General features: G+C 73.4%; 114 protein-coding genes (1 of these 114 running past the window's edge). 40 read left to right on the forward strand and 74 right to left on the reverse strand.

What is annotated here, in order from left to right; translation table 11 throughout:
- Window positions 1-31 precede the first annotated feature (31 nt).
- From ABD671_RS00850 to mraZ, 18 genes are all read right to left on the reverse strand, one after another.
- Entirely contained in the window at window positions 32-754 is a 723-nt protein-coding gene (locus ABD671_RS00850) for a DivIVA domain-containing protein (protein ID WP_344731293.1), read from the reverse strand.
- A 167-nt stretch (window positions 755-921) separates the two neighbouring features.
- Complete coding sequence (locus tag ABD671_RS00855) at window positions 922-1215, reverse strand: YggT family protein (RefSeq protein WP_344731294.1); 294 nt, start codon at window positions 1213-1215, stop codon at window positions 922-924.
- Between the two features lie 63 nt (window positions 1216-1278).
- A complete protein-coding gene (locus ABD671_RS00860; protein WP_344731295.1) occupies window positions 1279-1779 on the reverse strand; it encodes a cell division protein SepF in 501 nt (166 codons plus the stop codon).
- A 49-nt stretch (window positions 1780-1828) separates the two neighbouring features.
- Window positions 1829-2527 (reverse strand): YggS family pyridoxal phosphate-dependent enzyme, encoded by a 699-nt coding sequence (locus tag ABD671_RS00865; RefSeq protein WP_344731296.1) that lies wholly within the window; start codon window positions 2525-2527, stop codon window positions 1829-1831.
- Window positions 2524-3276: a purine nucleoside phosphorylase YfiH/LACC1 family protein gene (locus tag ABD671_RS00870; RefSeq protein ID WP_344731297.1), complete on the reverse strand. Its 753-nt coding sequence runs from the start codon at window positions 3274-3276 to the stop codon at window positions 2524-2526. The genes ABD671_RS00865 and ABD671_RS00870 overlap by 4 nt, the downstream gene beginning before the upstream one ends.
- Window positions 3277-3280: 4 nt before the next feature.
- Window positions 3281-4489, reverse strand: coding sequence for a cell division protein FtsZ (ftsZ, locus tag ABD671_RS00875; protein ID WP_344731298.1), 1209 nt, complete (start codon window positions 4487-4489; stop codon window positions 3281-3283).
- Between the two features lie 305 nt (window positions 4490-4794).
- On the reverse strand, window positions 4795-5499 hold the full coding sequence (locus ABD671_RS00880) for a cell division protein FtsQ/DivIB (protein WP_344731299.1): 705 nt from the start codon (window positions 5497-5499) through the stop codon (window positions 4795-4797).
- A 100-nt stretch (window positions 5500-5599) separates the two neighbouring features.
- Window positions 5600-6976, reverse strand: a complete 1377-nt coding sequence (murC, locus tag ABD671_RS00885) for a UDP-N-acetylmuramate--L-alanine ligase (RefSeq protein ID WP_344731300.1) — start codon at window positions 6974-6976, stop codon at window positions 5600-5602.
- Entirely contained in the window at window positions 6973-8058 is a 1086-nt protein-coding gene (gene murG / locus ABD671_RS00890) for an undecaprenyldiphospho-muramoylpentapeptide beta-N-acetylglucosaminyltransferase (RefSeq protein WP_344731301.1), read from the reverse strand. Before murG ends, murC begins: the two co-directional genes overlap by 4 nt.
- A 31-nt stretch (window positions 8059-8089) precedes the next feature.
- Complete coding sequence (gene ftsW, locus ABD671_RS00895) at window positions 8090-9361, reverse strand: putative lipid II flippase FtsW (RefSeq protein ID WP_344731302.1); 1272 nt, start codon at window positions 9359-9361, stop codon at window positions 8090-8092.
- 124 nt (window positions 9362-9485) lie between these two features.
- Window positions 9486-10505 carry a Mur ligase family protein gene (locus tag ABD671_RS00900; RefSeq protein ID WP_344731303.1) on the reverse strand — a complete coding sequence of 340 codons (1020 nt, stop codon included), beginning with the start codon at window positions 10503-10505 and terminating at the stop codon, window positions 9486-9488.
- Complete coding sequence (gene mraY, locus ABD671_RS00905) at window positions 10502-11593, reverse strand: phospho-N-acetylmuramoyl-pentapeptide-transferase (RefSeq protein WP_344731304.1); 1092 nt, start codon at window positions 11591-11593, stop codon at window positions 10502-10504. Before mraY ends, ABD671_RS00900 begins: the two co-directional genes overlap by 4 nt.
- 16 nt (window positions 11594-11609) lie before the next feature.
- Complete coding sequence (locus tag ABD671_RS00910) at window positions 11610-13214, reverse strand: UDP-N-acetylmuramoyl-L-alanyl-D-glutamate--2,6-diaminopimelate ligase (protein ID WP_344731305.1); 1605 nt, start codon at window positions 13212-13214, stop codon at window positions 11610-11612.
- On the reverse strand, window positions 13211-15037 hold the full coding sequence (locus ABD671_RS00915) for a peptidoglycan D,D-transpeptidase FtsI family protein (RefSeq protein ID WP_344731306.1): 1827 nt from the start codon (window positions 15035-15037) through the stop codon (window positions 13211-13213). Before ABD671_RS00915 ends, ABD671_RS00910 begins: the two co-directional genes overlap by 4 nt.
- Window positions 15034-15663, reverse strand: a complete 630-nt coding sequence (gene ftsL / locus ABD671_RS00920) for a cell division protein FtsL (RefSeq protein WP_344731307.1) — start codon at window positions 15661-15663, stop codon at window positions 15034-15036. The genes ABD671_RS00915 and ftsL overlap by 4 nt, the downstream gene beginning before the upstream one ends.
- The gene (rsmH, locus tag ABD671_RS00925; RefSeq protein WP_344731308.1) at window positions 15663-16694 is read right to left on the reverse strand and encodes a 16S rRNA (cytosine(1402)-N(4))-methyltransferase RsmH; all 1032 of its coding nucleotides are present in this window, start codon (window positions 16692-16694) and stop codon (window positions 15663-15665) included. The genes ftsL and rsmH overlap by 1 nt, the downstream gene beginning before the upstream one ends.
- 3 nt (window positions 16695-16697) lie before the next feature.
- Complete coding sequence (locus tag ABD671_RS00930) at window positions 16698-16844, reverse strand: hypothetical protein (RefSeq protein WP_344731309.1); 147 nt, start codon at window positions 16842-16844, stop codon at window positions 16698-16700.
- A 305-nt stretch (window positions 16845-17149) separates the two neighbouring features.
- Window positions 17150-17581: a division/cell wall cluster transcriptional repressor MraZ gene (mraZ, locus tag ABD671_RS00935; RefSeq protein WP_425574864.1), complete on the reverse strand. Its 432-nt coding sequence runs from the start codon at window positions 17579-17581 to the stop codon at window positions 17150-17152.
- 431 nt (window positions 17582-18012) lie between these two features.
- Here mraZ and ABD671_RS00940 point away from each other — a divergent pair, with 431 nt between their 5' ends.
- From ABD671_RS00940 to ABD671_RS00950, 3 genes are read left to right on the forward strand one after another with little or no spacing between them, the layout of a single operon-like run.
- Window positions 18013-18978 (forward strand): AAA family ATPase, encoded by a 966-nt coding sequence (locus tag ABD671_RS00940; RefSeq protein WP_425574868.1) that lies wholly within the window; start codon window positions 18013-18015, stop codon window positions 18976-18978.
- Window positions 18971-20254, forward strand: coding sequence for a DUF58 domain-containing protein (locus ABD671_RS00945; protein ID WP_344731310.1), 1284 nt, complete (start codon window positions 18971-18973; stop codon window positions 20252-20254). The genes ABD671_RS00940 and ABD671_RS00945 overlap by 8 nt, the downstream gene beginning before the upstream one ends.
- Complete coding sequence (locus ABD671_RS00950) at window positions 20251-22662, forward strand: transglutaminase TgpA family protein (RefSeq protein WP_344731311.1); 2412 nt, start codon at window positions 20251-20253, stop codon at window positions 22660-22662. The genes ABD671_RS00945 and ABD671_RS00950 overlap by 4 nt, the downstream gene beginning before the upstream one ends.
- A gap of 45 nt (window positions 22663-22707) precedes the next feature.
- Here the strand turns inward: ABD671_RS00950 and ABD671_RS00955 are convergent, their stop codons facing one another.
- The 5 genes from ABD671_RS00955 to ABD671_RS00975 form a co-directional block, all read right to left on the reverse strand.
- On the reverse strand, window positions 22708-24834 hold the full coding sequence (locus ABD671_RS00955; RefSeq protein WP_344731312.1) for a methyl-accepting chemotaxis protein: 2127 nt from the start codon (window positions 24832-24834) through the stop codon (window positions 22708-22710).
- 164 nt (window positions 24835-24998) lie between these two features.
- Window positions 24999-25451 (reverse strand): DUF3040 domain-containing protein, encoded by a 453-nt coding sequence (locus tag ABD671_RS00960; RefSeq protein WP_344731313.1) that lies wholly within the window; start codon window positions 25449-25451, stop codon window positions 24999-25001.
- 192 nt (window positions 25452-25643) lie between these two features.
- Complete coding sequence (locus tag ABD671_RS00965) at window positions 25644-26405, reverse strand: methyltransferase (protein ID WP_344731314.1); 762 nt, start codon at window positions 26403-26405, stop codon at window positions 25644-25646.
- A gap of 47 nt (window positions 26406-26452) precedes the next feature.
- Window positions 26453-26884 (reverse strand): SAV_6107 family HEPN domain-containing protein, encoded by a 432-nt coding sequence (locus ABD671_RS00970; protein WP_344731315.1) that lies wholly within the window; start codon window positions 26882-26884, stop codon window positions 26453-26455.
- A gap of 128 nt (window positions 26885-27012) precedes the next feature.
- Window positions 27013-27489 (reverse strand): hypothetical protein, encoded by a 477-nt coding sequence (locus ABD671_RS00975; protein ID WP_344731316.1) that lies wholly within the window; start codon window positions 27487-27489, stop codon window positions 27013-27015.
- A gap of 83 nt (window positions 27490-27572) precedes the next feature.
- On the opposite strand from ABD671_RS00975, the gene ABD671_RS00980 reads away from it, so the two are divergent.
- Together ABD671_RS00980 and ABD671_RS00985 are read left to right on the forward strand one after the other, a co-directional pair.
- Entirely contained in the window at window positions 27573-28046 is a 474-nt protein-coding gene (locus ABD671_RS00980) for a YbaK/EbsC family protein (protein ID WP_344731317.1), read from the forward strand.
- Entirely contained in the window at window positions 28046-29470 is a 1425-nt protein-coding gene (locus ABD671_RS00985; RefSeq protein ID WP_344731318.1) for a phytoene desaturase family protein, read from the forward strand. Before ABD671_RS00980 ends, ABD671_RS00985 begins: the two co-directional genes overlap by 1 nt.
- 22 nt (window positions 29471-29492) lie before the next feature.
- On the opposite strand, the gene metF is transcribed toward ABD671_RS00985, so the two are convergent.
- Window positions 29493-30383: a methylenetetrahydrofolate reductase [NAD(P)H] gene (metF, locus tag ABD671_RS00990; RefSeq protein ID WP_344731319.1), complete on the reverse strand. Its 891-nt coding sequence runs from the start codon at window positions 30381-30383 to the stop codon at window positions 29493-29495.
- Window positions 30384-30457: 74 nt separating this feature from the next.
- Here metF and ABD671_RS00995 point away from each other — a divergent pair, with 74 nt between their 5' ends.
- Complete coding sequence (locus ABD671_RS00995; protein ID WP_344731320.1) at window positions 30458-31531, forward strand: polyprenyl synthetase family protein; 1074 nt, start codon at window positions 30458-30460, stop codon at window positions 31529-31531.
- 36 nt (window positions 31532-31567) lie between these two features.
- Here ABD671_RS00995 and ABD671_RS01000 read toward each other — a convergent pair whose 3' ends face one another.
- Window positions 31568-31951, reverse strand: coding sequence for an Rv2175c family DNA-binding protein (locus ABD671_RS01000; RefSeq protein WP_344731322.1), 384 nt, complete (start codon window positions 31949-31951; stop codon window positions 31568-31570).
- Between the two features lie 98 nt (window positions 31952-32049).
- Between ABD671_RS01000 and pknB the strand changes: the two genes are divergently transcribed.
- The 5 genes from pknB (at window position 32050) to ABD671_RS01025 (ending at window position 39103) form a co-directional block, all read left to right on the forward strand.
- Window positions 32050-34089, forward strand: a complete 2040-nt coding sequence (gene pknB, locus ABD671_RS01005; RefSeq protein ID WP_344731323.1) for a Stk1 family PASTA domain-containing Ser/Thr kinase — start codon at window positions 32050-32052, stop codon at window positions 34087-34089.
- Window positions 34090-34183: 94 nt separating this feature from the next.
- Window positions 34184-35083, forward strand: coding sequence for a deoxyribonuclease IV (locus ABD671_RS01010; protein WP_344731324.1), 900 nt, complete (start codon window positions 34184-34186; stop codon window positions 35081-35083).
- Window positions 35080-36006 carry a DMT family transporter gene (locus ABD671_RS01015; RefSeq protein WP_344731325.1) on the forward strand — a complete coding sequence of 309 codons (927 nt, stop codon included), beginning with the start codon at window positions 35080-35082 and terminating at the stop codon, window positions 36004-36006. Before ABD671_RS01010 ends, ABD671_RS01015 begins: the two co-directional genes overlap by 4 nt.
- Window positions 36007-36087: 81 nt before the next feature.
- Window positions 36088-37131 (forward strand): NADase-type glycan-binding domain-containing protein, encoded by a 1044-nt coding sequence (locus ABD671_RS01020; protein WP_344731326.1) that lies wholly within the window; start codon window positions 36088-36090, stop codon window positions 37129-37131.
- A gap of 667 nt (window positions 37132-37798) precedes the next feature.
- Entirely contained in the window at window positions 37799-39103 is a 1305-nt protein-coding gene (locus ABD671_RS01025; protein WP_344731327.1) for an HNH endonuclease signature motif containing protein, read from the forward strand.
- A gap of 45 nt (window positions 39104-39148) precedes the next feature.
- Here ABD671_RS01025 and ABD671_RS01030 read toward each other — a convergent pair whose 3' ends face one another.
- The 4 genes from ABD671_RS01030 to ABD671_RS01045 form a co-directional block, all read right to left on the reverse strand.
- Window positions 39149-40141, reverse strand: a complete 993-nt coding sequence (locus ABD671_RS01030; protein ID WP_344731328.1) for a threonine aldolase family protein — start codon at window positions 40139-40141, stop codon at window positions 39149-39151.
- A 27-nt stretch (window positions 40142-40168) separates the two neighbouring features.
- Window positions 40169-41497 (reverse strand): class II 3-deoxy-7-phosphoheptulonate synthase, encoded by a 1329-nt coding sequence (locus ABD671_RS01035; protein ID WP_344731454.1) that lies wholly within the window; start codon window positions 41495-41497, stop codon window positions 40169-40171.
- Between the two features lie 73 nt (window positions 41498-41570).
- Window positions 41571-43028: an APC family permease gene (locus tag ABD671_RS01040; protein ID WP_344731329.1), complete on the reverse strand. Its 1458-nt coding sequence runs from the start codon at window positions 43026-43028 to the stop codon at window positions 41571-41573.
- An 85-nt stretch (window positions 43029-43113) separates the two neighbouring features.
- Window positions 43114-44142 (reverse strand): 6-phosphofructokinase, encoded by a 1029-nt coding sequence (locus tag ABD671_RS01045; protein WP_344731330.1) that lies wholly within the window; start codon window positions 44140-44142, stop codon window positions 43114-43116.
- A 94-nt stretch (window positions 44143-44236) separates the two neighbouring features.
- Here ABD671_RS01045 and ABD671_RS01050 point away from each other — a divergent pair, with 94 nt between their 5' ends.
- Together ABD671_RS01050 and glpK are read left to right on the forward strand one after the other, a co-directional pair.
- Entirely contained in the window at window positions 44237-45061 is an 825-nt protein-coding gene (locus ABD671_RS01050) for a DUF1028 domain-containing protein (protein ID WP_344731331.1), read from the forward strand.
- Between the two features lie 21 nt (window positions 45062-45082).
- Complete coding sequence (gene glpK, locus ABD671_RS01055) at window positions 45083-46561, forward strand: glycerol kinase GlpK (RefSeq protein WP_344731332.1); 1479 nt, start codon at window positions 45083-45085, stop codon at window positions 46559-46561.
- Between the two features lie 10 nt (window positions 46562-46571).
- Here glpK and ABD671_RS01060 read toward each other — a convergent pair whose 3' ends face one another.
- From ABD671_RS01060 to ABD671_RS01070, 3 genes are read right to left on the reverse strand one after another with little or no spacing between them, the layout of a single operon-like run.
- Entirely contained in the window at window positions 46572-47462 is an 891-nt protein-coding gene (locus ABD671_RS01060) for a hypothetical protein (RefSeq protein WP_344731333.1), read from the reverse strand.
- Window positions 47459-47980: a flavin reductase family protein gene (locus ABD671_RS01065; protein WP_344731334.1), complete on the reverse strand. Its 522-nt coding sequence runs from the start codon at window positions 47978-47980 to the stop codon at window positions 47459-47461. The genes ABD671_RS01060 and ABD671_RS01065 overlap by 4 nt, the downstream gene beginning before the upstream one ends.
- Before the next feature lie 19 nt (window positions 47981-47999).
- Complete coding sequence (locus tag ABD671_RS01070) at window positions 48000-48734, reverse strand: lysophospholipid acyltransferase family protein (protein ID WP_344731335.1); 735 nt, start codon at window positions 48732-48734, stop codon at window positions 48000-48002.
- 97 nt (window positions 48735-48831) lie between these two features.
- On the opposite strand from ABD671_RS01070, the gene ABD671_RS01075 reads away from it, so the two are divergent.
- Window positions 48832-49605, forward strand: coding sequence for an alpha/beta hydrolase (locus ABD671_RS01075; protein WP_344731336.1), 774 nt, complete (start codon window positions 48832-48834; stop codon window positions 49603-49605).
- 3 nt (window positions 49606-49608) lie between these two features.
- Window positions 49609-50091, forward strand: a complete 483-nt coding sequence (locus ABD671_RS01080) for a hypothetical protein (protein ID WP_344731337.1) — start codon at window positions 49609-49611, stop codon at window positions 50089-50091.
- Window positions 50092-50103: 12 nt separating this feature from the next.
- Here ABD671_RS01080 and lepB read toward each other — a convergent pair whose 3' ends face one another.
- Window positions 50104-50871, reverse strand: coding sequence for a signal peptidase I (gene lepB, locus ABD671_RS01085; protein ID WP_344731339.1), 768 nt, complete (start codon window positions 50869-50871; stop codon window positions 50104-50106).
- 117 nt (window positions 50872-50988) lie between these two features.
- Here lepB and ABD671_RS01090 point away from each other — a divergent pair, with 117 nt between their 5' ends.
- Together ABD671_RS01090 and ABD671_RS01095 are read left to right on the forward strand one after the other, a co-directional pair.
- Complete coding sequence (locus ABD671_RS01090) at window positions 50989-51357, forward strand: FKBP-type peptidyl-prolyl cis-trans isomerase (protein WP_344731340.1); 369 nt, start codon at window positions 50989-50991, stop codon at window positions 51355-51357.
- A 25-nt stretch (window positions 51358-51382) separates the two neighbouring features.
- A complete protein-coding gene (locus ABD671_RS01095; protein WP_344731341.1) occupies window positions 51383-52552 on the forward strand; it encodes an alpha-hydroxy-acid oxidizing protein in 1170 nt (389 codons plus the stop codon).
- A 9-nt stretch (window positions 52553-52561) separates the two neighbouring features.
- Here the strand turns inward: ABD671_RS01095 and ABD671_RS01100 are convergent, their stop codons facing one another.
- Both ABD671_RS01100 and ABD671_RS01105 read right to left on the reverse strand, forming a co-directional pair.
- Window positions 52562-52813: an RNA-binding S4 domain-containing protein gene (locus ABD671_RS01100; protein WP_344731342.1), complete on the reverse strand. Its 252-nt coding sequence runs from the start codon at window positions 52811-52813 to the stop codon at window positions 52562-52564.
- A gap of 22 nt (window positions 52814-52835) precedes the next feature.
- Window positions 52836-54116, reverse strand: coding sequence for a DUF445 domain-containing protein (locus ABD671_RS01105; RefSeq protein WP_344731343.1), 1281 nt, complete (start codon window positions 54114-54116; stop codon window positions 52836-52838).
- Between the two features lie 59 nt (window positions 54117-54175).
- Here ABD671_RS01105 and ABD671_RS01110 point away from each other — a divergent pair, with 59 nt between their 5' ends.
- A complete protein-coding gene (locus ABD671_RS01110; RefSeq protein WP_344731344.1) occupies window positions 54176-54589 on the forward strand; it encodes an FAD synthase family protein in 414 nt (137 codons plus the stop codon).
- Window positions 54590-54645: 56 nt separating this feature from the next.
- Window positions 54646-56214 (forward strand): MXAN_6640 family putative metalloprotease, encoded by a 1569-nt coding sequence (locus tag ABD671_RS01115; protein WP_344731345.1) that lies wholly within the window; start codon window positions 54646-54648, stop codon window positions 56212-56214.
- Between the two features lie 30 nt (window positions 56215-56244).
- Here ABD671_RS01115 and ABD671_RS01120 read toward each other — a convergent pair whose 3' ends face one another.
- From ABD671_RS01120 to ABD671_RS01165, 10 genes are all read right to left on the reverse strand, one after another.
- The gene (locus ABD671_RS01120; protein ID WP_344731346.1) at window positions 56245-56841 is read right to left on the reverse strand and encodes a hypothetical protein; all 597 of its coding nucleotides are present in this window, start codon (window positions 56839-56841) and stop codon (window positions 56245-56247) included.
- 168 nt (window positions 56842-57009) lie between these two features.
- Window positions 57010-58968, reverse strand: a complete 1959-nt coding sequence (locus ABD671_RS01125; protein ID WP_344731347.1) for a bifunctional copper resistance protein CopD/cytochrome c oxidase assembly protein — start codon at window positions 58966-58968, stop codon at window positions 57010-57012.
- On the reverse strand, window positions 58965-59558 hold the full coding sequence (locus ABD671_RS01130; protein WP_344731348.1) for a copper resistance CopC family protein: 594 nt from the start codon (window positions 59556-59558) through the stop codon (window positions 58965-58967). Before ABD671_RS01130 ends, ABD671_RS01125 begins: the two co-directional genes overlap by 4 nt.
- Before the next feature lie 2 nt (window positions 59559-59560).
- Window positions 59561-60187, reverse strand: coding sequence for a vitamin K epoxide reductase family protein (locus tag ABD671_RS01135; protein WP_344731349.1), 627 nt, complete (start codon window positions 60185-60187; stop codon window positions 59561-59563).
- 109 nt (window positions 60188-60296) lie between these two features.
- Window positions 60297-61100, reverse strand: a complete 804-nt coding sequence (locus ABD671_RS01140; RefSeq protein ID WP_344731350.1) for a DsbA family protein — start codon at window positions 61098-61100, stop codon at window positions 60297-60299.
- 18 nt (window positions 61101-61118) lie between these two features.
- Window positions 61119-62384, reverse strand: a complete 1266-nt coding sequence (locus ABD671_RS01145; protein ID WP_344731351.1) for a Dyp-type peroxidase — start codon at window positions 62382-62384, stop codon at window positions 61119-61121.
- Window positions 62381-63091, reverse strand: a complete 711-nt coding sequence (locus ABD671_RS01150) for a copper chaperone PCu(A)C (protein WP_344731352.1) — start codon at window positions 63089-63091, stop codon at window positions 62381-62383. Before ABD671_RS01150 ends, ABD671_RS01145 begins: the two co-directional genes overlap by 4 nt.
- 102 nt (window positions 63092-63193) lie before the next feature.
- A complete protein-coding gene (locus tag ABD671_RS01155; protein ID WP_344731353.1) occupies window positions 63194-63928 on the reverse strand; it encodes a hypothetical protein in 735 nt (244 codons plus the stop codon).
- A 46-nt stretch (window positions 63929-63974) separates the two neighbouring features.
- Window positions 63975-64685 (reverse strand): acyltransferase, encoded by a 711-nt coding sequence (locus tag ABD671_RS01160; RefSeq protein ID WP_344731354.1) that lies wholly within the window; start codon window positions 64683-64685, stop codon window positions 63975-63977.
- A gap of 61 nt (window positions 64686-64746) precedes the next feature.
- A complete protein-coding gene (locus tag ABD671_RS01165; protein WP_344731355.1) occupies window positions 64747-65034 on the reverse strand; it encodes a DUF1905 domain-containing protein in 288 nt (95 codons plus the stop codon).
- A 97-nt stretch (window positions 65035-65131) separates the two neighbouring features.
- Here ABD671_RS01165 and ABD671_RS01170 point away from each other — a divergent pair, with 97 nt between their 5' ends.
- Together ABD671_RS01170 and ABD671_RS01175 are read left to right on the forward strand one after the other, a co-directional pair.
- The gene (locus ABD671_RS01170; protein WP_344731356.1) at window positions 65132-65815 is read left to right on the forward strand and encodes a response regulator transcription factor; all 684 of its coding nucleotides are present in this window, start codon (window positions 65132-65134) and stop codon (window positions 65813-65815) included.
- Window positions 65816-65844: 29 nt separating this feature from the next.
- On the forward strand, window positions 65845-67182 hold the full coding sequence (locus ABD671_RS01175; RefSeq protein WP_344731357.1) for a sensor histidine kinase: 1338 nt from the start codon (window positions 65845-65847) through the stop codon (window positions 67180-67182).
- Here ABD671_RS01175 and ykgO read toward each other — a convergent pair.
- Genes ykgO through ABD671_RS01195 form a run of 4 tightly spaced genes read right to left on the reverse strand, consistent with a single transcriptional unit; the run spans window position 67163 to window position 68842 of the window.
- On the reverse strand, window positions 67163-67285 hold the full coding sequence (ykgO, locus tag ABD671_RS01180) for a type B 50S ribosomal protein L36 (protein ID WP_344731358.1): 123 nt from the start codon (window positions 67283-67285) through the stop codon (window positions 67163-67165). The two genes, ABD671_RS01175 and ykgO, sit on opposite strands and share 20 nt — an antisense overlap.
- Entirely contained in the window at window positions 67282-67491 is a 210-nt protein-coding gene (rpmF, locus tag ABD671_RS01185; RefSeq protein ID WP_344731359.1) for a 50S ribosomal protein L32, read from the reverse strand. Before rpmF ends, ykgO begins: the two co-directional genes overlap by 4 nt.
- Before the next feature lie 2 nt (window positions 67492-67493).
- A complete protein-coding gene (locus ABD671_RS01190; RefSeq protein WP_344731360.1) occupies window positions 67494-68573 on the reverse strand; it encodes a CobW family GTP-binding protein in 1080 nt (359 codons plus the stop codon).
- Window positions 68573-68842 carry a type B 50S ribosomal protein L31 gene (locus ABD671_RS01195; protein ID WP_344731361.1) on the reverse strand — a complete coding sequence of 90 codons (270 nt, stop codon included), beginning with the start codon at window positions 68840-68842 and terminating at the stop codon, window positions 68573-68575. The genes ABD671_RS01190 and ABD671_RS01195 overlap by 1 nt, the downstream gene beginning before the upstream one ends.
- Before the next feature lie 56 nt (window positions 68843-68898).
- Between ABD671_RS01195 and rpmB the strand changes: the two genes are divergently transcribed.
- Genes rpmB through rpsN form a run of 3 tightly spaced genes read left to right on the forward strand, consistent with a single transcriptional unit; the run spans window position 68899 to window position 69607 of the window.
- A complete protein-coding gene (rpmB, locus tag ABD671_RS01200; RefSeq protein ID WP_344731362.1) occupies window positions 68899-69132 on the forward strand; it encodes a 50S ribosomal protein L28 in 234 nt (77 codons plus the stop codon).
- Window positions 69132-69302, forward strand: a complete 171-nt coding sequence (rpmG, locus tag ABD671_RS01205) for a 50S ribosomal protein L33 (protein WP_344731363.1) — start codon at window positions 69132-69134, stop codon at window positions 69300-69302. Before rpmB ends, rpmG begins: the two co-directional genes overlap by 1 nt.
- Window positions 69302-69607: a 30S ribosomal protein S14 gene (rpsN, locus tag ABD671_RS01210; RefSeq protein WP_344731364.1), complete on the forward strand. Its 306-nt coding sequence runs from the start codon at window positions 69302-69304 to the stop codon at window positions 69605-69607. Before rpmG ends, rpsN begins: the two co-directional genes overlap by 1 nt.
- 37 nt (window positions 69608-69644) lie before the next feature.
- Here rpsN and ABD671_RS01215 read toward each other — a convergent pair whose 3' ends face one another.
- Both ABD671_RS01215 and ABD671_RS01220 read right to left on the reverse strand, forming a co-directional pair.
- Window positions 69645-71630: an MFS transporter gene (locus ABD671_RS01215; protein WP_344731365.1), complete on the reverse strand. Its 1986-nt coding sequence runs from the start codon at window positions 71628-71630 to the stop codon at window positions 69645-69647.
- Window positions 71627-72730 carry a phosphatase PAP2 family protein gene (locus ABD671_RS01220; protein WP_344731366.1) on the reverse strand — a complete coding sequence of 368 codons (1104 nt, stop codon included), beginning with the start codon at window positions 72728-72730 and terminating at the stop codon, window positions 71627-71629. Before ABD671_RS01220 ends, ABD671_RS01215 begins: the two co-directional genes overlap by 4 nt.
- Before the next feature lie 115 nt (window positions 72731-72845).
- Between ABD671_RS01220 and ABD671_RS01225 the strand changes: the two genes are divergently transcribed.
- Complete coding sequence (locus tag ABD671_RS01225; RefSeq protein ID WP_344731367.1) at window positions 72846-73283, forward strand: hypothetical protein; 438 nt, start codon at window positions 72846-72848, stop codon at window positions 73281-73283.
- Here ABD671_RS01225 and ABD671_RS01230 read toward each other — a convergent pair.
- From ABD671_RS01230 to ABD671_RS01240, 3 genes are all read right to left on the reverse strand, one after another.
- The gene (locus ABD671_RS01230; RefSeq protein ID WP_344731368.1) at window positions 73270-73860 is read right to left on the reverse strand and encodes a NifU family protein; all 591 of its coding nucleotides are present in this window, start codon (window positions 73858-73860) and stop codon (window positions 73270-73272) included. The two genes, ABD671_RS01225 and ABD671_RS01230, sit on opposite strands and share 14 nt — an antisense overlap.
- A 23-nt stretch (window positions 73861-73883) precedes the next feature.
- Window positions 73884-75773, reverse strand: a complete 1890-nt coding sequence (gene feoB, locus ABD671_RS01235; protein ID WP_425574869.1) for a ferrous iron transporter B — start codon at window positions 75771-75773, stop codon at window positions 73884-73886.
- Window positions 75774-75843: 70 nt separating this feature from the next.
- Complete coding sequence (locus ABD671_RS01240; protein ID WP_344731369.1) at window positions 75844-76185, reverse strand: FeoA family protein; 342 nt, start codon at window positions 76183-76185, stop codon at window positions 75844-75846.
- A gap of 146 nt (window positions 76186-76331) precedes the next feature.
- Between ABD671_RS01240 and ABD671_RS01245 the strand changes: the two genes are divergently transcribed.
- Window positions 76332-76613 (forward strand): DUF427 domain-containing protein, encoded by a 282-nt coding sequence (locus ABD671_RS01245; RefSeq protein WP_344731370.1) that lies wholly within the window; start codon window positions 76332-76334, stop codon window positions 76611-76613.
- Here ABD671_RS01245 and egtD read toward each other — a convergent pair.
- Window positions 76574-77599: an L-histidine N(alpha)-methyltransferase gene (gene egtD / locus ABD671_RS01250; protein ID WP_425574865.1), complete on the reverse strand. Its 1026-nt coding sequence runs from the start codon at window positions 77597-77599 to the stop codon at window positions 76574-76576. The genes ABD671_RS01245 and egtD overlap by 40 nt on opposite strands.
- Window positions 77596-78936, reverse strand: coding sequence for an ergothioneine biosynthesis protein EgtB (gene egtB / locus ABD671_RS01255; protein ID WP_344731371.1), 1341 nt, complete (start codon window positions 78934-78936; stop codon window positions 77596-77598). Before egtB ends, egtD begins: the two co-directional genes overlap by 4 nt.
- Window positions 78937-79091: 155 nt before the next feature.
- On the opposite strand from egtB, the gene ABD671_RS01260 reads away from it, so the two are divergent.
- On the forward strand, window positions 79092-79820 hold the full coding sequence (locus ABD671_RS01260; RefSeq protein ID WP_344731372.1) for an acetoacetate decarboxylase family protein: 729 nt from the start codon (window positions 79092-79094) through the stop codon (window positions 79818-79820).
- Window positions 79821-79857: 37 nt separating this feature from the next.
- Here the strand turns inward: ABD671_RS01260 and ABD671_RS01265 are convergent, their stop codons facing one another.
- Entirely contained in the window at window positions 79858-80886 is a 1029-nt protein-coding gene (locus ABD671_RS01265) for a DAPG hydrolase family protein (protein ID WP_344731373.1), read from the reverse strand.
- 31 nt (window positions 80887-80917) lie between these two features.
- Window positions 80918-81538: a hypothetical protein gene (locus tag ABD671_RS01270; protein WP_344731374.1), complete on the reverse strand. Its 621-nt coding sequence runs from the start codon at window positions 81536-81538 to the stop codon at window positions 80918-80920.
- A 135-nt stretch (window positions 81539-81673) separates the two neighbouring features.
- Between ABD671_RS01270 and ABD671_RS01275 the strand changes: the two genes are divergently transcribed.
- Both ABD671_RS01275 and ABD671_RS01280 read left to right on the forward strand, forming a co-directional pair.
- On the forward strand, window positions 81674-82879 hold the full coding sequence (locus ABD671_RS01275; protein ID WP_344731375.1) for an NAD(P)/FAD-dependent oxidoreductase: 1206 nt from the start codon (window positions 81674-81676) through the stop codon (window positions 82877-82879).
- Between the two features lie 114 nt (window positions 82880-82993).
- A complete protein-coding gene (locus ABD671_RS01280) occupies window positions 82994-83464 on the forward strand; it encodes a PPOX class F420-dependent oxidoreductase (protein ID WP_344731376.1) in 471 nt (156 codons plus the stop codon).
- A gap of 154 nt (window positions 83465-83618) precedes the next feature.
- Here ABD671_RS01280 and ABD671_RS01285 read toward each other — a convergent pair whose 3' ends face one another.
- Window positions 83619-84614: an aldo/keto reductase gene (locus ABD671_RS01285; protein WP_344731377.1), complete on the reverse strand. Its 996-nt coding sequence runs from the start codon at window positions 84612-84614 to the stop codon at window positions 83619-83621.
- A 100-nt stretch (window positions 84615-84714) separates the two neighbouring features.
- Between ABD671_RS01285 and scpC the strand changes: the two genes are divergently transcribed.
- Complete coding sequence (scpC, locus tag ABD671_RS01290) at window positions 84715-86220, forward strand: succinyl-CoA:acetate CoA-transferase ScpC (protein ID WP_344731378.1); 1506 nt, start codon at window positions 84715-84717, stop codon at window positions 86218-86220.
- A 4-nt stretch (window positions 86221-86224) separates the two neighbouring features.
- On the opposite strand, the gene ABD671_RS01295 is transcribed toward scpC, so the two are convergent.
- Window positions 86225-86992 carry a pirin family protein gene (locus tag ABD671_RS01295; RefSeq protein ID WP_344731379.1) on the reverse strand — a complete coding sequence of 256 codons (768 nt, stop codon included), beginning with the start codon at window positions 86990-86992 and terminating at the stop codon, window positions 86225-86227.
- A 96-nt stretch (window positions 86993-87088) separates the two neighbouring features.
- Here ABD671_RS01295 and ABD671_RS01300 point away from each other — a divergent pair, with 96 nt between their 5' ends.
- The 5 genes from ABD671_RS01300 (at window position 87089) to ABD671_RS01320 (ending at window position 92832) form a co-directional block, all read left to right on the forward strand.
- On the forward strand, window positions 87089-87589 hold the full coding sequence (locus ABD671_RS01300; protein WP_344731380.1) for a MarR family winged helix-turn-helix transcriptional regulator: 501 nt from the start codon (window positions 87089-87091) through the stop codon (window positions 87587-87589).
- Between the two features lie 88 nt (window positions 87590-87677).
- Entirely contained in the window at window positions 87678-90173 is a 2496-nt protein-coding gene (locus tag ABD671_RS01305; RefSeq protein WP_344731381.1) for a hypothetical protein, read from the forward strand.
- A gap of 91 nt (window positions 90174-90264) precedes the next feature.
- Entirely contained in the window at window positions 90265-91065 is an 801-nt protein-coding gene (locus ABD671_RS01310; RefSeq protein WP_344731382.1) for an SDR family oxidoreductase, read from the forward strand.
- On the forward strand, window positions 91062-92018 hold the full coding sequence (gene sigJ, locus ABD671_RS01315; RefSeq protein WP_344731384.1) for an RNA polymerase sigma factor SigJ: 957 nt from the start codon (window positions 91062-91064) through the stop codon (window positions 92016-92018). The genes ABD671_RS01310 and sigJ overlap by 4 nt, the downstream gene beginning before the upstream one ends.
- Before the next feature lie 118 nt (window positions 92019-92136).
- A complete protein-coding gene (locus tag ABD671_RS01320; protein ID WP_344731385.1) occupies window positions 92137-92832 on the forward strand; it encodes an HNH endonuclease family protein in 696 nt (231 codons plus the stop codon).
- Between the two features lie 27 nt (window positions 92833-92859).
- On the opposite strand, the gene ABD671_RS01325 is transcribed toward ABD671_RS01320, so the two are convergent.
- Window positions 92860-93375, reverse strand: a complete 516-nt coding sequence (locus ABD671_RS01325; RefSeq protein WP_344731386.1) for a glycine cleavage system transcriptional repressor — start codon at window positions 93373-93375, stop codon at window positions 92860-92862.
- A gap of 124 nt (window positions 93376-93499) precedes the next feature.
- Between ABD671_RS01325 and ABD671_RS01330 the strand changes: the two genes are divergently transcribed.
- Entirely contained in the window at window positions 93500-94396 is an 897-nt protein-coding gene (locus ABD671_RS01330) for a sulfite exporter TauE/SafE family protein (protein ID WP_344731387.1), read from the forward strand.
- A 35-nt stretch (window positions 94397-94431) separates the two neighbouring features.
- Here ABD671_RS01330 and ppnP read toward each other — a convergent pair whose 3' ends face one another.
- The 7 genes from ppnP to ABD671_RS01365 form a co-directional block, all read right to left on the reverse strand.
- Window positions 94432-94752, reverse strand: a complete 321-nt coding sequence (gene ppnP, locus ABD671_RS01335) for a pyrimidine/purine nucleoside phosphorylase (protein WP_344731388.1) — start codon at window positions 94750-94752, stop codon at window positions 94432-94434.
- Between the two features lie 61 nt (window positions 94753-94813).
- Complete coding sequence (gene leuE / locus ABD671_RS01340; RefSeq protein WP_344731389.1) at window positions 94814-95488, reverse strand: leucine efflux protein LeuE; 675 nt, start codon at window positions 95486-95488, stop codon at window positions 94814-94816.
- Between the two features lie 33 nt (window positions 95489-95521).
- A complete protein-coding gene (locus ABD671_RS01345) occupies window positions 95522-96829 on the reverse strand; it encodes a hemolysin family protein (RefSeq protein ID WP_344731390.1) in 1308 nt (435 codons plus the stop codon).
- A 130-nt stretch (window positions 96830-96959) separates the two neighbouring features.
- On the reverse strand, window positions 96960-98234 hold the full coding sequence (locus tag ABD671_RS01350) for a hypothetical protein (protein WP_344731391.1): 1275 nt from the start codon (window positions 98232-98234) through the stop codon (window positions 96960-96962).
- 91 nt (window positions 98235-98325) lie between these two features.
- Complete coding sequence (locus ABD671_RS01355; RefSeq protein WP_344731392.1) at window positions 98326-99639, reverse strand: aspartate aminotransferase family protein; 1314 nt, start codon at window positions 99637-99639, stop codon at window positions 98326-98328.
- On the reverse strand, window positions 99636-100685 hold the full coding sequence (locus ABD671_RS01360) for an acetamidase/formamidase family protein (protein WP_344731393.1): 1050 nt from the start codon (window positions 100683-100685) through the stop codon (window positions 99636-99638). Before ABD671_RS01360 ends, ABD671_RS01355 begins: the two co-directional genes overlap by 4 nt.
- A gap of 15 nt (window positions 100686-100700) precedes the next feature.
- Complete coding sequence (locus tag ABD671_RS01365; protein ID WP_344731394.1) at window positions 100701-102275, reverse strand: APC family permease; 1575 nt, start codon at window positions 102273-102275, stop codon at window positions 100701-100703.
- Between the two features lie 131 nt (window positions 102276-102406).
- On the opposite strand from ABD671_RS01365, the gene ABD671_RS01370 reads away from it, so the two are divergent.
- Genes ABD671_RS01370 through ABD671_RS01380 form a run of 3 tightly spaced genes read left to right on the forward strand, consistent with a single transcriptional unit; the run spans window position 102407 to window position 104959 of the window.
- Window positions 102407-103423 carry a phosphotransferase enzyme family protein gene (locus ABD671_RS01370; RefSeq protein ID WP_344731395.1) on the forward strand — a complete coding sequence of 339 codons (1017 nt, stop codon included), beginning with the start codon at window positions 102407-102409 and terminating at the stop codon, window positions 103421-103423.
- Between the two features lie 47 nt (window positions 103424-103470).
- A complete protein-coding gene (locus ABD671_RS01375) occupies window positions 103471-104169 on the forward strand; it encodes an SDR family oxidoreductase (protein WP_344731396.1) in 699 nt (232 codons plus the stop codon).
- Between the two features lie 10 nt (window positions 104170-104179).
- The gene (locus ABD671_RS01380) at window positions 104180-104959 is read left to right on the forward strand and encodes a GntR family transcriptional regulator (RefSeq protein WP_344731397.1); all 780 of its coding nucleotides are present in this window, start codon (window positions 104180-104182) and stop codon (window positions 104957-104959) included.
- On the opposite strand, the gene eutC is transcribed toward ABD671_RS01380, so the two are convergent.
- From eutC to ABD671_RS01410, 6 genes are all read right to left on the reverse strand, one after another.
- The gene (gene eutC, locus ABD671_RS01385; protein ID WP_344731398.1) at window positions 104928-105728 is read right to left on the reverse strand and encodes an ethanolamine ammonia-lyase subunit EutC; all 801 of its coding nucleotides are present in this window, start codon (window positions 105726-105728) and stop codon (window positions 104928-104930) included. The genes ABD671_RS01380 and eutC overlap by 32 nt on opposite strands.
- Window positions 105725-107152: an ethanolamine ammonia-lyase subunit EutB gene (locus ABD671_RS01390; RefSeq protein ID WP_344731399.1), complete on the reverse strand. Its 1428-nt coding sequence runs from the start codon at window positions 107150-107152 to the stop codon at window positions 105725-105727. Before ABD671_RS01390 ends, eutC begins: the two co-directional genes overlap by 4 nt.
- 134 nt (window positions 107153-107286) lie before the next feature.
- Window positions 107287-108441, reverse strand: a complete 1155-nt coding sequence (locus ABD671_RS01395; RefSeq protein WP_344731400.1) for an ROK family protein — start codon at window positions 108439-108441, stop codon at window positions 107287-107289.
- Between the two features lie 41 nt (window positions 108442-108482).
- A complete protein-coding gene (locus ABD671_RS01400; RefSeq protein WP_344731401.1) occupies window positions 108483-109337 on the reverse strand; it encodes a carbohydrate ABC transporter permease in 855 nt (284 codons plus the stop codon).
- Complete coding sequence (locus tag ABD671_RS01405; RefSeq protein ID WP_344731402.1) at window positions 109334-110275, reverse strand: carbohydrate ABC transporter permease; 942 nt, start codon at window positions 110273-110275, stop codon at window positions 109334-109336. Before ABD671_RS01405 ends, ABD671_RS01400 begins: the two co-directional genes overlap by 4 nt.
- Window positions 110268-111605 carry an ABC transporter substrate-binding protein gene (locus tag ABD671_RS01410; protein WP_344731403.1) on the reverse strand — a complete coding sequence of 446 codons (1338 nt, stop codon included), beginning with the start codon at window positions 111603-111605 and terminating at the stop codon, window positions 110268-110270. Before ABD671_RS01410 ends, ABD671_RS01405 begins: the two co-directional genes overlap by 8 nt.
- 135 nt (window positions 111606-111740) lie before the next feature.
- On the opposite strand from ABD671_RS01410, the gene ABD671_RS01415 reads away from it, so the two are divergent.
- On the forward strand, window positions 111741-112389 hold the 5' end (the start) of the coding sequence (locus ABD671_RS01415) for a beta-galactosidase (protein WP_344731405.1). It continues 1382 nt past the right edge of the window; the window shows 649 of its 2031 coding nt (coding positions 1-649); the start codon lies at window positions 111741-111743; its stop codon lies beyond the right edge, outside the window.

The raw sequence follows: 112389 nt of genomic DNA on the forward strand, positions 1-112389 counted from the left end.
GGGCCGATCGGGACGTCAGCCGGAGGCCGGCTCAGCCCTCGTCGTCGCCCAGGATCGAGCGCAGGCGCTTGGGCGCCGGCGCGTCGTCGGAGCTGCCGCCCTCGCTCGGGACGGCCAGCGCCTCGAGTTGCTGGGTGAAGTAGCTCTTGAGGCGGGAGCGGTACTCGCGCTCGAAGGAGCGCAGGTTCTCGACCTCGCTGTTGAGCTTGTCGCGCTCGCGCTCGAGGTCGCCGAACATCTGCTGGCGGCGCTCGGAGGTCTCCGAGTCGAGCATCTGGGCACGGGTGTGCGCGTCGGCCTCGAGGCGCTCGGCGCGGGCCTTGCTCTCCGACTCCAGGCGCTCGGCCTTGGTGCGGGCCTCGCCGATGATCTTGTCGGCCTCGTTCTTGGCGTCCTCGACGAGCTCGTCGGCGTTGCGGGTGGCGATCTCGAGGAGGCGGGCCGCGGCGTTGGACGCCTCGGGAACCGTCTCGACGCGGATCGTCTCCACGCCACCACTGGGGGCGACCGGAGCGGGCTCGGCGACCGCGACCGGAGCAGGCTCCGGCGTCGGCACGGGCGCAGGGGCAGGGGTGGGGGTCACCGACTGGGCCGAAGCGAGCTTCGTGCGCAGATCGTCGTTCTCCTTGGTAAGGCGCGCGAGCTCCGCCTCCACCTCGTCCAGGAACTGGTCGACCTCACCCATGTCGTAGCCCTCGCGCAGCCGGACCGGCGTAAAGCGCTTGTTGCTCACGTCCTCAGGCGTCAGCGGCATGACCTCACCTATCTATCGGGGAACACACGACGGCGGAGCCGGGCCGACACCCGAGGGGACCTCGGGGGACACGACGTCGTCGTCGAATCGTCAGGTTCGCGTCGAACAATAGCCCCAACCATGGGGCTGGTGTGACCCGCGGGGTCGCGGGTCTCACCATCGGGCGCTCAGAGCCCGAAGATCGCCACGGTGAGCTGGAGCAGGATCCAGGCGATCACCATGACGAGCAGGAAGCTGAGGTCGAGGGCGAAGTTGCCCAGCCGCAGCGGAGGGATCACCTTGCGCAGCGCCTTGATGGGCGGATCGGTGGCCGAGTAGACCCCCTCGAGCAGCACCAGCAGGACGCCGGAGGGCTGCCACGAGCGCGCGAAGATCATCACCCAGTCGACGATGAAGCGCACCCACATCAGGGCGATGAAGACCCACAGGATCGAGTAGATGATCGAGCCGACGACCTGCACGTGGGTCCTGGTCCTCCCTATGTCGCCGGCGCAAGGACGCCGGGGCGGCCGCGCCTGGCGGCGTCAGCTCTGGTTGAAGAAGCCACTCTCGGTCATCCGGGCCCGGTCCTCGGCCGTCACGGTGACGTTCGGGGGCGAGAGCAGGAAGACCTTGTTGGTGACGCGCTCGATGGTGCCACGGGTGGCAAACACCAGGCCGGCGGCGAAGTCGACGAGCCGCTTGGCGTCGGCGTCGCCCATCTCGGTGAGGTTCATGATGACCGGGATGCCGTCACGGAAGTGTTCCCCGACGGTGCGGGCCTCGTTGTAGGTGCTGGGGTGCAGGGTGATGATGCGGGTCATCTCGGCCGCTCGCTCGGGACTGGGGACGGGCGTGGGACGACGCCGTTCGGCGAGGTCGGAGACCGACGCGCGCGCCTCGCGGCGCTCGGGACGGCCGGCCCGCGCGGTGGCGAGGGCCTGGGTCTCGATGGTGTGGTCGTCGTCGCCGTCGTACTCGTCGTACCGGCCGGTGTCCTCGAGCAGGCCGAGGTACTCACCGATCCTGCGCATCGCGCCGCTCATGACTGTCCTCCGGTGGTGATGCGCCCAGGGGGCGCCTGCGAGTGTGAACCTACTGGACCCGGGGCCTCGAACCGAGGATTGCCGAGCCGATGCGTACGTGTGTCGCGCCGACCGCGACGGCCTGCTCGAGGTCGCCGCTCATGCCGGCCGAGAGCGTGGTCGCCCCCGGGTGGTCGGCCAGGAGCTCCGCGCGGAGGTCGGCGAGGCGCGCGAAGGCGGCGGCGGGGTCCTCCCCGAGCGGTGCGACGGCCATCAGGCCGGCGAGCCGCAGGTGGTCGGCCTCCTCGACCGCGGCGGCGAGGTCGAGCAGACCCGCGGGTTCGACCCCCGATCGCTGATCGCGACCGGGCGGGTCGAGGCTGACCTGCACCAGCACGTCGACCACCGCCCCACGCGCCGCGGCACCGCGGTCGAGGGGCGCGATCAGCTTGGGGCGGTCGACGGACTCCACGACGTCGGCGTAGCCGGCGACCGCTGCGGCCTTGTTGCTCTGCAGGCCGCCGATGAAGTGCCAGCGCAGACCGAGGTCGGCGCACTCGGCCGCCTTGGCCTCCGCCTCCTGGTGGCGGTTCTCCCCCACCTCGGCGACCCCGAGCCCGGCGAGCAGGCGCACGTCGGAGGCCGGGAAGTACTTGGTGACCACGACCAGGCCGACCTCGGCGGGATCGCGCCCCGCCGCGGTGGCCGCGGTCGCGATGCGCGCCTGCACGGCCGCGAGGTTGGCCGCGAGCTCCTCGGCCCGGCTCACGGGGCGCTCCCGGACGTCGGGTCGAGGCGGATCAGCGCGCCGAGGCGGCCGGCGTCGGCGCCGTCGCGCCGATGGGAGAACAGGTCGGTGCGCTCGCGGGTGCACCCGGGCACGGTGACGACGTCGTCGACGCCCGCCGCGACGAGCTGCGCGCGCACCCCGGCCCCGAGGTCGAGGGACGGCGTCCCGCTCCAGGTGGTCTGCACGGTGTCGGGCAGCAGCGCCCCGACCTCGGCGCGCATCGCGAAGGGCACCTCGTAGCAGTGCCCGCACACGTGAGGACCGATCCAGGCGTGCAGGCGCCGGGCGCCGAGGCCGCGCATCGCCTCCACCGCGGCCGGCACCACGCCGGCGACGACGCCCTCGCGTCCGGCGTGGGCCGCCCCGACGACGCCCGCGTCGGGATCGGCCAGCAGGACGGGGACGCAGTCGGCCATCCGGACCATCAGGGTGACCCCGGCTCGGGCGGTGACGATCGCGTCGGCCTCCGGGCGCACGTAGCCCGGACCCAGGGGCGTGGAGTCGTCGACGACCGCCACCTCGCGGCCGTGCACCTGCACCAGGTCGGCGAGCTCGTCGTCGGGGGCGAAGTCGGCGCGCAGCAGACGCAGGTTCTCCTCCCGCGCAGCGGGGTCGCCGCCACCGACGAGGGCGAGGTCGAGCTCGTCGTAGGGGAACGCACTGACCCCGCCGAACCGGTCGGTGAAGGCCAGGTCGACGGGGCCGAGGCGCTGCCGGGTCAGATACACGCGCTCACTTGAGGAAGTCGGGGATGTCGAGGTCGTCGTCGTCGAACTGCACCTGGCGCGGGGCGGGGCGCGGCGCCGGCGCGGCCGGAGCGGACGGCGAGGCGGTGGGCGCCGCGGCCGGACGGGCGGCGACGGGCTCGCGCTCCTCGCGGGCCGGCTCGGCGGTACGGCCGAGGGCGGCGTCGACGGCCGCGCGGGTGTCGGCCTGCGACTGCTGCGGGCGCGGCTCGCGGCGCAGGACGGTGCCCTCGTCGCGACGCTTGGGGGTGCCGCCGTCGAAGCCCGCGGCGATGACGGTGACCCGCACCTCGTCGCCCAGGGCGTCGTCGATGGTGGCGCCGAAGATGATGTTGGCGTCGGGGTGCACGGCCTCGGCGACCAGCGCGGCGGCCTCGTTGATCTCGAAGAGGCCGAGGTCGGAGCCGCCGGCGATGGAGAGCAGGACGCCGTGCGCGCCGTCGATGCTCGCCTCGAGCAGCGGCGAGGAGACGGCCATCTCGGCGGCGGCGACCGAGCGGTCCTCGCCCCGGGCCGAGCCGATGCCCATGAGCGCGGAGCCCGCGTTGGCCATGACCGACTTCACGTCGGCGAAGTCGAGGTTGATCAGGCCCGGGGTGGTGATGAGGTCGGTGATGCCCGAGACGCCCTGGAGCAGCACCTGGTCGGCCTGCTTGAAGGCGTCGAGCACCGAGACGTTGCGGTCGCTGATCGAGAGCAGTCGATCGTTGGGGATGACGATCAGGGTGTCGACCTCCTCGCGCAGACCGGCGATGCCCTCCTCGGCGGAGTTGGCGCGGCGGCGTCCCTCGAAGGCGAAGGGGCGGGTGACCACGCCGATGGTGAGCGCGCCGAGCGAGCGCGCGATGCGGGCGACGACCGGGGCACCACCCGTGCCCGTACCACCACCCTCGCCGGCGGTCACGAAGACCATGTCGGCGCCCTTGAGCACCTCCTCGATCTCGTCGGCGTGGTCCTCGGCGGCCTTGCAGCCGACGTCGGGGTTGGCGCCGGCGCCGAGGCCGCGGGTGAGCTCGCGGCCGATGTCGAGCTTGACGTCGGCGTCGCTCATGAGCAGGGCCTGGGCGTCGGTGTTGATGGCGATGAACTCCACGCCCTTCAGACCGACCTCGATCATGCGGTTCACGGCGTTGACGCCGCCGCCGCCGATGCCGACGACCTTGATGATGGCCAGGTAGTTCTGTGCTGCGCCCATGGCGGCTCGCCTCCGGTGCTCGGGTGGTGTGCGGGTGGTGCTGGCTCGTCCGGCGTGTCGCTCAACCCTGACCCTCAGGTGGAGGGTTATAGTTATGTCAACCTCGCCGTGGTCACGACAGTAGGCAGCCGCGCGGGTCGATCCCGGCAGACACGCCCGACGGGTCGGCGATTTCTCGACGTGATCGGACGGCGTGGGCACATGGGGGGCGAACCGTGATGTTGTGTGGCGAAACTTCGCCCATCAACATCAGGTTTCCCCGGTCAGCCGGGGAAACCTGACGGCGGCCTCAGCCTGGATCCCGGCTAGCCCCGCGTCGTCGGCTTCGAGGGCACCGAGACGTCGTAGACCCGGGCCTGCTGGCGCAGCAGCGCTCCGAGCACCTCGGCCTTCTGGCGCGAGTTGGTGCTGTTGCCCCACTCGACCGTGCGTCCGTCGCGCAGCACCAGGGCGATGGCGTCGACGCTGCGCACGTCGATGTGGTCGACCTTGACCGCGACCTCCTGCGGCAGCGAGGTGACGACGGCCGCGGCCTCGGCGAGCGCCTCGGCCGAGGTGCCGGCGCCGGTGGTGACGGCGGGCAGGCCGACCGGGGCGGTGCGGTAGGTGCGGAAGACCACTCCCCCGGCGTCCATGCCGCGCAGCAGCCCGCCGATGCGGACGACGGCGACGGCCTGCCGCTCGGTCACGTCGATGCGCACGCCGTCGGGCCACGAGCGGGTGACGTCGGCGGAGGCGACCCCGGCCAGCGCCTCGACGCGGGTGCGGATCGCGCCGAGGTCGACGGTGGCCAGCGGGCCGCCCAGGGGCACGCGGGCCGCGTTCTCGACCTGGGCGGCGGTGAGCTGGGAGGTGCCGTGCACCTCGACCTTCGCGACCGAGAGCCACGAGCTGAACCACACCGCCCACACCGCGACCGCGGCCACCGCCACCAGGCCGAGGAGGACGAGGGCCCGGCGGGCGGTGAGCAGTCGACGTGCCCACTGGCGGCGCGCGAACCGGCGCCGCATCCGCTCCTGCGGATCGGCCGATCGACCCCGGGAACGCCCCGGGGAACGCCCCCGGGAACGCCCCGGGGAGCGCGGACGCCGAGGAGGACCCGGTCGTCGCTCAGCCATCGGCACCGCCCGCCTCGAGCAGGGCGAGCACCTCGGGGCCGACCCGCGTGATGCTGCCCGCCCCCAGCGTCAGCACGAGATCGCCCGGCCGGGCCCGGGCGGCGAGCACCGCCGCGACGTCGTCGAGGTCGGGCACGTAGTGCACCGCCTCGGGCGGCAGCGGGACGGCGTCGGCGACGAGCCGACCGGTGACCTCGGGGTCGGCGGGCTCGCGGGCGAGGTAGACGTCGAGGAGCACGACCTCGTCGGCGGCCCCGAGCGCCTCGCCCATCGCCGCCCCGAAGATGCGGGTGCGGGAGACCAGGTGGGGCTGGAAGGCCACCAGCAGCCGTCCCTCGCCGGCCAGGGCGCGCGCCGACTCCAGGTCGCCGACGATCTCGGTGGGGTGGTGGGCGTAGCTGTCGTAGACCCGCACCCCGCCGGCCTCGCCCTTGGGCTCCATGCGGCGCTTCGTGCCGGTGTAGGAGGCCAGGCCCCGCAGCAGGGCGTCGCGCTCGAGGCCGAGCTCGAGGCCCGCAGCCAGGGCGGCGAGCGCATCGGCCCGGTAGTGCTCCCCCGGCGACCACAGACGGACGCCGTCGAGCGCGGCGGGGCCGAGGTCGACCGCCGCGTCGCTGCGCGCCGACACGGTGATCACCCGTCGCCCGCCGGCCGCGTGACGGCGGCCGAGCGCGGCGGCGCCGGGGTCGTCGGCGACGACCACGAGGAAGCCGTCGGGGTCGAGGGTGGCGACGAAGTCGTCGAAGGCCGCCGCGTACGCCTCGGGGGTGCCCCAGGTGTCGAGGTGGTCGGCGTCGACGTTGGTGACGATCGCCGCGAACGGTGCGTAGTGCAGGAAGGCGCCGTCGCTCTCGTCGGCCTCGGCGACGAAGAGGTCGCCCGACCCGTCGGCGGCGTTGACGCCGGTGGCCGCGAGGTCGCCGCCGATGGCGTAGGTCGGGTCGGCCCCGGCCGTCTGGAGCGCCACGGTGAGCAGCGAGGTGGTGGTGGTCTTGCCGTGCGTGCCCGCGACGGCGACCACGCGGCGTCCGAACATGACCGAGCGCAGGGCCGCGGAGCGGGGCAGCAGGCGCAGGCCGAGCCGCCTCGCCTCGACCACCTCGGGGTTGTCCTCCTGCACCGCGGTCGAGACGACGACGGTGTCGGCCGCACCCACGTGGTCGGCGGCGTGCCCGTGGTGCACCGTCGCACCGAGGGCTCGCAGCGCCGCGAGCGTGGAACTGTCGACCCCGTCGCTGCCGCTGACCGGGACGCCGCGGGCGAGCATGATGCGCGCGATGCCCGACAGGCCGGCGCCGCCGATGCCGACGAAGTGCACGCGACCCAGCTCGGCGGCCGGGGGGACGACGTCGGGCACGGGCACCTTCATCGGCCCGCTCCCCCGGCGGTCTCGAGGACGATGCGGGCCAGCACCTCGTCGGCATCGCGGCGCATCAGCCCCGACGCCGCGGCCGACATCGCCGCGAGCCGCCCCGGGTCGGTGGCCAGTGCCGGCACGTGCTCGCGCACCCAGGCGGTGGTGAGCGCGGTGTCGTCGACCAGCAGCGCCCCGCCGGCCTCGACGACCGGGCGGGCGTTGTGGGCCTGCTCGCCGTTGCCGATCGGCAGCGGCACGAAGACCGCGGGCAGGCCGACGGCGGCGGCCTCGGTGACGCTGTTGGCCCCCGAGCGGCACACCGTGAGGTCGGCCGCGGCGTAGGCCAGGTCCATGCGGTCGGTGAACTCCACGACGACGTAGGGCACCGCACCGGTCGGACCGGGCTCTGCTCCGCCGTGCTTGCCCTGCACGTGCAGCACCTGGACGCCGGCCGCGGCCAGCGCCTCGGCCGCACCGGAGATCTCGCGGTTGAGCCGGGTCGCGCCCTGGGAGCCGCCGGTCACCAGCAGCGTCGGGCGGTCGGCGTCCAACCCGAAGTGGGCGCGGGCCTCGGCGCGCAGGGCGGCGCGGTCGAGGGTCGCGATCATCCGTCGGATCGGCAGGCCCACGAACTCCGCGCGCGGCAGCGGGGTGTCGGGGAAGCTGACGGCCACCCGCGTGGCGAGCCGGGCGCCGACCCGGTTGCCGAGGCCGGGCACGGCGTTCTGCTCGTGGACGACGATCGGCAGCCGTCGGCGCCGGGCGGCGAGGTAGGCCGGCATCGAGACGTAGCCCCCGTAGCCGACAACGACGTCGGGGCGGATGCGGTCGACGACGTCCTCAGCGGCGCGGACCGCCCGTCGCAGCTTCGCGGGCACCTTGAAGAACTCGGCGTTGGGGCGCCGCGGCAGCGGCACGGGCGGCACCAGTTCGAGCGGGTAGCCGGCGGCCGGCACGACGGTGTTCTCCAGCCCGCGGGGCGTGCCCAGGCAGGTGATCTCGACGTCGGGTCGCAGCCGACGCAGGGCATCGGCGGTGGCGAGCAGGGGCGAGGTGTGGCCGGCGGTTCCACCACCGGCGAGCAGGACGCGCATCGGTCGACAACCTAACGGGCGGGGTCGGCCCTCAGCGCATGCGGGCCGCGAGACCGGCCGAGCGGTTGCGGCGCCGTTGGGCCAGCGCGCGGGCGGCCTCGGGCTCACGACGGGCGAAGCCGACCACCAGCCCCAGCGCCACGAGCGTCGGCACGAGCGCCGAGCCGCCGTAGGAGACCAGGGGCAGCGGGATGCCGACGACCGGCAGGAGCGCCAGCACCATGCCGATGTTGATCATCATCTGGCCGATGATCCAGACCACGACGCCGAAGGTGACGTAGCGGACGAAGGTGTCATGGGTCTGGCGCGCCACCCGCAGGGCGGCGTAGGCGATGGTGAGGAAGAGGCCGATCACGAGCAGCGTGCCGATCAGGCCGAGCTCCTCGCCGAGGACGGCGAAGATGAAGTCGGTGTGGGCCTCGGGCAGCTGGCCCCACTTCTGGCGCGAGGCGCCGATGCCCTCGCCGGTGATGCCGCCGGTGGCCAGCGCGAAGAGGCCGTGGGCGGGCTGCCAGCCGGCGTCCTGGTAGTCCTTCATCGGGTCGATGAAGTTGGTGAGGCGGCCCATGCGCTCGGAGTCGGTGGTCGCCAGCCCGAAGGCCAGCACGCTCACCGCGGTGATCGCGAACCAGAACAGCTTGGCCGGGGCGCCGACGACCCAGAGCATGCCGCCGAGCAGGGCGAAGAGCACGAGCGCCGTGCCGAGGTCGTGACCGACGATGACCAAGCCGGTCATCAGCGCGATGCCGGGCACCACCGGCACGATGATCTCGTGGAGCGTGTCGAGACGGCGCTCCTTGACCGCGTAGATGTGGGCGGCCCAGATGATGAGGGCGAGCTTGGCGATCTCGGAGGGCTGGATCTGGATCGGCCCGACGGCCAGCCAGTTCTGGTTGCCGTTGATGCGCACGCCGATGAAGGCGGTCAGCACCAGCAGCCCCAGCGAGACGACGTAGCCGGGGTAGGCCAGGGCCCGGATGAGCCGCTGCGGGAGCCGGCTGGCCACGAAGGCGCACGGCAGGCCGATCGCGACCCAGACGAGCTGGCGGGTCACGACGGCGTAGGAGTTGCCGTCGTTCTGCTCGTAGGAGTACACGCTCGAGGCGCTCATCACCATGATCACGCCGATGAGCAGGAGCAGCCCCGAGGCGCCGAGCAGCAGGTAGTAGGCCGTCAGCGGCCGGTCGAGCGCCCGCTGGAGCGACTCAACGGCGTCGCGCACGGCCTCGACGGCGTAGCGCGGGGTGCCGCGGCGGGCGGGAGGCGCCAGGTACTGGGTGTCCTCCGGATTCGCGGTGGTCATCGCGTCCCTTCCGTCTCGCCCGACACGTGCGTCACATCAGTCTCAGGGGCAACACCACGGATCGCGCGCACCTCGGCGGCGTGTCGCCGGGCCGGTCGTGCCGGGATCGGCCGGCTGCTTCAGCTCAGTCGGGCAGACCGGCGACCCGGCGCAGGCCGGCACGGACGGCGTGCTGGGAGACGCCGTGCGCCCGAGCCAGGGCCGCAGCCGTCAGGGCGGCGGTGACGACCTGCGGGTCGTCGCTGCCGACGTCCTCGAGCGAGCCGATCTCGGCGGCGCTGGAGGCCCGCTCGGCGATGAAGGCGCGATCGACGAGGAACTCCTCCACGACGCCGACCATGCTGGGTGCGGGGGTGCCGAGGGTGACCCCGATCGCCCGGGCGCCCTCGACGACCTCGGCCTCGGCCACGAGCTCCTCGGTGCCGGGGTCGGCGAGCAGGTAGACGCAGGCGACCCGCACGTCGGCGTACACCCGGCCGGCCACCGCCGCGAACGCCGGGTCGGCGTCGCGCACACCGAGCAGCGCCGCGGAGTCGGCGGCCATCGTGGGCAGGTGCGTCAGCTGGACGGCGTCGATGCCGAGCACCAGGACGTCGCACGGAGCGGGGTCCATCATGACCTCGACCACCGGTCGCCCGGCGGTGCCGGCCACGGTCGCCACCACCCCGTCGGCGGCGAGGATCGCGCCGAGCCGCTCGGTGCAGGCGCCCACCAGCGCCGGGTCGGGCCCGGCGACGACGAGCCAGGGCGCGGCCACCGGTCGGGGTCGCAGCCGCCAGGCCAGCTCGGCGTCGCTCCACACGGTCAGGCCACGGGCGATCGCCTCCGCGACCAGCGGGTGGTCGTGGGCGGTTCCGGCCGGCACGACGACGAGGTCGAGGGCTTCGGGCAGCTGCGTCACCGGCTCGGCGTCCAACCGGACCCGGGCTCCGAGCACCTCCAGCAGCTCGGCCTTCTCCCGCTGGTCGGCGAGCGCGGCGGCGTCGGGGGTGGGCGAGGCGAGCACGAGCACGTCGGCCCCGAGATGGAGCAGGTTGTCGGCCGCGGCGAACCCGGCGTCTTCGAACCCGAGCACGACCGCCCGGACGCCGGCCCAGGAGTCGCTCTGCCCGAGGGAGTGCCAGGCCGGGCCCGCGGAGGTCACGTGCCGGCCACCCACTCGGCATAGAAGATGCCCATGCCGGCGGCCACGCAGATGCCGGTGATGATCCAGAAGCGGATGACGACGGTGACCTGCTCCCAGCCGAGCATCTCGAAGTGGTGGTGGATCGGGGTCATCCGGAACACCCGTCGTCCGGTGCCGGTGAGCTTGCGGCTGACCTTGAAGGTGGTCACCTGGATCATCACCGAGGCGGTCTCGAGCACGAACAGCCCGCCGAGCACGATGAGCAGCAGCTCGGTGCGGGTGAGGACGGCGAGTCCGGCGATCGCACCGCCCAGGGCGAGCGAGCCGGTGTCGCCCATGAAGATCTGAGCGGGCGAGGCGTTCCACCACAGGAACCCGAAGCAGGCGCCGGTCAGCGCGGCCGCGACGACCGCGAGGTCGAGCGGGTCGCGGACGTCGTAGCACTTGCCGTAGGTGATGTCGGACTGCCCGCACCACTGGTTGTTCTGCCAGATGTTCACGATCGTGTAGGCGCCGAAGACCATCATCGAGGCGCCGGCGGCCAGACCGTCGAGGCCGTCGGCCAGGTTCACGGCGTTCGAGGTGCCGGTGACGATGAGCCAGATGAGCACCATCGCCCCGACCATCGGCAGGCTCAGCCAGGAGATGTCGCGGATGAAGGAGACCGCCTGGGACGCCGGGGTCTGACCGCGGTCGTCCTCGAGCATCGGGCTGAGCGCGAGGGCTGCGAAGGTGAGGCCGACGATCGTCTGGCCGATGATCTTGGCCTTGCTGCGCAGGCCGAGGCTGCGCTGCTTGTAGATCTTGATGAAGTCGTCGAGGAAGCCGACCATGCCGGTGCCGACGAAGACGAGCAGCAGCAGCATCGCCGACGCGCTGGGCATCGAACGGGTGATCAGCTTGGCCAGGAAGTAGCCGAGCACCACCGCCACGACGATCGCGACGCCGCCCATGGTCGGGGTGCCGCGCTTGGTGTGGTGGCTGGTCGGGCCGTCCTCGCGGACCTCCTGGCCGTAGCCGAGCTTGGTGAACTGGCGGATCGCCACGCGGGTGCCGAGCAGCGAGAAGATCAGGCCGAAGCCGCCCGCCAACAGAATCGCCCTCATCGCAGGCCTCGCTCGTTCATCGCGGAGGATTCTGCCCCGGATCGGCCACGGATCCCCCATCCGCCGCGCCCGCCGCAGGGGTGGCGAGCAGTTCGCGGGCGACCTCGCGGTCGTCGAAGGGCGTGACGACGCCGGCGACCTCCTGGCCGGTCTCGTGGCCCTTGCCGGCGATGAGCACGATGTCGCCGGGCTCGGCCGCGGCGAGGGCGGCCGCGATGGCCGCACGGCGGTCGCCGATCTCGTGGACGACGGCGCGCTGGGCCGGGTCGACGTCCTCGATGCCGGCGAGCATCGCCGCCCGGATCGCCGCCGGGTCCTCCGAACGCGGGTTGTCGTCGGTCAGGACGAGGACGTCGGCCAGGCGCGCCGCGATGGCGGCCATGATCGGACGCTTGCCGGGGTCGCGATCGCCGCCGGCGCCGAGCACGGCGATCACGCGACCCGCCGTCAGGGGCCGCAGGGTCCCGATCGCCGCCTCGACGGCGTCCGGCTTGTGGGCGTAGTCGACGACGACGGTGATGCCCCGCTCGTTGGGGATGCGCTCGAGGCGACCGGGCACGCCGGGACCCTCGGAGATGCCGCGAGCCACGGCGGCGACGTCGAGACCGGCCTCGGCGCACGCGGCGAGGGCGGCGACGGTGTTGGCGACGTTGTACTCCCCCGCCAGCGGACAGCGCACCGGCACCCGCACGCCGCCCGGACCCGCCAGCACGAAGGAGGAGCCCTCGGACTCGGTGACGACGTCGATCGCCGTCCAGTCGGGTGCGTGCTCGGGGCGGAGCCCGAAGGTGCGTACCGGGATCGGCGCCTCGGCGGCCAGGCGGCGTCCGTGCTCGTCGTCGAGGCAGACCAGGCCGAGCCGCGCCCGCTCCGGGGTGAAGAGCGAGGCCTTCGCCCGGTAGTAGTCCTCCATGTCGGCGTGGAAGTCGAGGTGGTCGCGGCCGAGGTTGAGGAAGACCGCGACGTCGAAGACGACCCCGTCGACGCGGCCCATGACCAGCGCGTGGCTGGAGACCTCCATGGCGCACGCCTCGACGTGCTGCTCGCGCATGAGGGCGAACAGTCCGTGGAGGTCGGGGGCCTCGGGTGTGGTCAGGGCGGTCTTGACCTCGCGTCCGGCGATGCGGGTGCCGACCGTACCGACCACGGCGGCGCGGATGCCCGCAGCCTGCATCCCGCCCTCGGCGAGGCGGGTGGTGGTGGTCTTCCCCTGGGTGCCGGTCACCCCGATCATCCGCAGGGACGCCGCCGGGTCGCCGTAGACGTGCGCGGCGAGCCGGCCGAGCAGGCGGCGCGGATCGTCGACGACGAGGGTCGGCACCTGGGTCGACTCCGGGGTCGACTCCTGGGTCGACATCTCGGCGGCGCCGGCGGGATCGGTGAGCACCGCCACCGCACCCGCGGCCACCGCGGCGGCCGCGTAGGTCGCCCCGTGCGCGCGGGCGCCGGGCAGCGCCGCGTAGAGGTCGCCGGGGCGCACCCGCTGGGAACTGAGCGAGAGCCCGCTGACGACCACCCGGTCGGCGCCGTCGGGGGCGGCGACGCCGACGACGGCCGCGAGCTCGGCGAGCGGCGTGGCGGGCGGGCGCTCGGGCCGGACGTCGCCGGGCACCGCGCTCACCACTCGACGGGCAGGCTCGAGGGCCGGGTACCGGTCGGCGGGACGCCGTAGCGGCGCAGTGCGTAGCTCATGATCTGGGAGAATGCCGGTCCGGCGACCGAACCGCCACCTCCGCCGTTGCGCGGGTTCTGCACCACCACGTAGATCGTGAAGCGCGGCGAGTCGGCGGGTGCGAAGCCCGCGAAGGAGACGGTGAAGGTGCCGTCGTAGCAGCCGCACTCGCTGTTCGCGCGCTGCGCGGTTCCGGTCTTGCCCGCCACGCGGTAGCCCGGCACCTGCGCACCCGGCGCCACACCGGCCTCGGGGTCGACGACGCGCTCCATCATCAGCGCCATCTGGTGGGCGGCGTCGGAGGAGATCACCCGGCGCTCGCGCACGTCGTCCGAGCCGACGGTCTGCCCGTCGTCGGTGGTGGCGCTGCCGAGGATCACGCTGGGGTCGACGCGCACGCCGCCGTTGGCGACGGTGTTGACGGCGGCGGCCATCTGCAGGGCGTTGACCGAGACCGACTGGCCGAACGCGACGCGGTCCTGGGTCTGGCTGGTCCAGGCGCTACCGCCGGGCAGGATGCCGGCGGACTCGCCGCGGATGCCGGTGTCGGTGGCGCGGCCGAGGCCGAAGCGGCTGAGGTAGGAGTGCAGCTGGCCGGGCGCGAACTTGTCGGCCGCCAGCACGGTGCCGATGTTGGAGGACTTCGCGATGACGCCGGCGAGGGTCAGCTTGATGGTGCCGTGCGGGAACCAGTCGTGGATGACGCGGTCCTGGCGGGCCAGGGAGCCCGGCACCAGCAGACGGGTGCGGTCGGTGACCTTGCCGGCATCGATGAGCGAGGAGAGCGTGAGCACCTTCTCCACCGAGCCGGGCTCGTAGACGTCGCTGACCGACCGCGCGCCGAGGTCCTCCTTCGGCGACTCCAGCGGCTCGTTGGCGTCGAAGGTCGGGTAGTCGGCCAGCGAGAGCACCTGGCCGGTGCGGGTGTCGAGCACGACGGCGGCGCCGGAGTCGGCCCGCGCGTCCTCGACGGTCTTGCGGAGCACGCGCTGGGTGTACCACTGCAGGTCGCGGTCGATGGTCGTGTGCAGGTCCTGGCCGTCGACGGCCGGGACGACGGTGCTCTGCCCCAGCGGGATGCGGTTGCCGTTGCTGACGCTGTCGACGGTGTAGCGCGCCGATCCGTCGCGGCCGGCGAGGACGTCGTCGAACGTCGCCTCGAAGCCGGCGAGCGGGCGCGCCGTCCCGTTCTCGTGCGGGGTGCCGAGGAAGCCGATGAGGTTGGCCGCGACGTCGCCGCCCGGGTAGAGGCGCACCGGGTCGCGGCGCGTGCTGAGGCCGTCGAAGCCCATCGCCTTCGCCCGGGCGACGACCTTGGTGGCCAGCGCGGCCGGCACGGCCCGTGCGATGTACTGGAACCGGGAGGCGGTGTCGCGCAGCCGCGGCAGGATCGTGAAGTAGTCGACGTGCAGGCGCTGGGCCAGGAAGCGTGCGAGCTCGGGGGCCCGGTCGGTCTCGTTGCCGTCCTTGTCGGTGTTCACCAGCAGCGGGTCGGCGATGATCATCAGCCCGTCGACGGACTCGGCCATCACCTCGCCGTTGCGGTCGAGGATCCGTCCGCGGTCGGCGGGCAGGACGACGTCGACGGTGCCCTCGGAGGCTGCGAGTGCGGCGTACGCGCCGGGGTCGACCGCCTGGAGCTGGACGAGGCGGGCGCCGAAGACCGAGAACACCATGGCGATGACCACGAAGCCGATGCGCAGGCGGAACTGCGGGGCACCGCGGCGGACGCCGGACTCGCGGCGCAGCCGGCCCTCCCGCCGGGGGCTCATCGACGACCGCCCCGGGCCGAGCCGTCGTTCTTTTTCTCGTTCTTCTTCCCGTCGTTCTTCTTCTCATCCGAGGCACCTCGCCCGGACGCCGTGTCCGCGGTGTCGGCGCGGTCCTCGGGGAGCACGCCCTCCGGCGGCGGGACGATCTTCACCCGCGGCCGCGGAGCGAGCTCGGCGGGCAGCACGGGCGGGGCCGGGTCGAGCGCGACGCGGGTGCTGATCGAGGCGGCCTCGCGGTCGCCGACGACACGTCCGGTGCGCAGGTCGAGGAAGAGCGGGGCCTCGGGGATGGCCATGCCCAGGCGCTGGGCGCGTCGGGCGATCGCCTGCGGGTCCTGGAGCCGCTGGATCTCCATGGCGAGCGCCTGCTCGCGGGCCGAGAGGACGTCGGCCTGGTCCTGGAGCGAGCTGACGGTGAAGGAGGACTGCTGCATCGAGGTGTTGAAGAACAGCAGCCCGACCACGCCCCCGAGGAGCAGCACGCTCACCAGGGTGACGAACGGCACCCGGGCCGCCTGCACGCGCGCCCGGGGGACGACGCTGAGCCGCGCCCGCTCGACCGCGGACTCCGCCACCCGGGGCAGGCTGCGCGCCGCCCCCGACGACGTCCGACCGAACTCACTCATCACGCGGCTCCCTTGCCTCGACCACTGCCCCGACCACTGCCCCGACCACTCGCACGACCCCGACCGCTGCCTGCGCCGGCCTCGCCGTCCCGCACCCGCTCGACGGCCCGCAGGCGCACCGAGGCGGCCCGCGGGTTCTCGGCGATCTCCGCCTCCGTCGCCTTCTCCGCGCCGCGGGTGACGGAGCGGAACGGCGGCTCGCTGCCGGCCGGCACGAACGGGAGGTCGTCGGGGACGTCGAGGGTCGTGACGGCGGCGAAGGCCTGCTTGACCATGCGGTCCTCGAGGGAGTGGTAAGCCTCGACGACGACCCGGCCGCCGACGCCGACGGCCCTCAGCGCGGCGGGCAGCGCCCGGCGCAGCACCTCAAGCTCGTCGTTGACCTCGATGCGCAACGCCTGGAAGGTGCGCTTGGCCGGGTGCCCTCCGGTGCGCCGGGCAGGTGCCGGGATCTCGGCGTAGAGCAGCTCGACCAGACGCCCGGAGGTGGTGAAGGGCGCCTTCTCGCGCTCGCGCACCACGGCGGCGGCGATCTTGCGGGCGAACTTCTCCTCGCCGTAGTCGCGCAGGATGCGGGTCAGCTCGGCCGGCTCGGCGGTGTTGAGCACGTCGGCCGCCGTCCGGCCGCGGCTGCCGTCCATCCGCATGTCGAGGGGCGCGTCCTCGGCGTAGGCGAAGCCGCGCTCGCGCAGGTCGAGCTGCATCGAGGAGACGCCGAGGTCGAAGAGCACCGCGTCGACGTGGTCGAGCCCCAGCCCGGCGAGGACGTCGGGGATCTCGTCGTAGACCGCGTGGACGCCGGTGAACCGGTCACCGAAGCGGGCGAGCCGCTCGCCGGCGCGCCGCTGGGCCTCGGGGTCGCGGTCGATGCCCACGACCCGGGCCGCCGGGCAGCGCTCGAGCACGGCCTCGCTGTGCCCCCCGAGGCCGAGGGTGCAGTCGACGAGCACCGCACCCTCCTGCTCGAGCGCGGGCGCGAGGAGCGCGACGACCCGGTCGAGCATGACCGGGACGTGGAGCGGGGCCGGCATCGCTCAGCGGCCCGTCGCGAGGGTCGTGAGCATGAGGAGCAGCCCGGCGCCGCCCAGGGAGAGCCCGGCCGAGAAGAGCATGAGGACGGCGGCGTCGCGCGCCTCGTGTCGCACGCGCCGGCGCTGCGGCGCTGCGGCGGTGACGCTCATGGACCTGCTCATCGGTGTCGACCCCGGTCTGCTGGAAGTGGCGGTGTGGCGGTGCGTGGTGGTGCGTGGGGGTGGAGCGGAGTGGAGGGCGGGAGGGGGCGAGGTGGAGCCGCAGGGTCTGGTCCCCGCCCGTTCGGCGATCGGGGAAGGGATCTGGCGTGGGTCTGGAACCGGGGAAGGTGCCCCAGAAGCACACGGAACGGGCTGAGACCGGGCCCTGCGGATCGCTGTGCAGTTACGTGGAGTCGGGTGGAGCTGGTTAGAGCTGGGTGGAGCCGGACGGAGCCGATTCAGGGGGACGCCGGTCAGACCGGCGCCACGGGTCGTTCGTCGAGATCGGCGAACTTCTCCGCAGCACCGGAGGAGTACTCCGCCCAGCGCTCGGGGTCCCAGATCTCGAGGCGGTCCATCACGCCGATGACGACGATGTCGCGGTTGAGCGAGGCGTAGCCGCGCAGGTGAGCCGGGATGCCGATGCGTCCCTGCTTGTCCGGCGTCGTCTGCTCGGCGTTGGCGAACAGCTGCCGGGCGTAGTCGCGGGCGTCGCGGTTGGTCATCGGCGTGGCCTGGGCCCGCTCGGCCTCCTTCATGAAGACGTCCTGGGGCCACACGACCAGGCATTTCTCCTGCCCCGGTGTGATCACGAGCCCCTCCGCGAGTCGGTCCCTGAACTTGGCCGGGAGGAAGAGGCGCCCCTTCTCGTCGATCTTCGGGGTGTAGGTGCCCATGAAGAACACGGCGCACCTCCTGGCCCCACGAGAGTGGTCTCTTCCTCCACTGCGCTCCACCCTACTCCACTTTCATCCACCGTCAACCACATTCCACCCCGTTTCCGCCCCCGTCGCCCCACGGATCGAGCGCACTCCCCTCCCCCGCCGCCGCCCGCCGCCCCCGAGCGCCCTCCACCCGCCCTCCACCGCGGGTCCGCCGTCCTCCACCTCGCTCCACCGGGCCCGAGGAGTCCCGAGCGGCCCCCACCCGCTCCACTGCGATCCACCCGCGACCCACCCGCGACCCACCGCGCCCGACCGCTCGGTCCACCCGTCGGGCCGCCCGTCCGTTCCCCGGGTTGCGCCGAACCCCTACGGTGGAAGTCCCAGCACGCGGCGCGGGGCCGCAGGGAAGGGGAGGTCCGGTGGATCAGCAGGCAGCCGTCGACGGACGACACGTGAGCGACGCCGGCGGCGTCCCCGATCTCGCGACCCTCACCCGGGTCACCGGCCGCATCCGGGAGAACGTCGAGCGCGTGATCGAGGGCAAGCCCGACGTCGTGACGGCCGCCCTCGTCGTCCTCCTCGCCGAGGGGCACCTGCTCATCGAGGACGTCCCCGGCGTCGGCAAGACGATGCTGAGCAAGGCGCTGGCCCGCAGCATCGACTGCACGGTGCGCCGCATCCAGTTCACCCCGGACCTGCTGCCCTCCGACGTCACGGGCGTCTCGGTGTTCAACCAGCAGTCCCGGGAGTTCGAGTTCCGCCCCGGCGGCGTGTTCGCCAACATCGTCGTCGGCGACGAGATCAACCGCGCCTCGCCCAAGACCCAGTCGGCGCTCCTGGAGTGCATGGAGGAGCGGCAGGTCACCGTCGACAACTCCACCTACCGGCTCGAGGCGCCGTTCCTGGTGATCGCCACCCAGAACCCCGTCGAGATGGAGGGCACCTACGCCCTGCCGGAGGCTCAGCGCGACCGCTTCATGGTGCGCGTCTCGATGGGCTACCCCGTGCTCGCCGCCGAGCTGGCGATGCTGGCCAGCCACACCGTCACGGCCGCCAACCCGCTCGACGATCTCGAGCCGGTCACCGACGCCGCCGAGATCGCCAAGCTCATCTCCATCGTCGGGCAGATCCACGTCTCGGACGCCGTGGCCCGCTACGCCGTCGGCATCACCGCGGCCACCCGCACCACCCCCGAGCTCTCCCTCGGGGCCTCCCCGCGCGCCACCCTGCACCTCGTGCGGGCCGCCAAGGCCTACGCCGCGATCTCCGGGCGCGAGTTCGTCGTCCCCGACGACATCGCCCGGCTCGCGGCACCCGTGCTCGGCCACCGCCTCGTCCCGAGCCTGGAGTCCAGCAGCGGCGGACGGTCGGTGAGCGCCGTCCTCGAGCAGTTGGTGGCGGGCGTCCCCGTTGCGTGAGGCGCTCGGGTCCCTGACGCTGCGCGGCCGCGCCTTCCTCGGTGCGGGCGTGACGGCCACGGTCGGCGCCCTCGTGGCGGGCCAGCCGACCATCGTGCGGGCGGGCCTGCTGGCCCTGGCGCTGCCGCTCATCAGCGGCGCGGTGCTGCTGCGCAGCCAGTACCGCATCGCCCTGGGTCGCCGGCTCGCCCATGCGCGCATCCCGGCCGGCGGGCAGACCGAGGTCACCTTGAGCCTGACCAACGAGGGCCGCACCCCCACCGGGCTGCTGCGGTTGGAGGAGCAGCTGCCCTACGCGCTCGGCGCCCGCCCGCGGTTCGTGCTCGAGGGCGTGGGTCGGGGCTGGCGCCGCACGGTGTCCTACCCGGTGCGCGCCGACCACCGCGGTCGCTTCACGATCGGCCCGATGCAGGTCGAGGTCGGCGACCCCTTCGGCATGGTGCGGCTGCACCGCGAGTTCGCCTCCACCGCGACCCTGGTGGTGACCCCGCGGGTCGTCGACCTGCCGGCCGTCGCCTTCACCGGCGGCTGGGCCGGCGCCGGCGACAACCGCACGCGGGCGTTCGCCGTCGGGTCCGCCGAGGACGTCACCGTGCGCGACTACCGGCGCGGCGACGACCTGCGCCGCGTGCACTGGCGCTCCTCGGCCCGGGCGGGCGAGCTCATGGTGCGCCGCGAGGAGCAGCCCTGGCAGGCGCGCGCGACCCTGCTCCTCGACAACCGCGCCCAGGCGCACGTGGGGCACGGCGCCGCCTCCTCGCTCGAGACCGCGGTCTCGCTGGTCGCCTCCATCGCCCGCCATCTCGCCCAGCGCGGCTACGCCGTGCGCCTGGCCACCGCCGCCACCCACGAGGCGTGGCACGACCACACGGGTGCGGCGTCGACCGAGGCCCTCATCGACCAGCTCGCCGTGGTCGAGACCGTGCCCGGCACCGGCGTTCCCCTCGACACCTCCTGGCTCTCCGACCACGGCGAGGGCGGGCTGCTGATCGCCGTCCTCGGTGCTGTCGGCGAATCGGACGCCGTCGCGCTGCGGCGGCTGCGCCAGCACGTCGGGGTCGCCGCCGCGGTCGTGCTGGACACCGCCTCCTGGTCGGGCGGGACCGCGACGTCGCCCTCCGGGTCCCCCGTCGCCGCCGTCGCCTCCGTCACGGGGGCCGGGTGGTGCGCGGTCCCCCATCGTCACGACGACCGGTTCGAGACCACCTGGACCGCCCTGGCCCGCAGCGTCTCGGCGCGCGGGTCCGGCATGGCGGCGGCGGGAGCGCTGCGATGACCACGACCAGCCCCACCAGCCCTGCCAGCCCGGCCGGCCCGCCACAGGGCGACCGGATCCAGGTGCGCCGGCTCGGCGCCGCCCCACCGGAGCAGCGGCCTCGCGTCGACGACCTGCTCACCGCGGCCGCGCCGGCCCTCGTCACGGCGTTCACGGTGTGGGCCGCCCTGCTCTCCTGGGTCGACTTCGCCGACGACTTCGGGGGCTACCTGCGTCCCCTGGGGTGGATCGCCCTGCTCGTCGCCGTGCTCGGAGCCACGCTGCGTGCGCTGCGATCGCCTCTCCTGCTGACACTGGCGGTCCAGGCCCTCGCCGCCCTCGCGGCCGCGACCTACGCCATCACCGGCGATGCGCTGCCGCTCGGCGGGGGCGCGACCCGTCTGTTCGACGCCGTGCGGTCCGCCCAGGACACCGCGAACACCTACGCCTCCCCGATCGGCTCGGGCGTCCCGCCGATCGACCCCCTCCTCATCGTGGCCGGCGCGGGCGCCATCGTCGTCGTCGACCTCGTGGCATGCAGCCTGCGGCGTCCGGGCCTCGCCTCGGTCCCGCTGCTCGTCGTCCTCGCGGTGCCGATCGCCGTGCTCGGCGACCTCGTGCCCTGGTGGGTGGCGATGCTGGTCGCCCTCGGCTTCGCCGCCCTGCTCTTCCTCGGCGAGCTCGACGCCGCCACCCGATGGGGCAGCAGCGTGCACGACCAGCATCCGGGGTTCCGCGTGCGCACCGGCTCGGTGCGAGGTCCGGCCGCCGGGGTGGCCGCGGCGAGCGTCGTCCTGGCCGTGGCGCTGCCCGGCGTGCTGCCGCTCGGCGACCTGCGGCTCTTCGACGTGGGCGGCGGGGCGGGCAAGGGCGACGGGTTGCGCGTCGTCAACCCGATGACCGACCTGCGCCGCGACCTGCGCCGCGGCGCCGACGTCCCGGTGCTCAGGGTCACCACCGACGATCCCGATCCCAGCTACCTGCGGGTCGCCGCGCTCACGGTGTTCCGCAACGAGGAGTGGACGGCGGGCGATCGTCAGGTGCCCTCCGACCAGCAGGCCGACGGCGAGGTGCCCGGACTCTCCGCCGTCTCCAGCAACGTGCGCCGCCGCACCTACGACTACGGCATCGAGACCTCCCCCGACTTCGACTCCCGCTGGCTGCCGACGCCCTACCCACCGACCTCGGTCACCGCCGAGGGCGACTGGCGCTACGACACCGCGACCATGGACTTCCTCGCCTCCCAGGACGGCCTCAACGCGGGCGGCATGTCCTACCGCGCCGTCGGCGACCAGCTGGCGCTGACGCCCGAGGCGCTCGACGAGGCACCCGCCCCCGGCGGACTCGTCAGCACCTCCTACACCGAACTGCCCGACGGTCTGCCCCCGATCGTCGACGAGATCGCACAGCGCGTCACCGCCGACGCCCCCACCGACTACCAGGCCGCGGTGGCCCTCCAGCGCTTCTTCCGCAGCCAGTTCACCTACGACCTCGACTCCGCCCCGCTCGGCGACGGCGTCGACGCCCTCGAGGCCTTCCTCGACCCGAACGGCGACCGCAGCGGCTACTGCGAGCAGTTCGCCTCGGCGATGGCCGTGATGGCCCGCGACATCGGCATCCCCGCGCGGGTGGCCGTCGGCTTCCTGCGCCCCGACCGCATCGGCCCCGGCACCTACCTCTACAGCTCCCACGACTACCACGCCTGGCCCGAGCTCTACTTCGCCGGCTTCGGCTGGGTGCGCTTCGAGCCGACGCCGTCGGTGCGCACCGACCAGCCGCCGTCCTGGACCCGCGGTGTGACCGACACGCCCGCACCCTCCGCGGCCCCGGAGCCGACGCAGGCACCGTCGAGCGCCGCGCCGTCCACGGCCCCCGGCGCGCAGGACCGGCCCGACCGGGAACTCCCCCAGGACGCCGCCGCCACCGAGCAGTCCGGCCGCGATCCCGCCGTCCTCGCCGGGACGGCCGCCGGTGTCGCCCTGGTGCTGCTCGCAGCCGCCTCCCCCGCCGTCGTGCGTCGGCGACGGCGCGCCCGCAGGCTGGAGGGCACGGCCGAGGACGCCTGGACCGAGCTGGCCGACACGGCGCGCGATCTCGGGCACCCGTGGCCGCCGACCTGGTCGGTGCGCACCACCGGGGCACGACTGGCCGAGCGCCTGCGCGGCACCACCACCGCGGGGGACGCCGCGATCGCCGCCGCCCTCGACCGGCTCGTCGACGCCGTCGAGCGGGAGCGCTACGCCCCGAGCGCGACGACGGCCCCGGGCGCCCTCGCCGACCCGGCCGGCGTCGTGCTGACTGCGATGGCCGAGGTCACCTCACGGCGGCGACGCTGGCGAGCGACCCTGCTGGCGCCCTCGCTGCTGCGACGACCCACCCGAGCGGTGTCCGCCGAGGACGACCGGCTCGAGCCGGCCGGCCGCGGCTGACCGGCGCCCCGGACAGCTCAGGCCGGACAGCCCGGGCCGGACAGCTCAGGCGGAACGCTCGACGCGGAGCGGGCGCACGTTGCCCGGGAGATCGCGACGCGGCGCACGGGCGTCCTTCGCGATCTCGTAGCGGAACTGGCCGACCAGGGTCTGCAACTCGGCGGCCATCCGGCTGACCGAGCCTGCGGCGTCCAGCGACTGCTCGGCGGCCAGCGAGGTGTCGCCGGCGACGGAGGCGACCCGGGCGACGTTGCCGGTGATCGCACCCGTCCCACTGGCGGCCTCGGCGATCCGGCGCGACATCTCGTCGGTCGTGGCGGCCTGCTCGTCGACGGCGCTGGAGATGGAGCTCTGGATCGAGCTGATCTGGTCGATGATCGCGACGATCTCGCTGATCGCGGCGACCGTGCCGGTCGTGTCGGACTGGATCTCCTCGATCTGACGCCGGATCTCCTCGGTCGCCGTGCGGGTCTGGTTCGAGAGCTCCTTCACCTCGCTCGCCACGACCGCGAACCCCTTGCCGGCCTCGCCGGCGCGTGCCGCCTCGATCGTGGCGTTGAGGGCGAGCAGGTTCGTCTGAGCGGCGATGGAGCTGATCAGATCGAGCACGCCCGCGATCTCCGAGGAGGACGCACCCAGGCGGCTGACGGTGGTGTTGGCCGAGTCGGCCACGCCGACGGCGCGCTGCGCGACGGTGGAGGCCTCGCGGGCACTGGTCGCGATCTCGCGGATCGCGCCGGTCAGGTAGTCGGCACCGTCGGCGACGGCCCGCACGTCGGCCGCCACCTGCTGCGCCTTGGTCGAGGCGGCATCGGCCTCGGTGGCGGTCTCCTGGACGCTGTCGCCCATGGCGGAGGAGGTGACGCTCAACTCCTCCGAGGCCGAGGCCAGGGTCAGGGAGTGGCTGGCGATCTCGCCGATGCTGGCCCGCAGGGTCTGCAGCAGCTTGTCCAGGCCTCCGGCCAGCTGACCGATCGCGTCGTCCCCGGTGACGGTCACCGGACAGGTGAGGTCACCGCCCGCAGCGGCGTCGACGACGGTGAGCAGGGCGTCGACCTTGGCGCGCAGGTCGGCCGCCGCGGCCGCCTCGGCCTCCGCGATCTCCTTCTCCCGGGCCATCCGCTCGTTGAGGGTCTGCTGCTCCAGCGCGGCCGCAGCACGCTGCCGCTCGGCCTCGTCGGCCGCGGCCTGGCGCTCGCGCTCGGCCTCGGCAGCGGCCGCTGCGGCGGCGCGGGCCGCGTCGGCCTCCAGACGCTTGCGCTCCTCCTCGGCGGCCAGGCGCTCGGCCTCGGCCCGGGCCGAGGCGTCGGCGAGGTCCTGGGCCGCGCGGGCGGCGCGTTCCTGCTCGGCGCGGGCGACGTCGTCCTGCGCCTGTTCGAGGGAGATGACCGCGGTGTTGAGGGCGGTGGCGATCCGACCGAACTCGTCCTCGCGATCGTGCTCGAGTCGGCGGGTCAGGTCACCCCCCGCGACGCCTTCCAGCACTGCGACGGTCCGTTCGATCGGGCGGGTGATCGAGCGACCGACATAGGCGAGTGCGACGAGCAACAGGAGCTGGGCGAGGATGCCGAGCAGCATGATCATCCGCCGGGTGGAACCAGCCTCGGAGATCATCGCCCGATAGTTCGTGACGTCCCCGGCGCGCTCGAGGTCGACCACGCGCCCGAAGTCGGTCGGCAGCGCCTCGGACGGCTCGAGGTTGTCGACCGTCTGGGTCTGCACCGCCGCCTTGACCTCGCCCTGATCGATCAGGTCGTGGGCCTTGATGGTGAAGTCGTCGTACGCGTCGACGTTCGCGCTGATGGTGTCGAGGATGTCGCGGGACTCCTGGCGCGTTGTCGAGTTGCGCGCGATCTCGATCTGCTTGTTGGCCTCGTCGATCGCGTCGAGGAACTGCTGGTAGGTGTCCGCGGTCAGCTGCTTCTGAGCGGGATCACCCAAGGTGGCCAGCGCGACCCACATGTTCGCCTGGTCGTCGGCCGTCAACCAGGCCTGGTAGGCGTTGGTGACAGCGACGGTCACCTTCATCGACTCCAGCGAATCGGTGGCCCGCCCCTTCATCCTGCCCGTCGCGTTGATCGCCGGCACGGCGATCGCGAGCAGCAGCAGCGTGGTGATCGCGCCGACCGCGTACAACTGCTGACGGACCGTGACCTTGCGCAAGAATCCCATGTCTTCGCCCCCCAGGCGCCTCGGCGGTCGTGCCTCGCCGGAGGACATCGGCCCCCGGGTCGGCGTCCTGAGGGGTCGGCGGGATATCTGTCCCGGGGCACCTGGCCCGGAACGCGACGAGGCCCGGACCAGTGGTCCGGGCCTCGTGCTAGAGACGGCAGGGGTCAGAAACCCTGACCCTCGTCGCGGCGGCGGCGCCACCGCTCCTCGACACGCTCCATGAAGGAGCCGGAGGTGCGCCGCTGCTGCTTGGGGGCACGGCTACGGCCGGCGCGCGGCGCGCGCCCACCGTCGACGACACCGAAGCCGCGGTTCGTGCGGGTGACGGCCGGCTCGGCCGTCGCGGCCTTCTGGCTGCGGATGGCCCCCAGCCCCCAGGTGGCCGAGGCGAGCATGACGATGAAGCCGACGACGCCGAGGGCCCACAGCTTGGTGATCACCCCGGCGGTGAGGACACCGACACCGGCTGCCAGCGCCACGCCGGCGAGGATGGCGCGCCGACGGGCCGTGCGGCGCAGGGACGTGCCGCGCAGGGTGGAGGCGAACTTCGGATCCTCTGCGGAGAGAGCGCGCTCCATCTGCTCGAGCAGTCGCAGCTCCTCTTCGGAGAGTGGCACCTTGGGCCTCCACTGGGTAGATCGTGGTGTCGGGCGGGTCACGCCGGTGGCTTCCAGGATAGGCAGGCGTGTGGCGACACGGTAGGCGGACCGGGAATTTTCACGAACCTGTCAACGCCGGGGGCTGGCGGACGGGGACGTGAACGGTGCTTCTCGGGGGTTCTCGGGGGTTCTCGGGGCTTCTCGGGGGCGCTAGCGGCCGCGCCGGCGGGCGAGCAGGTGCAGCTGCGCCGCGAGCGGGCGGTACTCCGGACGGGTGGCGACCGCGTGCTCGAGCTCGAGCAGCGCGGCCGTCGCGCCGGGTTCGAGGTCGAGCAGGCTGCCGGGCACGAGGTCGGCGAAGACCCGCACGCCCTGCAACGCGATCGCGTCGAGGCCGGCGCCGGCGACCAGCTCCTCGAGCTCGGCGGCGGTGAACCGCACCCCGGCACGTCCGGTGGGCGCGGTGGAGTCGAGCAGGGCGAGGGCCTGGCCGAAGTGACCGGCCATCGCGCGGGCGATGACGGCCGCATGCCGTTGGGCGACCAGCAGACTCAGCGCTCCCCCGGCCCGCAGGCTCCCGGCCAGGACGGCGAGGGCCTGCGCCGGGTCGCCGGCGACCTCGAGGACGCCGTGGCACAGCACGAGGTCGGCGCTCGCCGTTCGGTCGGCCAGCGAGGCGAGGTCGCCCTGCTCGCCGGCGACGGCGACACCGGCGTCGCGTGCGCGGCGGTCGAGTGCGGCGAGCGCATCGGGGCTGGGGTCGATGACGGTGACGCGGTGGCCGAGGGCGGCGATCCGGACGGCGAGCCCGCCGGTGCCGCCGCCGATGTCGACGACGTCGAGCGGGGCGGTGGTCACCAGCGGCTGGAGCGCGGCCCAGACGACACCGGTGCGGACGGCGCCGCGACGGTCCGAGGGACGCTCCGATCCGGAGGCGGGTCCTGACGCGGGGCCGGGTGCGGGTCCGGGCATGGCGCCACCCTAGTGCGTGGTCGTCCGTGCACCGCGGGGGCGCCCGGTCAGCCGGCGCGCCCGAGTTCGACAGGCAGAGCGGGGTGCCGGGTCTCGTGCGGACGCAGGCCGAGGGACTCCTCGATCAGGCGCACGAAGCGCTCGGCGTCGCGGAGCAGGTCGTCGGCCTCGCGTGCCGTCACCGCGCGCCGCGAGCCGGCCTCGGCGGCAGCGCGCTTGCGGGCACCGGCGGCGAAGAAGGTGGCCCACTCCTCGAACTCCGGTGCGAGCCGGGCCAGCAGGACCCAGGCGTTCTGGGTGCTGCGGCGTCCCGGAGCCTCCGGCCGGGCGCGGGTGGAGAGCAGGGCAGCCGCGGCCCGCAGGGCGGCCACGTGGGCGTGGGCGTAGCGGGCGGGGACGTCGGCCGTGGCGGCGGCCTCGGCGAGGGAGTCGGCCGCGCGGTCGAGGTGGCTCACGGTGGTGGCGCTGATGCGGGTCATGGTCTCCCCCTTCACGGATGATCGAACGCGTGTTCGAACACCACCAGTGAAGCGCGGAAGGGCCACGCGGTCAAGGGCACGCACCGCACGGCTCGCCGGCGGATGGCCCGATGGACGGCCCGACGGGGTCAGGCCGGTGCGTGCACGAACCGGCCGATCGTCGGCCGGAAGAGGGTCGCGAGGATCGCGACGTCGAGGAGCAGGGAACCCCACGCGAGCACCTCGAAGCTGGTCGGCGCGCCGATGCGGATGGCCGCGCCGGTGGCGATGCCGATGAGCACCACGAGGGTGGCCAGCACCCACCGCGCCCAGGCGTGCCCGTGCCGGAACAGCGCCAGCAGCACCAGCACGAGCGAGACGATGACGACCCACAGCACCCACGCGACCGGCACGAACTGCGGGATCGCGATCGGCTGCTCGGCCTTGAGGTAGGCCAGACCCTGCCGGGCGACGATCTCGCGGGCCTCGCGGTGGCCCTGGGCCCAGTTGAGGATGAGGTCGTCGCGCTGGACGATCGTCAACACCACCGTGACGGCGCCCAGACCCAGCAGTCCGAGCAGCAGACCGCTGGCGAGGTCGACAGCGCGGGGGCGCGGCGTCGTCATGACTCCTCCGGATCGTCGGGCCCCGCCCCGACGGCGGCGGAGACTCTGCCCGCACTCTAGTGCCGCGCCACTAGGGTCTCCGCATGAGCGAGGAGCATCCCGGGATCCGTCGGTTCCGCGAGGAGCACGCCCGGCGTGGCGGCCGTGGCGAGATCGTCGTGCTGCCCGACGGCGTCCACACCGCCGCGCTCGCTGCCGAGGCGCTGGGCTGCGAGGTCGGCGCCATCGCCAACAGCCTCCTCTTCGACGCCGACGGCTCGCCGGTGCTGGTGCTCACCTCGGGCGCGCACCGGGTCGACCCGGTCGTGACGGCCGAACGCATCGGTGTGGCGTCGCTGCGGCGCGCCTCCCCCGACTTCGTCCGCGAGCACACCGGCCAGGTCATCGGCGGGGTCTCGCCGTTCGCCCACCCGGCGCCCCTGCCCACCTACCTCGATCCCTGGCTCGCGCGACACGAGGTCGTCTGGGCGGCGGCCGGTCATCCGGCCGCGGTCTTCTCCACGACCTACGAGGAGCTGCGGGACATCACCGGCGCCACCCCGGTCGAGGTCGTCTGATGGCCCGGGTCGTGGTGATCGGCGGCGGCCTGGGCGGCCTGGCCGCGGCGGCGCGGTTGGCCAAGCTCGGGCACCGCGTGCACCTGGTCGAGCGGGGCGAGCGGTTGGGCGGCGTCCTGACCCCGGTCACCGACGACGAGGGACTCGGTTTCGGCTGGGACGCCGGCCCGCAGGCGACCCTGCTCCCGGCGGTCCTGCGCGACCTGTTCCGCAAGACCGGGCGTCCACTTGAGCAGGAGCTCGACCTGGTGCCGCTCCCGCTCGTGCGCGAGCACCGCTTCGAGGACGGCTCCTCGCTGCGGCTCGCGGGCGGCTCCCGCGGGGCGCAGACCGAGGCGTTCGAGGCCCTGCGTCCCGGGTTGGGCGCGCAGTGGCAGGCCTACGTCGACGCCGGGGGCGACGACTGGGAGGTGCTGCGCCGCCACTACTTCGAGACGCCCTGGAACCCCGAGCGGCTGCCGGCCGAGGCCGCCGCGCTCCTCGACGACCGCACCGTGCTGCGCAAGCGGCTCAAGCGCGCCTTCCGCGACGACCGTGCGCGCCTGGTCGCGGGCCACCCCCACGTGGCCGACGGCCACGACCTGCGCAACGTGCCGGCCTGGGCCGGGCTGGTCTCCTACCTCGAGCAGACCTTCGGCGCCTGGACCGTGCCGTCGGCGGCGCCCGGGACGCCGTGCGGCTCCAGCGGGATGGCCGCCCTCGCGCTCGCCCTGGAGAAGCGTCTGGAGACCCGGGGCGTCGTGGTGCACACCGCCACCACCGCCCTCGACCTCGTGCTCGGCACCGGCGGCGCCGTCGTCGGCGTCCGGATCGCCGCGACCCCCGCCGATCCCGAGGCCCCCGAGGCTCCTGGGACCCCCGACGGGCCGGGCCCGACGGAGGGAGCCGAGGTGCTCGACGCCGACGTCGTGGTGTGCGCGATCGACCCCCGCCGACTGCCCGCCCTGGCCCGGTCCGTCGAACGCACGATGCCGGCCCTGCCGCCGGTCGTCACCCACCTCGGGCTCCGCGACGACCCGGCCGATCCCCTGCCCGACGTGCCGAGCGAGGTGGTGCTGCACGGCGACCCGATGCTGGTCGTGCGCACCGGCGGCTGCGCTCCGGCGGGTCACCAGGCCTGGACCCTCCACGCCCGCGGCAAGATCGCCGAGGAACTGCCCCGTGCCCTGGCGCGGCGCGGCCTCGACGTCCGCCGCCATGTCGTCACCCAGGTCGATCTCAGCCCGCGCCGCCTGGTGGAGCGCTGGGGCGGCTCCCCGCACGGCGTCCTGTGGCAGGGCCGCGGCACGGTGCGTCGCCGGCTGGGTCCCACGACCCCGATCCCGGGCGTCTACGCCGCGGGCGCGCACGCCACGCCCGGCGGCGGGGTGCCGTTCGTCGGCCTCTCGGCCGCGCTGGTCGCCCAGGTCGTCGGGCCCGCGTGACCGGCCCCAGGCTGAGCGGGGGTCAGACGGTGACGTTGAGGCGCTCGAAGATCTCGAGCGTCGCGCGCGACTGATTGAGCGTGTAGAAGTGCAGGCCCGGCGCGCCGCCGGCGAGCAGTTCCTCGCAGAGCTCGGCCGCCAAGGCGATGCCCTCCGCGCGCATGGCGACCGGGTCGCCCTCGTGCGCCCGGATGCGCTCGACGACGTCGGCGGGCACCTCGGTGCCGATCAGCTCGCCCTGGCGACGGATGGCGTTGAGGTTCAGGATCGGCATGATGCCGGGCAGGATCGGCAGGTCGACGCCGCGCGCGGCCACCCGGTCGACGAGCGAGAAGTAGTCGTCGGCGCGGAAGAACATCTGGGTGACAGCGAACTCGGCACCCGCGCGGGCCTTGGCGGCCAGCACGTCGGCGTCCTGGTCGAGGGACGCCGAGGCCGGGTGCCGCTCGGGGAACGCCGCGACGCCGATGCGGAACGTGCCGCGAGCCGCGCACATCTCGACGAGCTCGGAGGCGTACTGCAGGCCGCCCTCGGTGGGCACCCACGGGGCCCGGGGGCCGTCGCTGGGATCGCCGCGCAGCGCCATCACGTGCCGGACGCCGGCTGCCTCGTACTCGTCGAGGATCGCCTCGAGCTCCTCGCGGGTGTGGCCGACGCAGGTGAGGTGGGCCATCGGGGTCAGCGTGGTCTCGCGGGCCATCCGGCCGGTCACCCGCACCGTGGTGTCGCGGTTGGAGCCGCCGGCACCGTAGGTGACCGAGACGAAGGTCGGCCGGTACGGCTCGAGCGCGCTCACCGCACGCCACAGCTGCTCCTCGCCCGCCTCGTCGCGCGGGGGGAAGAACTCGAAGGAGAACGACCGCTCGCCGGCTGCCACCAGCTCGGCCAGGGAGCGCCCGCGGTCGATCGTCATGCCCCGATTCTAGGTACCCGGCGGTAGCACCGGCCGCGTCGTCCACGGGCGGGGACGGCGTCTAGGCTCGCCGCGTGAGCGCCGTCTGGGACCCCGCCGACTTCCGTACCGGGATCGAGTCGGTGATCACGGAGTTCCTCGACCGGCAGGCCGCGGTGCTGGCTCCGCTGGGCGAGGACGCCGGTCGGCTGCTGGCCGAGGCCCGGGCCCTGCTGGCCGGCGGGAAGCGGCTGCGGGCGGCCTTCTGCCACTGGGGGTACCTGTCGGTGCACCCCGATCCGTCGTCCGCGGAGCTGGCCGCGCTCGGCCGGGCCGCGGCGTCCCTCGAACTGCTGCACGCCAGCGCGCTCGTGCATGACGACCTCATGGACGCCTCCGACACCCGGCGTGGCCGGCCGGCCACCCACCGCGGCTTCGCGGCCGAGCACCGCGCGGCCGGCTGGAGCGGCGACCCCGAGCAGTACGGCGCCGCCGCGGCGATCCTGCTCGGCGATCTGCTGCTGGCCTGGGCCGACGAGCTGCTGCGCACCTGCGGACTGCCCCTCGAGCGGGTCGCCCCGGCGCTGCGGGTCTTCGACCTGTGCCGCAGCGAGGTGATCGCGGGGCAGTTCCTCGACATCTCCGTGCAGGCCCGCGGGCACGCCGACGAGGCGACGGCGATGACGGTGCTGCGCTACAAGTCGGCCAAGTACTCCATCGAGCGGCCGCTCCACGTGGGCGCGGCGCTGGCCGGTGCCGACGACGCACGCCTCGCGGCCCTGACCGCCTACGGCCTGCCGCTCGGCGAGGCCTTCCAGCTGCGCGACGACCAGCTCGGCGTCTTCGGCGATCCCGCCGTCACCGGCAAGCCGGCCGGCGACGACCTCGTCGAGGGCAAGCGCACCGTGCTGGTGGCCCTCGCCCTCCAGGGCGCTCCCCCGGACGACCGCGACCACCTCGACCGCTCCCTCGGCCGCCCGTTGGACGACGCCGAGGTCGACCGGCTGCGCGCGATCATCCGCGCCAGCGGCGCCGAGGACGCCGTCGAGCAGCGCATCGACGACCTCACCCGCGCCGCCCTGGCCGCGGTCGACGCGGCCGCCGTCGACGATCGGGCCCGCACGGCGCTGCGCGAGCTGGCCGGAGCGGCGACGCGTCGCTCGGTCTGAATCTGCGCCCCGGCATCCCCCGCGATCAGCGGGGTGTCACCAGGCCATGGCCTGGGCGCGGCGCTTGACCTCGCTGCCGCGGTTCTCGCGCAGGGCGTCGATGCCGCGACCGGGGAAGTCCTGGTCGAGGAAGAGCCAGGCGATGATCTCGCGGTCGGTGTAGCCGCCGTCGTGGAGCACGGTGACGACGCCGGAGAGCCCCTTGACCAGCTCGCCGTCCTGTACGAACAGGGCCGGGATCTGCTGGCCGGCCCGCGGCCGGGGCACGGCGGCGGCGATCTGGTGGTCGGCGATCATCGAGCGGATGCGCGACGTCGCGACGCCCAGGCGCCGCGCGGCCTCGGCCCAGTCGATCCACTCCTCCACGAGGACGTCGAGGTCGTGGTCGGCGAGGGGGATGTCACGGGTCGGGTCGGCCATGGGGTCATCGTCCCACGCGTGTCCGACCGGAGCCTCGGCGTGTCGCCACCGTACGATGGGCGCTCCGGAGCTTCCCCCTCCGGAGCAGGAGGGACGAGGTGACCGAGCAGACGACGCGCGCGCACGGCGCCGGCTCGACCGACCCCTTGCACGGGCGCGTGCTCGACGGCCGCTACCGCATCGAGGGCCTGATCGCCCGCGGCGGCATGGCCCGGGTCTACACCGCCCACGACGAGCGGCTCGACCGCACGGTGGCGGTCAAGGTGATGCGCGCCGACCTCGGCGACGACGAGCAGTTCGCCGCGCGCTTCGTGCGCGAGGCCCGTGCCGCGGCCCGGCTCAGCCACCCCAACATCGTCGCGGTCTTCGACCAGGGCGAGGACGACGGCACCGTCTTCCTGGCGATGGAGTACATCCCCGGGCGCACGCTGCGCGACGTGATCGCCGCCGAGGCGCCGCTCTCCCCCGCCCGGGCGCTGGCCGTGCTGGAGCCGGTCGTCTCGGCCCTGGCCGCCGCCCACCGGGCCGACATCATGCACCGCGACGTGAAGCCGGAGAACGTGCTGCTGGCCGACGACGGCCGGGTCAAGGTCGCCGACTTCGGGCTGGCCAAGGCGATCAGCGCCGACACCAGCCACACCGCCACCGGCATCCTCATCGGCACGGTCTCCTACGTGGCGCCCGAGCTCGTCGTCCACGGCACGGGCGATGCCCGCGCCGACGTGTACGCGGTCGGCGTCATCCTCTCCGAGCTGCTCACCGGCCGGAAGCCGCACCAGGGCGAGTCGCCGATCCAGGTCGCCTACAAGCACGTGCACGAGGACGTCCCGCCGCCCTCGCGCGTCGTCCCCTCGATCCCGCCCTACCTCGATGCGCTGGTCGCCCGTGCGACCGCACGCGACGTCACCCAGCGCCCGGCCGACGCCGGCGTCCTGCTGCGCCACCTCCATCTCGTGCAGCAGGCGCTCGCGGCCGGCGTGGCCGACGACCCCGACCTCACCGCCGACCTCACCCCGCGGGTCGTCTCGGGCACCGCCGAGCTCGTCGGCCTCGAGGAGATCCGCGAGCGGCTCGTCGAGGAGGACGACCCGCTGGCGCTGCCCGACCTCGGCGAGCACACCCAGCGCCTCGCGGCGATGGCGCCCGCGGCCGGGGCGACCGGGTCCGCCGTTACGGCCGCGACCGCAGCGGTGACGGTCCGGCCCGTGGGCCCGATCGAACCCGTCGCTCCCCTGCCGCCGCCGCGACGCCGTCGTCGGCGCGGTCCGCTCGCACTGTTCCTCGCCGTCCTGCTCGCCGTCGCGGTGGGTGTGGGCGCCTGGTGGTTCGGCTACGCCCGCTACACCTCGCTGCCGAGCGTCCTCGACCTCACCCAGGCGCAGGCCACCTCGAAGCTCCAGGACGCCGGTTTCGAGGTCGAGATCGGCACCCCGGTCTACAGCGACGACGTCGCCAAGGGTCGTGTGGTGAGCACCGACCCCGACCCGGGCTCGCGCGTGCTCGACGGCGACACCGTCACGCTGGTGGTCTCCCTCGGGGTCGAGCAGTACCCCGTGCCGAAGCTGGCCGGGCTCACGCTCGAGGCCGCCACCAAGGCCCTCACCGACACCAAGCTCGAGGTCGGCCTCGTCACCCGCGCCTACAGCGAGACCGTCGCCGAGGGCGAGGTCATCTCCAGCGACCCCGCCGCCGGCGAGCAGCTGCGGCCAGGCGCCGCCGTCGACCTCGTCGTCAGCAAGGGACGCCGTCCGATCCCCGTGGGCGACTGGGTCGGCAAGGACGCCGACCGCGCCCAGAAGGTGCTCGAGCGGCGCGGCCTGGTGGTCGACCGCCGCACCACCGTCTACAGCGACACGGTGCCCGAGGGATTCGTCGTCTCCCAGTCGCCCACCGGCGGCACCCTGTTCCGCGGCGAGACCGTCAACCTCACCGTCTCGCTCGGGCCCGAGCTGGTCGAGATGCCGCGCGTCATCGGCTCCGGCGTCGAGGCGGCACGGGAGAAGCTCGAGGCGCTCGGCTTCAAGGTCGAGGTGCAGAACTCCCGCGCCTACATCGGCCTGGGCTACGTGCTCAGCAGCGACCCCGACGCCGGTCAGCAGGTCCCGAAGGGCTCCACGGTCACCCTGTACCTGGTGTGACCCGGGAGTGACGCCGGTAATCACGCCGGGCGTTCCGCGAGGCAGGCCTCGCGCCGAATCGGCGTCCTCGCAGGCGCGCTCCTAGGCTGGCCCGGTGACCGACCTGCGCTCCCTGTCCCGCCCCGTCGGCACCCACGTGCAGGTCGGCAAGGGCCTGGTGGCCGGCGCCCTGGCCGGCGCCGAGGAGCTCGGCTGCGAGACGCTGCAGATCTTCGTGGGCAACCCCCGCGGCTGGGCGCTCTCGGCCGGCAAGCCCGCCGAGGACGCCGCCTTCGCCGCGGCGATCGCCGAGCGCGGCATGCGCGTGTTCATCCACGCGCCGTACCTGGTGAACCTCGGCAGCCCGACGCCGTCCACCTACGAGAACAGCGTGGCGGTCGTGGCCCACAACCTGGTGCGAGCGGCGCAGATCGGCGCCGAGGGCGTCGTCGTGCACACCGGCTCCTTCGTCGACCCGGGCGGCAGCGACGCCGAGAGCGCCGAGCGGTTCGCCGCCGCGATGCGGCAGGTGCGCGAGGGTCTGCTGCCGATCCTCGAGACGCTCGGGGACGACGGACCGTGGCTGCTGCTCGAGCCGACCGCCGGTCAGGGGCGCTCGCTGTGCGCCGGGGTCGAGGACATCGCCGGCTACCTCGACGCCGTCGACCACCACCCGCGCGCGGGCATCTGCCTCGACACCTGCCACGTGTTCGCCGCCGGCGCCCCGCTCGACGAACCGGGCGGCACCACGGCGACCCTCGACCGCATCGTCGAGATCGGCGGCGAGGGGCGGCTGCGGCTGGTGCACGCCAACGACTCCAAGGACGTGCGGGGCGCCTTCAAGGACCGGCACGAATGCATCGGCGAGGGCCACATCGGGCTCGGCGCCTTCGAGGAGCTGTTCGCGCACCCGGCGACCGACGGCGTCCCGTTCATCCTGGAGACGCCGGGATCGCGCGACGTCGGCCACCCCGACCTGCCGCTGCTGAAGAAGATCCGGGAGGGCCAGGGATGAGCACGACCGTCGACGACACCCGCCAGCGGCGCCTGCAGCTGCTGGCGACCGGGGCCCTCCTGGCGATGACCGCCTGCTGGGGCTCGACGTTCTTCCTGATCAAGGACCTCCTCGATCGGGTGCCCACGCTGGACTTCCTCGCCGTCCGGTTCAGCATCGCGGCCGTCGCCATGGTGCTCGTGGCGCCGCGCGCGCTGCAGCGCCTCTCCGCGCAGGCACGCCGCCAGGCGCTGGTGCTGGGCCTGCTGTACGGCGTCGCCCAGATCCTCCAGACCGCCGGGTTGGCCCACACCCCCGCGAGCGTGTCGGGGTTCATCACCGGCATGTACGTGATCGCGACCCCGCTGTTCGCCGCCGTCCTGCTGCGCACCCGCATCACGCGTGTCACCTGGGCGGCGGTGCTGCTCGCGATGGCCGGGCTCGGGGTGCTGACCCTCGACGGGTTCTCGGTCGGCTACGGCGAGGCGATCACGCTGGTCGCCGCCATGCTCTACGCGCTGCACATCGTCGGACTCGGCGCCTGGTCGAACGCCTCCGACGCGCTCGGCATGTCGATCGTGCAGATCATCGTCATCGCGGTCGTCTGCCTCATCGCCAGCGTGCCCGACGGCATCGTGCTGCCGCCCACGACCGGCGACTGGCTCTCCGTCGTCTACATGGCGCTCGTCGCCGGCGCGCTCGCGCTGGTCGCCCAGACCTGGGCCCAGAGCCATCTGCCGGCCACCCGCTCGGCGATCATCATGTCGATGGAGCCGGTCTTCGCGGCCGGGTTCGCGGTCGCGCTGGGCGGCGAGTCGGCCACCGCACGCATGCTCCTCGGCGGGCTGATGGTGCTCACCGCGATGATCGTGGTCGAGACCCGGGGCGGCGGCGACGACCGCGAGGGACCGCTCGAGGGCGAGGTCCAGCACCTGGCGGTCTGAGGGGTGTCGACGCGTCGGGACGACCGGACCACCGACTCCCCCCGACTTGCCGCGCTCGCGCGGCCCGGCAGACTATGCCGCGTGACGACCTGCGCCAACTGCGGAGCACCGCTGGGCGTCGGCCGGTACTGCACCAACTGCGGGCACCGGGTCGGCGTCCCCGTCGCCGGTGCGCCGAGCCTCCACGACACCGCCGAGCGGCCCGCCGTCCCCCCGGCCGCGCCAGCCGCGCCAGCCGCGCCGGCCGCGCCGGAATCGGTGCCGGTGCCGCCGGTGCACGAGCCCCCGCCGCCCGCGCGGTTCCCGCTCTTCGCCGACGAGCCGACCGGCGCGCCGTCCGGTCCCGACCTCACCCTCACCGACCTCCCGGCGGTGCCGTCCCCCGCACCCACCGACCGGCAGCCGGCGCGGCGCGCCCAGCTGCTGCTGGCGGGCGGCCTCGTCGTCGTCCTCGTGGCGGTGGGCGGGCTCCTGCTCACCCGCGGCGGGGACGACGCCGCACCGGCCCGTGCCGACGACGGTCGGCCGGGTGCGGGTGCGCAGGCCGCTGACGACGATCAGGGGGCCGACGACCCCGCCGACGGCGACTCCCCCGGCGCCGATCCCGACCCGACGGACGCCGGCTCCCCGGACCCGCAGGACGGCCGCGACCTGAGCGCCCAGGCCCAGGTCACCGCTCCGCCGCCCGGTCCGCCGAGCAGCGATGTCGCCACCGGCCGCCCGGTCACCTACGTGGCCGCCAACATGCTCGATGGCGACCCGACCACCTGCTGGCGCACCCCGGGCGATGCGACCGGTGCGGAGCTGGTCTTCACCCTCCCGCCCGGCAGCACCGTCACCAGCGTCTCGCTCATCAACGGCTACGCGAAGACCAGCCGAGCCGGCGGCACCACCTACGACTGGTACCATGGCAACCGCCGCATCCTCCGCGCCGAGTGGATCTTCGACGACGGCACCACGATCAGCCAGGACCTCATCGACACCCGCGACCCGCAACGCCTCGACGTCGGCACCATCACCACCGACACCGTGCGCCTGCGTCTGATGCAGGTCTCGCCGCCCGGCACCGGGCCGGCGGCCAAGGACAACACCGCGATCTCGGAGGTGTCGATCCTCGGGAGGTGAGGGTCGGGACAGGTGCTCCGGTGGTCGAGGTGCGAGGCGCCCTGGTGTCGAGCTGCGAGACCCGGGTGGGACGGACGCCGACGGTGGGGACGGCGCTCCTTCCGGTGGTCGAGGTGCGAGGCGCCCCGGCGCCGAGCTGCGAGACCCGGTGAGGTGAGCTGCTTCGTTGGGGACGTCGCCTGCCCGCGCCGACCGACCCCGGCTGCCGCGTTGGCTTCGGGGTGAAAGGCGCTGGCTACGCCGGTGGGGGTTCCGGCTGCCTCTCGGGTGCGGCGTTCACATCGGGTTGAAAGGCGCCGGCTAGGTGGGTGCCGGGTTGCTCTCGGTGTTCGGGTCGCCGCTCGCTCCGGTTGAAAGGCGCCGGCTACGCAGGTGACGGCTTCCGGCTGCCGCTCGGGTGCGGGGGTCTCGCGGCTCGCTTCGCTCGCACCTCGACCACCGATCGCTTCCGGTGGTCGAGGTGCGAGGCGCCCCGGCGCCGAGCCGCGAGACCCGGCCAGACGAACGCTGGCAGTAGGGACGATCTGCGGCTCCCGTCCGGTGGCTGAGGTGCCCGAGCCCCCGGCTGAGGGCCTCGAAGCCCAGCAAGCCGAAAGGCAGCCGCAACCACGCAGATTCAGTCGCTCGAAACCCTTGTATTCGAACACGTGTTCGAGTAGACTGAGGCATGGCCTCCACCACCCCACACCAGGATCTTCGGGACCCGCGGTCCCTCCTGGTGCTCGCGCGCGACGCGCGGGTGGTGGCCGACGACGCCGAACGATCCGTGTTCATCGCCGCCGCCCAGTGGGCTCTCGCGCACCCGGCGGCTGATGAGTGGGACAGCGCGTGTGTGCCCGGCACCGAACGCACCCTCGCCATCGCCGGCCAAGGTGCACCCCTGGTGGCGGAGTTCTGCATCGACGAGTTCGCCGCCGCCATCGGGCTCTCGGCCGACGCCGGGCACTACTACATCGGCGACGCGTTGGAGTTGGCTGCTCGTCTGCCCCGGTGTTGGCGGCGTGTGGAGGCTGGTGAGGTTCCGGTGTGGCGGGCACGGAAGATCGCCCAAGCCACCCGGCTCTTGTCGCCCGAGGCCGTCGAGCTGGTCGACCAGCGGTTGGCGTCGTTCGCGCACTCCATCGGCGGACGCGGCATCGAGCAGACCGTCAAAGCAGCTGAAGCCGAAGCAGACCCCGAGCTCCTCAAGGCCAGGCGGGAAGCGGCTGACGACAAGCGGCACGTCACCATCTACTCCCGTCATGTCGACTTCCACGGCCGCGTCGACATCGAAGGCGCCCTCGACCTCGCCGACGCGTTGGACCTCGAGGACGCCCTCGCCGCCGTCGCCGCCCAGTTGAAGGACCTCGGCTGTGAGGAGTCGCTCGACGCACGCCGGGCCATGGCCCTCGGCGAACTCGCCCGACGCGAAACACCCCTCAGCTTCCCCGCCGATGGCGAGGTGGAGCCGCCGGCGCGGTCCAAGCGGACCCTCCAGCTCTACGTCCACATCAACCACGCACCCGGCGAGAACCCGTTCGGAACGGCCGCTCGGGTCGAGAACACCCGCACCGCCCTCGACCTGGACACCCTGCGCTCGTGGTGCACCGACCCCGACACCCAACTCGTCGTCCGACCCGTCCTCGACCTCGCCGAACACCGGTCGAGCGAGTCCTACGAGATCCCCACCCCCCTACGCGAGCAAGTGATCCTCCGCGACGTCACCTGCGTCTTCCCCCACTGCACCAGACCCGCCCGAAGTGCCGACATCGACCACATCGTCCCCTTCGACGCCGGCGGCCGAACGACCACAGACAATCTCGCGGTGCTCTGTCGACATCACCACCGTGTGAAGACCCACCACGGCTGGACCTACAGACCCGTCGACCCGAACGACACCAGCGGACCACCCGGCAACGGCTCCAGCTATCTCTGGACCAGCCCCCACGGCCAGCACTACCTCCGCACAACCACCGGCACCACGACAGCCTGAACCCCACCCGGGTTCGGGCTTGTCGTGCTGCCCGGGGCGGGAGCGTCAGAGCGCGGCGAGCACCCGCGCGGCCTGCTCGGCGTCGGCGCGGGAGAGGTCGAGGTGGGTGACGGCCCGGACGGCGGTGGGGCCGACCGCCGAGACCAGGACGCCGGCGTCCTTGGCCCGGGCGACGAAGCCGGGGGCGTCGGGGCGCGGGATGACGACGATGTTGGTGTCGACGCCTGCGGGGTCGACACCGCAGGCCTCGGCGATGAGCCGGGCGTGGGCGTGGTCGTCGGCGAGCCGCTCGAGGTGGTGGTCGAGGGCGTGGAGGCCGGCGGCGGCGAGGATGCCGACCTGGCGCATGCCGCCACCCATCCGCTTGCGCCACTGCCGGGTCTCGGCGATCACGTCGGCGCGACCGACGACGAGCGACCCGACGGGGGCGCCGAGCCCCTTGGAGAGGCAGACGGCGAGCACGTCGGCGATCGCGCCGTAGGCGGCGAGTGGGGTGCCGGTGGCGACGTGGGCGTTCCAGATGCGGGCGCCGTCGAGATGGATGCCGACACCGACCTCGTCGGCGAAGGCGCGCAGCGCCTGGAGGTCGGCGAGCGGCAGCACCGCTCCCCCGGCGAAGTTGTGGGTGTTCTCGACGGCGATCGCCGCGGTGCGCACGAAGTAGGGGCCGAGGTCGGGGGCGAAGAGGGAGCGGACGGCGTCCAGGTCGATCTGTCCGCGCGGGTGGGTCCAGGTGCGCATCGTCAGCCCGGTGTACGCGCCGTGGGCACCGAGCTCGGCGCGGGCGATGTGGGCCGAGCTCTCGCACAGCACCTCGGTGCCGACCCCGACGAGGGTGCGGACGGCGAGCACGTTGGCCATCGAGCCGGTCGGGGTGAACAGCGCGGCCTCGTGTCCGAAGAGACCGGCGACCCGCTCCTCCAGAACGCGGACGGTGGGGTCCTCACCGAACACGTCGTCACCGACCTCCGCGGCGGCCATGGCCGCACGCATCGCGTCGGTGGGACGGGTGAGGGTGTCGGAGCGCAGATCGATCACGCGCCCCAGTCAAGCAGGCCGGCAGGCTCAGCCCTTGCGCAGCATCTCCGCGACGAGGAAGGCGAGCTCGAGCGACTGCACCCGGTTGAGGCGCGGGTCGACGACCGACTCGTAGCGGTGGGCCAGGCCCTCCTCGTCGATCTCCTCGCCGCCGCCGATGCACTCGGTGACGTCGTCGCCGGTCATCTCGACCAGGATGCCGCCGGGGACGGTGCCCAGGGCGCGGTGGACGTCGAAGAAGCCCTGCACCTCGTCGACGACGTCGTCGAAGCGGCGGGTCTTGTAGCCGGTGCTCGACTCGAAGGTGTTGCCGTGCATCGGGTCGCAGACCCACGCCACCGAGACGCCCTCGGCGGTGACCTTCTCGACCAGACCGGGCAGGCCGTCGCGGATCTTGCCGGCACCGAAGCGGGTGATGAAGGTGAGGCGGCCGGCCTCGTTCTGCGGGTTGAGCTTGTGGGCCAGTGCGAGCGCGTCGTCGGCGGTGGCGGAGGGGCCGAGCTTGACGCCGATCGGGTTGCGCAGGTGGCGGAAGTACTCGACGTGCGCGCCGTCGAGCTGACGGGTGCGCTCGCCGATCCACACGAAGTGCCCCGACACGTTGTAGGGCTGCTCGGTGCGCGAGTCGATACGCGTCATCGCGTGCTCGTACTCCATGAGCAGCGCCTCGTGGCTGGAGTAGAAGTCGACGCGGCGCAGCTCCTCGGGGTCGGCGCCGATCGCCGACATGAAGGCCATCGCCTTGTCGATCTCACCGGCGAGCACCTCGTAGCGCTGACCGGCCGGCGAGGTCTTCACGAAGTCGGTGTTCCAGGTGTGCACCTGGCGCAGATCGGCGTAACCGCCGGTCACGAAGGCGCGCACCAGGTTCAGCGTGGCGGCCGAGGCGTTGTAGACGTCGAGCAGCCGCTGCGGGTCGGGGATGCGCGACTCGGGGGTGAAGTCGAAGCCGTTGACGGCGTCGCCGCGGTAGGCCGGCAGCGTGACGCCGTCACGGGTCTCCATGTCGGAGGAGCGCGGCTTGGCGTACTGACCGGCGAGGCGGCCGAGCTTCACGACCGGCATCGAGCCCGCGTAGGTGAGGACGACGGCCATCTGGAGCAGCACGCGCAGCTTGTTGCGCACGTTGTCGGCGGTGACGCCGTCGAAGGTCTCGGCGCAGTCGCCGCCCTGGAGCAGGAACGCCTCACCGCGGCTGACCGCGGCCATCTTCGCCTTGAGATCGTCGCACTCGCCCGCGAAGACCAGCGGCGGCATCGTGCGCAACTTGGCGACGGCGGTGTCGACGGCACCGGCGTCGGGGTAGGTCGGCTGCTGCAGCGGCTTCAGCGCGTGGAGATCGGCGAGGGACGGCATGCTCACGCGCTCAAGCCTACGCGCGCAGGCGCCGTCCTCTCGATTCGATAACGACCGGTGGACGCCGGCGGGATCACTCCAGGGCGCCGACGTCCTCGAAGCGCGAGTCGCCCTCGCCCGAACGGCGGTTGAGCGCCCAGGTGAGCGCCCAGAGCACCACGCCGATGGCGAGCAGTCCGGCAGCGATGCGGTACTGCACGTAGTCGGCCTCCAACCGCGCCCACGGACCGAGCAGGAAGGCGCACAGCAGGGCGCCGACGACGGGGATCGGCCCCCACGCCCGGAAGCCCTCGCCGGACGTGGCAGGGTCGCGCCGGCGCAGCACGAGGCAGGCGATGTTGACGACCGTGAAGACGGCGAGCAGCAGCAGCGACGTGGTGCCCGAGAGGGCGCCGACCACCGTGCTCTCCGACTGCACCCGCACATAGACGATCAGGCCGAGGGCCAGCGCCGTGGTGAAGCCGATCGCGAGGTAGGGGGCCTGGCGACCGGAGGAGACCCGGCCCAGCGGCCGCGGCAGGACGTCCTGTCGCGCCATGCCGTAGATCAGGCGGCTGGCCATGAGCATGTTGATGAGCGCGGTGTTGGCCACGGCGAAGACCGTCATGAACGGGAAGATCTTGTCGATCGGGATGTCGGGGGCGCCGACGCGGACGACGTCGAGCAGCACGCCGGCCTCGCTCTGGGGCGAGGTGACCTGGCCCGGCGGGATGACCGCGACCACCGAGATCGCCACGAGCACGTAGATGATCACCGCGATGCCGAGCCCGGTGAGCATGACGCGGGGGAAGATCCGCGCCGGATCGCGGGTCTCCTCGACCATGTTCACGGAGTCCTCGAAGCCGACCATGGAGAAGAACGCGATCGCGGTGGCGATCGTGACGGCCATGAACAGGCCCTTGTCGTCAGGGCTCTCGAACACCGTGACCCGCGACAGATCGCCGTCACCGCGACCGATGGTGGCGAAGCCGATGCCGATGACGATCGCGAGCGCCGCCATCTCCACCAGGGTCAGGACGACGTTGAACTTCACGCTCTCCCCCACCCCGCGCAGGTTGATCGCGGCGAGGGCCAGCATGAAGAGCAGGGCGACCACCAGCGTGGCGCCGTCACCGGTCGGGACGCCGGGCAGGAGCTCGTCGAGACCCACGAGCAGGTTCGCCGAGAGCAGGCCGGACGACGTCGCCGCGCTCGTGATGCCCGAGCACACCACCGTGAAGGCGACCAGGAAGGTCACGAAGTGCACGCCGAAGGCCTTGTGGGCGTAGAGCGCGGCGCCGGCGGCCTGCGGGTACTTCGTGACCAGCTCGAGGTAGGAGAAGGCGGTGAGGGTGGCGACCACGAACGCCACGAGGAACGGCAGCCACGCGATGCCGCCGACCTGGCCGGCGAGCCGACCGGTGACGGCGTAGACCCCCGAGCCGAGGATGTCGCCGACGATGAAGAGCAGCAGCAGACCCGGGCCCATCACCCGCTTGAGGTCGCCGCCCTCGTGGGGCGCGTCGGTCGCGGCGTCCGTGGGGGCGCTCATCGGATCTCCTCCGGTTCGGCGGTACGGGATACCGACGAGCCCTGCCCGAGCACCGCCCGGGGCAAACCTCGCCCCTGCCCCCGGCTCAGCCGAAGAAGACCTGCGCCTCGGCGTACTCCTCGGGGCTGACGGTCTTGAGCTCGCCGGTGCCCTCGATGAGCGGCACCCGCACGATCTGCGTTCCGCGCAGCGCCATCATCGTGCCGAAATCGCCCGCGGCGACGGCATCGATGGCGTGCAGGCCGAACCGGGTAGCCAGCCACCGGTCGAACGCAGTGGGCGTGCCGCCGCGCTGCACGTGGCCCAGGACGACGGCGCGCGCCTCCTTGCCGGTGCGTTGCTCGATCTCGCTGGCGAGCCGGTCGCCGATGCCGCCGAGGCGCACGTGGCCGAACGCGTCGACCTCACCGGAGGAGAGGCTCATGCCGCTGCCGTCGGCGGGCACCGCGCCCTCGGCGACCACGATGATCGGGGCGTACTGGGTCTGGAAGCGGGTCTCCACGCGGGCGCAGACGGCGTCGATGTCGAAGGGCTGCTCGGGGATGAGCACCTCGCTGGCACCGCCGGCGATCCCGGAGTGCAGCGCGATCCAGCCGGCGTGACGGCCCATGACCTCGACGACGAGCACGCGGTGGTGGGACTCGGCGGTGGTGTGCAGGCGGTCGATCGCCTCGGTCGCGATGTTGACGGCCGTGTCGAAGCCGAAGGTGAAGTCGGTGCCCGACAGGTCGTTGTCGATCGTCTTGGGGACGCCGACGACGTTCACGCCGAGGTCGGCCAGCTTGGTGGCGACCCCGAGAGTGTCCTCGCCGCCGATGGCCACCAGCGCGTCGACGCCGTGCGCGGCGAGGTTGTCCTTGATGCGCTCGACGCCGCCCTCGATGCCGAACGGGTTGGTGCGCGAGGAGCCGAGGATCGTGCCGCCGCGCGGCAGGATGCCGCGGCACTGCTCGACCCCGAGCGTCATCGTCAGTCCCTCGAGGGGGCCCTTCCAACCGTCGCGGTAGCCGACGAACTCGAACCCGTGGCCCTGCACGCCCTTGCGCACGACGGCGCGGATGACGGCGTTGAGGCCGGGGCAGTCGCCGCCGCCGGTCAGGACTCCGACTCGCATGAAGATCTCCTCCTGCCGGCCGACCCGGCGCACCGCTCCCGGCGACGGATCCGTCGCCCGCCCCGACGCTACCGGCGGGCGCTACGGTTCGGCCATGACCTTCTCGATCGTGGCCAGATCAGCGGACGGCGAGTCGTGGGGCGTCGCGGTCGCCTCCAAGTTCCTGGCGGTCGGGTCGGCCGTGCCGGCCGCGGTCGCCGGCGTCGGCGCGATCGCCACCCAGGCCGACGCGAACGTCGCCTACAAGGGCCTCGCGCTCTCCCACCTCGACGAGGGCGCGACGGCGTCCGTCGCCCTCCAGCGCCTCATCGAGGAGGACGACGGCCGCGACCACCGCCAGCTCGGCATCGTCGACGTCGACGGCGGCGCGGCCACCTATACGGGCCCGGCGTGCCTGGACTGGGCCGGCGGTGTCACCGGCGACGGCTACGCGATCCAGGGCAACATCCTGGCCGGCGAGGACGTCGTGCTGGCCATGGAGGCCGCCTGGCTGGAGTCCGACGAGACCCTCCCCCTGGCCGACCGCCTGATGGCGGCCCTGGCCGCCGGCGACGCCGCCGGCGGCGACAGCCGCGGCCGCCAGTCCGCGGCACTGCTGGTGGTGCGCGACGGCGCCGGCTACGGCGGTCACGACGACATCGCGGTCGACCTGCGCGTCGACGACCACACCGACCCGATCGGCGAGCTGGGCCGCCTGCTCGAGCTCCACGAGCTGTACCTGACGGCGTCCCGGGAGGACGAGAAGGTCGCGATCACCCCCGAGCTGCGCGAGGAGCTCGAGGCGTTCGCGACGGCGGGCGGTCACCGCGACTTCCACGCCTGGGTCGGCACCGAGAACTACGAGATGCGGGTCGCGCCCGACCTGGCCTGGATCGACGAGCGCATCCTCGACATCGTGCGCGGCGGCGCGCGCCCCTGACGGCCCGGTGCGAGCAGCAGCATGAGCGTCCTCGCCATCGACGCCGGCACCACCGGCGTCACCGCCCTGGTCGTCGACGAGCGAGGCTCGGTCACGGCCCGCGGCTATCAGGAGTTCGCCCAGCACTTCCCGCAGCCGGGGTGGGTCGAGCACACGCCGGAGGAGATCTGGCAGGCCACGTTGGAGGCGGTGCGCGAGGTGCTGCGGCAGGTCGACGCCTCCTCCCTGCGGGCGATCGGCATCACCAACCAGCGCGAGACCGTGCTGCTGTGGGACCGCGAGACGCTCGGCTCGCCGCGCCGCGCGATCGTGTGGCAGGACCGCCGCACCGCCGACCTGTGCGTGCGGCTGCGGGACGCCGGCCACGAGCCGCGCGTCGCCGAGCTCACCGGCCTGCGGCTCGACCCGTACTTCTCCGGCACCAAGCTGGCCTGGCTGGCCGAGCACGAGCCGCACACGTGGGCGCTGGTCGAGGAGGGGCGCTACGCGATCGGCACCGTCGACTCCTACCTGATCGCCCGCATGACCCGCGGCACCTGGCACGTCACCGACGTCTCGAACGCCTCGCGCACCCTGCTGTTCGACCTCGCGGCCGGCGACTGGTCCGACGAGCTGTGCGGGCTGTTCGGCGTCCCCCGGGACGCCCTGCCCGATCTCGTGCCGAACTGGGGCGAGGTCGCGGTCACCGACCCGCGGGTCTTCCTCGACCTCGCGCTGCCGATCTGCGGGCTGGCGGGCGACCAGCAGTCGGCGCTGTTCGGGCAGACCTGTTTCGAGCCGGGCGAGTCCAAGTGCACCTACGGCACCGGCTCGTTCATCCTCACCAACACCGGCGGCACCGTGCAGCGCTCGGACGCCGGCCTGCTCTCGACCGCCGCCTGGCGTTCGCCGTCCGGGGAGACCACCTACGCCCTGGAGGGCGCGATTTTCGTGACCGGCGCCGCGGTGCAGTGGCTGCGCGACGGCCTGCAGATCGTCGGCTCTGCGGCCGAGACCGCCGCGATCGCCGCGACGGTGGAGGACACCGAGGGCGTGGTGTTCGTGCCGGCGCTGACCGGCCTCGGCGCGCCCGACTGGGACCCGCTCGCGCGTGGTCTCATCATCGGGCTGACCCGCGGCACCACGCGGGCCCACGTCGTCCGGGCCACGCTGGAGGCGATCGCCTACGAGGTGCGCGACGTGCTCGAGACGATGCCCGGCGCGGGTGCGGCCCTGCGCGTGGACGGCGGAGCGGCGGCCAACGACCTGCTCTGCCAGATCCAGGCCGACCAGCTCGGCGTCGATGTCGTCCGGCCCCGCCAGATCGAGACGACCGCCATCGGGGCTGCCTTCCTCGCCGGGCTCGGCGCCGGCGTGTGGGCCTCCACCGACGACCTGCGCGCCACCTGGCAGGAGGACCGGCGCTTCTCCCCCGCCGCCGACCGCGCCCGGGTCGACGCCGGCCACGCGCGGTGGCGTGCGGCCGTCGAGCGCTCGAAGGGCTGGGGCGCCCTGGTCTGACCGGCAGCCGTCAGGAGAGCCGGTCGAGGGCCTGCCGCGCCGCGGCCAGCCGCTCGGTCGCCTCGCCGAGCTCGGTCTGCGCCTCCTCGACCTCGGCGGAGGCGCCCTCCATCGCCTCGTCGAGGTCGTCGGCCTCGGCCTCCAGCGCGTCGAGGCGTCGCCGCAGCTCCTCGATCTCCGCCTGGAGCTGCAGCGAGCGCGCCTCCAGCCGCTCGAACTCCGCGACCGCGGCCCCGAGCGCCTCGTCGGCCTGCTCGACCTCCTCCTCGGCCGCTTCGACCTCGGCGCGGGCAGCCGCGAGCGCCTTCGCGTCGGCGTCCGGGTCGGGGACGACGTGCAGCTCGGGTCGCGGCGGCGGCTCGGCGGCGCGGGCCGAGGCCGTGAAGCCCAGCGCCTCGGGGACGGCGACCGCGGCCGCGACGTCGGCGGCCTCGACCCCGGTGCTCGCCAGGGCGGTGACGAGCAGACCGCTGCGGACGGCGTCGGCGCACCCGGCGTCGAGCATCGCGGCGGTCAGCGTGGCCTCGACCTGGTCGAGCACGCTGTCGGTCAACCGCACCCCGACGCCGGCGGCCGCCGCCCGGGCTCGGCCGGCGAGCGCGGCGGTCAGCTGACGACGTTGCCGGGTGAGGGCACGCAGCTCGCCGGCGTCCATGGCGGCGGCCGCCTCGCGCAGCGCGGCCCCGACGTCGAGCACCTGGGCGATCTGGTCGGCCTCGACCCGCACCAGCAGGTCGACGACCCACGCCGCGAGGGTGGGTTTGCGCAGCGCCTTCACCGCGGCCGCGGCATCGGCGTCGGCGGCCGCCTTCAGTTCCTTGGCGCGCGCGTCGCGACGGGCGGTGAACTCGGCCAGCGGGACGGCGTACAGCTCGTCGGCGAAGCGCAGGAGGTCGCTCACGCGACGTCGTCCGGCGGGGCCAGCCGCACCCAGCGGCCGCGGCGATGGCCGAGCGGGTCGAGGTCGTCGCCGACGACGAGGTCGTCGATGCGGGCGACGACCAACGTGGAGTAGCCGACGTCGCGGTGCTCGACCACCGCGACCTCGGCCCAGGTGGTGACCGAGGCGAGCCGCGGGCCGGCCGGCGTGTCGAGGAACGCGGCGGCCCGGAACGGACCGCCCGGGGCCGGTGCCGTGCCGGCGAAGGCCTCGGCGAGCTGCCGCTCGCCCCACGACAGCAGCTGGACGACGCCGCGGCCATGCTCGAGCAGCCGCTCGGTGAGATCGGCGTCGGGGTCGAGGAGCACCACCACGGCGTCGTCCTCGCCCGGAGCGACGAGGAAGGAGGTGACCGTGAGGCCGGCGCGGTCGTGGGGCGGGCCGGCGGTGACCAGGGCGACGGCGCCACCGAGGCGCCCCCGGAACCGGCGCACCGGGTCGGGCTCGGTCGGGAACGGGTGCCCGGCGTGGATCGTCATCGCGGGAGCCGCAGACGCGTCAGGACGCCTTGCGCTGCTCGCCCGGGTCGGCCTTCGGCTCGCCCTTGGCGTCGGCCTTCTTGGCCTCCTCCTTGGCGCGGGTGGCGTACATGTCGACGTACTCCTGGCCCGAGAGCCGCATGATCTCGTACATGATCTCGTCGGTGATCGAGCGCAGGATGTAGCGGTCGTTCTCCAGACCCTCGTAGCGCGAGAAGTCCAGGGGCTCGCCGAAGCGCACGATCGGGCGGGTGAAGGAGCCGAACTTCTTGCCCGGGGGCGCGACGACGTCGGTGCCGACCACGGCCACCGGGATGACCGGGACGCCGGTCTCCAGGGCGAGCCGCGCCACGCCGGTCTTGCCGCGGTAGAGCCGCCCGTCGTGCGAACGGGTGCCCTCGGGGAAGATGCCGAACAGACCGCCCTCGCCGAGCACCCGCTTGGCCGAGAGCAGGGCGCCGGCGGCGGCATCGGCGCCGCTGCGGTCGATCGGCACCTGGCCCGAACCGGAGAAGAAGGACTTCTGGAGCCAGCCCTTCAGGCCGCGACCGGTGAAGTACTCGGCCTTGGCCACGAAGGTGACCCGGCGCGGCAGCGTGAGCGGCATGAACAGCCAGTCGGAGTAGGACAGGTGGTTGCACGCGAGGATGGCCGGCCCCTCGGCCGGGACGTTCTCCAGCCCGGAGGACTGCGGTCGGAAGACCACCCGCAGCAGGGGGCCCAGGGCCACCCACTTGAGGAACCAGTAGAACATCGAGGAGTCCGTCCGTTTCGTCCGAGCCGACGCACGGCAGCCTAGGGCATAGCCCGCCCTGGGAGGCTGCTGCCGACGTCAGGCAGAATCGACTTCCGTGAGCATCCACCCCACCGCCACGCCGCTCTCGATCGCCGCCCGCCCCGACCTCACCGGCGGGCGCACCGTCGGCGTCCTGCTCAGCCACGGGTTCACCGGCCAGCCGGCCTCGATGAAGCCGTGGGGCGAGCAGCTCGGCAGCCGCGGCTACGCCGTCGAGGTGCCCCGCCTGCCGGGACACGGCACCACCTGGCAGGAGATGAACACCACCGGCTGGGCCGACTGGTACGGCGAGCTCTCCCGCGTCTACACCGACCTCCGTGAGCGCTGCGACGCCGTCGTCGTCGCAGGTCTCTCCATGGGCGGCGCCCTGGTGCTGCGCCTGGCGGCCGACCACGCCGACGACCCGAAGCTGAGGGGCGTCATCGTCGTGAACCCGGCCGTCTCGACCAAGCGCCTCGACGTCAAGCTCCTGCCGGTGCTCAAGCACCTCATCCCGTCCTTCCCCGGCATCGCAGGAGACATCAAGAAGCCCGGCGTGAGCGAGGACGGCTACACCCGCACGCCACTGAAGGCGGCCCACTCGATGATGCAGGCGTGGGGTCCGCTGCGCGCCGACCTCGGCCGCATCACCGCACCGCTGCTCTACTTCCGCTCCACGGTCGACGCGGTCGTCGACGAGTCCTCCGAGCCGATCATCCGCGCGGGCGTCGCCGGCGAGGTCGAGATGGTGCGGCTCGAGGAGAGCTACCACGTCGCCACCCTCGACAACGACCTGCCGCTCATCGAGGAGCGCTCGGCCGCCTTCATCGCCCGGGTCACCGGAGCCTGAGGGATGTCCGACCCCGGGCAGGACCCCCACGCCGGCGGCCACGATCCCGACGATGCCGCCTGGAAGGCGATCGTCGAGAACTACGGCGATCACCCGCCGTTCGTGGAACCGACGCCCCCGCCCCCGCCGGCCGCACCGTCGGCCTCGTTGGAGAAGCTCTTCCAGCCGTGGCGGGCCGAGGAGTGGTCGGGAGAGACCGCCGAGGTCGCCGACCCGGGAGGCACCGGCGATCCCTTCGATCCCGACGAGGGCTTCGTGCCCCCGGAGACCCCGCCGCAGCCGCTGCCGCCCCCCGATCGGCTGGTGGCCTGGATCGGCGTGTTCGGCGCCCCGATCGTGCTGCTCGTGTGCCTGTTCGCGCGATTCACCCCGCCGAGCCTGATCACCTACGGCCTCATCGGCTGGTTCGTCGGCGGCTTCGGCTACCTCGTCGCCAAGATGCCCCGCGAGCCCCGCGACCCCTGGGACGACGGCGCCCAGGTGTAGGCCGGGTCGCGCCTACGGCGTCGTGTCCTCCTCGCGCGCCTTGATGGCCGCATCGAGGTCGGCGAAGACCGAGGGACGGCGCTCCCAGCGGAACCGGTCGGCCGGCCAGACGAGCGCGAAGACCTTGCCGGTGATGAGCGAGACCGGCACGTAGGCGTCGTCCGGATCGCAGCCGGGCGTCGAGCCGCGGCACAGGTGGTAGCTGGAGTCGGCGGAGTCGTCGCGATGGTCGCCGAGCACGAACACGTGGCCCGGCGGCACGGGGCCGGCCTTCCACGAGCAGCCGATCATCGGCGCCTGGCAGGCCCCGGAGTCCTTGATGAAGTCGCTGGAGTCCAACGGGACGCCGTCGACCTTGATGCGTCCTTGGGCGTCGCAGCAGGTGATCGTGTCGCCGGCGACGCCGATGACGCGCTTGACCAGGTGCCCACCGCTGGGGAGCAGGCCGATGCGGGAGAGCGCCTTGCTGAGGAGGTTCGACGGCGCGGTGTCCTCCGCGGGCGTCAGCCAGTCGCCGGGGTCGTCGAAGACGACGACGTCGCCGCGCTGGGGGGTGCCCGACCCCCAGTAGGAGACCTTCTGCACCAGGATCCGGTCGTTCTTGACCAGCCCGGGCTCCATCGAGCCCGAGGGGATGAAGAACGCCTGCACGAGGAACGTCTTGACGATCAGCGCGAGGGTCACCGCCAGCACGAGCAGCAGCAGGGACTCCGCCCACACGGGCACCCGTCGCCGCCTGCGGGCCGGTCGCGCAGCCGCGACCTCGGTGCTCTCCCCCACGTTGGTCCCTCCTCCACTCCCCGGCGTGGCCGGACGGACACGGGGGCTCCGCCGACGATAGCGGGCGCCCCGAAGGCCGACGGCCCCGGCTGCCGGACGCGCACTAGGGTGATCGGCATGGACAAGCCTGAGATCGACTTCTTCGACCCGACCCCGCCGACCGAGCTCGTGGTCACCGACATCACCGTCGGCGACGGCGCCGAGGCCGCCGCCGGCCAGACCGTGAGCGTCCACTACGTCGGCGTGGCCCACTCGACCGGCGAGGAGTTCGACGCGAGCTACAACCGCGGCACGCCGCTCCAGTTCCGCCTCGGCGTGGGCCAGGTCATCAGCGGATGGGACCAGGGCGTCCAGGGCATGAAGGTCGGCGGACGCCGTCAACTCGTCATCCCGCCGCACCTCGGCTACGGCGACCGCGGCGCCGGCGGCGTCATCAAGCCGGGCGAGACCCTCATCTTCGTCGTCGACCTGCTCGGCGTCAGCTGAGCCCCACCTGAGCGGGAGCGGAGCGATGGCGCACTTCGGCGACCACCAGTCGGCGATCTACGCGGCCGGGATGTTCCTCGGCCAGACCCCGGAGATCACCACCGACCTGACCCAGCTCGAGCATCGGGCCGCCGAGGTGCTCGCCCCCGAGGCGCTGGGCTACATCGTGCCCAGCGCCGGGGGCGGTGCCACCGCCCGCGCGAACGTCGCGGCGTTCGACCGCTGGCGCATCGTCCCGCGCATGCTGCGCGACCACGCCCAGCGCGACCTCTCCGTCGAGGTGCTCGGCACCCCGATGGCCGCGCCCGTGCTGCTGGGGCCGGTCGGCGTCCAGAAGCTCGCGCACCCCGAGGGCGAGCTCGCCTCCGCCCGGGCCGCCGCCGCCCTGGGTCTCACGTTCGTGCAGTCCACCCAGGCCAGCCACTCCATCGAGGAGGTCGCCGAGGCGAACGGCGACGGCAACCGCTGGTACCAGCTGTACTGGCCCAACGACCCCGAGCTCGCCGAGAGCTTCCTCGACCGTGCCGAGCAGGCCGGGTACAGCCACCTCGTGCTGACCCTCGACACCACCCTGCTGGGCTGGCGGCCGCGCGATCTCGATCGCGGGTACCTCCCCTTCCTCGCCGCCGAGGGCATCGCCACCTACACCTCCGACCCGGTCTTCAACGCCCGGCTGGAGAAGCCTGCGGCCGACGACCCCGGCGCCGCCGGCATGAACTTCGCCGCCGTCTTCCCCAACCCGGGCCTGTCGTGGGAGCAGCTCCCCTGGTTGCGCGAGCGCTGGTCGGGCCCGATCGTGCTCAAGGGCATCCAGCACGTCGAGGACGCCCGCATCGCGCTCGACCACGGTGTCGAGGGCATCGTGGTCTCCAACCACGGCGGCCGGCAGGTCGACGGCGCCGTCGCCTCTCTCGACATGCTGCCGCGCATCGCCGATGCCGTGGGCGACCGGCTCTGCGTGCTCTTCGACTCCGGCGTCCGGTCGGGGCCCGACGTCGTCAAGGCGCTGGCGCTGGGCGCCGAGGCCGTGCTGCTGGGCCGCCCCTACCTCTACGGGCTCGCGCTGGCCGGCCAGGCCGGCGTCGAGCACGTGCTGCGCTGCCTGCTCGCCGAGACCGACCTGACCCTGGCCGGTGCCGGCTTCAGCCGGGTCGCCGAGCTCACCCGCGACCTGCTGGAGGAGCGGCCGGCCTGACGCCTCGCCTCACCAGGGCAGGTCGTCGTAGGCCGACTCGTCGGCCACGCGGGCGGCCTGCCCACGGCAGGCGACGACGTCGCCCTTGACCAGCTGGCGACCGCGGCGGGTGTCGACCTCGCCGTTGACCCGCACCTCGCCTGCGGCGACGACCTCCTTCGCCTCCGAGCCCGACTCGACGAGGTTCGCGAGCTTGAGGAACTGACCCAGGCGGATCACCTCGTCGGTGATCGCGACGTCGAAGGGCTCGGGTGCGGGCATGGCCCCATCCTCCCAGGTGCGCTCAGCCGACTGCCAAGGACACCGCGTGGATGACCACGCCGACCAGGCCGCCGACGATCGTGCCGTTGATGCGGATGAACTGGAGGTCGCGACCGACGTGCAGTTCGATGCGACGGGCGGCCTCGCGACCGTCCCAGCGCTCGATGGTGCTGGTGATGACGCCGGTGATCTCGTGGCCGTACCGGTCGACGACGAACACGACGGCGTCCGACGCGAGGCCGTCGAGGCGCGCCCGGAGGGCCTCGTCGCGCCCGAGCCGGTCGGCGAACGCGGAGATCTCCTCCAGCAGCCGCAACCGGACGGCGCCCTGCGGGTCGTGGAGGCTGCCGACCAGCGCGCGGCGCAGGGAGTCCCACAGGGCGATGGCCGTGGCGATGACCTGCGGCTGGTCGAGCAGCCGCTCCTTGAGCCGTTCGGTGCGCGCGCGGGTGTCGGGATCGCTGCGCAGATCCTCGGCGAGCTGGCGCAGCATCGCATCGAGGGCGGCGCGGGCGCGGTGCCGCGGCTGGTCGCGGATGTCGGCGACCCAGCGCACCAGCTCGAGGTGGATGCGGCCGCTGATGCGGTCGTTGACGCTCGGCGGCGCCCACCACGGAGCCCGCTCCCCGATCACCTCGGTCACGGTGTCGGGGTTGTCGACCAGCCAGCCGTGCAACTCCTCCAACATGAGGTCGACCAGGCCGTGGTGGAGGTCGTCGCGCATGGCCTCGGCCAGCAGATCGCCCAGCAGCGGCGCGATCGGCTCCTCGCGGAACCGGGGGACGAGGGCCTCCTCGACCAGGCTGCGCACGTGGCGGTCGCGCACCTTGCCGAGCGCGACGGCAGCGACCTCCGCGACCTCCTCGACGACGCGGCGCGCGTGGGCCGGATCGTCGAGCCACGCAGCGACCCGCTCGGAGACCCGCACCGCGGCGATGCGTTCGCGGATGATGCCCTCCTGGAGGAAGTTCTCCCCCACGAACTCCTCCAGGCCACGGCCCAGTTCGTCCTTGCGGCGCGGGATCAGGGCGGTGTGCGGGATCGGCAGTCCCAGCGGATGCCGGAAGAGCGCGGTGACGGCGAACCAGTCGGCCATCGCACCGACCATCGAGGCCTCGGCGCCGGCGTTGACGAACCCCCAGACGCCGTCGGCGCCCAGGGTGGCCAGGTAGACGGCGGCGGCGAAGACCAGCAGCCCCAACGCCAACCCGCGCATCCGGCGCAGGGCGCGGAGGCGGACGGCGTCGGCCGCGGCGCTGGCGGGATCACCGGGGATCTGGGGACCTGCGTGTGAAGAGGACATCGTGCCCGATTCTGGCCCACGGTCACGGGCCGGCCGGCACGGGTGTCACACTCATCCGCATGTCCGAGGCCCGCCCACGCACCGTCATCACCTTCGGCACGTTCGACGTCTTCCACGTCGGGCACCTGCGCGTCATCGAGCGCGCCGCCGCTCTCGGCGACCGTCTGGTCGTCGGGGTGTCCGCCGACGCGCTCAACCTGCGCAAGAAGGGCCGCGAGCCCGTCTTCAGCGAGGCCGAGCGGCTGGCGATCGTGGGCGCGTTGAAGCCCGTCGACGAGGTGTTCGTCGAGGAGAGCCTGGAGCAGAAGCGCGAGTACATCGTGAAGTACGGCGCCGACGTGCTGGTCATGGGCGACGACTGGGCCGGCCGCTTCGACGAGTTCAACGATGTGTGCGAGGTGGTCTACCTGCCGCGCACCCCCGCGATCTCCACCACCGCGCTCATCGAGAAGATCTCGGGCACCTCCGGCTGATCCCTGCCGGAGCGCACCGGTTGGACCTCGCGCCGATCTCGGGCAGGCTACGGCCCATGCTCCGCCTCCCGGTCCCCACCGTGCTGCTCACGGTGCTGACCGGGCTGACCGGGCTGACCGGGCTGCCGACGACGGCCCTCGCACCCGCCACCGCCGGAGCCGCGGTGGCGCCGGCGGCCCAGCAGGTCCAGCAGGCCCAGGACGCCCTCGAGCGCGCTCGCATCGCCCTGGATCCCCGATCGCTCGCCGGCCGGGCCGGAGCGGCGGCACCTGTGCCCGAGGCGACGCTCGCCCTGCGCGACCTGCTGTTCGCGCGCGCGGATCTCACCGGCGATGATCGGCTCGAGGCCGATGCGCTGCTCGCCCGGCCCACCGACGGGGCCGACGATCCCTACGGCGACGGGTACCTCGTGCCGTCGGAGATGTCGTGCACCGCCCACTTCTGCCTGCACTGGGTGCGCTTGTCGGCCGACGCTCCGCCGTCGGCGGACTGGGTCGCCAGCACCCTGGAGGTGCTCGAACGGGTCTGGCGCAAGGAGGTGTCGCGCCTGGGCTACCGGGCGCCGCTCAGCGACGCCGGGTACCCCGGCAACGGCGGCAACGGGAAGTTCGACGTCTACCTGAAGGAGCTGGGCGGCCGCGGGCTCTACGGCTACTGCGCACCCGAGCACGCGGCCGCGAAGGCCCCGCGGACGGCGTCCGGCTTCTGCGTGCTCGACAACGACTTCTCGCCGCAGCAGTACGGCGCGCCGGCCGAGGACAGCCGCGCGGTCACCGCGGCCCACGAGTTCTTCCACGCCATCCAGTTCGCCTACGACGCGCGCGAGGATCCCTGGCTGATGGAGTCGACCGCGACCTGGATGGAGGAGCGCTTCGCCGACCGCGTCGACGACAACCGCCAGTACCTGCCCTACAGCCAGATCGCGGCACCGCGCACACCGCTCGACCTCTTCGACCCCGACGGGCTCACGCAGTACGGCAACTGGGTCTGGTGGGAGTTCCTCTCCGGACGCTTCGGCACCACGGTGGTCCGCCGCGTCTGGCAGCGCGCCGCCGGCGACCCCGGCGCGCCCGGTGAGTACTCGACGCAGGCCATCCGCTCGGCGCTCGAACGCCATGGCGGCTTCACCCGCCTCTACGGACTCTTCACCGTCGCCAACCTCGTGCCCGCCCGGTACTACAGCGAGGGCCGGGCCTGGCCGTCCGCACCGCTGGCGGGCACCGTCACCCTCACCCCGGCCCGGCCGGCGGTGGCGACGTCCATGCGCCTCGACCACCTGACCTCGATCCAGTACCGGTTGGTGCCCGGGAGCGGATGGGGCCGAGGCACACGGGCGCGCGTCGCCGTCTCGGTGCCGTCCTCGGCCGGCGCCGCCACCGCGCTCGTGGCCGTGCGCACGCGCTCGGGCTGGTCGGTGACCCGGGTGCCCCTGCGCGGTGGTCGCGGAGCGGTGTCGGTGCCGTTCTCCGCGCGCGAGGTGCGGTGGGCTGCGGTGAGCCTGGTCAACGCCTCGACCCGGTTCGCCTGCGGTGACGGCGACGCCGACCGGCGCTACTCCTGCGACGGGCGACCGCGCGACGACGCCCGCACGTTCAAGGTCGCGGTGACCGTCCGCGGGAGCTGACGGAAGCTGAGCGGACCTGACAGGAACGGATCAGTGCCGCTGCGGGGCGTGCGAGCCGCACAGCAGACCGCCCAGCAGCCCGGTGACGAGCGTGGGGACGGCGCCGACGACGGCGTCGGCCACGTCGGAGACCGTGTCGACGAGCGCGACCACAGCATCGGTGACCGGTGCGAGGCGGCCCCCGGTGGCGCCGTCGAGGGTGTCCTTGACCTCGTGCGCGACAGGGTCGAGGACGCCGGAGACCGGACCGGTCGACGGGCTCGGCGACGGGCTGGGGCCGGGCTGCTCGCCCCCGCCGTCGCCCGGGTCGGTCGTCGGGGTCGGCTCGGGCGGCTGCGTCGGACCGCCGGGGGTCGACGGCGTGGCCCGCACGGGCTGCAGCGGCGCCGGTGCCGCACGGACCGGTGCCGGCGCGGGAGTCGGCTCGAGGGTGGTCGCGGTGAGAATGCGCTGGGCGACGATGCGGTCGGGGCCGCGCAGGGCGGGGACGACGACCTCCTTGACCACCAGCGTGGCCAGGAGCACCAGGACGAAGCCGACGGCACCGAGACCCACCGCGCTGTAGCCGAGGCGCACGTCGACGACGGCGCGGTTACGCGGCCGCCATCCCCATCGCCACCGGTCCACGCCGGCTCCCTTCCCCGATGATCGCCCGTCCTCGGGCGCGTCGATCGTAGGACAGCGACTCCCCCGGCCGACACCTCATCGCCGAGGCCGAACCGAACGGGATGCCGGCATAGTCCGACCGGGCCATACCGGGCGGCCGAACGGGCGTGGCGCGAGGCTCAGCCTGAATCAGCGGGCGTCGTCGCGCTCGGCGAGCGCCGCGAACATCCGGTTGTAGGCCTCCAGGTCGGCGCCCTGGTCGCGGTCGGCCTTGCGGTCGTAGCGGCGGGCCTCGCGGCTGTCGCTGAGGTACCACTGGCCGAGCAGCACGAAGAGCACCAGCACCATCGGCACCTCCCCCGCGGCCCACGTCAGCGAGCCGCCCACGAACTGGTCGTGCAGCAGGTCGGTGGCGTAGGGCCGGTCGAGGAGGCTGTAGTAGCGGCCGCCGATGGCGGTCTCGCTGTTCATCACCGCGATCGCGAAGAAGGCGTGGAACGGCATGACCACGAGCAGCAGTCCGAGACGGGCGAAGTGGCCGATGCGGTGCGGCAGCGGGGAGTCGCCCACCAGGACCTCGAAGTAGAGGCACCCGGCCAGCAGGAAGTGGACCTCCATGAAGGCGTGGCCGAGGTGGCTCTCCATGAGGCCCTCGAAGGCGCCGGAGAAGTAGATGCCGTAGAGGCTGCCCACGAAGATCAGCGCGGCGACGACCGGGTGGGTGAGGAACCGGACGTAGCGGGTGCGCAGGACGGCGGCCAGCCACTGCCGGGGCCCGCGGCCGCCGTCCGCGTCGGTGCCGGGCAGGGCACGCAGCGCGAGGTTCACCGGAGCCCCGAGCACGAGCAGGATCGGGGCGACCATCGAGAGCACCATGTGCGAGGCCATGTGGGCGCTGAACATGACGTGGGAGTAGGTGCCCAGACCGCCGAAGGTGGCGTACCCGACGGTGAGCAGACCGACGAACCAGGCGATCGTGCGCCCGATCGGCCACGTGTCGCCCTGCCGCCGCAGGTGGACGACGCCGGCCAGGTAGGCCGCCCCGCCCAGCAGGACGACGGCGAGGCCGACGCCCGAGGGGGTGAAGCTCCACAGCAGCCGGCCGACCGTGGGAGCGGGCGGGAGCGGACCGCCGAGGAGGTCCTCGGCAACGCTGGTGTAGACGGTGCCGACCGGAGGCGGGGTGCGCGAGAGCGCCACGCCAAGGCCGACGGCCGCGGACATCGCGGCCAGTTCGGCACCGGTGATGAGGGCGACGCTGCGCAGTCCCCCGCCGATCAGCGCCGAGCGCACGCGCCGCGCCAGCAGGGCGATGAGCGCCAGCAGCGCGACCTTGACCAGGACGCCGCGGCCGTAGTCGGTGGTGACGAACTCGCTCAGGCCACCGAGGCGCACGAGCGCGTTGATGAGGCCGCTGACGGCGACCACGCCGAAGCACCAGGCGGCCAGGGCGGAGAAGCGGCGCGCGGCGACCTGCTGGGTGCGCGGCCGCTCGCCGAGGTACCACCACAGGGCGACGAGACCGCCGAGCCAGACGGCGACGGCCGCGACGTGCAGCAGCAGGCTGATGATCGCGGTGTCGTGGCTGCCCGAGGAGGCGGCGTGACCGGTGAGCACCGGGGGCGCGAAGGCCGCGAGGGCGAGCACGAGCACCCACCCGGCCTCCGGGGCGCGGGTGACGTACCGTGCGGCGACCGCCACGGCGAGCGCGAGCAGCGCCTGGACGACGAGCGCCCGCCCCTGGTCGACCTGCACCGCGAACCCGTAGACGTCGCCCGGACGTGCCTGCCAGACCGGGACGGCGAACTGGTCGGAGTAGGTGAGGACCAGCTCCAGGAGGGCGACGAGCGCCCACACCGGCGCCAGCCGACGGACCGCGGCGATCGCACGGACGGCGCGCCCGCGGATGTCGTCCCCGCCCTCACCGGTGACGGTGAGCATCGGCACCAGGAGGGACCCCACGACGAGCACCCCGAGTGCGATGACCGTGAAGGTGGCGATCGGCAGCGCCCAGGCGGTGAAGCGGCCCGGGTCGGGCAGGCCGATCGGCGCCCGCGCGGGGATGCCGCCGCCGAGGGCGAGCATGAGCACGAGGGCCAGCAGCGCCGAGGCGAGGACCCCGCCGGCGATCCGGGCGCGCTGGGTCACGACGTCCGCCTCGAGACCAGCCAGGCGCCGCCGCCGGCGAGCAGCAGCAGTCCGGCGCCGCCCACCTGGAGGCCGCGGCGCTCCCAGAAGCCCTCGTCATCGCCCCCGGCGTCCGCCGCCGGGGCCGGGGCGGCCGAGGCGACGGGCGCGGAGGAGGAGGCGGTGGGCGAGGGGGACGGCGAGTCGCCCGGGGCGTCCGCGCCACCCCCGCCGTCGCCGCCGTCGCCGACGGTGAACGTGATCTGGCCGGTCACGGGATGGCCGTCGGCCGAGACGGCCCGGTAGGCCATCGTGTAGGTGCCGGCGGCCTGCGAGCCGTCGAGCGCCTGGCTGACGATGGCGCCCTGCACCTCCGGATCGCCGCTGGTGACCGAGGAGCCGTCGGGGCCGGTGACGACCACGTAGGCGGGCTCTGACATCTCCTCGCTGAACTCGAAGGAGACGCTCGCGGGCAGTGCGTCGAGGCGCTGCCCCTCGGTCGGGTTCGACGCCACGAGCGAGGCGTGCGCCGACGCGCCGGGAGCGGCCCACAGCAGGGCGACCGTCGTGCCCAGCAGCAGCCCGATCAGACCGAGCAACCGGGAGCGCATCCTCACAACAGGGTCCGCCAGTAGTCCCAGAACCGCACCAGGATCGCCAGGCCGATACCGAGGTACCACAGCACGATCAGCAGGAACCGGATGTCGAACAGCGTCGCGATCACCGTGCTGTCGGGGCGCATCACCCGCCCCGCGAGCAGGACGGTCCACACCGACAGCGCGATGGTGACGGCCCAGACGACCATGCACCACGGGCAGAGCGCGCCGATCTCGTAGAGGCTCTGGTAGAAGAGCCAGTGCACGAAGGTCAGGCCCGCCAGGGAGCCCGCGACCAGGCCGCCGAGCAGCCAGCGTTGCGGCCGGGCGCCGCTCGCGTAGAGCACGCCCATCGTGATGATCACGCTGAAGCCGATGAGGCCGAGCATCGGGTTCGGGAACCCGAAGACGCCGGCCTGCGGCTTGATCATCACCGACCCGCACGACAGCACCGGGTTGATGTCGCACGACGGCGTGAAGTTCGGGTCCTGCAGCAGCTTGATCTTGTCGACCAGCAGCGTGAAGGACGCCGCCAGCCCGATGGCGCCGAGCACGACGAGCGCCACGCCGTAGGCACGGAAGGACGGCGGGCTGTGCAGGTCGAGGTCGTCGGCCTCGACCTCGGGGTCGGCGAGATCGGTCATCCCCTCCACTGTGCCACTCCCATCGCCGGACCGACCGGGTCGTCGGTCATGGGATCGGTCACGCCGAAGGTCACAGCGGGAGTCACGGCGGGAGTCACGGCAGCCGGGCTCACTTCGCCAGCGCCTTGTCGACCGCCGCCTTGATGACGTCGGGGGTGAAGGCGTCGAGCTTCGTGCCGTTCACGAAGATCGTCGGCGTGCCGGTGACCCCGGCGTCGAACGCCGCCTGGGTGGTCGACGCCGTCCAGGCCCGGTACGGCTGGTCGGTGATGCAGGAGGCCACGGAGTCCGGGGCGCCCGCCTGCTCGGCCAGGGAGATCAGCGTCTCGTCGGGCAGCCCGTCGCCCTGCTCGGGCGGCTGGTTGGCGAAGAGCGCGGTGTGGAAGCGGCGCCAGACGTCCTCACCGGCGGGCATGACGCACGCCGAGGCGTTCAGCGCCCGGGTGGAGTACTCGGTGGAGGACATCCGGTCGAGGAAGGCGATGGTGCGGTACTGCACCTGCACGACGTCGCCGGAGATGTACTCGTCGAGCAGCGAGCCCGACACCTGCTCGAACTGCTGGCAGATCGGGCACTGGAAGTCCTCGACGACCTGGATGGTCACCTTCGGCTTCTTCGCGCCGGTGACGTAGGCGCCGTCGGCGTTCACCTGGGCCGGGATGCCGGAGGCGGGCACGTCGGCGGCCACCGTGGCGTCGTCGTCGCCGCTGTTGAGCGCGAGCACGGTGATGCCGACGCCGACGAGCACGACGACCAGGCCGACAGCGATCTGCACGAGGACACGGCGGCGACGCGCCGCCTTCTTCTGGTCGCGCAGAGCCTGGGCCGCGGCCTCGCGGCGCGCCCGCCCGGCCTCGGCCCGGCTGCCGTCGTCAGGGAGCGGCGGCAGCTTCGGGGTGTTGTCCTTGGACATGGGTGGTTCCTCCGGATGTCAGGTCGTCGGGTCCAAGAGTGACGCAGCGAGGAAATCGCCGTCACCCGCCCCCGGCGGAACGGCGTAGACCGCCGAGCCGATCGGGGTGATCCACTGGTTGAGTCGGTCGAGGTCGGCCAGCCGCCGCTGCACCGGCACGAACTGGCGTTCGGCGTCGGCGGCGAAGGCGATGAAGACGAGGCCGGCGTCCTCACCCGAGGCCGCGTCGGCGTCGGGGACGACGTAGTTGTAGGGACGGCGCAGGAAGCGCTGGGTGGGATCGCTGCTGTGGGCGCGGGCGAGATGGCTCGCGGGATCGATCACGGGGAAGCCGAAGGAGTCCTTCGCCTCGAAGTCCGGCGGATCGAACTCGCGGGTGCCGGTGAGCGGCGCGCCGGTGTCGAGGCGACGTCCGACCGCCGCCTCCCGGCCGACCCGGTCGACCTTGTCCCAGGCGTCCATCCGGGCCCGGATGCGACGCACGATCATCGTCGTCCCGCCGACGAACCCGGGTTCGGTCGACCACACCAGGTCGGCGAAGTCGGCGTCGGCCTCGGTGGGGTTGCCCGTGCCGTCGACCTGCCCCATCACGTTGCGCATCGAGGTCCCGTCCGGCTCCACGCCGACGGCGCGACGGAAGCCCTCCTGGACCCACCGGACCCGGACGAAGGTGCGGGCGTCCTTGGTCAGCACCCGCCGCGCGTGCGCGAGGGTGAGCGGGTCGTCGGCGCAGATCTGGAGCGCGAGGTCGGTCTGACCCCACGCCTCCTCGAGCCGGTCGATCGGGAACGCCGGCAACGGCCGCACCGCACCCGGCGCCCCCGGGACGATGTCGGTGAAGATCCGCGGTCCGAGACCGACCGTCACCGACAACCGAGCCGGGTGCGCCGCCAACTCGGGCTCGGTGTCGGCGAGGGCACCGAGCCCGCGACTCAGACGGTCGATGTCGTCGGTGACGAGCCGCATCAGCCGCACCAGATCCGCGCGCCCCACCCCCGGCAGCAGGTCGAGACCGACGAGCGAGAGGAAGGCCTGCGGCGGCGTCGCGACACCCGCCTGGTGGGGGCCGGACGCCGGGACGGTGCGGTCGCCGACGGGCGGGGATGCCGGGCCCGGCGGCGCGGACGCGGCCGACGACGTGTCGGAGCCGGCCTCCTGCGCCGCCGACGCCCCCACACCGGCGGCCCAGCCGACGCTCGCGCCGCCGAGGGCGACGGCGCCGGCCCGGAAGACCTGGCGCCGCCGCCACCCGCCGTGCGGGACGGGGTCGACGGGAGCGCTCATGAACCGGAGTGGTCGTGCTGGGAGCCGTCCGCGTGCTGGTGCATCGCGCCGTCCTTCTCCGAGGACGAGGGCGAGGACATGCCGTCCATCTCCCCCATGCCCTCCATGCCGTCCATGCCGTCCATGCCCTCGCCGCCCTGGTAGTTCTCGTCGGCTCCGGAGAAGGTCTTGACGACCGCGTCGATCTCCATCGTGCTGCCGTCGGAGAGCGTCAGGGTGACCGGCACGGTGTCACCGGGCTTCAGGGCGTCGGCGACGTCCATGAACATGATGTGGTTGCCCCCGGGCTCGAGGGTCAGGCTGCCGCCGGCGGGGACGACGAACCCGCCGTCTTTGGGCTGCATCGCCATGGTGCCGTCGTCGTTCATGACGGTCTCGTGGAGCTCGACCCGCGAGCTGGCCGGGGTGGTGGCCGACACGATCGTGATGTCGGCGCCGGAGGAGTTGCTGATCGTGCCGAACGCGGCGGTCATGCCGCTGTCGACGGCCTTCACCCAGGCGTCGGAGGCGCTGATCGCAGCCGCCTCGCGGGCGGTGCCCGCGGAGGCGGAGGCCGCCGGCGCGGAGGTGCTGTCGGCCGCGTCGCCGTCGTCACCGCATGCGGTGGTGAGCGCGGCGACGGCGATGAGGACGCCGACGCCCGAGGCGGCGCGGAGGGTACGCCGCGGACGGCGGCGCGGGAGCAGGACAGGGGTGGCTGGAGCCATGACGGATGATCCTTCGTTCACGGTCGGGTGGACCGGCGTGCATGCCGGTGATCGCCGCTCGTCGGGGACGGCGGCGTGGAGGGTGGCCCGACCCGCGGAGGGTCAGGCGGCCCGACCGGACGGGGGCCCGCGGCGTACGACCCCGCCGCCGGGATCGGCGACGGCGGGCACCAGGGGCAGGAGGAGCGGCGCCGGGAGTCGACGCAGACGGACGACGGAGGGGACGGCGAGCGCACGCAGCAGCACGCCGAGGCGGGCGAGCGGCCGCGTGCCGAGCGCGACGAGGGTCCACAGCGCGGACTCCCCCTGCGCCAGCCACCAGCCGACCGCAGCCGCGGCGAGCGCGTGCGCGAGCACCATCGGCAGCTGCTGGGGCTGGAGGTCGGCCCACAGGTGCAGCACCCACTCGGGAACCTCGAAGGTCGCCTGCGTCGACGGCGGGCGGCCGACCATCAGCTGGTCGGCCAGCGAGCCGACGCGGTGGGTGCGGGTCCAGACGTCGTCGGGCACCTGCACGGGAGCCGGCGTCGGAGCGGTGCGGACGAGCGGACCGGTGACGCCGTCGCCGCGGTGGCCGGCCAGCGCGGTCAGGGCGATGTGCACCGCGGCCTGACCGCCGACGACGAGCGCGAGCACCCGGGTACGGCTCGCCGGGCGCGCGAGGAACCGGGCTCCCCACCAGGTGAGCAGCACGGCGAGGACGACGAACCAGCCGGCCCCGGGCAGGAGGCCGCCGGAGGTGAGGTGGGCGATCGCGCCGAACGACAGCACGACCGCGGCCAGCACGGCGCCGCGCAGCAGGCGCCACGAGGTGGCGACCGGCGCGGGCGTGTTCACGCCCCCATTGTGCCCCGCCGACCCCCGGCGGGGATGCGCGGGGCGCTCAGGGGCCGGTGAGCTCGGCCAGCTCGAGGTCGGTCAACCCGCCGAGCGCGGCGAGTCCGGCGCTGACGGGGCGGACGTCGCCCTGATGGCCGACCCAGCCCACACCCGGTTCGAGACGCCGCACGATCCTGGCCGGCGTCCCGGCGACCACGCAGTGATCGGGGATCTCGCCGCGGACGACGGAGCCGGCGGCCACCACGACCTGGCGGCCGATGCGGGCACCGGGCAGCACGATCGCGCCGTGGCCGATCCAGGTGCCCGACCCGATCTCGACCGGCTGATGGGTGCCGAACTGCTCGCCGATCGGGGTGTCGGGGTCGGCGTAGCCGTGGCTGGCGTCGCTGACGAAGACGTCCTGCCCGAACCACACGGCGTCCCCGATGCGGATCGACTCGTGGGCGGTGATCGTGCAGCGGGCGCCGATGACGCAGCGGTCGCCGACGACGAGGGCGCGCGCGGGCGCGTGGGTGTCGCCGAGGCCGTAGCCGACCGAGAGCGTGACCTGGCGCCCGACGAGGGTGTCGGCGCCGAGGTGGATGCGCTCGGGGTTCATGATCGTGGCCGTCGGGAACCCGATGGCCGTGCCCGGGCCGAAGGTGCCGAAGCGGGCGGCCGCGGTGGTGCCGGGGACGATCTCGCCCCAGCGGTCGATCCGGCGCCACGCGGCGTGCACAGCGCGATGGGCGAGCCGACGGGTGAGGGACGTCACGTCGCGCAGGCTAGGGCATCAGCCGCTCCCCCGGCAGGCGAAGCGAGCGGCCGCGAGGGATTCAGAGCTCGAAGCGCAGCACGACCCGCACGACGTCGCCGATCCCGACACCCTCGGCCCGGCGCACCGCCGCCCGCAGCGGCACCAGGTAGCCGCCGTCGCGGGGGAAGAGGGAGGTGGTCCACGTCGTCGCCCCGAGCTCGACGGTCACCGGCACGACGCCCCAGCCGTAGGTGAGCCCGGCGGCGACCTCGGCGATCGCGGCGGCGTCGTCGTCGACGACCGGCACGAAGTGGTGCGGCGCCGGGCCGCGCCAGTGCACGATCTCGCCCTCGACCACCATCTCCATCGGGCCACGGTAGGCGATCTCGGCCCGGGCGGCCGGCTGCCCGCTACCGTCGGCACGGATTCAGGTCATCGGCAGGTCGCCCGTGTCACCGTGCAGTGTGAGGCAGGAGGTGGAGGTGCTCACCGTCGGCATCTGCGAGGACGACCCGACGCTGCGCCGCATCGTCGTGGGCACCCTCGAGCTCGCCGGGCACCGGGTGGTGGCGACCCGGGACGGCGCGGAGGCGTTGCGCGCCCTCGGCGGGGAGGCCGCCCTCGACGTCGTGGTGCTCGACATCGGCCTGCCCGACGTCGACGGCCGCGACCTGTGCCAGGCGCTGCGCAGCGGCGGGCAGCACGCGCCGGTGCTGTTCCTGACCGCGCTCGGCGCCGTCCACGACCGGCTGTCCGGCTTCGCCGCGGGCGGTGACGACTACCTGCCCAAGCCTTTCGACCTCAAGGAGCTCACCGCCCGGGTCGAGGCGTTGGGACGCCGCAGCCGGGCCGTCGCGGCCGATCCCGAGGCCGGGCTCGTGCTCGACCCGGTACGCCACGCGATCGTGCACGGCGATCGCTCGGTGCTGCTGACGCCGACCGAGTTCCGCATGCTCGCGGCGATCACCTCCCGGCCGGGCGAGGTGGTGCGCCGGCGCGCGGTGGTGGCCGCGGCGTGGCCCGACGGCGCCGCCGTCAGCGAGAACACCGTCGACTCCTACATGCGGCGCCTGCGCGCGAAGCTGGAGGAGGTCGAGGCGCCGGTGCGCCTGCACACGGTCCGCGGCGTCGGGTTCGAACTGCGGTGATGGCCGGCTCTCCGTCCGCCGGGTCCGGCGTGAGCTCGTTCCGACGGCGCATCGTCACCTCGACCGCCCTCTCGGTGGCCGGTCTGGTCGCCGTCGTCGGGCTGGTGCTCCACCTGCTCCTCGACGCCACTGCCGGCCGCGATGTGCGCGAACTGCTCCAGGCGCGGGCGACGGCCTCCGTGCAGTTGATCGAGGACGCCAGCCGCGGCTCGCGCCTGCGGGTGCCGGCCACCGCGCTCGATCCCGGCACCGGCGTCTACGACCTCGAGGGCCGCCCGGTGGCGGGCGGGGTCCCGCGGCAGTCCGAGCGCGACGCCGCCGAGCTGGTGGCCTCCGGCGCCACCGGCACGGCGTCCGGGGGCGACGACGTGCGCCTGCTGGCCGCTCCGGTGCTCGACCGTGCCGGCGAGCGCATCGGCACCGTCGTCGTCAGCCAGGACACCGACCCCTACGAGCGCTCGGAGGGCTACGTCACCGCCGCGATCATCGTGCTCGGGCTGCTGGCCACGGCGATCGCCGCGGTGGTGGCCGGCCGGGTCGCGCGCCGGGCACTCGCGCCGGTCACGATCATGGCCGAGCGGGCCGCCGACTGGAGCGCGCACGACCTCAGCCACCGCTTCGACCTCGGACCGCCGACCGACGAGCTGACGACCCTCGCGGCCACCCTCGACCGCCTGCTCGACCGGGTGGCGCTGGCGATCCGCTCCGAGCAGCGGCTCACCGCCGAGCTGGCCCACGAGTTGCGCACGCCCCTCGCCGGCATCCGCGGGTCGGCCGACCTCGCCCTGCTCCGCGCCCGTGGCGCCGCGCCGGGCACCGGGGTCGATGCGGAGCTGCGCGCCGACCTGGAGGCCATCTCCGCCTCGGCGCAGGCGATGGGCGAGGTGATCACCACCCTGCTCGACCTGGCCCGCCATCCCGACGCCCCCGACGCGAGCTGCCTGCTGGCCGACGTCGTCGAGCGGGTGCAGGCGCTGGCGCCGGACGGCGTCCGCGTCGCGATCGACCTGCACCACCCGCAGCGGATCGCCGGTCCCGCCGACGTCGTGGCCACGGCGCTGATGCCGCTGGTCGAGAACGCCGTGCGCCACGCCCGCTCGCACGTCGAGATCACCGCCACCTCGTCGGCCGGTGCCGTCGTCGTGCGGGTGGGCGACGACGGCACCGGGGTCACCGAGGAGCTGCGGGACCGGATCTTCGACCCGGGCTCCTCCGGCGCCGACGGCACGGGCCTGGGGCTGGCGATCGCCCGCCGGGCAGCCCGCTCGATCGGCGGGGAGGTGCGCATCGGCGATCCCGGCCCCGAGGGGACGACGGTCTTCGAGCTGCGTCTGCCGACCCTGCCGCTCAGCCCTGGCGGGTCTTGAGCCGCGGGTTCTTCTTGTTGATCACGTACAGGCGCCCGCGGCGCCGCACGATCTGCGAGCCGGGCTGGTTCTTCACCGAGCGCAGCGAGTTGCGGACCTTCATCGTGCCTCCCTCCTTCCCGAGCTCGGGAGGGCGCGGCCGGTGGCCGGGTCGACCAGGCCCGCGGAGACCGCCCGCACCAGCCGGCGCGGCACGCGGTACTCCTCGCCGTCGATCGTGACCGGCACGAGGTCGGGGCGGCTGGCGGTCCAGCTCGACCGACGGTGACGGGTGTTGCTGCGCGACATGCGGCGCTTCGGGACGGCCATCGTCAGGCGACCTCTCGCATCGGGCCGAGCCACGGCTCGAAGCCGTCCTCGGGGGTGTTCCACGACCGGGCGGACGCCTCGTCGGGGGTGAGCAGGAGTCGCTCGAAGGCTCGGCTGACCGGGGCGGGCGGGACGCCGACACCGATGAGGACGATCCGGGTGAAGGGGTCGCGGCGACCCCAGTCCTCGCCGCGGCCGATGCTCAGCTGGCCGCCGGCGCCGTCCCAGACGAGCGCCTGGCCGGGGCGGGTGGGCAGCCAGAAGCAGCCGCGGGAGCGGTGGGTGCCCTCGCCGAGGTCCTCGAGGTGGTCGAGGAGGCGCTCGGGGTGGAACGGGTGCGGCGAACGCAGGTCGAGACGCCACACGTCGTCGGCGAGCACCGGCGGGAGCGCCTCGGCTCGGTAGGGCGAGGACCACCCGAACGCGACCTCGGGACGGTGGGCGCCGAGGGTGAGCAGGGCTCCGTCGATGTGCTCGACCCCGGCCACGACCAGCGCGTCGGGCCGGGCGATGGTGCGCAGCAGTCGGAGCGCACGCGGGTCGGGCTCGCCGGCGTCGTCGGTGACGACCACGACGTCGGCCAGTTCGACCATCGCGCAGGCGGTCTCGCCCACGCCGCGCATGTCGTCCTCGGAGGAGTGGTGGCCGCGCTCGCACAGCAGGTCGTCGCCGAGCAGGTCGTGCTCGAGGCGCCCGCCGGCGAGGGCGGCGACGACGGTGGTGACCCGCAGGTGCCGGGCCAGCCGGGTGTTCATGGCGAGCACCCGGCATGCCTGCTCGGCCTCGGCACCGAGCGGCAGGTGGGCGATGATCGAGCTCCAGCGACCGTCGCGGGCCAGCCGTTCGAGCGTGGGCACGATGTCCTCGCGCAGGGCGCAGCTCACGCAGGCGTGCTCCAGCGAGATCGTCTCCTCCTCCAGGACGCCGCTGAGGTCGCTGACGATCCGGGTGAGGGTCTGGGCCTCGGGGTCGATGTGGTGGCGGCAGGCCACGGCGCCGGGCAGGTCGAACTGGGCGGCCAGCATGGCGGCCGCCATCGGCTCGGGGGCCACCCCGGTGAGCAGGACGACGGGGACGCGCATCACGCCTCCTCGCCGGCGCCGGACCGCGCCCCGTACCGGCGGCGGAACGCCTCGACGCGCCCCTCCGAGTCCAGCGTGCGCTGCTGACCGGTCCAGAACGGGTGGGAGTCGCTGGTGATGTCGACGTCGAGCAGCGGGAGCGTGCGGCCCTCGAACTCGATCGTCCTCTCCAGGCTCCCGGCGAGCGTCGAGGTGATCGGGAAGATCCGACCCGTCGACCGATCACGGAAGGCGACGAGACCCGAGGCGGGATGGATGTGCGGTTTCACGGCGACCTCTCTACGATGATGATAATCATTCTCATTATGACCAGAGAGAGGCGACGATGTCACGTACGTGCCAGGTCACCGGCCGCTCCCCCGGTTTCGGGAACGCGGTCTCCCACTCCCACCGGCGCACCAAGCGCCGCTTCGACGTCAACATCCAGTCCAAGCGCTACTACGTGCCGAGCCTGGGCCGTTCGATCACGCTGCGGGTCAGCACCCGCGGCATCAAGGTGATCGACGCCCGCGGCATCGACGCCGTTGTCGCCGACCTGCAGCGGCGAGGTGAGCTCTGATGGCCTCGCGCGGCAGTGAGATCCGGCCCATCGTCAAGCTCCGCTCGACGGCCGGCACGGGCTACACCTACGTCACCCGCAAGAACCGGCGCAACGATCCCGACCGCCTGGTGCTGCGCAAGTACGACCCGCGCATCCGCCGGCACGTCGACTTCCGCGAGGAGCGCTGATGGCCAAGAGGTCGAAGATCGTGGCCCAGCGCAAGCGCGAGGAGATCGTGGCGCGGTACGCCGAGCGCCGCGCGGCTCTGAAGGAGCAGCTGCGCACCGCCGCCCCCGGATCGGCCGAGCAGGCCGAGGCCGTGCGGGGGCTCCAGCGGCTCCCCCGCGACGCCTCGCCGGTGCGCCTGCGCAACCGCGACCAGGTCGACGGACGTCCGCGGGGCTACCTGCGCAAGACCGGGACGTCGCGCATCACCTTCCGCACCATGGCCCACAACGGCGAGCTGCCGGGCATCCGGAAGTCGAGTTGGTGAGCGTCCGGCGCACCCGCGATCGCCCGGATCGCCGGGATCAGGGAGCGCCGGCTGCGTCGCCGCCGGCGGCGCCCGCGTCGTCATCGGGGCAGGTGCTGCCCCGCGGCAGGGAGTACGGCGCGGCGATGCGGTAGGTCCCCGGGGCGGCCGCGTGCAGCACCACGAAGTCGAAGCGCTTGCCGCGCTCGACCTGCCGCGGCCGCTCGGCGGACAGCCCTGCCAGACACGAGAGCGATCCGGGATCGACCGTGAGCGGCTCGGGTGCGCTGATCCGATCGGCATCGACGCCGGGCAGCAGTCCCGGGATCGCCCGCAGATCGACCCCTCCGGTCGGGAGCGGAGTGTCGTCGTCCAGGCGCGGCAGCGCGTCGCCGTCCGCGTCGACGAGGGTCAACCACGGGGACGCCGCGATGCGCACCAGGATCCGGCCCGCCTTCGGCGTGGAGAGCACCAGCCCACCGGCATCGAAGCTCAGCACCCGCGCGGGTCGCGAGACCAGCGGGGTGGGGTCCTCGACCGCGTAGAGGTCCCAGTCGGCGTTGCCCCACACCCGCTCGAGGTAGGGCAGGCCGGTGTCGATGAGGGCCGCCTCCTCGCGGGCGGCCGGGTCGGGCTCGGCGGCCGCGACCACGACGAACCGCACGGCCCAGCGGTGCAGCCAGCGCTCGTAGGCGCCCGCGGTCAGGGGCCGATCGCGGTAGAAGATCGGGTTGCGTTCGGCGTCGGCCTGACGGTTCCAGCCCCTCGCGAGCGGCAGGTAGGGCGCGATCGCCGAGGCCTCCCGGTGGCTGCGCGTGGGCACCATCTCGACCCGGCCGAGCCCGGCGCCGCGGGTGCGCAGCTGCACGAGCAGCGGCTCGAGATCGGTGGTGAAGGACGCCGGCGGGCGCGAGGTGAGCGCGTCGCGCAGCGCGGTTCCCAGTTGCCAGGAGCCGTTGGTGATGAGCGCGAGCACCAGCAGCACCCGCGCGACGCGGGGGCCCAGGGTGCGGCTCGCGAAGGAGGTGTCGCGGCGCGGGTCGAGGAGCACGGCCACCAGCACGACGCCGCCGAAGAGCAGGCCGAGGCGACCGATGTTCGTGCCCACCGGCGAGGGGATCAACCAGGCGAGCACGACGGCGAGCACGTAGAGCGCGGCTCCCAGCCGGCTCAGCCGCCAGGCGCGCGGCGCCAGCAGGACGACCGCGAGCCCGGCCACGCACGGCAGGATCGCGGAGTTCCAGGTCATCGGCTGGCGCCCGGAGAAGGGGAAGACCACCGAGGAGACCACCACGACGAGGACGGGTGGCACACCGAGGGCGTAGGCCGCCGGACGACGACGCTGCAACCAGAGGGCGGCGGCCACGATGCCCAGGAAGAGGCCGGCGACCGGGCTGCCGGCGGTGGCCAGGCCCGCGGCGAGCGCCGCGATCATGCCGCGCAGGAGCCGGGAGCGCGGCCAACTCTCGGGCCAGGCGACCACCGCGCTGAGCGCCACGAGCGCGAACAGGGTGCCGAGGGCGAACGTCACCCGGCCGCTGACGGCGTTGCCGAAGAGTGCGACCACCGCGGCGAGCACCGGTGCCGTGCGACGCCAGCCCGGCTCGACCCGGTAGGCCACCAGCCAGGCGAGCACGCCGGCGGCCAGCGTGCCGCTGACGATCATCGTCGTGCGGACGCCGAGCAGCGCCATGAGGTAGGGCGAGGCGACGCTGTAGGAGACCGGGTGCATGCCGCCGTACCAGGCCAGGTTGTAGGCGCTGCCGGGGTACTCCCGAGCGAACTCGGCCCACGCGTCCTGCGCGGCGATGTCTCCGCCCGAGGTGGCCAGGAAGCGCCACCAGATCAGGTGCAGGAGCCCCGCGAGCACCAGCGCCAGCAGCACGGTGGCCTGCGGGGAGGCGGGGTCGGGCAGCAGCCGTCGACGGCGACCGCCCCCGTCGGTCGGCCCTCCGGTGCGCGGCACACCGGGGAGCAGCGGACCGGCGGCCGGGACGCCGTCCGCGACGGCGACCGCCTCTCCGGTGCGCTCGACCAGGCTCATCCCCGGGGCGCCTCGGCGGCGTCGGGGCGGACGTCGACGGCGGTGACGGCGTCCCAGCGCAGCGAGGAGAAACCGGCGAGGAACCACCGCGAGAGGGTGACCGCGCTGATCGCGAGCACGACGCCGGCGACGTCGTCGGAGACGAAGTGCCAGCCGAAGTAGATGGTGGCGAGCATGGTGCCGACGAGGAACACGCCCAGGGCGGCAGCGACCCGTCGGAAGCCGTAGACCCAGGCCACCAGGAGCACGGTGGTGGTGACCCCCACGTGCAGGCTCGGGAAGGCCGAGATGCTCTGGAAGGCGCCGCTCACCGACGGGTCGTGCAGCATCTGCGCCCGCTCGGCGAGGTACTTGGCTTGGGTGGCGGTGATCGCGGTGGACCGCAGGCCCGCGAACTCCTGGGGCGCCGAGGCGAACGGGCCGAGGGACGGGATGAGGTAGTAGCCGGCCAGGCCGAGGATCCACGCCCACGTCGCGGCGAAGAGCATGAGGTAGCCCTGGCGGATGCGCGGCATGAGCACCAGGCAGCCGACGACGGAGGCGACGATGAGGTAGGTGAAGGAGCGGTAGACGAAGGCGAGGACGTCGGCGGCGGTGTCACGGCCGAGCAGGTCGTGGAGCAGGACCGCCGGGTGGTTGCCGAGGAACAGCGCCTTGTCGAAGGCCAGCAGCTCGGTGTCACGCGGGGTGTTGTAGGTGTCCCAGCTCTTGAGGTTGCGGTAGCAGAAGTAGACCGCGTGGTAGCCGAGCAGGCCGGAGGCGACCAGGACGAGGCGGGCACCGTTCCAGCGCTGGCGCACCGCCGACCAGGCGCCCTCGCCGCGGCGCCGCGCGAGCACCGCGCGGACGAGCGAGTCGGCGAGGATCGCCAGCACCGCCAGTTCGGCGGCGGTGGTGAGGCGGTTGCGCAGGATCGTGCCGTCGGGATCGCGCAGCGGGATGCCGAGGGCCGCGCTGCGGGCCAGGGTGATCGCGCCGAAGACGATCGCCAGCCCCCAGAGCAGGGCGCTGAGCCGCAGGACCTCCTGGCGGGCCGAGAGCGGCGAGCGCTCGGTGCCGCCGTCGGTGCGGGGACCACGGACCCCGGCGAGCACGCTCATGCGGGCCGGTCCGGGGAGGGCGGGGCGAGAGGGGCCGGGGCGGACACGCCTGGAGAGTACCCGGTGGCCGCCCCGCGACGCCCGTCCGCGCGGGCGACCCGGCACACTGGTCGCCGTGGCAGCCGGCGAGCAGTGGACCCCCGAGGTGGCCCTCGCCGTGGCCACGACCCTCCACCTGGGCTTCCAGGGCGTGGTCACGCTGCTGGTGTATCCGGCGCTGGCCGACCTCGACACCGCGTCCTGGACGGCGGCGCACGAGCGCCACGGACGCCGGATCACCCCGATCGTCGGCGTGGTCTACGGCCTGCTGCTCCTCACCTGCGCGGTGCGGTTGCGCGATCCGATCGATCTCGGCACATGGGTGGCCTACGCGGGCTCGGCGGTGGCTCTCCTCACCACCGCCGTGGCGGCGGCACCGACCCACGGACGCCTCGGCGCGTTGGGCGACCCCGCCGATCGCGGCCCGCTGGTGCGGCGGCTCCTGGTCGTCGACCGCGTGCGCTTCGCCGGCACCGTGGTGGCCGCTGCGGGAGCCCTGCTCACGCTCCTCTGACGCGGGGCCACAGCGGCAGCAGGCGCCGGCCCGAGGGCTCCGACGCAGGCGCGACGCGACGGGCGACGACCGACCGCACACTCGGATCGAGGCGCCGGACGCCGACGAGCACCCGCTCCTCCAGCGTGCGACCTGCGGCCGGGCAGCCCTCGCAGGTGCCCTCCAACCGCACCTCCACGACGCCGTCGTGGGCCGCCACGACCTCCAGCGCACCGCCGTGGCTGCGGGCGTACTCGCCGACCTCGCCGGCCAGCACCTGCCGGGCGGCGGCCGCGAGGCGCTCGTCCGCCGGCGACGCGACGTCGCGAGGCGGGTACCAGGCCTCGGGGTGGGCGAGCGCCTGCTGGAGCGCCGCGCGCACCGACTCCCCCGCCTGCGCCCAGTCGGCCTCGGGACGCAGGTCGATCAGGACGCCCGCGGGCTCGACCTCGAGCCGGGCGATCGGCCCGTCGGCGACCAGCGCGGCGAGGGGCCCGGGCAGCTGCGCCGGCTCGCCGACGAAGCCCAGCAGACCGGCCGGCACCACCCAGCGCACCGCCTCGGGGCGACCGGGGACCGCCTCGGGATGCACCGGCACGGGGCCTGATGCGGGCGCCATCGTCAGGTCACCGCCGCGACGACGACCCGGGTGAGGGCCGCCATCACCCAGGCGAGGGCGAAGAGGTAGCCGAAGGCGATGACCGGCCAGCGCCACGACCCGGACTCGCGGCGCAGCACGGCGATGGTCGACATGCACTGGAGCGCGTAGAGGAAGAACACCAGCAGGGCCGCCAGCACGGGCGGGGTGAAGAGCAGTTCACCCTGCCGCGGGCCCTCCTGGACCCGCATGGTGGCGAGGGCGTCGGCGGGGTCGTCGGGGTTCTGGGCGGCCGCCACCTGCCCCATCGTGGCCACGAAGACCTCGCGCGCCGAGAGCGAGGCGAGCACGCCGACGTTGATGCGCCAGTCGAAGCCCAGCGGTTCGAAGACCGGCTCGACGGCGTGGCCGATGTCGGCGGCCAGGCTGTGGTCGATCGTGTAGGTCGCCACCGCCGTGGTGTCGGCCGGGTCGACCCCCGCGGCCCGCAGCTCGTCGTCGCTGGGCGCCGGCAGGTTGAGCAGCAGCCACAGGACGATCGTCGTCCCGAGGATGATGCGGGTGACCTTGGAGAGGAAGCCCCGGCAGGCGTCCCAGACCGCCAGCGCTACCGACCGCAGCGAGGGCAGTCGGTAGGGCGGCATCTCCATGTAGAACGGCAGCGCCGGCCCGGTCGAGCGCCCGATGCGGCTGAACAGCCAGGCGGTGAGCATCGCCGAGATCGCGCCGACGAGGTAGAGCGCGAACATCACCAGGCCCTGGACGCCGAACGGGCCGACCCTCGTGTCGGGGCTGACGAGAAGGCCGATGAGCAGCACATAGACCGGAAGCCGTGCCGAGCAGGTCATCAACGGCGCACCGAGCATGGTCGCGATGCGGTCGCGGGTCGAGGGCAGGGTGCGGGTGGCCATGATGCCTGGGATGGCGCAGGCGAAGGAGGACAGCAGCGCGACGAAGGCGCGGCCCTCGAGACCGGCGCGGGCCATGACGCGGTCCATGAGGAAGGCCGCGCGGGCCAGGTAGCCGATGCCCTCGAGCAGTGAGATCAGCACGAACAGCAGGGCGATCTGGGGCAGGAAGACCACGACGCCGCCGACGCCGCCGATCAGCCCGTCGGCGATGAAGGCGGCCAGCCAGTCGATGCCCACCCGGGTGCGGGCCTGATCGCCCAGCCAGGCGAACACCGACTCGATGCCGGCCTGGGCGGGTGCCGCCACCGCGAAGATGATCTGGAAGAACGCGAACATCGTGGCGAAGAAGACCAACGTGCCCCACACGGGATGCAGCAGCACGGCGTCGAGCCGACGGGTGCGTTCGTCGATCTGCGGAGCGGAGTACCCGGCGGCGCCGAGCACCGACTCGATCCAGGCACCGACCTCCTCGGGCTCGGCCGGCGGCGGGACGACGGGGCGCGACCACGAGGACGGGTCGGCCATCAGGTCGCGCAGGTCGGCGAGCTGCTGGCGGCGTCCGCCGACGACGGCGACCACCGGGACGCCGAGGGCGCGGCGCAGCGCGGCGACGTCGACGCGGCCCTGGCGACGGGTCAGCTCGTCGGTGAAGGTCAGCACCACGCAGACCGGCAGACCGCGGCGCAGCACCTGCGCCACCAGCCGCAGCGAGCGCCGCATCGTGGTGGCGTCGAGGGTGACGAGCAGACCCTCCGGGGTGGCCGTGCCCTCGTCGGCGGGGTCGAGGACCGAGGCGACGATCTGCTCGTCGGGGCTGATGGCGACCAGGCTGTAGGTGCCGGGCAGGTCCTCGAGCACCACCTGGCCCCCGGCACCGACCTCGGCGATGCCCTCGTACCGGGTGACGGTGACGCCGGGGTAGTTGCCGGTCTTGGCGCGCAGTCCGGTGAGCGCGTTGAACAGGGTGGTCTTGCCCGAGTTGGGGCTGCCGACCAGGGCGATGCGGCGCGCCCCGACGAGGGCGACTCCCCCGGCGGACGGAGGACCGCAGTGGTCGCTCACGCCGACCGGCTCACGTGAGCGGGGAGATGCGGATGCAGGCGGCCTGCGCGCGGCGCAGGGCGATCTCGTAGCCGGCCACGCGGTAGACGACCGGGTCGCGCAGCGGGGCCCGGCGGACCACCTCGACCGGAGTACCGGGGACGAAGCCGAGGTCGAGCAGGCGGTGGGCGGCGGCCGGGTCGGCCGCCTCGATGCCGGCGACGACGCCGGCGTCGCCGCGGGTGAGGTCGGCGAGGCTGAGACCGGTGCCGGTCAGCACCGCGGCCGGGGCGGTCGGAGCCGTCGGGGCGGTCGGGGCCGTCTGGGCGGCGAGCGCGCGGCGTCGCATGCTCACGACCGACATCACCGACATCGACGACTCCTGCACCTGGACCGGCCCCGTTACCCGGGCTTCACATCGAGCGTAGCAAAGGCTTACCTCACTCACCCAGGCATCAGCGTAGATCGGACCTCCCCACACGGCCAGGGACCTTCGTCACCCCCGTCTACGCTCGAGACATGAAGGCTGTGTGGAACGACACCGTGATCGCCGAGAGCGACGCCACCGTCGTGGTGGAGGGCAACCACTACTTCCCCCGCGAGAGCGTGGTCGAGGAGCTGCTGCGCCCCTCCGACCACACCACCGTGTGCGGCTGGAAGGGCACCGCGAGCTACTTCGATCTCGAGGTCGACGGCGCCCGCAACCCCCAGGCCGCCTGGTACTACCCCGACCCGAAGCACGCGGCCGCGGAGATCACCGGCTACGTCGCCTTCTGGAAGGGCGTCACCGTCACCGACTGAGGCGCGCCGCTGCGGGCCAGCACCAGGGCGAAGTCGCCATCGGTCCACCACCCGGCCGGCGTCAGGCCGACGGCGTCCAGCTCGGCCTCGATGCCCGCCCGCCGGAACTTCGCGGAGATCTCGGTACGCATCTCCTCGCCCTGCTCGAAGAGCACGGTGAGCCCGAGGTCGGCGACCCGGACGGCGCGGGCGGTGCGGGCGCGCAGCCGCATCTCGATCCACTCCTGCTCGGGGTCCCACAGCGCGACGTGCTCGAAGTCGTCGGGATCGAAGTCGGCGCCGAGCTCGCGGTCGAGCACGCGCAGCACGTTGCGGTTGAACGCAGCGGTGACGCCGGCGGCGTCGTCGTAGGCGGCGACCAGCCGGTCGGCGTCCTTGACCAGGTCGACGCCGAGCAGCATCGACTCGCCCGGGTCGAGCATGTCGGCGATGCGGCCGAGGAAGCGACGGCGCTCCGCGGGGACGAGGTTGCCGATGGTGCCGCCGAGGAAGGCCACCAGACGGCGACCGGGCCGCGGAAGAGCCCGCAGGTGGTCGGGGTCCTCGAAGTCGGCGACGACGGGCTCGACCCGCAGGGCCGGACGCGACGCCGCGAGCTCGGCCACCGCGCCTCGCAGGGCCGCGGGACTGACGTCGACCGGCACGTAGGCGCCGGCGGACCCGGCCGCGGCGAGCGCGTCGAGCAGCAGTCCGGTCTTCTCCGAGGAGCCCGAGCCCAGCTCGACCAGCGCCTCGGCACCCGCGGCAGCGACGATCTCCGCCGCGTGCGCCCGCAGGAGGCCGCGCTCGGCGCGGGTCGGGTAATACTCGGGCAGCCGGGTGATCTCCTCGAACAGCTCGCTGCCGCGGGCGTCGTAGAAGTACTTCGGGGGCAGCGCCTTCGGGCTGGCCGTCAGGCCGGCGCGGGCGTCGGTCAGCAGGGCGTCGCGCAACGAGCTCGGATCGAGCAGCTCCAGCAGCGGCGCCGGCGCCTGCGCCCGCGTCACGCCGCGCCGCCGTCGGCGAGCCGCACGCCCGTGAGCGGCCAGCGGGCGCCGGGCGGGAAGAAGTTGCGGTAGGTCGCACGCGTGTGGCCCGGCGGCGTCAGGGCGCAGCCGCCGCGCAGCACCATCTGGTTGGACATGAACTTGCCGTTGTACTCCCCGATCGCACCGGCCGCCGGCCGGAAGCCGGGGTAGGGCAGGTAGGCCGACGCCGTCCACTCCCAGCAGTCGCCGAAGAGCTGACGCAGGCTGCCCGGGGCGCCGGCCGGTCGCGGGTGGAAGGTCTCGAGGTCGGCGAGGTTGGCCGGGCCGGCGTCGGCCTCGGCGATGCGGGCCGCGTGCTCCCACTCGGCCTCGGTGGGCAGACGCTTGCCGGCCCAGGTGGCGTAGGCGTCGGCCTCGTAGTGGCTCACGTGGCAGACAGGCGCCGCAGGGTCGAGGACGACGGTGCCGTGCAGCGTGTGCTCGTGCCAGACGCCGTCGGTCTCGCGCCAGTAGAACGGCGCCTCCCACCCCTCGGCCTGGACGCGCGCCCACCCGTCGGAGAGCCACAGCTCCGGACGCCGGTAGCCGCCGTCGGCGATGAAGGCCAGCCACTCGCCGTTGGTGACGAGGCGATCGGCCAGGCGGTAGGGCGGGAGCCACTGCTGGTGCAGGGGCAGCTCGTTGTCGAAGCAGAAGGCCTCGCTGCGGTGGCCGATCTCGACCAGGCCGCCCTCGAAACCGACCCAGCCGAGCGGGTCGGGCTCGCCGGGGCCGCCGGCCGGCCCCGGCGCCGGGCGGCCCGCGTAGACCGGCTGGAGGGGGTTGAGGCTCAGCACGTGCTTGATGTCCATCAGCAGCAGCTCCTGGTGCTGCTGCTCGTGATGGAAGCCGAGCTCCATGAGGGGCCGGAGCTTGGCGAGGGTGCCGTCATCGGAGCGCGCGACGAGGTCGCGCAGGCGGTCGTCGACGTTGCGGCGGTAGAGCCCGACGTCGTGCGCACCCGGCCGCGAGATGACCCCGCGCAGCGGCCGGGAGTACCGCGGGCCGACGGCCTCGTAGTAGCTGTTGAACAGGAACCAGTACTGGTCCTGGAACGGCGCGAAACCGCTCTCGTGCTCGGCCAGCAGGAAGGTCTCGAAGAACCAGGTGACGTGCGCGCGGTGCCACTTGGTGGGCGAGACGTCGGGCATCGACTGGACGGTCTGGTCCTCGGGCGAGAGCGGGGCGGCGAGCAGCTCGGTGTACCCGCGCACCTCGTCGTAGCGGGCGAGCAGCCCCTCGGCGGTCTCGAGGTCGGGGGCGGGCTCGGGGGCGGGCTCGGGGGCGGCGAGGTCGGTCTCGGGAGCGGTCCGCATGTCCCCAGCCTGACACCGACCACCCACAACGGACCTCACCCGGATCTGACGATCCGGTGACATCGCGGCGATCCGGGTCGTGGCAGGCGCGCACCGAGGCGCAGATGGCCGGAATCATCGATCCATGGGCCGTCGGCGGCGCCTACCCTGCCGACGTGACGACGCCTGCCGCTCCCCTGCGCGACCGCCCCGAGCTCACCGGCGTGTGGGGCCTGCCGGAGAACCTGCTCAGCGAGGCCCTGCTGGCCACCCTGCCCGCGAACCTCGCCCCGGCCCCGTGGGACTGCGTCTGCTCGGCCGTCGTGTGGACCGAGCGCGGCGGATCCGCGGCAGCCGCCTCCCTCGCCGCCCCGCTGCGCGGACGTCGCGCGCTGGCCGTGACCGGTGGGCTCGTGCAGTACGAGTCGACACCGGTCGGCCCCTACGGCGAGGCGCTCGCCCTGGTCGCCGGGCTGGAGGGACGCCGTCCGTGGGTGTCGGTGCCCTTCATGGCCGTCGACTCCCCCGCCAGCCTCGTCGGCGGGCGCACCAACTGGGCGCTGCCGAAGTCGCTGGCCGCCTTCGAGGGGACGCCGGGGCACGACCGCACCGTGGTGGCCCGCGGGGTCGACGACGTGGCCCATGGCGACTGGGAGATCACGACCTCGGTGCGACCGCTCGGCCCCGCCGTCCCGGTGCGCACCCGGGTCACGATGCTCCAGGAGTTCCCCGCCGAGGGCCTCGGACGGTGCCCGATGACGGCGTCCGGCCGGGTGCGCCCCGCGCTGATCACCGTCACGGTGCGCTCGTCGGGTCGCCTCGGCACCGTGCTGCGCGGCGGACGCCGACTCGGCGCCGTCGTCGAGTCCTCCCGCTTCACCCTCGGCGAGCCGGCCTTCGCCTGAGCGCCGCGGCCCACCTCGACGGTCGGGCGCGACGCCGTCAGAGGCGCTTGCGCTGGGCGTAGAGGTCGGGCAGGAACCGCGCGAGGTGGTTCATCTCCCGGCCGCAGTGCTCCATCAGGCTGCGCGCGAAGTCGACGGTGAACGGGATGCGCTGCACGATCTGGGGCAGGTCGCCGCGGTTGTGCGCCGCCTGCGCGGCGATGAGGTCGAGGTCGGCCAGGCCGGGCACGTTGAGGTAGAAGCGCGAGCGCATCTCGGCACCGCCCCGCACCGGCCGCACCTGGTGGGCGAGCACCCCGAGCGACAGCGGCGCCTGACTGCTGGCGACCCGCCCGTAGACCACCGTGACGTCGTCGGAGGTGCGCAGCCCGGCGCTGGCCGGGTCGAGGAAGGTGATGGCCAACTGCTCGAGCTGGCCGCCGATGAACTCGTCGACGTAGCTGGTGTTGCCCACGTAGCGCTGCCGGTCGGTGAGCCCGGCGACCGTCGTCCGGTCGTGGCGCAGGGCGGCGTAGGCGTGGGAGTCGGGGTGCCAGAGCCGGTAGCGGGCCGACTCGCTGCTGTGCCAGCCGAACCACCAGTCCCACATCGCCGCGGTGACCCCGGGCATCCGGGTCAGGGCGGCCGCCCACACCTGGCTGCCGCCGACGCTGCCGTACCCGTTCTCGACGGTGCTGTACCCGCGCCCGTTGAGGTCGTCGGCCAGCGCGCTCAACGGCGGGATCTTCGCGGTCGGCGTCTGCGGACCCCAGTAGGCCTCGACCAGGTGATCCTGGGCCGGCTGGGTGGCCGACTCCATGAAGTCCGCGTAGGGCCGCTTGCGGTCGGCCGGTGAGTAGCCGAGGTAGCGCGGCTCGTTGACATCGACCGTCGACGGCTCACCGCCGCTGCCGATGAGGGGCGGCACCTCCGGGAGGCCAGGGATGCCGGGGATGAGGTCTCGGGCGGGTGCGGCGGCACCCGCGGCAGAGGCGCCACCGGGACGCCACACGGCGGCCAGCGCGGCGAGCGCCGGCGTCCGCAACGCGACCCGTCGGGTCAGGGAGGTGGGACGGGGAGGGACCACAGCCGCAGGGTGGCCGCAGCACCCCCGCAGGTCAACGGTCGGATGTCCCGGACCGCGACCGGGCGCGGGCGCCCCGGGCGACGACGACGCCGGCCAGGAGCGCTCCGAGCGTGCCCAGGGTCTCGTCGCCCAGCGTGTCGGTGTAGGCGGTGTCGAGCTCGGTGCCGTGCCGGATGAAGGTCCAGTACTCCCCCAGCTCCCAGCCGATGGCGAGCACGGCACCCAGGCCGCCGACGAACAGGACGGTCTCCAGCACGGGGCGGCCCGGCCGGACGACGAGCAGCCCGATGCCCGTGAGCAGCAGGAACCAGTTGACGAAGTGGTTGGCGTCGTCCCACCACTCGATCGAGTCGTAGAGGTCGAGGCTGTTGCCGGTGACGTCGATGAGGAACGGCAGCATCACCAGGGCGAAGGCGCCGAACGGGGCGTCGGCGGGGCGGCCGGGGCCGCTGGGGCGGCGTCCGACCACCCACCACCACAGTGCCGGCGCCACCAGCATCATCAGCGGGTAGGCGATCAGCCGCGCCCCGAACGCCTTGCCCTCGAACCGGTCGATCGGCACGAACGTCGCGACCGCGAGCTGGGCGATCGTCGCCGCCAGGACGAGCGCGGGGAGCCAGGCACCGGACCTGCGGAACTCCGGGGACGTCATGGGCGGAGCGTAGTGGCGCGTGATGGCGCGGACGGCCGAGCGACCCGCGCGGGCGGGACCTCCGCCCCTGACACCTATCCCCCTAGGGGGTTCAAGCTCGAGGCATCGACACCCTCACCCGGCAAGGAGCAGACGATGCGCAAGACCGTCCTCGTCCTCGGATCCAACTTCGGCGGACTCACCGCCGCCCTCGCCGTGAAGCGCGAGCTGCACGGCGACGTCGAGGTGAAGGTGATCTCCCCCGGCGACCGCTTCGTGTTCAACCCGAGCCTGATCTGGCTCCCGTTCGGCAAGCGCGACGCCTCGCAGATCACCTTCCCCGTCGCCCCGACCTTCGAGGCGCACGGGATCGACTTCATCCACGACGCCGCGGTCGAGATCGATGCCGACCAGCAGCGCGTGCGCACCGCCTCGGGCACCGACCACGCCTACGACTACCTCGTCGTCGCGACCGGCTACCGCAACCAGATGGACGTCGTCCCCGGACTCACCGAGAACGCCCACACCATCACCACCCTCGAGGCCGCGCAACGCACCGGCGAGGCCTGGAAGCGCTACCTGGCCTACCCCGGCGACATCGTGATCGCCGCCTCCCAGGGCGCCGGCTGCTTCGGTGCCGCCTACGAGTTCCTCTTCAACACCTCCTACCGGCTGAAGAAGGCGGGCCTGCAGAAGCAGGTGAAGCTCACCTACGTGAGCTCCGAGCCCTTCCTCGGCCACTTCGGCATCGGGGGTCTCCCCCACGGCGAGCAGTTGCTCGGCATGTTCCTGCGCAAGCAGAACATCGACGCCCACGTCGGGGTCGCCCTCGACCACGTCGCCTCCGACGCCGTGGTGCTCGCCGACGGCACCGAGCTGCCGTCGTCCTTCTCGATGGTGATCCCGCCCTTCCTCGGCCAGGAGGTCGCCGCCAGCGCCACGGCGCTGGACCCCGACGCCAAGGGCTACCTGCCGGTGCGCGGGACCTACCAGAGCGAGAAGTTCGACAACGTCTACGTCGTCGGGATCGCGGCACAGGTCGTCGCACCGTGGCAGACCGCCATCCCGATGGGCATCCCGAAGACCGGCCTGCCGACCGAGATCCAGGCCCACACGGCGGCGTCCAACATCGCCGCGCAGATCCGCGGCGAGCGCCCGACCCACGAGAAGCCGTTCGCCGACATCCCCGCGGTGTGCGTCATGGACGCCGGCAACAACGGCGTGATCATCCTGGCCGACAAGATGCTGCCGCCCCGCGACCGCGGCGTGCTCGTGCCCGGCCCCCAGGCGCACGCGATGAAGCTGGCCTTCGAGAAGTACTTCCTGTGGAAGGCGCGCCACGGCTACGTGCAGCTGCCCTGAGGGGTGGGTTCGGCCGGGAGCGCCCGGGCAGGATGGACGGCGGCCGCCACGCCGTCCCATCTCGCCCTGCTCGACAGCCCACCCGGCCGTCCCGTCTGAACCTCGGAGGAACCCATGGCCCGCACCATCGCCCGCGCCGACCGCGTCGAGCGGGAGGAGCTGCTCGACTTCGTGCGACCGCGGCACCACTTCCTGCTCATCACCCGGCGCGCCGACGGTTCGCCGCAGGCCTCGCCGGTGACCGGCGGCGTCGACGACGAGGGCCGCCTGGTGATCTCGACCTACCCCGAGCGGGCCAAGACCCGCAACGCCCGCCGTGACCCGGCCGTTAGCGTGGTCGTGGTCTCCGACGACTGGGACGGCGCATGGGTGCAGATCGACGGCGAGGCCGAGGTGCTCGACGTGACCGACGGCCCCGAGGCGCTGGACGCCTTCGTCGACTACTTCCGCTGCATCGCCGGCGAGCACCCCGACTGGGAGGAGTACCGCCAGGCGATGCTCGACCAGGGCAAGTCGCTCATCCGGGTCACGCCCACCCGGTGGGGTCCGGTCGCGACGGGGGGTTTCCCGGCGCGGTTGGGGTGAGGGGGCGGGGGCAGATTCACCTGTCCGGTGTGACCGATGGTGTACGCGGGACTCGCGACCGAGGATTGGTCAGCTGAGTCTGTCGGTTCAGGACGCAAGTCTTGCCTGACCAATGGCAGGAGTCACCGGCCGCCCGGTGACTCCTGGCGCCGACTCACCACCGCGGGTGCACGAACTCCCGCAACTGCTCGTCGTAGAGCGCCGCGACCCCGTCGAGGAACGCGGCCGAGAGCGGGGGCACCTCGGCCGCGGCGGCGTTGGCTCGGGCCTGCTCGGCGTTGCGGGCGCCCGGGATGACGGTGGTGACGCCGTCGAGCTGGAGGATCCAGGCCAGCGCCACCTGGGCCGGGGTCGCACCCTCGGGGCCGTGCTCGCGCACGAGCTCGGTGAACGCGCCGGCCGCGGCGAGGCCGCGGTCCCAGCCCAGGCCGCTGAAGGTCTCACCGACGTCGAAGGCGGCGCCGTCGCGGTTGTAGGTGCGGTGGTCGTCGGCCGGGAAGGTGGTCGCGGCGTCGTAGCGTCCGCTGAGCAGACCCGAGGCCAACGGCACGCGCGCGATGATGCCGACGCCGGCCTGGATCGCGGCCGGCAGGACGGCGTCCAGCGGCTTGCGCCGGAAGGCGTTGAGGATGATCTGGATGCTCGCCACGCCGGGGCGCGCGATGGCCGCGAGCGCCTGGTCGCAGGTCTCCACGCTGACCCCGTAGGCGGCGATGACGCCCTCGGCCACCAGGGTGTCGAGGGCGTCGTAGGTCGCGTCGTCGTCGATGGTCGCGCTCGGCGGGCAGTGCAGCTGCACCAGGTCGAGCCGCTCGACACCCAGGTTGCGGCGCGACCGGTCGGTCCAGGCCCGGAAGTTCTCCATCCGGTAGTTGGCCGGCACCTGCTCGAGCCGACGCCCCATCTTGGTGGCCACCAGGACGTCGTCGCGGCCGACGTCGCGCAGGAACGCCGCGATCGTCTGCTCGCTGCGGCCGTCGCCGTAGACGTCGGCGGTGTCGAACACGGTGACGCCGGTGTCGAGCGCGGCCTGGAGCACAGCGCGGGCGTCGTCCTCGCTCACCTCGCCCCAGTCCGCGCCGAGCTGCCAGGTGCCGAGGCCGATGATCGAGACGTCGCGGCCGGTCCGGCCGAGGGTGCGCTGCTCCATGCCCCCTTTGTAGTCGCCCACCGGGCACCGAGCCCAGCCGAGCCCAGCCGAGCCCACTGCGCCCCGCAGGTCCCCTCGCCCGGGTGAGACGATCGTCGGCGTGTCCCGCGTGAGCTGCCCGATCCTGTCGAGTCGGATCACCACCGCGGAGCATGCCGCCGCGCTCATCGGCCCCGGCGACAACGTCGGCATCAGCGGCTTCACCGGCGCCGGCTACCCCAAGGCCGTGCCCGCGGCGCTCGCGGCGCGGATGCGCGCGGCCCACGAACGCGGCGAGGACTTCCGCATCGGCCTGTGGAGCGGCGCGTCGACGGCACCGGACGCCGACGGCGTGCTCGCCGAGGCGCACGGCATCGCCACGCGGCTGCCCTACAACTCCGATCCGCTGCTCCGCTCGGAGATCAACGCCGGCGAGGTCGACTACATCGACGCCCACCTGAGCCACTCGGCCCAGCAGATGTGGTTCGGCTTCTACGGTCGCCTCGACGTCGCGGTCGTCGAGGTCGCCGCGATCCTGCCCGACGGCCGGCTGGTGCCGAGCAGCTCGGTGGGCAACAACAAGACCTGGCTCGACCAGGCCGAGCGGGTGATCCTCGAGGTCAACTCCTGGCAGCCGCGTGCCCTCGAGGGTTTCCACGACCTCTACTACGGGACGGCGCTGCCGCCGCACCGCCGCCCGATCCCGCTCACCGAGCCGATGCAGCGCATCGGCGAGCCGTACCTGCGGGTCGACCCGGCACGGGTCGTCGCGGTGGTCGAGACCGACGCCCCCGACCGCAACTCCCCCTTCGCCGAGCCCGACGACACCTCGGAGGCGATCGCCGCCCACCTGCTCGACTTCCTGCGCCACGAGGTCGCGGCCGGGCGGATGCCGCCGACCCTGCTGCCGTTGCAGTCCGGTGTGGGCAACACCGCCAACGCCGTCCTGGCGGGCCTGGGCGCCAGCGAGTTCACGGGCCTCACGGCCTACACCGAGGTGCTCCAGGACGCCATGCTCGACCTGCTGGACTCCGGCACGCTCGCCGCGGCGTCGGCGACGTCCTTCGGGCTCTCCGATGCCGGGGTGCGTCGGTTCACCGAGGGCATCGAGCGCTACCGCGGTCGCATCCTGCTGCGCAGCGAGGAGATCTCGAACCATCCCGAGGTCGTGCGCCGCCTCGGCGTCATCGCGATGAACGGGATGATCGAGGCCGACGTCTACGGCAACGTGAACTCCACCCACGTCATGGGCTCGGCGATCATGAACGGCATCGGCGGCAGCGGCGACTTCGCGCGCAACGCCTACCTCAACTTCTTCCTCTCGCCCTCGACGGCGAAGGGCGGCGCGATCTCGACCATCGTGCCGATGGTCAGCCACGTCGACCACACCGAGCACGACGTGCACGTGATCGTCACCGAGCAGGGTCTCGCCGATCTGCGCGGGCTCTCACCGCGCCGTCGCGCCGCCCGGGTCGTCGCCTCCTGCGCGCATCCGGGCTTCCGCGACGCGCTGGCCGACTACCTCGAGCGGGCGGCCCGGGAACGGCCGACCGCCCGGCACACCCCGCACCTGCTCCAGGAGGCGCTGGCGTGGCACCAGCGCTACCTGGAGACCGGGCGGATGTGACGGCTCAGGCCGCGACGGTCGCGTGCATCTCCCACACGAGGATCTCGGCCGGCTCGATCGCGGTGACCTTCTGGCCGCCCGTGGCGGTGAACCGGACGGCGTCCCCGGTGGCCAGGTCGCCCGCACCCTCGAGGACGACGCTGCCGCGCGGCACGAACAGGTGCAGGAACGGCGCCTCGGGCAGCTCGACGCTCTGGCCCGGCTGGAGCCGGGCGGCCAGCAGCGCGGCGTAGCGGTTGCGGATGCGGATGGCGGTCTCGTCGGCGTGCTTCTCCATGCCGGAGGCCACCGGCACGAGCCCGGAGGCGAGCCGCTCGTGGTCGATCTCGAGCTGCTCGTAGCCCGGGGTGATGCCGGACTCGTCGGGCAGCACCCACATCTGCACGAAGTGCACGGGGTCGCGGTGCTCGGGGCCGGCCAGGCGCCAGGAGTCGTTCTTCTCCGAGTGCAGGATGCCGGTGCCGGCGCTCATCCGCTGGGCGAGGCCCGGGTAGATGACGCCGTTGTGGCCGGTGGAGTCCTGGTGCACGAGGGAGCCATCGAGCACCCAGGTGACGATCTCCATGTCACGGTGCGGGTGGGTGTCGAACCCGGTGCCGGCGTCGACGATGTCGTCGTTGTTGACCAGCAGCAGCCCGTGGTGGGTGTTGCGGGGGTCGTGGTGGTGGCCGAAGGAGAAGGAGTGCTTGGAGTCCAGCCACCCGAAGTCGCTGACGAAGCGGCTCTCGGCACGTCGGACGTCGATCTCGGGGGTGAGCTGCATGGTGGCCATGGTGTCCTCCTGACGGATGCGCGTCGTTCGGTGACGCGTCAACTACCTTCCCCGAACATAAGTGACATGTCAACCATTCCCGGTTAGCCTGGGCCCATGACGAGCGGCTCCCGGGCCGAGCCGCAGTGGCTCTCCCCCGACGAACAGGCGATCTGGCGCGACTGGCTCGCCGTCACGAGCCTGCTGCCCGCCGCCCTCCAGCGGGCGCTGCACGCGGACGCCGGCCTCTCCCTCCCCGACTTCGACGTCCTGGTGCTGCTGAGCGAGACCGACGGCGGTCGGCTGCGCGTCAGCGAGCTCGCGCGCGCCCTCACCTGGGAACGCAGCCGGGCCAGCCACCACCTCTCCCGCATGGAGAAGCGCGGCCTGGTGGCCCGCGAGGAGTGCGAGGACGACGGCCGCGGGTGGTTCGTCGTCCTCACCGCTGCGGGGCGCGACGCGCTCGAGCGTGCCGTGCCCGGCCACGTCGACACCGTGCGGTCGCTCTTCCTCGATCCGCTTCCGGCCGGCGGGGACACCGGTCTCGCCGACGCTCTGGCGGCGCTGCGCACCGGTCTGGAGCGGTCGGTTACGAACGATCGAATTCCGCCCCGGTGAGCCGACCGGCACGGTAAACAACGGACCGGCGCCCGCTCCGGCGCTGCCGGTCACTCCCCAGGACCGGGTTCTCGGGGGAAGGAAGCCCGTGAACCGTCATCCCCTCACCCTCCTCGCCGCGCCCCTGCTCCTCGTGGGCGCGCTGGCGGCCGCCCTCGTGGGCCCCGGCGCCGACGCCGCCGGCAAGGACTACTTCGGCCCCGTGCCGACCTCACCTGCCGAGGGCGCCGCGCTCGACATCGTCGATCAGCCCTACACCCTCCGCGGCAACCAGTTCTATCCCTCCACCTACGACATCATGAGCGTCGGGATCGACGATGCGACCTACTGCATCATCAGCCGCGGCGACGACGACAACTGGACCTGCACCCCCGACGGGCCGCCGATCCTGGCACCCGGCCGGCACGTCATCGCGATCACCGCGACCGGCGAGGGCGGCGGCGACAGCGCCGACTTCGCCGTGAACGTCACCAGCCGCTTCGACGTGCGGTCATCCACCTCCTCGGGGTACGCCGGCGATCCGATCACCGTGACCGGGCCGGCCGATCCTCACCGGAGCACCTCGATCGGGCTGGTGCTCTCGGGCCCCTCCAGCCGGGCCGGTGGGGCCGCGCGGGCGACCTCCGTGGTCGTCGGCTGCGACGTCACGGGCGCCACCTATTCCTGCGTCGTCCCCGCCAGCCGGACGGCGGGACTCGCCGACGGCGGCTACACGATGACGGTCTCGGAATCGCTCTTCGGGCGCGGCGACCTCATCGACCGCATCCAACGTCCCTACACCGTGCTGGCGCCGGTCGTCGTCCCGCCGACCCCGACGCCCACGCCGACCCCCACGCCGACGCCCACCCCGACGCCCACGGCCACGCCGACCCCCACCGCCACCACGACGCCGACGCCGACCCCCACGCCGACCCCCACGCCGTCGGGCGGCAGCACCACGAGCACCCCCACCGCTCCGGCCAGCACCGGCACGACCACCGCGACGCCGACCTCGACGACCACCGCGGCACCGACGTCCACCCCGACCCCCACCCCGACCGAGGTCACCGTCGCCCTGCCGGCGCCGGCCTCGGGTGGGCCGGCGGATCCGAGTGCCGCGCCCTCCGGCACGCCGACGCCGACGCCCTCCGCCGACCCCAGCAGCACCCCGTCGACCACCCCGGTGGCCGCGCCCATCGGGCCGGGCCCGCTCGGTGACCCGTTCACCGACCGCACCGCCCTCATCGCGCTGCTGGTGCTCGCGGGCGTCGTGCTGCACGGCAGCCGGGCGCGCGGCATGGCCCGCACCGCCCTCGCTCAGCGCGCCGTCTCGACAGCGGGCGTCCCGACATCCGGGCCGGATCGCACGCTGCTCGCCGTAGCCGACCTCGCCGATCGCGACGACACCGACGACGAGCGCGAGGAGGCCCTCGACGACCGGATCGGCCCCGGCGACCGGTCGCCGAGCTGGCGCTGGCCCGGCCACCGCCTCGTCGACGCGTGGAGCGCGACGGCGCCGGGCCGCTGGGCCGCGCACACCCCCTTCGCCGCCCGGCTCGCGGTCGACGCCGCCGTCCCCCGGGCCGCCCTGGGCACGGCCGCCCTGCTGCTGCCGCTGCTCGGCGCCGTGCTGGGACTGGTCGCTGTCGTGCAGTCGGCCGACGCCGGTCTGCCGCCGTCGGTTGCGCTCTGCATCGCGGTCGTCGTCCTGGCGGCCTTCGACGCCGTCGCCGGCGCCGCGGCCTTCCTCGTGCTGCTCGGTGGCGCCCTGGTGGGCGTGGGCACTAATAGCCTCGACGCCACGCACACGGCCCTGGTGCTGCTCGCCCTGGCGTTCGTGTGGGTCGCCCTGCCCCTGGTCGGCTCCGCGCAGCGTCCCTTCCGCCGCGAGCGCCGGGAGGGCGCGGACGACGATCTGCACCGCTGGGACCGCGTCGCCGACGCCGTCATCGGCGCCCTGCTGTGCGGCTGGGTCACCGACAAGGTGCTGGGCGCGATGGACTCCTTCGCCGACCAGCCGACCTCGCTCGCCGCCCACTCCGGCACGATCGCGATCGCGGCGATGATCGCCATCGCCGCCCGCGTCGGCCTCGAGCACCTCGCCCTCGCGCTCTACCCGAAGCGCCTGGAGACCGTCGAGGTGGCCACCACGCTCCCGGCGGCGACCACCCTCGCCGACGTCGGCGGCACCCTGGCCCGCATCTGCGTCTACTCCTTCATCGGCTGGGCGTTCCTCGGGTTCGGCTGGCCGTGGGTCATCGGCACCGTGCTCTACGCCGTCCCCGGAGCGCTCGCCCTGGCCCAGTCCCACGGCTGGGAGCCGCGGCGCACGGCCTGGTGGCTGCCCCAGGGGCTGGTCGAGGTGATGCTGCTGATCCTCGCCTGCACGTTCCTGGTGCTGTTTGCGACCTCGGGCATCGAGTCGGACGAGCGCGCCTTCGAGGTGGCCTTCATGCTGGCAGCGGTGCCGTCGGTGGCTCTCGGCCTCGTGAGCATGGTCTGGAAGGCCCCCGAGCCCCGACGTCCTGCGTGGCGGTGGGAGCTCGGCGGCCTCGTGGTGCTCGTCGTCATCGTCGCGATGGCCTGGCACGGCTGGGACTACTGAGCGATCGTGGTCGGGGCTCGGGCCCCGATGTCACATCCTGCGCAGCCGCGCCGTCCTCTGGTGAGATGACCCCGACCTCACCGGAGGACCCATGACCACCCCCGCCGCCACCAGCATCGCCGTCGCCGGAGCCACCGGCACCGTCGGTCGCCATGTCGTCGCCGTGCTCCGCGCCCGCGGGCACGGGGTCGTCGAGCTCTCCCGCGCCCGGGGCGTCGACCTCCGCCGTCCTGCGGGGGCTCCGATCGAGGACGTCGCGGCACTGCTGCAGGACTGCTCGGCCGTGATCGACTGCCTCAACGTCGCGACGATGGCGCGCAGGGAGTCGATCGCCGGCTTCACCTCCACCACCGCGACCCTCCTGGCCGCGGGCCGTGCTGCCGAGGTGCCGCACCACGTCGCCCTCTCCATCGTCGGCATCGACCGCGCGCCGACCGCCTACTACGCGGGCAAGCGCGCACAGGAGCGTCTCGTCGCCGAGCACGGCGGCGCCGCCACGATCCTGCGGGCCACGCAGTTCCACGAGTTCGCCGGCCAGATGGCGCCCGCACTGCGTCGCGGGCCCGTGCTGCTGGCGCCCCGCATGCGCCTCGCCCCGGTCGCAGCGAGCGAGGTCGCCGAGGCGCTGGTCGACCTCGCCACCGGGACGCCGCCCAGCGCCGTCGGCGGTCCGCGTCGGCTCGAGATGGGCGGACCGGTCGTCCACCGGTTCCCCGACCTCGTGCGCCGCCTCGGGCTGCCCGGGTGGGTCGTCCCCATCCCGTACCCGGGTCGCGGAGCGCGCGCGGTGGCGGGTGGCGCCCTGCTTCCACGCAGCCCGTGGCGCACCGGACAGGAGACCTTCGAGGAGTGGCTCGTCCGCTCCACCGCGCCGGAGCGGAGCGTCGTGTGACCGCATCCGAGGAGCCGACCCGGACCGAGGCGCTGGCCGCCCGCTTCGACGCCCTGCGCCCCCGGCTCGTGCGGGTCGCCCACGCGCTCTTGGGCACGGTGGCCGACGCGGAGGACGCCGTCGCAGACGTGTGGCCGGACCTCGTCGTCGCGCACGCACGCGAGCCGATCCGCGACCTCGAGGCCTGGTGCGTCGTGGCGACCTCGCGGCGGGCGCTGACGATGCTGCGCTCAGCGCGGGTGCGCCGCGAGACCTACGTCGGCCCGTGGCTGCCCGAGCCGCTGCACGAGAGCACCCACGGCCGGCCCTCCCCCTCGGCATCGGCCGCCTCGCCGATCGACCCGGCCGACCGGGTGACGCTCGCCGAGTCGGTCGACTACGCGCTGCTCGTCGCCCTGGAACGGCTCACGCCGGCGGAGCGGACGTCGTGGGTGCTGCACGACCTCTTCGGCGTCCCCTTCGACGAGGTCGCCGACGTGGTCGGTCGCACGCCGGCCGCCGTCCGCCAGGCCGCCTCCCGGGCGCGCCGCAACGTGCGCGACTCCGCACCCCGGCTGCGCATCGACCCGATCGAGCACCGGCGCGCGGTCGAGGCATTCCTGGCGGCCGCGGCCGGCGGCGACGTCGGCGCCCTGGTCGCCGTCCTCGATCCGGCGGTCGTGCTGACCTCCGACGGCGGTGGGGTCGTCAACGCGGCCCGGCGCCCGGTGCACGGGCCCGACCGGGTCGCCCGGTTCATCCTGGGCATCCTCCAGCGGATGGACGCCGCCGGCGCCACGGTCGAGGAGGTCGTCGCCCAGGGGGCACCGGCTCTGCTCAGCAGGATCGGGGGACGACCGGACTCGCTGTCGATCCTCACCTCGCGGGAGGGGCGGATCGTCCGTGTCGACATCGTGCGCGCGCCGGCGAAGCTCGCCCAGTTCGCGCGGATCGGCCCGGCCGACGGCGGATGACGCTCCGGTGAATCCTCCGGACCGGCGGCGGGTCACCCTGGCGCGCCGTCCCGGCCCTGCGTAGGCAGGGGGCGTCGACGCATCCGCGTCGGCGTCCCACCCTCAGCAGGAGCCTTCGATGACTCACTCTCGGATGCTGATCCGTCCCCTCCACCGCGGCCTCGCCGCACTGCTCGCGGCGGCTCTGGTCGCCCTCCTCCTCGCAACACGGCTCGCCGCGCCGGCGAGTGCCGCCGGCACCACCTTCAGCGGCACCCTCGCCCAGGGCGTCGCGCAGATCCCGACCGCGACCGAGAACAACAGCGGGTACGACCGCACGCTGTTCCCCCACTGGATCGACGCCGACGGCGACTGCCAGAACACCCGTGCCGAGGTGCTCATCAGCGAACGCGAGACCGACACCCCGCTCACCTACACCAGCTCCACGAACTGCACGGTCGCCACCGGCCGCTGGTTCTCCTACTACGACCGGGTGTCGTGGACCGACGCCTCCGACATCGACATCGACCACCTCGTGCCGTTGGCCGAGGCCTGGGGCTCCGGCGCGAGCACGTGGACGACGGCGCGCCGCCAGGCCTACGCCAACGACCTCGGCGACTACCGCACCCTGGTCGGCGTCACCGACTCGGTCAACCAGTCCAAGAGCGACCAGGACCCCGCCACCTGGCTGCCGACCTACGACAAGTGCCGCTACATCGCCGAGTGGGTGGCGGTGAAGATCCGCTGGGGCCTCTCGGCGGACTCCGCGGAGAAGAAGGTGCTCGACCAGTACGCCTCCACGTGCTCGAACACCGTGACGGTGACGACCGCCTGATCCGGCTCCGGGCTCAGCCTGAACCGATCAGTGCTCGCCGAGGTCGACGTCGACCATCAGCTCCGCCCCCAGCGCCTCGAGCGCGCCGCGGAACTCCTCGACGTCGGCCCCGGCGGGCGAGACCAGCACGGCGTCGAGCTCGAAGAGGGTGCCGCCGGCCATCGGCGCCTCCACGAGGGCGGTGCGCAGCTCCTCGATGCCGATGTGGCGCGCCGCGGCGGCGCGGGAGATCTCCGCGACGATGCCGGGGCGGTCGGCGCCCAGCAGGTGCAGCCGCAGCCGGGAGGCGGCGTCGTCCTCGGCATGGGAGGTGCCCTCGACCGTGACGACCAGGCCGTCGGCCGCGAGCGCTCCCAGCGCGCCGCGCAGCTCCTCGACGCGGTCGTCGGGAGCCGAGACGAGGACGATGCCGGCGAACTTCCCGGCCAGCCGGGCCATCTCGCTGCGCTCCCACGAGCCGCCGTGGCCGACGACGGCCGCGGAGACCGCCGAGACCAGGCCGGGACGATCGTCGCCGAGGACGGTGAGCACCAGGGTCGCCATGGCGGGGAGCCTAACCGTCGGAGCGGATCCGGTCTGGACCGACCGAGTGAATGGTTTTGCCTATCACTGGTGACTTTATAGAGTTATCAGCGGTTCCCGTCTCCGACCCGTCCCTGGAGGACCCATGTGGCTCATCGCCGCCTTCGCCCTCGCGGGCGGGCTCGCCCAGTTCGTCGACGGCACCCTCGGCATGGGCTTCGGCGTCACCTCGGCCACCGTGCTGCTCAGCCTCGGCGTCGCCCCGGCCACGGCCAGCGCAGCGACCCACGCGGCCAAGCTGCCGACGACGCTGATCTCGGGCCTCTCCCACTGGCGTGCCGGCAACGTCGACACCCGCGTACTGCTGCGGGTGGCCGTGCCCGGCGCGATCGGCGGGTTCCTCGGCGCTGTGGTGCTCACCTCGATCAGCCTCAGCGCCGCCAAGGGCTGGATGGCCGGGCTGCTCATCTTCTTCGGCCTGGTGATCCTGGTGCGCTTCGGTTTCGACAAGCGCCTCATTCCGACGCCGAGCAGCGGCGACTCCGCGCGCTGGCTCTCCCCCATCGGCCTGCTCGGCGGTTTCGTCGACGCCACGGGCGGCGGCGGTTGGGGACCGGTCGTGACCCCCAGCCTCATGACCGTCACCCGCCACGAGCCGCGCCGGGTCGTGGGCACCACCAACGCGGCCGAGTTCGTGGTCGCGGTCTCGGTGTCGACCGGCTTCATCACCGGCGTCGCCCACGAGGACATCCCGTGGCTCCCGGTCGTCGGGCTCATCATCGGCGGCGTGCTCGTCGCCCCCTTCGCCGCCCGGCTCGCCGGCCGCCTGCCCCATGCCCCCATGGGCACGCTCGTCGGCGGCTTGGTCATCCTCGTCAACGCGGTCTCCGTGGTCGCCGCCCTGGGCGGGCTCCACGGCGCGGTCGACGCCGTCCTGATCCTCGCGTGGATCGGCTTCATCGCCCGGCTCGCCCACCTCGCGTGGCTGCGGGAGAAGGCGACCGCGGCGGGCACGAACGACGAGGTGCCCGCGGCGGCCTGAGCGTCGTCCGACCGCTCGGATCGGACCCCGCCTCGTCAGCCGTAGTGGCAGACGTAGCTGACGGTCTCGAGCACCTCGATGTCGAAGGAGGAGTCGCCGGGCACTGCGAACGACTCGCCCTCGCCGTAGGCGACCCACTCCTCTGAGCCCGCGAGCCGCACCCGGCACCGGCCGCCGTGCAACTCCATGACCTCGGGGGCCGCGGTGCCGAACTCCAAGGTGGCCGGGAAGATCACGCCCGCGGACTTCCGTGTGCCGTCGGCGACGTGGAAGGTGTGGCTCACGCAGGCGCCGTCGAAGTAGACGTTCGCACGGGGGTCGAGGGTCACGCCGGCGTAGCTCTGGTTCTCGGTCACGCGCGGAGCCTAACGGCGGCGTCGTCCGTCGTCGGGCGCCCGCCCGCGCCTCGGAAGGGGCTCAGGCGGCCGAGGCGGTGGCCAACTTCACCGCGAAGCCGAGGAACACCACCCCGACCAGCGACGTGCCACCCGCCGCCAGGGCGCGGCGAGCACGGAACGCCGCCGCCAGCCGGGAACCGGCGAAGATCAAGGTCGTCAGGTAGAGGAAGCTCACCAGCTCCGCGAAGGCGCCGAGCACCAGGAAGGACACGGCCGGACGCGGGTAGGCCGGGTCGACGAACTGCACGAAGAAGGCGATGAAGAACAAGATCGCCTTGGGATTGAGCAGGCTGATCACCAGCGCGCGACGGAAGTGATGGCCGTGCGCGCCCCGCGCGAGTTCGGCGGCCTCGCCGACGGCGTCCGCCCCGGACGACGTCCGCAGAGTGCGGGCGCGCAACGTCGCCCAGGCCGCCCGGAGCAGGCCGATGGCGAGCCACCCGAGGTAGCCGGCGCCGAGGTACTTCAGCACGTCGAAGACCACCTCGTTGGCCTCCAGCACCGAGGCGACCCCGGCGGCCGAGAGCGTCATCAGGACGGCGTCGCCGGTGAACACCCCGACCGCGGCGGCGTAGCCGCTCCGCACCCCTTCGCGCGCCGCGACCGCGAGCACGAACATCGAGTTCGGCCCCGGCAGCAGCACGATGAGCACGAGGCCGACCAGGTAGGTCGGCAGGTCGATCACACCCCACACGGAGCCGATGGTCCCATGGGGTGCGGTGCCGCGTCACCGCGGCGAGGGACCCTCCGCGGTCGGCGCCGCGCCCTCGAGGCGCCGGACCGCCACCCCGATGATGCGGTGACCGGCCATGCCGGCGACCTCCAGCACCGCACCCTCGACCTCGACGGCCTCGCCGACCTCGGGGATGTGGCCGAGTCGGGCCAGCAGGTAGCCGGCCACGGTCTCGTAGGGGCCCTCCGGGAGGGCGAGCCCGGTGCGCTCCTCGAACTCCTCGAGGCTGAGCCCACCGGCCAGCTCGGCGGCGTCCGCCCGCGGCACCTCGTGCGCGGCGGGGTCGTACTCGTCGCGGATCTCGCCGATGACCTCCTCGAGGAGGTCCTCGAGGGTGACGATGCCGTCGGTGCCGCCGTACTCGTCGACGACCACGGCGAGGTGCGTGCCGCCTTCGCGCATCATCGCCACCGAGGGCAGCACCCGTCGGCTGCCGGGCAACCGCAGCACCGGGCGGACGACGTCGGCGACGGTGCGCGCGTCGGCGTCCTCCAGGCCCAGCAGGTCGCGCACGTGCAGGAACCCGACGATGTCGTCGAACCCCTCCCCGATGACGGGGTAGCGCGAGTACGGCAGGTCGCGGACGACGCCCGCGGCCGCGCGCAGGTCGAGGTCGCCGCGCAGGAACGCCACGTCGCCGCGGGGACGCATGACCTCCTTCAGCGTCGTCTCGCCGGCGGCCAGGACGTCGCCGAGGATGCGTCGCTCGTCGTCCTCGAGCTCCTCGTGGCTGGAGACGATCTCGCGCAGCTCCTCGGCCGAGAGCTGCTCACCGGCGGCCGCCGGGTCGCCGCCGAGCAGCCGGACGACGGCGTCGGTGGAGCGCGAGAGCAGCCAGATGACCGGGCGCATCACGGTCGCGAAGCGATCGAGGGCCGGGGTGACGGCCACCGAGACCCCCACCGCCCGCTGCATCGCCAGCCGCTTGGGCACCAGCTCGCCGAGGACGAGGGAGAGGTAGGCGATGAGCAGGGTGAGGCCGAGCAGCGCGACCGTCTCGGCGGCCGACTCCCCCAGCCCGAGTCGTTCGAGGGACGGCGCGAGGTCGGGCGCCAGGGTCGATCCGCCGTAGGCGGCCGAGAGGAAGCCGGCGAGCGTGACGCCGATCTGCACGGCGGCGAGGAACCGGTTGGGGTCGCGGGCCACCGAGGCGACCTTCGCGCCACGCGCACCGCTGCGCTCGAGGGCGGTCAGCTGGCCCTCGCGGAGCGAGACGAGCGCCAGCTCGGTGGCGGCGAAGACGCCGCCGATCAGCACGAACAGCAGGACCAAACCCGCGTTGACCAGGGTCTGGGTGTCCATCAGGCCCGTTCACCTCCGCCGACGTCGTCGTGGGAGCGTGAACGGCCGGGACTTCGTGGTCGATCCATGGCGACACCGTAGCGACTCCACCCACATCCGGGCACGGCACCGACGTCTCGTATCCGCCATCTCACGCGGCGCGCGACCGGCCGCCGCTCACTCTGCGCCCCGCGGCCACGGCTCCCACGAGCCCGACCGCGGCGGCGAGCAGCAGCACACCTCCCGAGCCGGCGACCTCGGCGAGCACACCGGCCGCGGCCGTGCCCGCTGTGGCACCCAGGTTGGTGGCGGTGGTGATCCAGGTGCTCGCCTCGGTCCGCCGCCGCGGCGGGCTCGCGTCGTCGGCGGCACCGAACGCGGTGACGTAGGCCGGTGCCGCGAGGAGGCCGGTCAGGGCGACGGCCACGCCGACGGCCCCCAACCCGGGAACGACGGCCGCCACCACCAGGAGCGGTACCCGCGCCAGGAGCAGTCGGGTCAGATCCGCACGCGCGGCGCGTGGATGCTCCCGTCCGCCCCACCACAGGCCGCCGACGACAGCGGCCGCACCCATCGCGGCCTCCACGATCCCGAGCACCCCGGGTCGGTCGGCGGCGTAGGCCAGCGCGGCCACGGCGGTGATCGCGCCTGCTCCGGAGAGACCGAAGGCCAGGAGGGCGAGCAGCAGGAGGACGAAGGACGCCGTCCACAGGGGCCCGCCCTCCTCGGGTGAGGACGCGGGCGCACCCGCGGGCGCGACCTCGGACCCGACCTCGTGCCCGCCGGGCCGGTCCCCCTCGTGGCGCTCGGTGATCGGCGGCGTTGAGACGGCCGGCGCGAACGCCAGGACGGCGGCACCGAGCGGCACGAGCACGGCTGCGGCGGCGATGCCCCACCACGGCGCCGCGACCGCGACCACACCGGCCGCGACCACCGGGCCGAGCAGGAAGGCCGTCTCCTCCACGACGCCGTCGAGCGCGTAGGCGGTCGGAAGGTCGTCCGGGCGGCAGCGCTCCCGCCACCGGGCGCGCATCGCCGGGCCGAGCGCCGGCGCCACCGCGCCCGCGCCGAGGCAGAGCGGGAACCAGAACCAGGGCGAACCGACCGCTGCGGCCGCGCCGAGCGCGATCGTCGCGAGCAGCAGGCACACGAGCAGCGCGGCGATCGGCAGCACCCGTCGACGGCCATGGAGATCGACGAGCCGCGACTGGAGCGGCATCGCGAGGGTCGCGAGGCCGAAGACGGCCACGGCGCCGGAGGCGAGGGCGAAGGAACCCATCGCCCGCCCGGCACCGAAGAGCAGGCACAGCGGGAGCAGGGCGTAGCCGAGACGGCCGGCGGCCGCCCCGAGGACGACGGGGCCGAGTCCGCTCGAGCGCAGGAGCAGGAGGTAGCGGGCAGGCCAGGACAGCGGGGTCGAGTACATGGTGACTCCGAGGACGAAGGTGGGCAGGCGGCAGCGATCGGCGTCCGGGGACGCCGTGCGCGCGGCCTAGTGCTTCGTCACGCGGTGAAGGCTACGCCTCGAGGTCGCCGAGCACCCCGTCGAGCTCGTCGGCGAGCCGGGCGGCGTCCGCGCGGGAGAACGGCAGCGGCGGGCGGAGCTTGAGGGTGTCGCCGTGGGCGCCGCACACCGAGGTGAGCACGCCGCGCTGGCGCAGCAGGTTGATGACGTCGGCGGCGAGGGCGGTGCCCGGCGACCCGTCGTCCTCCCGCAGCTGCAGGCCGATGAACAGGCCGTCGCCGCGCACGTCGGCGATCGAGCGGTGGACGACGGCGAGCTCGTCGAGCAGCGCCCGCAGCTCCCGCCCCACGGCGGCCGCATGCGCCTGCAGGCCTTCGCGTTCGAGGACGTCGAGCACGGCATCGGCCGCCGCGATGCTGACCTGCGTGCCGCCGAAGGTGTTGAAGTACGGCTCTCCCGCCGAGAACGGTTCGAGGACGGCCGCCTGGGCCAGGACGGCGGCGATCGGCATGCCGTTGCCCATCGGCTTGCCCAGCGTGACGATCTCGGGGACGACATCGTGCCGGGCGAAGCCCCACATCGCCGATCCGGTGCGTCCGAACCCGGGCTGCACCTCGTCGGCGATCACCACGCCGCCGGCCGCGCGCACCGCGGCCACGGCCTCGGCGAGGTCGAGGGCGGGGTGCACGCCGTCGGAGGAGAGGATCGAGTCGAGCAGGAGGGCGGCGGGACGCAGCCCCTGGGCGGCCAACCGCTCGATGCCGGCGCGCACACCCGCGGCGAACGACCGGTGCGGGGCGGCCATCGGATCGGGGGCCGGCACCGTGACGACCTCCGGCCCCACCCCCACCCCGAGCGAGGGCGACATGCCGGTCACCAGGGCGGTGTTGCCGTGGTAGGCCTCCTCGGTGACGATGACGCCGCGCTGTCCGGTGGCGGCGCGTGCCACCCGCACGGCGAGGTCGTTGGCCTCCGAGCCGCTGCAGGTGAAGACGGCCCGGTCGATCGGGTCGGGCAGGAGGGCCAGCAGCCGTTCGGCGTAGGCGACGATGCCGCGGTCGAGGTAGCGGGTGTGGGTGGTCAGCACCGCGGCCTGCCGGGCGATCGCCTCGACCACGTGCGGGTGCGTGTGACCGACACTCGCGACGTTGTTGTAGACGTCGAGGTACTCCCGCCCCTCGGCGTCCCAGAGCCGGGTGCCGTGGCCGCGCACGATCTCCAGCGGCTGCCGGTAGAAGAGCCGGTACGACGGGCCGAGCACCCGCACCCGGCGAGCGATGAGCTCGGACTCGGCGTCCTGCCCCGGCCGCCAGGCGTTGGCGTCGAGGATGCGGGTCGAGGACGGCGGGGTGCCGCGCAGGTTCACGACGACCTCCCTCCCTGCTTCCTCGGCGTCTCCCCCAGGGTCACCCGCGCGATCGCCTTGAGCCGCTCGTGGACGCCGCCCATCGGCGCCCGGTCGCCGAGCAGCGCCTTGGGGAACTTCGCGGTGACGGTGTAGGCGGTGTCGACCATGTTGGCCACTGGGGTCTCCACGGTCTGGGAGACCAGCTGGTAGGCGTCCATCGTGGAGAGGCCGGTCTCGGCGACGACCCAGTGCACGAGCTCGGCATGGGCGATGCGCAGCGCGTCGTCCAGCGGGCGGGTCGAGCCGGTGGCGATGAGGTGGGTGTCGGACTCCAGGCGCGGCCAGGGGCAGGGCGCCCCCTTGATGAGGTCGACGACCAGCACGGTGTCCATCGCCGTCTCCACCGCGACCCCGCACGTCTCGCCCTCACCCTGCCGCGCGTGCCCGTCGCCGAGGCTGAACAGCGCGCCGGGCACGTTGACGCCGAGGTAGACCGTCGTGCCCGCCCGCAGCTCCGGGGTGTCCATGTTGCCGCCCCAGTCGCCGGGCACCAGGGAGTTGCGCACCTCGCCGAGCGCGGGGGCGACCCCCACCGTGCCGTGCATCGGGTCGAGCGGCAGGTCGACGGTGAAGTCGCTGTCGCGGGCCTCGTAGCGCACCAGGCCGGCCTCGGTGTCGATGCCATAGATCCAGGTGAGCTCGGGCAAGGCGACCTGGAGGGTCGGTGTGAGCAGCGTCGAGGTCAGCGCCCCGAAGAACGGCACGGTCGTCGAGACCCCCCAGGTCTCCCGCGGTTCGATCGAGACGAAGTGCAGCGCCAGGGTGTCGCCCGGCTCGGCGCCCTCGACGAAGAACGGCCCGGTCTGGGGGTTGAGGAAGCGCGGGTCGACGCGCTGGGAGGCCAGATGGTCGCGCGTGCTCACCCGTCCGGCGAAGCAGTCCCGCGTCCACGTCGAGAGCACCGTTCCGGGTGCGACCGAGGCGACGGGGGCTGCTCCGCCGAACGTGTAGACCAGCGACGCCGGGTCGGCGTCCGGGTCGTGGTCGTGATGCTGCAGGGTCATGTCGACCAGTGTTCGTCAGCGCTCGTGACTGTCGTCCATCACCACGCGGCCGGTGCGCTCGTAGATCGCCGGCGCCCACTGCCGCAGGGCGAGCGCGCCCAGCACACCGGCGACGAAGGTGCCGATGACGAGGTACGGCGTCGCGGTGAAGACCGGGCTGCCCGAGGCGGCCCCGGCGGCGAAGGTGAGGTTGTCGAAGAGCAGGTAGACGACGTAGGCCATGCCGATCGCGCCCAGGATCGGCGCGGTGAGCGTGGTGAACCAGTGGGCCGACTCGGGGTGGTGCTTGCCGACGTGGAAGTAGCAGACCACGGCGACCGAGCAGATGGTCTGGACGATGAGCAGCGCCATGGTGCCCATGATCGCCAGCAGGCCGTACTGGTAGAAGTAGAAGACGTCCGGCGCGCTCTCGGTCGGGTCCTGGAGGAAGAAGAAGCCGAGCGTGATCGCCAGGGTGATCACCGACTGGGTGATCGAGGCGACGTGCGGCGACTTGTGGACGCCGTGCGTGCGGCCCAGCGGGCTGATGATGCCCTCGCGGCCGAAGGCGTAGAGGTAGCGGGACGCCGCGTTGTGGAAGGCCATCGCGCAGGCGAAGGAGCCGGTGCAGGCGAGGATCTCGTAGATCTTCTCGGTCGGGCCGCCCAGGTTCGCGCGGGTGAGGTCGAGGAAGACGTCGAAGCTGTTGCCGGTCGATCCGCGGGAGACCGCGATCGCCTGGTCGGTGCCGTTGCCGGCGATGACCAGCCAGGAGACCAGCACGTAGAAGACACCGAGGCCGATGACCGCCATCAGCGTGGCGCGGGGGACGATCGTCTTGGGGTCCTTGGACTCCTCGCCGTACACCGCCGTGGTCTCGAAGCCGACCCACGACCAGAAGGCGAAGAACAGGCCGACCGCGGCGGTCGCCGTCACCGCGGCACCGCCGCCGGCGACCGTGCTGGGTGCCGCATCGAAGGCGTTGAGCGGGTTGAGCGCGGAGAACACGAAGCCGTCCGGGCCACCGCCCTTGATGACGACCGAGAGCGCGAGGGCGCCGAGCATGATGATCTCGCCGACGAGGAAGACGCCGAGCACGATGCCCGAAATGGAGATCTCGAAGTAGCCGAGCACGGCGACGACGGCGACGCAGATGAGCGCCCAGCCGAACTCGCTGATGAAGAAGTCGGGCAGCAGGGTCTTGGCGAACGAGGCGAAGATGCCGACCAGCGACGCCTCGAAGACGACGTAGGCGAGGGTGGCGACCACACCCGAGGCGAAACCGGTCGTGCGACCGAGGCCGTGGGAGATGAAGCCGTAGAAGGCGCCGGTGGCGGTGATGTGCTTGGCCATGGCGACGTAGCCGATGGAGAAGATCGTCAGGATCACCGTGGCGACCAGGAAGCCGGCCGGGGCGCCGATGCCGTTGCCGTAGCCGACCGCGATCGGCACGTTGCCGGTCATCGCGGTGATCGGGGCGGCGTTCGCGACCGCCATGAAGAGCACTGCGACCAGGCCGATGGAGCCGGGGCGCAGCCGGTGGAACTCGTGAGCGGGGGCGGCCGCGTCGGCGGCCGTGGTCGGTGCAGGATTCGTCTCTGCCGTGGTCATGGGGACACCACCTCCTGATCCCCGATCCTGGGCCGCTTCGACGTCACGTGATCGTGCGCTGCGTAAAACCGTCGTTACGGCTCGACCGAACCCCTGTTCCGGTCTGACCGGAACTGCCTAGGGTCCCCGGCATGGAGCACGACCTGTCGGCAGGGGACGCCGTCCTCGAGCGCATCCACGAGGTCGCCCGGGCCGCCGCCGCGCGCCACGGCCGGGGTGATGCCGAGGTGGTGCTGCTCAACGTCTCGGAGAACGCGACCTTCCGGTTGAGCGACGACCACGGCTCGGCGGCGCTGCGCGTGCATCGCCGCGGCTATCACGCGCCCGGCGCGATCGCGACCGAGCTGGCCTGGCAGGACGCCCTGCGCGAGGAGGCCGGCATCCGCACGCCGCACGTGCTCGCCACCCCGGCGGGCGAGCGCATCGTCGAGGTGCCCGACCCCGACGGCGAGGGCCCGCGCTCCTGCGTGCTCTTCGAGTTCCTGCCCGGCGCCGAGCCCACCGGCGACCTCGCCGGGCTCGCCGCGATCGCCGCTCGGATGCACCGGCACGCGCGCGGCTGGGCCGGCGCCGTCCCCGGCACCCGCTTCGCCTGGGACCTCTCGGCGGCCTTCGGGCCCGAGATGCGCTGGGGCGACTGGCGCGAGGCGATCGGCCTGGACGCCGAGGGCCGCGGCGTCCTCCAGCGGGCCGAGGACGCCGTGCGGGCGCGGCTGGCCGACGTCGGTCGCGATGCCGCGAGCTGGGGCCTGATCCACGGCGACATGCGTCGCGCGAACCTGCTCGAGCACGAGGGCGCGCTGGCCGTCATCGACTTCGACGACTGCGGTTTCGGCTGGTACGGCTACGACCTGGCGGCCGCGCTGAGCTTCATCGAGCACACGCCGCAGGCGCCCGACCTGGTGGCGTCGTGGTTCGAGGGCTACGCGACCGTGGCGCCGCCGGCCGCGCTCGACCTCGACCTGGCGACGACCTTCGTGATGTTCCGACGGCTGCTGCTCACCGCGTGGATCGCCAGCCACCGGCCCGACGACCCCACCGGCGAGCTGGGGGCCGACTTCACCGCCGGCACCTGCCGGCTCGCCGAGGAGTACCTGGCCGGCCGGGGCGCCATCGCCGACGCCGTCCGCGACCGCCTGCCGGCCTGACCCCGAACTGCTCGACGGACGACGAGCCCCGACCCCGAGGAGGAGACATGTTCACGTCGTTGGAGGGCGTCCGCGTGGTCGTCACCGGAGGCACCCGCGGCATCGGCCGCGGCATCGCCGAGCGGTTCGAGGCGGCCGGTGCGGCCGTGCTGGCCACCGGGCGCGACTTCGACATCTCCACGCCGGCCGGTGCGGCGGCGCTCGCCGAGGCCGCCCGCGAACGGCTCGGCGGGGTCGACGTGCTGTGCGCCAATGCGGGGATCTTCCCGCCGGCACCGTTGGCGACGATGACCGAGGCCGAGCTCGACGAGACCCTCGACATCAACCTCAAGGGCACCATCCTCTCGGTGCAGGCGATGCTGCCGCTGCTCCAGGCATCCGGGCGCGGTCGGGTCATCGTCACCTCCTCGATCACCGGACCGATCACCGGTCTGGCCGGTTGGGCGCACTACGGCGCGAGCAAGGCCGGCCAGCTGGGGTTCGTGCGTTCGGCAGCCCTGGAGCTGGCCGCGCACGGCGTCACGGTCAACGCGATCCAGCCGGGCAACATCCTCACCGAGGGGCTGGCCGACCTGGGTGAGGAGTACCTCGCGTCGATGACGGCGAGCATCCCGCTCGGACGGCTCGGCGCGGTCGAGGACATCGGCAACGCCGCGCTGTTCCTCGCCACCCTCGAGGCCGGCTTCATCACCGGCCAGTCGCTGGTCGTCGACGGCGGCCAGGTGCTGCCCGAGTCGCTCACCTGAGGGGCGGGTCGTGGACTCCGCCGTCGACGCCGTCCGACGCCGTCTCGCCGAGCGGATCGCCGCCGGGTCGCTGAGCCCCGGCGAGCGCCTGGGCGCCGAGCGCGACCTCGCCGAGGAGCTCGGCGTCAGCCGCGCCACGCTGCGCTCGGCCCTGGCCGAGCTGGCCGCGACCGGGCTGGTGCGCCGCACGCCGGGTCGTGGGGGCGGCACCTTCGTGGCAGGCAAGGTGACCCGGGATCTGAGCAGGGTCGTCGGCGTGCCGGCGATGCTGCGCGAGCAGGGCTTCGTGGCCGGGTCGCGCATCGTGGCGGCGTCGCTGCGCACCGCCGACGACGCCACGGCCGCGGGGCTCGGCATCAAGACCGACGACCTCGTCGTCGAGCTGGTGCGGGTGCGGTTGGCCGACGCCATCCCGATCTCCCTGGAGTACGCCAGGTTCCCCGCCCTGCGCTTCCCCGATCTTCTCGAGCACCCGCTGGGCGGCTCGATGTACGCCCTCCTCGAGCAGCGCTACGGCGTCACGCCTGTCGCGTCGGTGGAGCGCATCGAGGCGGTCGAGGCGGCGCCCGACGTCGCGGGACTGCTGGAGGTCGAGGTCGGCTCCCCGCTGCTGGCGGTCACCCGCACGACCCGCGACGCCGACGGCGTCGCCTTCGAGCACGCCCACGACCTCTTCCGCGGCGATCGCACGGCGATCACGGTGCACACCCGCCCCGACGGCAGCACGGTGGCGGGTCGCGAGGACGTCGCCGGCGGCGTCAGCCGGGCAGGGCGTGCGGACCGTCCTTGAGGTCGACCCCCGAGCGTCCGAGCCGGCGGGCACCGGCGACGAGTCCGGCGATGGTCCGGGCGGCTCCGGCGTAGGTCTGCCCGTCGGGCGGGTGCACGTTCGAGACGCAGTTGCGCTCGGCGTCGGTGCGCCCGGGCCGCGGGTGGTGGGTGAGGTAGATGCCGAGGCTGTCGGCCACCGAGAGCCCGGGACGCTCCCCGATGATCACGAGCACCGTCTCGGCACCGAGGGCCTCGCCGACGTGGTCGCCCAGGGCCACCCGGGCCTGGGTCGCCACGATCGGTGCCGCGACGACCAGATCGGGAGCGAGGTGGTCGAGGATCGCCTCCAGCAGGCCGACCGCATGCTCGCGGACGGCGCGCGGGGAGAGGCCGTCGGCCACGACGAGCGCGACGTCGACGCGCGCCGCGGCGTCGACGCCGGCGTCCGGTCGCACCCGGGCGACGGCATCGCGCAGGGCCTGCTCGCCTGCCGGCACCCGTCCGAGATCGGGACGCCGCAGGTACTCGGCCCGGTCGGCGGCCCGGCTGGGCAGGTGGGCCGCCCAGCCCGCGCCCGGGGGCAGGGGCAGCTGGGGCAGCAGTGCCGCGACGTCGAGCGGCTCGTGGACGGCGTCGCGGGCAGCGGCGTGGGCCGAGGCCAGCTCCAGCACGCGCGCGGTCGGCAGCGAGGTGCCGACCCGGCCGAGCCCGATGCGGGCCTGGGTGAGTCCGCGCAGCGGGGCCCAGGGGTCCTCGATCTCGCGCTCGAGGGGTCCGGGGGCCGTCATCGCAGACCTCCGGCGAGCGCGCGCAGCGGCGAGACCGGGAGGTCGGCCGGCGCGACGGCACCGCGCTCGTCGAGCATGCCCTGACGTTCCAGCCATCGCTCGAACTCCGGCGCTGGCCGCAGGCCGAGCACTCGGCGCGCGTAAAGCACGTCGTGGAAGGAGAGCGACTGGTAGCCGAGCATGACGTCGTCGGAGCCGGGCACCGCGATCACGAAGTCGGCGCCGGCGACCCCCAGCATCGTGAGCAGCACGTCCATGTCGTCCTGATCGGCCTCGGCGTGGTTGGTGTAGCAGACGTCGACGCCCATCGGCAGACCGAGCAGGCGTCCGCAGAAGTGGTCCTCCAGCCCGGCGCGCAGGATCTGGCGGCCGTCGTAGAGGTACTCGGGACCGATGAAGCCGACCACGGTGTTGACCAGCAGCGGTCGCAGCTCGCGAGCGACGGCGTAGGCCCGCGCCTCCAGCGTCTGCTGGTCGACCGGCAGCCCGCCGGTGCCGAGGTGGGCGCCCGCGGAGAGCGCGGAGCCCTGGCCGGTCTCGAGGTACATCACGTTGCTGCCGACCGTGCCGCGCCCCAGCGAGCGGCCGGCCTCCTCGGCCTCCCGCAGCAGGGCGAGGTCGACGCCGAAAGAGCGGTTCGCGCCCTCGGTGCCGGCCACCGACTGGAAGACGAGGTCGACCGGATACCCCTGCTCGATGAGCCCCAGGGTGGTCGTCACGTGGGCCAGCACGCACGACTGGGTGGGGATCTCGAAGCGCCGCCGCATCTCGTCCAACTGCACGAGCAGGCGTCCGGTGACCTCCGGGGAGTCGGTGGCGGGGTTGATGCCGATGACGGCGTCCCCGCACCCCATGAGCAGGCCGTCGAGGGTCGCCGCGGCGATGCCGGCGGGGTCGTCGGTCGGGTGGTTGGGTTGCAGCCGCGTGGCGAGGGTGCCGGGGGCGCCGATGGTGGTGCGGAAGCCCGTCGTCGTGCGCACCGCGGAGGCCACCAGCACGAGATCCTGGTTGCGCATCAGCTTGGAGACCGCGGCCACCATCTCGGGGGTGAGCCCGGCGGCGTAGGAGGCCAGCAGCCGCGCGGCGTCGGGGCGCACCGCCACCTCGAGGAGGTGGTCGCGCAACCCGCCGACGGTGAGGTGCGCCAGGGGCGCGAAGGCGATCGGATCGTGGCGCTCGAGGATCAGCCGGGTGACCTCGTCGGTCTCAAACGGCACCACCGGCTCCTCGAGGAACCGGTCCAGCGGGACGTCGGCCAGCGCCCAGGCGGCCGCCACCCGCTCCTCCTGGGACGCCGCCGCGCAGCCGGCCAGCTCATCGCCGGAGCGACGCGGACTGGCCTTCGCCAGCAGGTCGACCAGCCCCGTGAAGCCGTAGGTGGTGCCTCCCAGCACCTGCCGGTAGCGATGCCGGTGCCCGCTCACGCGCGCCTCCTCGATCGACGGACGGTCCGTGCGCGGCGGTCGGTCGACCGCCGTGCCGACCACTCTCCCTCGCGCCGAAGACGCAGCCGCGACCGGCGGGTTTCGCCGTCGTTACCGGTCGAGCGCGGTGGCGCCTATCGCTCGCCGCCGTGCAGGAACGCCTGGAGCGCGAGGGTCGCAGCGCCGTGCGCCCAGGCCTCGAACGGCAACGGACGCACGATGAGCTCGGCGTGGATCGCCTGCCCGTAGGCCTGCTCGACGTAGCCGGCGCGCATGGACTCGCGGATGACGTCGAGGGCGACCAGACCCTCGCCGGTGAGCACGACGCTCTGCGGCCCGAAGAGGTTGACGACCGAGGCGATGCCGCGTCCCAGGGCGTGGCCGGCGTCGCGGAAGACCTCGGCCACCCGCTCGTCGTCGGCCGCCAGCGCGACGGCGTCCTCGAGGGTGGCGACGGGGGCGCCGGTGACGGCCTCGACGTCGCGCAGCAGGGACGGCGTGGTGGCCACGGTGTCCAGGCAGCCGTGGCCGCCGCAGTGGCAGGGCCGGTCGCCGGCCACCGGCAGGTGGCCGAGCTCGCCGGAGACGCCGTGGACGCCGGCGAGCAGCTGCCCCTGGTAGGAGAGCGCGCAGCCGATGCCCGCGCCGACGGTGACCACGGCGAAGGAGGTGCGCCCGACGCCGGCGCCGAACCACCGCTCCCCCGCGGTCAGCGCCCGCACGTCGTTGTCGACGGCGACCGGAAGGCCGAGGCGTCCGTGCACCAGCGGCGCGAGCCGGACGCCGTGCCAGCCCAGGAAGTGGGAGTAGGAGACCAGGCCGGTGTCGTCGACGCCGCCGGAGATGCCGATGCCGACGTGCCGCAGCCGGCTGGCGTGCTCGGGGTCGGCGCACAGCTTCTCGGTGACCTCGACGATCACGTCGAGCACATGCTCGACCTCATGGGTCTCGAGTTCCTGCGAGGCGACGCCGCGCACGTGACCCGACAGGTCGACCAGGACGCCGAGCACCTCCGAGCCGGTGACCTTGAGACCGACGACGAAGGCGGCGTCGCCGACGACCTCGACCCGACTGGCCGGACGGCCCAGGCCGCCGGTGCCGGTCGGCCCGACCTCGCGCAGGTAGCCGGCCGTCGTCAGCGGGTTGACGACCTTGGTGACCGCCGCCGAGGTGAGGCCGGTGCTGCGCGCGAGATCGGCCCGCGACTGGGCACCCTCGGTGATCAGCGCGGTCAGCACCGCCACCGTGCCCGGGCTGGACGACGGCAGCCCCTTCACCTGTCGGCTCACGGGGCCACCGTAGCGGCGCGCCGGCGCATCGGGGGCGGCGCTCAACCCTTCGTCGACCCCAGGGTCAGGCCGGCGACGAACTGGCGTTGGAGCACGAAGAACACCAGCAGCACCGGCAGCGCGATCAGCACCGATCCCGCGGAGAGCAGGTTGTAGTCGGTGAAGAACTGGCCCTTGAGGTTGTTGAGCGCGGAGGTGATCGGGAACTTGTCGCCCCGACCGCCCAGCAGCACGGTCGCCCAGAAGAACTCGTTGTAGACCCAGGTGGTCTGCAGGGTCGCGAGCGCGGCGAGCGCCGGGCGCACCAGCGGCATGGTGAGCTGCCAGTACTGCCGCCACACGCTGGCGCCGTCCACCTCCGCCTGCTCGTAGATCTCACGCGGCAGGGTCTTCATGTAGTTGCTCAGGACGAAGGTGCAGAAGCCCATCTGGAAGGCCACGTTGATGATGATCAGACCCCAGTAGCTGCCCAGCAGGTGGCCCGAGTCGCTCATCCAGTACGGCAGCGGCACGACGCGGTAGATACGGAACACCGGCACGAGCAGCGCCTGCGGCGGCAGCAGGTTGGCGGCCAGGAAGAAGCCGAGCAGGGCCAGGTTGAAGCGGTAGCTGAACCGGGCGAGCACGAAGGCCGCCAGCGAGGAGAGGAACAGGGTCAGGACGACGGCCGGCACCGTGATGATGAGGCTGTTGACGAAGTAGTGCCCGAGGCCGGCGTCCTCCCACACCCGCTGGTAGTTGTCGAAGGTCCAGCCGCCGAAGGAGGCGTAGGAGTGGTCCTGGGTGTACTGGTAGTCGCGGAACGAGCTCAGCACCGCCCAGAACAGCGGGAAGATCCACAGCAGCGCGAGGATCCCGACGAGCACGGTGGCGGTGGTGCCGCGGGAGCTCTTCATCGGTCCCGCTCCTCTCGGAAGACGACGCGGAGGTAGAGGGTGATGAAGACCGAGGAGATCACCATCATGATGACGGCGAGCGCCGAGCCGAAGCCGTAGCGGCTGGCCTCGCCCACCACGTTCTGGGCCACGAGGGCGCCGATCAGCTCCAGGCCGTTGGTACCGCGGTTGATGACCCACACCAGGTCGAAGGCGCGGATCGACTCGATCACCACGATGACGACGACGATCATGTTGATCGGTCGCATCACCGGGAAGACGATGCGGAAGAAGGTCTGCACCTCGGTCGCACCGTCGACGGCCGCGGCCTCGCGCAGCGAGGGGTCGACGCCCTTCAGGCCGGCCAGGTAGATGAGCATGATGTAGCCGGTGTGGCGCCAGGCGGTCGCGACCAGCGCCGCCCACAGGTTGACCTTCGGGTCGCCGTACCAATCGACTTGTGAGTGGAACACCTCGTTGATCAGGCCCTGGTCGCGCGAGTACATCAGCTGCCAGATGAAGCCGGTCAGGGCGAGGGAGAGCACGACCGGCATGTAGAACGCCGTCTGGTAGAAGCGTCCGAACCGCATGTTCTTGTCGAGGACGACGGCCAGGAACATGCCGAGCAGCGTCGGGCCGAGGAACAGGAAGCCCAGCCAGATGAGGTTGTGGCGGATCGCCGGCCAGAAGGGCGGGTAGATCGTGACGATGTCGTGGTAGTTCTGCGTGCCGACCCACTGGATGGTGTCGATGGGTCCGATGCCGTTCCAGACGCCGAAGGAGAGGATCACCGACAGCACGGCCGGGAACCAGACCAGGGCGAGCACGAAGACGGCCGGGAGGAGCGCCATGGTCATGACGACCGCCCGGTCGCGTCCGTTCAGGCGACGCCGCAGCGAACGCCGTCCCGGACGCTTGCGGCGGCCCGAGCCGCCGCGCACGTCGAGAGCATCAGCCACCGAAGATCGACACCTTCTGCTCCTGCAGGCTCTTGGTGACGCCGTCGATGTCGTCGGGCGACTTGAGGAACTGCTGGAGCGAGGGGATGACCACGGTCGAGGCGAAGTCCGAACGCGTGTCGCGGTCGAGGAACTGCGCGATGTCGGTGGCCTGGTTGACCACCTCGACCGACTTCTGCTGGAGCGCCGAGTAGACGCTGGTGTCGGCGCCGGAGTTGGCGGCGATGAACGGGGTGTTGCCCTTGTTCGCGGCGTCGGCGGCCTGGGCGGTGCCGAGGAACTTCATCATCTCCTTGGCTCCGCTCTGGTTGCGGCCGGCAGCGGCCACGCAGAAGCCGTCGATCGGGGCGTCGAGGGCCGTCGCGCCGATCGAGGAGTCGAGCTCGGGGAAGGTGAAGAAGTCGAGGTCGTCCTCCTGGTCGGCGATCGCGTCGACGACGAAGGTGCCCAGGAAGTACATGCCGCACTCCCCCTTGCCCATCGAGGTCGCCGCCTCCTGCCAGGTACGGCCCAGCGGGTCGGCCTGGTGGTAGGGCAGCAGCCCGCGCCAGGTGTCGAAGACCTGCTTGACCTCGGCGGAGTCCCAATCGGATTCGCCGGCCATCAGGCTCATGTGGAAGTCGAAGCCGTTGATGCGCATGTTGAGGATGTCGAAGGTGCCCATCGCCGGCCAGCCGTCCTTGTCGGCGAAGGCGAAGGGCGTGATGCCGTCCTTCTGCATCTTGGTCATGAGCGTGGTCAGCTCGGCCAGCGTGGTCGGCGGCTCGTAGCCACGCTTCTCGAAGGTCGACTTCAGGTAGAAGACCGCCCAGGGGTAGTAGCTGGCCGGCACGAAGTACTGCTTGCCGTCGGTGGCCGTGGAGGCCTGCTTGAAGCTGTCGCCGAGTCCGTCGATGGGCCACACGTCGCTGACGTCGGAGATCAGGCCCGACTCGGCGAACTGGTTCATGCGGAAGCCGGCGAACCAGGTGAACACGTCGTCCGGGCTGCCCTGGAGGTAGGTGTTGATGTTCTCCTGGAAGGTGTTGTGGTCGACCGCGTTGAGCGCGACCTTGGTGCCCGAGGACGCCGTGTAGGCGGCGGCGACCGCGGCGAGGCGGTCGTAGGCCGGGCCGGAGCCCTTGGCCTCGTTGATGCCGAACTTCACCGAGCTGCCGGCACCCGAGCCGCCGCCGCTGTCGTCGCCGCCGCAGGCGGTGAGCAGCGCCGGGGCGCCGAGCATCGTCGCTCCCAGCAGCGATCCCTGGAGGAACCGACGGCGGGTGGCGGCGGCCGTGACGACCGCCGACGGGGGGAGCTGCTGCCCGAAAGGTGAACGGGATCGCGACATGGGAACCTCCGTTTGACAACACTTAGGTTTAAGTGGACGAATAGTCCGCGTGACCGCGGTCACATGTCAACCCCGACCCGCCGGAACCGCTCCAGGAAGCGAGCACCAGCCGTGACTCCAGCCGGAAGCCCCGCCGTGTATGCCACTCCCGGTGCGCCGCAGGCGCCCGCCGGACCAGACCAGCGCCCGCGCTGGCGGCCCTCGGCGATCGCGTTCGGCGGCGACTACAACCCCGAGCAGTGGCCGCGCGAGGTGCACGCCGAGGACGTCGTCCTCATGCGGGAGGCGGGCGTCGACCTCGTCACCGTCGGGGTCTTCTCCTGGGCGCTGATCGAACGCTCCCCCGGGGTCTTCGACTTCGGCTGGCTCGACGAGGTGCTCGACCGGCTGCACGCCGGCGGCATCGGCGTCGACCTCGCCACCGCGACGGCGTCCCCGCCGCCGTGGTTGGCCCACCGCCACCCCGAGATGCTGCCCCGCACCGCCGAGGGCACCGTGCTGTGGCCCGGCGGACGCCAGGCCTACTGCCCCAGCTCGCCGGTCTACCGCGAGCACGCCCTGCGGCTGTGCCGGGCGATGGCCGAGCGGTACGCGGGCCACCCGGCACTGCGCATGTGGCATGTCGGCAACGAACTCGGCTGCCACAACGCCTTCTGCTACTGCGATGTGAGCGCCGAGGCCTTCCGCACCTGGCTGATCGATCGGTACGGCGACATCGAGGAGCTCAACCGGGCGTGGGGCACGGCGTTCTGGTCCCAGCACTACTCGAGCTTCGAGGAGGTGC

This window comes from Nocardioides fonticola (genome assembly GCF_039536805.1).
In the GTDB taxonomy this organism is placed as follows: domain Bacteria; phylum Actinomycetota; class Actinomycetes; order Propionibacteriales; family Nocardioidaceae; genus Nocardioides; species Nocardioides fonticola.

Coding starts and splice junctions, on each gene's coding strand:
- ABD671_RS01140 (WP_344731350.1), bottom strand. CDS start 61,100: ATGTCCAAGGACAACACCCCGAAGCTGCCGCCGCTCCCTGACGACGGC.
- ABD671_RS01320 (WP_344731385.1), top strand. CDS start 92,137: ATGACTCACTCTCGGATGCTGATCCGTCCCCTCCACCGCGGCCTCGCC.
- rpmG (WP_344731363.1), top strand. CDS start 69,132: ATGGCCTCGCGCGGCAGTGAGATCCGGCCCATCGTCAAGCTCCGCTCG.
- ABD671_RS01065 (WP_344731334.1), bottom strand. CDS start 47,980: ATGACGATCCACGCCGGGCACCCGTTCCCGACCGAGCCCGACCCGGTG.
- ABD671_RS01220 (WP_344731366.1), bottom strand. CDS start 72,730: ATGAGCGTGCTCGCCGGGGTCCGTGGTCCCCGCACCGACGGCGGCACC.
- egtB (WP_344731371.1), bottom strand. CDS start 78,936: ATGCGGACCGCTCCCGAGACCGACCTCGCCGCCCCCGAGCCCGCCCCC.
- ABD671_RS01245 (WP_344731370.1), top strand. CDS start 76,332: ATGAAGGCTGTGTGGAACGACACCGTGATCGCCGAGAGCGACGCCACC.
- rpmF (WP_344731359.1), bottom strand. CDS start 67,491: ATGGCCGTCCCGAAGCGCCGCATGTCGCGCAGCAACACCCGTCACCGT.
- ABD671_RS01040 (WP_344731329.1), bottom strand. CDS start 43,028: ATGAGCGCCCCCACGGACGCCGCGACCGACGCGCCCCACGAGGGCGGC.
- glpK (WP_344731332.1), top strand. CDS start 45,083: ATGAGCGTCCTCGCCATCGACGCCGGCACCACCGGCGTCACCGCCCTG.
- ftsL (WP_344731307.1), bottom strand. CDS start 15,663: ATGAGTGAGTTCGGTCGGACGTCGTCGGGGGCGGCGCGCAGCCTGCCC.
- ABD671_RS01135 (WP_344731349.1), bottom strand. CDS start 60,187: ATGACCGATCTCGCCGACCCCGAGGTCGAGGCCGACGACCTCGACCTG.
- ABD671_RS00930 (WP_344731309.1), bottom strand. CDS start 16,844: ATGAGCGTCACCGCCGCAGCGCCGCAGCGCCGGCGCGTGCGACACGAG.
- rpsN (WP_344731364.1), top strand. CDS start 69,302: ATGGCCAAGAGGTCGAAGATCGTGGCCCAGCGCAAGCGCGAGGAGATC.
- ABD671_RS01240 (WP_344731369.1), bottom strand. CDS start 76,185: ATGTCGGTGATGTCGGTCGTGAGCATGCGACGCCGCGCGCTCGCCGCC.
- ABD671_RS01100 (WP_344731342.1), bottom strand. CDS start 52,813: ATGCCCGCACCCGAGCCCTTCGACGTCGCGATCACCGACGAGGTGATC.
- ABD671_RS01350 (WP_344731391.1), bottom strand. CDS start 98,234: ATGTACTCGACCCCGCTGTCCTGGCCTGCCCGCTACCTCCTGCTCCTG.
- ABD671_RS01090 (WP_344731340.1), top strand. CDS start 50,989: ATGGACAAGCCTGAGATCGACTTCTTCGACCCGACCCCGCCGACCGAG.
- ABD671_RS01025 (WP_344731327.1), top strand. CDS start 37,799: ATGGCCTCCACCACCCCACACCAGGATCTTCGGGACCCGCGGTCCCTC.
- ABD671_RS00950 (WP_344731311.1), top strand. CDS start 20,251: ATGACCACGACCAGCCCCACCAGCCCTGCCAGCCCGGCCGGCCCGCCA.
- ABD671_RS01105 (WP_344731343.1), bottom strand. CDS start 54,116: ATGTCCTCTTCACACGCAGGTCCCCAGATCCCCGGTGATCCCGCCAGC.
- ABD671_RS01115 (WP_344731345.1), top strand. CDS start 54,646: ATGCTCCGCCTCCCGGTCCCCACCGTGCTGCTCACGGTGCTGACCGGG.
- ABD671_RS01215 (WP_344731365.1), bottom strand. CDS start 71,630: ATGAGCCTGGTCGAGCGCACCGGAGAGGCGGTCGCCGTCGCGGACGGC.
- ABD671_RS01190 (WP_344731360.1), bottom strand. CDS start 68,573: ATGCGCGTCCCCGTCGTCCTGCTCACCGGGGTGGCCCCCGAGCCGATG.
- ABD671_RS01270 (WP_344731374.1), bottom strand. CDS start 81,538: ATGACGTCCCCGGAGTTCCGCAGGTCCGGTGCCTGGCTCCCCGCGCTC.
- ABD671_RS00955 (WP_344731312.1), bottom strand. CDS start 24,834: ATGGGATTCTTGCGCAAGGTCACGGTCCGTCAGCAGTTGTACGCGGTC.
- ABD671_RS01080 (WP_344731337.1), top strand. CDS start 49,609: ATGTCCGACCCCGGGCAGGACCCCCACGCCGGCGGCCACGATCCCGAC.
- ABD671_RS01045 (WP_344731330.1), bottom strand. CDS start 44,142: ATGCGAGTCGGAGTCCTGACCGGCGGCGGCGACTGCCCCGGCCTCAAC.
- ABD671_RS01400 (WP_344731401.1), bottom strand. CDS start 109,337: ATGAAGAGCTCCCGCGGCACCACCGCCACCGTGCTCGTCGGGATCCTC.
- rpmB (WP_344731362.1), top strand. CDS start 68,899: ATGTCACGTACGTGCCAGGTCACCGGCCGCTCCCCCGGTTTCGGGAAC.
- ABD671_RS01130 (WP_344731348.1), bottom strand. CDS start 59,558: ATGCGCTCCCGGTTGCTCGGTCTGATCGGGCTGCTGCTGGGCACGACG.
- ftsZ (WP_344731298.1), bottom strand. CDS start 4,489: ATGGGCGCAGCACAGAACTACCTGGCCATCATCAAGGTCGTCGGCATC.
- ABD671_RS01365 (WP_344731394.1), bottom strand. CDS start 102,275: ATGACCACGGCAGAGACGAATCCTGCACCGACCACGGCCGCCGACGCG.
- ABD671_RS00970 (WP_344731315.1), bottom strand. CDS start 26,884: ATGACCCGCATCAGCGCCACCACCGTGAGCCACCTCGACCGCGCGGCC.
- ykgO (WP_344731358.1), bottom strand. CDS start 67,285: ATGAAGGTCCGCAACTCGCTGCGCTCGGTGAAGAACCAGCCCGGCTCG.
- ABD671_RS00850 (WP_344731293.1), bottom strand. CDS start 754: ATGCCGCTGACGCCTGAGGACGTGAGCAACAAGCGCTTTACGCCGGTC.
- ABD671_RS01050 (WP_344731331.1), top strand. CDS start 44,237: ATGACCTTCTCGATCGTGGCCAGATCAGCGGACGGCGAGTCGTGGGGC.
- ABD671_RS01330 (WP_344731387.1), top strand. CDS start 93,500: ATGTGGCTCATCGCCGCCTTCGCCCTCGCGGGCGGGCTCGCCCAGTTC.
- ABD671_RS01095 (WP_344731341.1), top strand. CDS start 51,383: ATGGCGCACTTCGGCGACCACCAGTCGGCGATCTACGCGGCCGGGATG.
- ABD671_RS00915 (WP_344731306.1), bottom strand. CDS start 15,037: ATGAGCCCCCGGCGGGAGGGCCGGCTGCGCCGCGAGTCCGGCGTCCGC.
- ABD671_RS01000 (WP_344731322.1), bottom strand. CDS start 31,951: ATGGCCGACCCGACCCGTGACATCCCCCTCGCCGACCACGACCTCGAC.
- ABD671_RS01410 (WP_344731403.1), bottom strand. CDS start 111,605: ATGTCGCGATCCCGTTCACCTTTCGGGCAGCAGCTCCCCCCGTCGGCG.
- ABD671_RS01295 (WP_344731379.1), bottom strand. CDS start 86,992: ATGGCCACCATGCAGCTCACCCCCGAGATCGACGTCCGACGTGCCGAG.
- ABD671_RS01360 (WP_344731393.1), bottom strand. CDS start 100,685: ATGACCCTGCAGCATCACGACCACGACCCGGACGCCGACCCGGCGTCG.
- ABD671_RS01035 (WP_344731454.1), bottom strand. CDS start 41,497: ATGCCGTCCCTCGCCGATCTCCACGCGCTGAAGCCGCTGCAGCAGCCG.
- ABD671_RS01280 (WP_344731376.1), top strand. CDS start 82,994: ATGGCCCGCACCATCGCCCGCGCCGACCGCGTCGAGCGGGAGGAGCTG.
- ABD671_RS01165 (WP_344731355.1), bottom strand. CDS start 65,034: ATGGAGATGGTGGTCGAGGGCGAGATCGTGCACTGGCGCGGCCCGGCG.
- ABD671_RS01310 (WP_344731382.1), top strand. CDS start 90,265: ATGACCACCCCCGCCGCCACCAGCATCGCCGTCGCCGGAGCCACCGGC.
- ABD671_RS01300 (WP_344731380.1), top strand. CDS start 87,089: ATGACGAGCGGCTCCCGGGCCGAGCCGCAGTGGCTCTCCCCCGACGAA.
- ABD671_RS00965 (WP_344731314.1), bottom strand. CDS start 26,405: ATGCCCGGACCCGCACCCGGCCCCGCGTCAGGACCCGCCTCCGGATCG.
- ABD671_RS00975 (WP_344731316.1), bottom strand. CDS start 27,489: ATGACGACGCCGCGCCCCCGCGCTGTCGACCTCGCCAGCGGTCTGCTG.
- murG (WP_344731301.1), bottom strand. CDS start 8,058: ATGCGCGTCCTGCTCGCCGGTGGTGGAACCGCCGGCCACACCTCGCCC.
- ftsW (WP_344731302.1), bottom strand. CDS start 9,361: ATGACCACCGCGAATCCGGAGGACACCCAGTACCTGGCGCCTCCCGCC.
- ABD671_RS01110 (WP_344731344.1), top strand. CDS start 54,176: ATGTCCGAGGCCCGCCCACGCACCGTCATCACCTTCGGCACGTTCGAC.
- ABD671_RS01370 (WP_344731395.1), top strand. CDS start 102,407: ATGGAGCACGACCTGTCGGCAGGGGACGCCGTCCTCGAGCGCATCCAC.
- mraY (WP_344731304.1), bottom strand. CDS start 11,593: ATGAGGGCGATTCTGTTGGCGGGCGGCTTCGGCCTGATCTTCTCGCTG.
- ABD671_RS01345 (WP_344731390.1), bottom strand. CDS start 96,829: ATGGACACCCAGACCCTGGTCAACGCGGGTTTGGTCCTGCTGTTCGTG.
- ABD671_RS00880 (WP_344731299.1), bottom strand. CDS start 5,499: ATGCGGCGCCGGTTCGCGCGCCGCCAGTGGGCACGTCGACTGCTCACC.
- eutC (WP_344731398.1), bottom strand. CDS start 105,728: ATGACGGCCCCCGGACCCCTCGAGCGCGAGATCGAGGACCCCTGGGCC.
- ABD671_RS01145 (WP_344731351.1), bottom strand. CDS start 62,384: ATGAGCGCTCCCGTCGACCCCGTCCCGCACGGCGGGTGGCGGCGGCGC.
- ABD671_RS00860 (WP_344731295.1), bottom strand. CDS start 1,779: ATGAGCGGCGCGATGCGCAGGATCGGTGAGTACCTCGGCCTGCTCGAG.
- ABD671_RS01325 (WP_344731386.1), bottom strand. CDS start 93,375: ATGGCGACCCTGGTGCTCACCGTCCTCGGCGACGATCGTCCCGGCCTG.
- ABD671_RS00980 (WP_344731317.1), top strand. CDS start 27,573: ATGAGCGAGGAGCATCCCGGGATCCGTCGGTTCCGCGAGGAGCACGCC.
- ABD671_RS01275 (WP_344731375.1), top strand. CDS start 81,674: ATGCGCAAGACCGTCCTCGTCCTCGGATCCAACTTCGGCGGACTCACC.
- rsmH (WP_344731308.1), bottom strand. CDS start 16,694: ATGCCGGCCCCGCTCCACGTCCCGGTCATGCTCGACCGGGTCGTCGCG.
- ABD671_RS01285 (WP_344731377.1), bottom strand. CDS start 84,614: ATGGAGCAGCGCACCCTCGGCCGGACCGGCCGCGACGTCTCGATCATC.
- metF (WP_344731319.1), bottom strand. CDS start 30,383: ATGACGATCGACCGCGGGCGCTCCCTGGCCGAGCTGGTGGCAGCCGGC.
- ABD671_RS01015 (WP_344731325.1), top strand. CDS start 35,080: ATGAGCACGACCGTCGACGACACCCGCCAGCGGCGCCTGCAGCTGCTG.
- ABD671_RS01070 (WP_344731335.1), bottom strand. CDS start 48,734: ATGTTCTACTGGTTCCTCAAGTGGGTGGCCCTGGGCCCCCTGCTGCGG.
- ABD671_RS00985 (WP_344731318.1), top strand. CDS start 28,046: ATGGCCCGGGTCGTGGTGATCGGCGGCGGCCTGGGCGGCCTGGCCGCG.
- ABD671_RS01150 (WP_344731352.1), bottom strand. CDS start 63,091: ATGGCTCCAGCCACCCCTGTCCTGCTCCCGCGCCGCCGTCCGCGGCGT.
- murC (WP_344731300.1), bottom strand. CDS start 6,976: ATGAAGGTGCCCGTGCCCGACGTCGTCCCCCCGGCCGCCGAGCTGGGT.
- ABD671_RS01375 (WP_344731396.1), top strand. CDS start 103,471: ATGTTCACGTCGTTGGAGGGCGTCCGCGTGGTCGTCACCGGAGGCACC.